This is a genomic window from Burkholderia sp. AU19243 (assembly GCF_018148075.1).
Classification (GTDB): domain Bacteria; phylum Pseudomonadota; class Gammaproteobacteria; order Burkholderiales; family Burkholderiaceae; genus Burkholderia; species Burkholderia latens_A.
This window is the reverse complement of the sequence record NZ_JAGSTV010000003.1, coordinates 505084-586525: the sequence shown is the minus strand read 5'-3', so window position 1 is coordinate 586525 and position 81442 is coordinate 505084. Positions and strand designations below refer to the sequence as shown.

Genomic DNA, 81442 nt, shown 5'->3' with positions numbered 1-81442 from the left:
CCGCCGACGCTCCGGGCCCGTCAACACTTCCATCACTTCCTGCCTAGTGTTAGTCAAAAACACAGTCCTATGCCTACCCGTTATTGTAAGTGGGTGACTGTGTCCGGCGTTTCAGGGGGCTGCTCCAGGTGCACCGTTGTATCTAACGTGCGTAGTCGTTAAAGTAACAGCGTTGTCCGCTGCTTGACAGATCGTCCGGCAGAAAATACGAGGCAACTGCCATGGTGACAAAAACATGATCGTCGCATCAAATAATTAAAGCGTGAGGGGGCGGTATCGGGAGCGATATTGAAATCGAGGATCTGCATGCGTCGCTGACGGCACGTTTTGATGGGCTGCGCGCCGCGCGCGGCGGTGCTCCTCTTTATTTGCTAGAGCATGGCCTGTCCGGCGCCGACCTGGAGGCAATGCTACGTTCGACGCGAATTGGTCTGTGCCATCATCCAATTGAAGGATCTTGGTGGGGACTCCACCCCTTGCCACTGCTCATCGCGGTGACCGAGATTGGCTATACCTATCGCGGCACTGGTACTGACTTCTGGCCAATTTTTGCTGAACGACTCGGAGAAATCTCCGTTGCGACTCGCTCGGCACTGTCGAACTTGTTTCGCCGGACAGCTGGCCGCATCGGGCTCGCTACACCTACCGATACACCCTGGAATCGCGCGTTTTGCCACATCGCCTGGCCCGTACTTCACGCTATTTTACCCATTGAACTTCACCGATCGCTCGCACGCGTGCTGCGGGACGTGAGGGTACACCTGGATGTCAGTGGTAGCGACGCTACACTGATCGCCCCCATCCGCAGTCGCGCTCACTTTGCGGGCTGCGTTCGTTTGATCGCTTGGCTTGAGGATCAGCAAACTGCGGCGGCGGTGGTACGCCAACTTTTAGATCCCGGCCACCAACATGCGATCGCAAATTCGGCGTTGGTCCGGATTGCAGCCGATCTGGGCGCGGACGAGATTGCGAGCACGGCGCTGCGCGATTCCCGAAGGCGTCAGAAAGCGCTTGGAGCTCAGCCGGCACGGCGTAGTCGGGCAACTCCTGCCGTCGCCGAGACTCGTTTTGCCACACTTGTCCTACAGTCGACAGACCGGGGACTCTCGGTCGGCCTTAAGATCCCTCAATTGGCGCCAGTAGCACGCGATGCGGCCCGGGCTGCCCTCGATGCGATCAGATGGCGCGCGCTTCTATGGGGGCAAGGTCGGCCAGTTCCTAGTCGGAACATTTTCTCGGATTATCCTCTGTGGCTAACCGTCGCGACTTTACCGCCGGCGGAAGTTGCTCTGATAGCGGGGGCTGCCAACCTTCCACTGTCCCAAGAGGCGAGAGATTTTCTCGGTAGTCTTCGCGTCGATACCGTCACACCGATTCTATTTTCAGATTTCGCTGCCGATGGCAACGCCCTTCAGCGATCATCTAGGAAAGTCAATGACAACGAGCGCTACATTGTTCTTGTCGCCCAAGAACAACTTCCGGCATCGGCAGAGTCCTTGGGCCGCGTGGCGGATTTGCGAGCCTATCGGATTGATGTCCGTCAGCCGGACGGTGCCGTTTGGTTGTCGCAACTTGGTTACTTCGTGCGTCAATCTGCACGGCTCACCTGGCTCGGTAATCCAGAGGTGGAGCAGCATCGACCGACGCGACGATTCCGAAAGGGGGGATATGTCGCTTTCGAAGTAACAGCGGTTGGATCTGCATGCGATGTGCGCTTGGTTGCACCTGACGGAGGTCATTCGCATCTCACCGGCATCAACAGCGTTCTCGCTGGCTTCGTAGCGCATCAGTTAGGCATGTACGAACTTCATTACGGCGCAGGAGATTCGACAGCGTTTGAAGTTATCGAAGAGGATGATGATGCCGATCTGCTCAGCGTCGAAATCGACACCGGAACCGGAACGATCGGGGACCTCGCAGACCGGCAGGTCACGCTGCGCTTCGAAAGTGAGGTGCCACTTCAAGAAGCAGAAATAGAGTTTCGGTTGATGTGCGACGGTCGCGAATTCGCTCGAATCCGTCAAATTTTGCCTGATACGCCTTGTCGCCTCAACGGCGATGATCCCATATGGGACGCACTTCTCACACAGGAGGCGCTTGAGCGCCTTCTGCGCTCGAGAACCGCTGAGCTTCGCGTCCTTGTCCACGGGTTGATCGATGAAAGTTTTCGGTTCGAATACGTGGCAGCGCCATTTGCTTGGGAGCGCGATGCTGCCGGCAAACTGACCGCCTTTAACGAGACGGGCGAGATGAGCCTGTTTATGGCATCGTCACAAAAACCACTTGAGGTGGCGCAGGTAGCCGAGCGAGATAACAGTTCAGATATCGTTCTCTATCGCGCTGGGAATGGGGCTCCGCTGTTGGCAGGTGGGCTTTGTTTCGGGCGGAAGATATGGCGTGCGAACGACGCCGAAATTGCGAGGGTACCGACCCGGTTGCTTCGTCAATTCGAGGGGGGGCGTGGTGACGCCGCAGACGCACGCAGTGTTGTCGAAGCTTTGATCTCCTGGTCTGCCGCAAGTGTCGACCATCCAGTTACGCAGTTTCGTCGTGGTCGAGTTGTTGAGCAACTTGACCGGTGGTTGATACAGCAGTTGTGCGGGACCGAATGGGCTGACCGTGAGGCGGCGTTGGCAACACGCCGCGAGACGTCTTTCGGGCCAGCCTTCTTGAAGGCCTGTGCAAACCTTCAAGTCGGCTATGCCGATATCGACCTGCCTCAAGCGCAGCAGGTTCTTCTCCATCGCATCCTTCTTCGCTTAATCGATGCGCGTGGCCTACGAATGTTGCTTCAAGCTGGATGCGAACCCGTCGATCAAGATTTTGGCATCGCCTTTGATGATCTATTCAATGATGCTTATTCCATCTTATACGACACACTCAAATCTCTCGGTGAAAACTGCCCGTTCGACCCGGACGCAGATATCGATGTTGGCGAGGTGAGTGACAACTGGGATCGCGCGCGGTGCATAGCATCGTCAGAAGTGGCACTCACCGACCTTGTCGGATTGCTGCGGCCGCTTGGAGCCGGAGACACGCTGAGTTCGGCTGACTTCGAGACTATGCTTCCTGACAACGTCATCGATCTTATGCACGATTGGATCACGCAATACGTGCCGACGCATCATGTACGCAATTGGAACCGGGAGTTGGTTGAGGCGGCTTACTGGCTCTTGGCCAAGCCGGCCGTGGCTGCACGCCTTTCATGGGAATCAGCGACAGAAAGACTGCTAGCCGACCGGTTCTCCGCGCGAGCGATCCGATATGCCGCGTTAAGGATGGTAGGTGGGAGTCGAAAATGCAAATGAGCGATCCCTTTGTCGATTTATGCCTGGGCGTCCAAGCGCTCCGTCGCACGGTTGAACGCGAGATCGCTGGCCTTGGCGGGGCGACTGGCGTTGCGGCAGTGCCGTATCCGCATCAAATCGCCAACGTTCAGCGAGTACTTACCGACAGCCGTATTCGCCATCTAATTGCCGATGAGGTTGGCCTTGGAAAGACGGTGCAAACCTTGATGGTTCTGAACGCGCTCAGGATTCAGAATCCCAGGCACCGTGCGCTCATACTGGTGCCCGAAAATTTGGCTCCGCAGTGGTTACTCGAGTGTCAGTCACGCGGCCACTTCACTCCACTCGACTACGCGCCGCATCAGGATGAGACCGGTAGACATGTTCGACTCGCCTATTATGAGCAGTTGCGCTCGCTTACCGAGATCGACCCAAACCTGTATGACCTGTTGATCGTCGACGAGATCCAACGGCTGCAGAGCGATGCCCGTCAGCGCATCGCTGATGTTGCGGGAGAATTTCGGCAGTTGTTGCTACTATCTGCAACGCCAAAGCTCGAGGACGCCCAAGCATTTCGACAGTTGCTCACTATTCTCGAGCCCAGTCGCATGGCATTGGCCGCGCGCACGTCGGACGCGCCGGACGCGATTCTGCGGAACCGAGAGGCAGCAATAGCGACGCTACTTAACACCGGAGCGCGCGAGCAATGGGCCGCCATAGGTCTCCTTCCTCCGCCGGAAGGGGTCAGTTGTGCGACGCTCGCGTCGACTCACAGTGTACTTCGCCGGGTCACTCACACGCGGCGACGCGATTATCCCGATCTGCTGCCTCAACGCGTGCTGCACCGTATCGGGGTAGAACCGACCAGCGATGAAGTCGTGCGCCAGGAACAGGTTTGGAAATTCATTGGGCATGCGGTCCGTGGCGAGGTATCAACGGACCTCGCCCGGCTCGGGCAAGTTGCCCTGCGCTCACCACGTGCGCTTAGCGAACGCATCAACGTCCTGAGAGGTCGTGATCAGCGCGATCCTCAGGGCTTTCTAAATGTAGCAACCAAGCATCTTGACCTTGCGAACGGCGACAGTCGTCTTGAGGCGTTGATCGACTTGCTCGTCGAGATTTGGAATGTAGATCCCGAAGAGGCGGTTCTAGTAGTTGCCGAGGACAATCCGACGGTTGACTACCTCGAGCGTATGATCCCGCAATTCCTGCCTGAGATTGGATCACGTGGGCACCGACGACCACTATCCATTGCCGTCAAGCGCAACCGCGACGCTGCGGCCACTCCCGATCTCGTGGATCTGTTTGATGAATATGACGAGAGCCTCGGCGGCTTTGTTGATGGTGACGATCAGTTGTTAGTCGCGGCCGACTTGGCGCAAGTCGGACTCAATCTCCAGCATGCTCGCAAACTGATCTTCTTCAGCATCCCCTGGTCACCGGTTGCAGTCGAACAATGGATCGGTCGCCTCGATCGCCTGGGAAGCACGGCGCTCGAGAATCAGTCTGGCGAGCGATCAATCGATATTTGCGCCATCTACCAACGTGGGCAGGTGGACGAACGGGTCGTTTCGATACTGGACGACTTTGCGATCTTCGAGCGCAGCATTCGCCTCGATGGCGACGAAATCAATGTCGTTAGTCAACATATTGTTGATGCAGCTCTCGCGCCGCATAGCGTCAATTGGCGTGCGCTGTCAGAGGAAGCGCGGGCCATGGCGAACGATCGCAGCGACGCCCTAGACACGCCATTGTCGGCGGCATTACCGTGGCGACCGGAGCAAACGCGCGCGCTTGCGGATTATTTCGATCGGGTCGGAGCGATTGGCCCAATGCTCGAGCACTCGGATGCTCGTCGGGCGATCGTACGAATCGAAGCGGCACTTCGAGGCTGGATGCGTCTTATTAGACGAGCGGATGGTCTGCGTCTCTGGAAAGGTGAGGATAAAGACAAGTCGTCGCGCAGATTCCGGTTGTTACACTATTTCCGGTCGAGTTATTCAATAGGGCCGATCGAGCCGCGCTTCTTGCTTCCCGGCCTCGAGCCAAGCGTCGGCCAGCGTTACGCTTATCTCGACAGCAGACGCGCACTCGAGTCGCCGCCAGTGACCACGGTTTATGTTGACGACAATCCCGTAACCCCTCTCAACTTCCTGGATCATGGAAATCCGATCCACGACGCTCTGGTCCGGGAATGGGCGGAAATCGGCAAGGCAGCGCCGGCGTACCTCGAGGTGCACGTTCCCGAGGGACATTTGCTCGCGAATGATTGTGGACGCGGCGTCTACTTGGTCGCGATTCTCAGTTGGGTACCCGGAGAAGTTCATCTATCTGAACTCGACCAGTCACATGTCTTCCAACGATTTCAGGAGGCGCGGACGCGTCAGGAGCAGAAACCGTTGCTCGACGCGATCCAGCAGATGGAGGAAGACCTACGCGCCGACCGCTTCTGGCTCAACAGTATACTCACAGCGCGCTTGGATGTGCTTGCAGCCCAGTACGTCAATGGCAACTGGAGTCTTGTCGATGCGGCCGTTGCAGACGCACTTTTAACGCCGTGGTGCCCTACGGCGAAAGGTAAGGACCAGATCCTAGCCAAGGGACAAAAGATTGGGCCAGCCCCCGAGCTCAAAGGCGCCCAGAGCGCCGGCATCAGATTGCTACGACAAGAGTATTCTGACCGTCATCGGCGTTCACTTGGCGAGTGCGTCGATCTCCAAGAAAGAATCGAGAGCCGACGCTATCTGATCGATACAGAGGCGAATGATCTCATCTGTTGGAGACAGGCCCAGTTCGATGACGCAGTCTCTCTCGGTCTAGAGACCAGCGAGCAGGGATTTGCACGTAGTCGCTTTCGATCGATTCGCAATGCGCGAGACATGGCAATATATGCGCGTGATGTCCGCCTTGCCCGCATCGACAACTTGATGCATGCGCTGAGTACGCCTTTATATCGTGAATATAAATTGGTAATGCTGACGGTCGAATGAGCACTTAAATCTCGGCACGGCACCACTCATCAAAACAATGGTTGGCTTTTTCGCTCACCTGCCATGTCCAGGCTTGGCGTCCCGGCACGCCAAGCAGACGGAGTGCCCGAATGAATTGAGCTGGGATAGGATATTCAAATGCGAGGACTCCGTTCTGCCAGGTTGAGCGCTCAGGCGCCCCTAGCGCGACTCCGCGCGCCAAAAGCGCCCAGTTCCACTCGTCCCAATCATAAAGATCTAAGGCGTGCGCGTCACATCCGTCTACACAAGCCACTACGGGGTGCCACTCATTAGGATTGCGGCCGGGGCGAACACCACACCACGTTCCGTTCGGAACCGACGCCACCCAACGCCCGGAAACACCGTCGGCGTTGGGGCGGCCGAAGAAGCCAGTCGCATGTGGCGAAGCGACCACAGCCCGCAATTGGGTAGGATCGATCGGATTTCCTTTGTACCGCAGTACGGTCTTCAAGACATCCCAGAATTCGCTGATTGTCCCTCCTGCTTGGCTACCTACTCGGCGCACTATGTGCGAGTGAAAGGCTGCCGGTCCGAGCCAGTCGGAAAAGTGCACTGGAGTCACGGTGGCGGGTACGGTCGAAGCCAATCGAGCATATAGACCATAGTCATGTGCGATCATTGATTCTTTCGCAGTGTTTCCCAGCGCAACATATGCTGCGTCACCAATGTTGACCCATATCGGGCGTGACAGTACGAGACTGGTCCTGCCGTCGAGACGCGCAACCGTGACATCGCCGATATCAATCAGAGCATCGATGACATCGGCGACACAATCGCGGACCTGACCTTCTTCGAATCCAGTGGCGATCAACTGCCGATGTATATATTCAGTGACACGTGCTCGCGCTGGGGAGCGCCAAGAATGGATACACGTGCGTACTGCTTCGGCTACCGAGCCCACAGTTGGCGCGCCCCCGCAGCCAGTTTCAAAGCCTAGCCTCTGGCGCAGCGTATTCTGGTCGAGAGCCTCAAGCATCGATTCGACTCGCTGCTTCAGCTCTTTCGATGATCGATCTAATTCTCTCATCGTGAGTAACAAGTATCAGAACATGACGAGCCCGGCTGCACGCAACATAGAGGTCGGCAGATGTAAAGCCTGAACTGAGCGTGGCCAGATCGTAAACGATGACGACATCGGCCTCTAGCCCCTTAAAGGAACGCGCGGTCGTGCACAGTACACCCTTCCCAACTCGCCAGTCCGCTGCTGACGTAACGATGCGTGTGCCGCTAACCTCGTTCAAGCCTTTAAGGCTTCCACGCTCTTTAGAAGCCGGGCCGATAAGAACAATCTGACGTGGTGCCAACTTCTCGTCATCGAGCACTCGGCGTAGTTCGTTTGCCACGAGGCCTGTTTGCTGAGTCGACGCAGTCGCGCGAAGCATACGCACATCGACTCCGACGGGGGCCCCCGTCGGAGACAATGTTTCAAGAGGCACGAGATTAGCGCTTAGCCTAGCAATTCGCCTGGTATTCCGGCAGTTGATGTTGAGTGTATAGCGGGCTGGAAACTCGAATGGCGGTGGACTTGCGTTAGCCCGAAGGCTCTGAGCGAGATCCATAAAGACATAGGTCGCTCCACTCTCGCCGCCTTTAATGAGAGGAAACAGTGCGTACCACCAAAGTTCGGCAAAGTCTTGAGCCTCATCGACGACGAGTGCGCCGTAGCGCGGTTCATCTATTGCAAAGACGCTTGCGACAGCGGCCTCGAGAATCGAGACAGCATCCTCCTCCCAGAACTGACGTGCTGCGGCCTGGTCTGTGGGAACGTCGAAGGGCAACCCTGCCTTCCTCGCCAGTTCAGAAGCAAGCGAGTGGAAGTGGTACACGTCAACGAGCCCGGCGATTTCAGCCCGACTCGGATCCGCAGCGAGTTGCTCGCGCAGCCATTGAGCAAGTTCTCTGTTGTAGCAGACGAACAGACATCGAATTCCCTGGCGTGCGAACGCCAAAGCGCGCTCGATCGCCAGCAGCGTCTTACCTGAGCCGGCCACACCTTCAACCAGCAATTGTCGGTTTGCGAACAGGCCCCGAAAAGCGAGCGCCTGGTTGTCGGTCAATTCGAGCAATTTCTCGCGACCGGCTTCGATCTGCGGCGAGAGTGGGCGCATGATCTGGAAGCGCGGCAACAGCACGTCGAGCATCTCGATGAACTCGGCCCGCTCAAGTTTGCAGACTTTTCGCGGAAAGGCCGTGAAGGCTTTCTCGATCATTCGCTCGAGTTCATACATGCGGTCAACGTCGATGAGGATTTGATCAGCGACATCGAGTGGCAGGACACCGGTGGCACGCCCGTGCGGAAAGACCACTGCATACCCGTAGACAAATTTACTCGTGGTGATTCGCCCGCCTGTGCGCTCCTCCACGGCGTCGGTCAGCGCATGCATGTTACGCCGTGCCTGATCGAATGGATTGGTGATTTTGCGTTCGCCTTTGGCAAGCTTGCGGAACCATTGATGACCGCGAGCGAACATCTCCTCGCCTCCCTTCACCTCGAGAACGAGCAGACCATAGTCGGGATGAAAGATGACGAAATCCGCTTCGCCCTCGCGTAACGGCGCGTCGATTGAATCGCGCTCAGGGCGGAGCCACGGGAGAGAATGGACAACGCGGTACGTATCAGGAAGTTGATCGCGCAGCGCGAGATAGACATCTCGTTCTGAACCGTGAGCGATTTGGTCAGCCGTCACGTCGGGGATCATGATCGCCATAGTCAGTCACCCATTTTCCGGTGAAACGCGCCGAGAAACTCTACCGCGTCGCTGTTGATCTGCTCGGCACGCGCTGTCGGCTGCAAGGAGGCGTATCGGACGCGGTATCGGTCAATACCGCTCTCTTTGATACTCGCGCCTACCAAGCCGAACGTTACATCACTGCCGGATGCTTGAAATGCCTTACCATCAGTCCTCCGGATCAACATCGGCGTTTGACTTCGCTCTTCTACACGACTGAACATGTGCCACGTCCCTTTGGTAAATGGGCGCGCCTCTCCGAGCTTCGTGTTTTCCATCGTTTCGATATCGAGCCGGACGATGAAACTGTTCTTTGGCGCGTCTGGAACGTCGGCGAACAGAGTAGTCGGCGGCAGGTCCGGACCCGATCCACTGAGATCAGCCAACGCTCGATAAACCGGTACGCCGGTGTCTGCAAGAGTAAAGGGTGTATCTTCACGTTCGCCGGCCGAGGCTGCATCAAGCGCTCGCAAGACAGCAACTGGTAGTGCGCGGTCCACGAGCAACTGGTCGAGATAGCGGTCGGTCGCTTTGCGACCCCGCGCGAAAGCCCGTTGTGATCCCGGTTGCTCGCGGATGAGAGGGTGACTGATGACCAACGTGCGCCCGCCATGCATCGGCAAGCTCAGCGCGCCATCCGGACCGCGCTCAACTTCTTCGCCGGCATCAATCAAATCAGTTTGAAGGATATCCAGGAGTCGATCTTCTACAGGCTCTGGAACCCACGGTCGCTCGCCATAGAGAATGTGGCGAAGGAACGTCGCGCCGAGATGCCGGTCAAGATCAGCGTGATCCCAGCGGTTCTTGTGTGAGCGCAAGCAAGCGTAGCAGGACGATGAGCACTCGCATCGTTCCAAAAGGTCTAACGCTCGTGAAAGCAATGCTTCTGGATCACGCGCCGCTGTTCGAACAAAGCCTGCACCGCCGGGTGCCGTGTCGTAGAGGAATACCTCGACCTCGCTACCGCGCGCACCGCCCTCGTTGAGGGCAGCGCGATGACCGCCCCCAATATCAGCCGCGTCAACGTCCAGCAGTCCAGCTGCTGCAATACTCAACGCTTCGGCAATCGTCGTCAGCACGATGCGGCCAACGGTCGAACCGGCGGGCACATGAAGCTCTGGCGACAAACGGAATGAAAATAGCGCGATGTCGGTCAGGAACTCATGACCGAGAACGATGGCTCTTCCGCGACCGTCGCACAGTTCAGGCTGTTTGCCATGGTTCGGATAAGGTCGCCGGTGCGGCTTTGTTAGCTGGCCCTCGGCCCAGCCGGTCGGTTCCGTTCTTCCACATGCGGGACAGTAGAGGAAACCGGTCTCCGGACTTCCTGCTTTGCGAACACCAAGGTTCGTCACCATCAATGTTTGCTTAGAGGCCCAGGCACCAAAGCCGCTGCCATCTGGGCGCTTGAGTTCCCCCAATTCCTGATGCAACTCGAAATGAGGTGCACTTAGTTTAGCGCGCGTAGGACGCGTCAAAAGAGGTGTTTCGTCACCAGCTAGTTCGAACCGTTCATCATAGGGATGAGCAAATCCAACCGGGACAACCCAGCGCTCTGCAGGTCCCATACCTGCCTTCTTCTTGCAAGCTGGGCAATCCTCTGTGTCTCCGCGACGATGATTGTCGTCGGGGTCTTCGAGCTTCGCGTAGCCGCAGCGACCGCATTCATAGTAGAGCCTCTGGGCTCGATAGGCGTTGATGCGGTCCTTTTGAAATCCAGAATAGATCGCCATCGAGCGGAATTTTTGACCGTCGACCCAGACTTCTCGTCCAGGCGCATATTGGCTAAGCGCTTGGGTTAAGCCAGCTTGTGGCGAATAAGCGATCTCGGCACGATAGCGCGTGCTGGATGAATCGAACACAGTGAAGGAAACTACGTCGGTCGGAAAGGCGTAGCGGGGCAGTATTGCCTTCGCGAAAAGTCGATCGAGGAGGTTCTGAGGTTTTAAGGGAGCTTCTGGATTTGCATCCGCGTTTTCGCGCGCTTCCTCGGCCGGTGTGTCATTGGGCGGCGTCTCGAACAAATCCTCGTCGCCTCCATAATCCTCGAAGCCGAAGTCGAACGCCGGCCCTTCTTCGGTTGCCACAACGGTGTCCGCTGGCGTGAGCGAAACTTCATTCTCCCCGGCGCCTACCGCCTCAAGCGCTTGCAAAAGTTCTTGCGGCAAGGCCGAGAAGAAGTGTTCAGAGTCCCCTTCGATTGCCTCTCGTGGGATAACGTCACGAAGGGCGGCGTCTACGACTTTGGTGTTGGTCGCGAGCCAGCCTTTCAGACCGGCGAACGTAAAGCCATCGGGGTCGGGACGGCGAAATTCAGAGAGTTTGCCAAGGGACTCGAATATGTTTGAGGCCTGCACGTCGCCGCCAGCGATCGGCATTTCGATGCGTTCTTGCTGGAAGAGCGACAGCATGAGTGCGAAGGCATGTCGTCGCACAATCTCACGATTGTCGAGATTGAGAACCGGATCAGGGACTGGGCCTCCGACCATTGCCTGAGGATTCGCAAAAAAACGCTGGTCGTGGCTGTCCGACCCAGCAAACGTCAGCACGGTCGAAAGCGAAGAGCCGCGACGTCCTGCGCGACCGGCTCGCTGTTGATAATTGGCCCGTCCCGGAGGTACGTTGCGCAACGCAACAGCCGTGAGGCTGCCGATGTCGATGCCGACCTCCATTGTCGTGGTGCAACTTAGTACATCGACCGCACCTGCACGCTCACCACGAGGTCCCGGGACATCGAGATCTTGAAAGCGCAACTCGTACCATTCAGCTCGAGAGAAAGCCTGGTCCTGACCTGCATCGTTCAGCTGTGCTGTGTGTTCCTCGGCGACGAAGGGATAGGGCACATATCCTTGATTGTTCTCCGCCTCAAACCGTTCAACGAGTTTGCGATAGAGATACTTTCGGGTGCGGAAAACCGTGTCTTTGCGCGGATCGAGCGGATTGGTTTCCTTTCCGCATTGGACGCACGTTATACCCGTCAGCCGATTTTCGGGTTGTGCCAGTGTGCAATGGCCGCAGCGACGCCATGTGACCTCCTGCTCGGGGCGCAATCGAACCTTGGCGGCATTTATGAAGAACCCTTGCGCATTATGGTTCTGCGCAAAGGTGCTAGTTAGAAAGTCGATCCAACTTGCATCGGACTGCGCATTCGCGCCGAATTGTGTGCGGTGCCACTTTGCACCAAAGAGCTTCTCGAACACTTTGGTGTAGCGACCGCTGCTCCTTTTGAGTTGCGGCCCTTCACGTGAATCGATCCATTCGCTGGGCGTGCCCTCTACCAAGACAGCTCCGTCTGCAAGTGACAAAGTGATCCATAGATCGAGCAGCGCACGACGTTTTTCTTCGTCGGTCCCTTCGCCGGCGGGAGGGACAGCCAAAGTATTGAGACGCTTAACCTGATTGTCGGTCAGGAGCGCTTGAGGAGCAGCCAGGGCGAGCGGCAGCAACCCAGTGTGCCGGTTGGCAAGCACACGAGCGAGCGGCGCACGGACGGATTTCACATGAGTCTTGTTGAGGGTCGCGGCCAAATCCCGAAACTCTGCAAAATCGCCATCTTCCTTGGCGAAGGTGCGCACCTTGCGGAGATCGCGAGCGAACTCTTCGTGCTCGGATCCTGGCAGTCGGAAGTTCACGTCGAACTGAGAGCATGCGTACAGGATCGCGGGATAGGCATTGCCAAGCGCGACGGATTCACCGAAACGCTTTTCGAGCATCTTCAGGCCGGCGAGAAGAAGAGGTCGAATGCTGTCTTGGAGAGAGAAGTCCTTAAGTTTTCCTGACAACCGAGAAGCCGCTTGGCGGCCGTCAGAAAAGATAAGCGATTTGCGTCCCTTCAGTGGCGAAGTGGCTTCCGGACGCGCGGGTTGGTCCAGAAGTTGAACGCTGATCAGTTCCTGGAACGGTTCATCACCCTTGGTTTGGTGATTCATGATCTGCGAACCATTACCCTCGCAGTGAGGGCACTTCTCAAAATGCCCTGGTTCCACATCTTTCGCCGGACGCGGAAGCCATATTTCACGAGCATTTTGAGATTGCGAGCCAATCCGCCCAGTTAATGGGTCGAGGAAGGCGGTTGTGCAATATCTGTCCGCGTTGAAGCCTGGGTCCTCCAACAAAATCTGCACTGGACGGACAATTCCATCAACATCCTCGAGACTGCCGACGTCCTCGGCCCACAAAAAATCTGGCTGGCTAGGGTTGAGGGCAAAGGCCTGAAAATAGGCAACCCCACAATCACGGCAGGTGTGGACTTCGAAAACACGGGCACCGCATCCGCATTCTCGCCTTGATTGCGGATAGAGCATACCGGTAGGGCCCGGTTGTAAATCCATAGGCAATTTTGCGCAAGCACTGTGGGCACACCCCCAAAGGCCGGGAAGGCCGCGGAAAAAGGCATGCACACGTGCGGCAAGCAAGGGTGGGCCGTCCGGTTCTGCTTTTGCGTAGGACGAGAGTTCGAGCAGGACGTCCGTCGCCTTTGTACGGATATCGGGCGAAATCTCATCTTCGAAGAGAAGTGCAGCGATCTCATCGATCGCGATCGGTGCGAGTGGCTGGGTGGTAACTTTATCTTCCTCAGAAACCGCGCCACCGGTTAAGTTTACCAGCCTCCCGACAACGGGAAGATCCTTTAGTGCCGCGTGGACCGCGCGCTGTAAGCCGTCGCGGATGACCAATTGCTGGCCGTCTTTGATTGTCAGGTCAGGTTTGTCTACTGATTGCCCAACGCTGATACCATCAATGGCTGCAATTTCGGTGATCACCAGAAATGAGGTCGAGGTTTCAGCCTTACCATGAGGGGGAACAGAAACGATTTCCTCGACGGGGCAAAGCGTGGCGTCGACGCCACGGAGATTCACGGTTGCAACTTTCGACGTGGATGATGTGAGAGCAAATTGCTGTTCGACAAGCACGTCGTGTCGGAACGTTAGCAGGGGATGAAGGGCTTTGATCCGCTGAGCGGCGTCAACATCCTTGAGTTGTTTTACCTGGCACGCTGCGAGTACGGAGGCAAGCGTCGAGTCACCGGGGCCAGATGGATGTCGGGCATGTTTGCTGCCTCGTAGCACCTCAATTTTGTTGGCCTCACGACCGACTAGGCCAGCAATGAAATGCCGTGCCGCATCTCCATCAGAAAATGAGGCGCTAGTTGCAATAACTTGCAGACGATCTGGAGATAGCCCAAGTCTATTGCGCAGCCGCCGAATTAGGAGCGCCACTTCAGTGCCACTCGCTCCGCGATAAAGATGCGCTTCGTCGAGTACAAAAAGTAGTCTCTCTTCTGGATGCGCTTCGAAGAATGCCTTAGTGTGTTCGAAGATGGGGCGCTCGATCGGCCTCAAGAGCATGTACTCGAGCATCGAATAGTTTGTGATCAGCAGATCGGGCGGCTGATCCTGGACCTCATGACGCAGTAAGAGTTCTGCGTCCTCAGGGCGCTCGATTGCGCGCTGAAATTTCTGATCGGGACCAAGCCACGGTTTGCCGCTGCCGAGCCATGCCGTCATGCCATTCTCGGCGTCTTCATGACTAGGTTTGGCTGGCCAGCGGCCTAGCGATCGCAGCGCCTGGATCTGCGCCTCAACAGTTTCATCGGTTTGTGCCTCTCGTTCGAGATCACGATAGAAATTGAGACTCTTTAAGCGCTGCTTGTTACGCTCCTCTGTTCTTTGTCCCGGATAAAGGGAGCGGCCCGTGTATCGGGCGAACTTTGCTGGCCGCCCCGCACGTTCCGTGAACCAGGTGCGTACCGTCTGTGCTCCGAAGAGTTTACGGAGACGCCCCAACTGGTCATTTACCAGCGCGTTCATGGGATACAGAATGATCGAACGAACGGCGCGCTTAGCAAACTGCTCCGGTTTGCTCGCGGCTTCGTTCGCCAATTTCATGAGAATCGGCAGAAGAAAGGTTTCCGTTTTGCCCGATCCCGTGCCAGTGGTCGCCAATAGGCATCGGCCGACCGAATCAGCGATGATCTCAAGCGCGTCGGCCTGATGTGGATAGGGCGGATCAAAAGCGAGCCTTCCACCCTCAAGGGTGCCGAGATAGCTCAGAAAGTCTCTGGCCTGCTGCGGAATTGCTAATTCAGCAAACTTCCGCCTTCCCTGGTAAAGGGGGGTGCTTTCGAGATACGCCCGTTGGGAGATCGTACCCCGCTGGTCAAGAATGATGCGCCGTAGGTCAACAAGGCTGGGATGTGAAATGTGGTAAGTCGCTTCGATATAAGCGCTCAACGCATGATGAAGATTTTGTAGTTCTCTAAACATTCAGCCCCCGAATGCGAGCATCTGCCCGCGATCACCGAACATTCGCAACGGGTTGCAGGTGGCGATCGCCCCCTCGATCTGGCTCTCTGCCATCGTGCTACCGTGGCGCTCTACAAAAGTTGTTATCGATCCACGTTCTCCACCCTAGCTAGGCTTGCGGAACGTTTGTCCGGGCGGAGTGGCGGCCACCTTGCCTAGCGAGCACGAAGCCGTCGGAACGTCCCGACGGCTTCGCTCGTTACGCTCGGGCAGCGCGCCTTTCCTTGTGGATCTTGCTCGGATCGAGTCCGAAGCAAGTATTTAGCGGGCTTGGTCTCACAAGTTGCGCATCCCGCTTGGATTCATTCTCGGCGTATGCCTATTTTTTCAGCACCGAGGCGATCGTTGGTGTGTCTGGCGTAGGTGGTCCGATGTAGGCCAGTCGCACCAACTCCGTCGCTCAGTCGCAAAACTGTGGCGCCAGTCGCACTTACTCTGGCGCCCTACGTATCTACAATGCGTTAGACATCAATATTCCCCGCCCGCAACGCATTCGACTCAATAAACGCCCTACGCGGCTCGACCTCATCCCCCATGAGGGTAGTAAAGATGCCATCCGCAGCAATAGCATCCTCGATCTGCACGCGCAGCAGACGCCGCACGGTCGGATCCATCGTCGTCTCCCAGAGCTGCTCGGGGTTCATCTCCCCAAGCCCCTTATAGCGTTGCTTCGAAACGTTCCGTTCCGCATCCGCTAGCAGCCACTTCATCGCACTCTTGAAGTCGCTCACAGCCATGCTGCGCTCACCACGCTTGATCACCGCCCCAGCCTGAATCAGCCCTTCAAACGTCTTCGCGGTAGTCACCAGCTGCTGATAATCCGCCGTATGCTGGAACTCTTCATCGATGACCGAAACGCGCACGTTCCCGTGATGCGCTCGCTCAACCCGCAGCGACCGCAGCTCTCGCACTGGATCATACGAAGGCACGACACGCACTTCGTTCTTCAGCGCCTCGTCGTGCAAAGCAGCGTGAAGAGCCTTGGCCGAAGCCTCCGTCGATTCCTCGTTCGACAGATCGATCGCCACACCATCCATGATCGCCTCGAGCGCTGCCGGGTCATACAACCGGCTCAACCGTTCGATGACGCTTTGCGACAGCAGATACGACCGTGCCAGTTCCCCAAGCGCATCGCCCGAAATCGCGGCCGCATTCTCGCCAGGCACCAGCTCCGATCCTTGCAACGCCAAGCGCAGCATATGCGCGTTGAGCTCCGCGTCATCCTTCAAATACCGCTCATCCTTCCCGGCTTTGATCTTGTAAAGCGGCGGCTGCGCGATATAAACATACCCGCGCTCGACCATCTCCGGCATTTGCCGATAGAAGAACGTGAGCAGCAGCGTCCGGATATGCGCACCGTCGACGTCCGCGTCGGTCATGATGATGATGCGGTGATAGCGGAGCTTGTCGAGGTTGTAATCGTCCTTGCCGATGCCGCAGCCGAGCGCGGTCACGAGCGTGACGATCTGTTCCGACGACAGCAGCTTGTCGTAGCGCGCCTTCTCGACGTTCAGCACCTTGCCGCGCAGCGGCAAGATTGCCTGGAACTTCCGATCGCGCCCTTGCTTTGCCGAGCCGCCTGCCGAGTCACCCTCGACGATGTAGATTTCGCACTTCGCCGGATCTTTCTCCTGGCAATCCGCGAGCTTGCCCGGCAGGCCGACGCCATCGAGCACGCCCTTGCGTCGCGTCATCTCACGCGCCTTCCGCGCAGCGTCACGTGCACGAGCCGCTTCAACGATCTTCCCGCAGATGATCTTCGCGTCGTTCGGCGTCTCGAGCAGGAACTCTTCCAGCGCCTTCGCGACGACTTCCTCAACCGGCGCACGAACCTCGGAAGAAACCAGCTTGTCCTTCGTTTGCGAGCTGAACTTCGGCTCCGGCACCTTCACGGAGAGCACGCACGACAAACCTTCGCGCATATCATCGCCGGTCGTTTCGACCTTCGCCTTCTTCGCGATCTCGTTGTCTGCGATGTACTTGTTGATCACGCGCGTCATCGCCGCCCGCAGGCCGGTCAAGTGCGTGCCGCCATCCCGCTGCGGAATGTTGTTCGTGAAGCACAGCACGTTTTCGTTGTAGCTGTCGTTCCACTGCATCGCGACTTCGACGCCCACGCCATCCTTCTCGCCATTCACGTGGAAGATGGTCGGATGCAGGTTGGTCTTCGTCTTGTTGATGAACTCGACGAAGCCCTTCACCCCGCCGGCGAACGCGAAATCGTCTTCCTTGCCCGAGCGCAGGTCCGTGAGACGAATCCGCACGCCGTTGTTCAGGAACGAAAGCTCGCGCATCCGCTTCGCGAGGATGTCGTAGTGATACTCGACCGTGCCGAAAATGGTCGGATCGGCCATGAAGTGCACTTCGGTGCCGCGGTTCTCGGTGTCGCCGGTGATCAGCATCGGCGACACTTCGACACCATCCACCTGCTCGAGCACGCGATCCTGCGCGATGCCGCGATGGAACTCCATGAAATGCTTCTTGCCGTTGCGGCGCACGGTGAGGCGCAGCCAGCTCGACAGCGCGTTCACGCACGACACGCCCACGCCGTGCAGGCCGCCGGACACCTTGTAGCTGTTCTGGTCGAACTTGCCGCCGGCGTGCAGCTCGGTCATCACGATCTCGGCGGCGCTGCGCTTCGGCTCGTGCTTGTCGTTCATCTTCACGTCGGTCGGAATCCCGCGGCCGTTGTCGGTCACGGAAATCGAGTTGTCGGCGTGAATCGTCACGTGGATGTCGTTGCAGTACCCGGCCAGCGCTTCGTCGATCGAGTTGTCGAGCACCTCGAACACGAGGTGGTGCAGACCGGTGCCGTCCGACGTGTCGCCGATGTACATCCCGGGGCGCTTGCGCACCGCTTCCAGACCTTCGAGGATCTGGATCGACGAGGCGCCGTAGCTGCTGTTATCGGGTTGCGAATTGTGCTGTTCACTCATGGATATCTTCCGGTTCTGCGAGGCCACTCTCGTGGCGGCGCGGTGCGTTTCAGCGAGAGAAATCGCCGGGCCGCTCCAGTTTCCTGGCCCGCCCCAGGCGCCGAAAACGCACCAAAGGGACGGGTTGTCAGTTCGCCATAAAAACGCCAAAGGGGCTTGCCGCCCCCTGGTGTGTGTCGCGATGTCGAGCGCGTCAGATGCGCATCGGCATCACGACATACTTGAATTCGTCGTTCTCGGGCACGGTGATCAGCGCGCTCGAGCTGGCATCGCCGAGGCTCACCTGCACGGTGTCGACCTTCAGGTTTGCGAGCACGTCGAGCAGATACGTGACGTTGAAGCCGATATCGACGGTATCGCCCTGGTACGCGATTTCGAGTTCTTCCTGCGCCTCTTCCTGATCGGCGTTGGTCGACATGATCTTCAGCTGGCCCGGCGCGACGATGCAGCGCACGCCCTTGAACTTGTCCGAGGTCAGGATCGCCGCGCGCTGCAGCGAGCGCTGCAGCTCTTCACGGCCGATCTCGAACGTGTTCTTGTGCGCCTTCGGGATCACGCGCTGGAAGTCGGGGAACTTGCCCTCGACCAGCTTCGACACGAGCTCGACGCCGCCGAACGTGAACTTCGCCTGGGTCTGCGCGATGTCGATCGTGACGGTGTCGTCGATATCTTCGAGCAGGCGCTGCAACTCGAGAATCGTCTTGCGCGGCACGATCACTTCCTGGCGGCCGAACGTGCCGCCTTCGAGCTTCATCGACGAGAACGCGAGGCGGTGGCCGTCGGTGGCCACGGCCATCAGCTGGTCGCCGTCGACGACGAGCAGCATCCCGTTCAGGTAATAGCGGATGTCCTGCTGCGCCATCGCGAAGTGCACCATGCCAAGCAGCTGGCGGAACGACTTCTGCGGGACGGTCAGGCTCGCGCCGAAATCCTTCGCCTGCGCGACGGTCGGGAACTCGTCGGCGGCGAGCGTCTGCAGTGCGAAGCGGCTCTTGCCGGACTGGACGGTGAGGCGCTTGTCCGCGAGCGACAGCGTGACCTGCCCGTCGGGCATCGCGCGCAGGATGTCGAGCAGCTTGCGGGCCGCGACGGTGGTGGCCACCTGGTCGCCGCCGACGCCGAAATCGGCGCGCGTGGTGATCTGCAGCTCCAGGTCGGTCGACAGGAAAGAAACGTCCGGGCCGTTCTTGGTGATCAGCAGGTTGGCGAGGATCGGCAACGTATGGCGGCGTTCGACGATGCCGCTGACCGTTTGCAGCGGCCTGAGGAGTGTGTCTCGTTCGGTCTTGACCAGTTGCATAGAGTTCCTTCGTTGAGTAACGGCCTGCAGCGCAGCAGCCTCGCAGCGCCCCGCCGGCCGGGCTCTTGGCCCGCCGCCGCCGGGGCGGTCAAACCTGTATTGTGCCTCAAAACCGAACCGCCCCCCTTAAATTGGGGCGGAGGCCGAATTATCAAGCGCGGTGCGCGCGCTCACCCCTTCAGCGTCTGTTCCAGCACGTGCAGTTCGTGGTTCAGCTGCGCGTCCTTGCTGCGCTCGTCGGCGATCTTGCGCACCGCGTGCAGCACGGTCGTGTGATCGCGCCCGCCGAACAGCTCGCCGATTTCCGGCAGGCTCTTCTGCGTGAGTTCCTTCGCCAGATACATCGCAATCTGCCGCGGCCGCGCGATGTTCGCGGGGCGCTTCTTCGAATACATGTCGGCGACCTTGATGTTGTAGAAGTCGGCGACGGTCTTCTGGATGTTCTCGACCGAAATCTGCCGGTTCTGCACGGTCAGCAAGTCCTTCAGCGCTTCCTTGGTCAGCTCGATCGAGATCTCGCGGCCGTGGAACTTCGAATACGCGAGGATCTTGCGCAGCGCGCCTTCGAGCTCGCGCACGTTCGAGCGCAGGTGCTTCGCGACGAAGAACGCGACGTCTTCGGACAGGTTCACGCCTTCCGACTGCGCCTTGCGCATCAGGATCGCGACGCGCATTTCCAGCTCGGGCGGCTCGATCGCAACGGTGAGGCCCGAGTCGAAGCGCGAGATCAGGCGATCGTCGATGCCCGAGATTTCCTTCGGATACGTGTCGCTGGTGATGATCACCTGCGCCTTGTTCGCGACGAGCGCCTCGAACGCGTAGAAGAATTCCTCTTGCGTGCGCGACTTGCCGGAGAAGAACTGGATATCGTCGATCAGCAGCAGGTCGAGCGAATGGTAGTAGCGCTTGAAATCGTCGAACGCCTTGCGCTGGTACGCCTTCACCACGTCGGACACGTATTGCTCCGCGTGGATGTAGCGGATCCGCGCGCCGGCCTTGTCCAGCAGCAGCTGGTTGCCGATCGCGTGGATCAGGTGAGTCTTGCCGAGGCCGACGCCGCCATACAGGAACAGCGGGTTGTACGAGATGCCGGGGTTGTCCGCGACCTGGATCGCGGCGGCGCGCGCGAGCTGGTTGGCTTTACCGGTCACGAAGTTGTCGAACGTGAGCACCGGGTTCAGCTTCGAGCGTTCATACATCGAATCGGCTTCGCCGCCGTTCGCGGGTGCGGCGCCCGGACCCGGCCGCCATGTGCGGCGGCCGGCCGCGGCTTCGTGCGCGGGCAGGCTCGGCAGGTCGATGTCGGCGTCGTCGGCGTTCAGGTGGTGCGCGGCAGCCGCCGACGGCGTCATCGGCACGTCGGCCGGCGCGCTCGGCGCAGCCGATGCGTTCGCGGTCAGGTTGGCGGCGATCGCGGCGACCGTCGCAGCGGGGCCGCTCGGCGCGAGCGGCGCGCGCGGAGCGGCCGGTGCGGCGCCCGCCGGCGCGCTGCGCATGCCGGCCTTCGGATCGAGAACGAACTGGACTTCGATCGGCGTGTTCCAGAATTCCCGGGCCAGATCGGAGATCCGGCCCGAAAACTGGCTCTTGACCCAGTCCAGCTTGAAGCGGTTCGGCGCGGCGATCGACAGCGTGTTCGCCGACGCATCGAAGGCCACCGGGGCCAAGGGTTTGATCCACGTCACGTACTGCTGGGGCGTCAGCTCGCGCTCCAGCAGTGCGGAACAGTGTTGCCAGAAATCGTTCATCAAGTAGCTGTCGTTTTTTGCATGCACAGCGCGGCTCGCCGGCGCCCTTGTCGCGGTTGCGCCACAAGGCCCGAAGCGGTCGTGCGAGCGTGCCTCGGACGCCTGCGTCACAGTGTGGGAAAGGCAGGCGCATGCCGAAGCGGCGTGCGGGATTCTTGGAGATAAGGCGAGATTCTACCGCCAAACGCGGCCACAGCGCGACTTATCCACAGGCCCGGGTTGTGGGTCGCGGGGCCGGATCGGTGCGGGCCGGCACAGGCGGACGACTCGTAAAGTATTGACCGTCAAGAGAAAAACGGTTTAAATAGCGGGTTCCGCGAAAACCAATCCTGTATTCCCGGCGATTGCGTTCGCCCGAATGCCTCCGGTTAAGGGCACGCGGTCCCCTGAATTTCGACATTCTCGAACAAGTGAGAACATCATGAAACGTACTTACCAACCGTCCGTGACGCGCCGCAAGCGCACCCATGGCTTCCGTGTCCGCATGAAGACGGCAGGTGGCCGCAAGGTCATCAACGCTCGCCGCGCGAAGGGCCGCAAGCGCCTCGCCATCTAAGGCAGGTTGCGCGCTGTGTCCGCCGTCCGCAGTTCTGCGGAAGGTGCCGTCGAGCCGGGTGCGAATCCGTCACAGACGAAAGCCGCCTTCCCGAAAGCTGCGCGACTTCTGAAAACGGATGAATTTTCATCCGTTTTTCGTTTGCGCCCCTGGCGGCGCTCCGCGCACTTCGTGATCTACGGCAAGCCGACCGGCCAGCCTGCCCGTTTGGGGCTCGTCGTCGGAAAGAAGTATGCGCCGCGAGCGGTAACCCGTAACCTCGTGAAGCGGCTGGCGCGCGACGCGTTTCGCCTGCGCCGCGCCGAATTCGCCGGTTACGACCTGCTGCTGCGGCAGCACACGCGCTTCGACAAGAAGGCGCTGCCGAGCGCGGCCTCCGCCCCGCTCGCGGCGATGTGCGCGGCGGAAATTCGCGAGCTGCTCGACAGGGCGGCCCGGGAGATCGCGCGCCGTGCGTCGAAGCCCGCGTCCGAGTGACGCATCCGTCCGTGGTGCGGCGTGCGCGCCCGCCCGGCCGGTTTTGACGCGGCGTCGAACGGCGCCGCCCAAGGTATGGAAACGGTATTGATCGCGTTGCTGCGCTTCTACAAGGTTGCCGTGAGCCCGATGCTCGGCAACCGGTGCCGTTTTTATCCTTCCTGTTCGGATTACGCGCGCGAGGCAATCCAGTATCATGGCGCCGCGCGCGGCACGTATCTCGCCGTCAGGCGCGTGTGCCGATGCCACCCGTTTTCCGCGGGCGGCGTCGACCTCGTCCCGCCGCCCAACTCCGACACTCGCGCTCGCGGCGAAGCCGACGCGCGGTCCCATCGACTCTGAGACAACGCATGGATATCAAACGCACCGTCCTATGGGTGATCTTCTTCATGTCAGCTGTCATGCTGTACGACAACTGGCAGCGCGACCATGGACGCCCGTCGATGTTCTTCCCGAGCGCCACGCATACGGCTCCGGCCGCTGCCGGCGGCGCATCGGGCACGGGCGCGACGACGACCGCCGGTGACGCACCGGCCGCCGCGGCGGGCGCCGCACCGTCGACGACGGCACCGGCCGCGCAGGCGCAGCTCGTGAAGTTCTCGACCGACGTGTATGACGGCGAAATCGACACGCGCGGCGGCACGCTCGCGAAGCTGACGCTGAAGAAGCAGGGTGACGGCAAGCAGCCGGATCTGTACATCACGCTGTTCGACCACACGGCCGGCCATACGTATCTCGCGCGCACGGGCCTGCTCGGCGGCGACTTCCCGAACCACAACGACGTCTACACGCAGGTCAATGCGGGCCCGACGTCGCTGACGGGCGACCAGAACACGCTGAAGCTGTCGTTCGAATCGCCGGTGAAGGGCGGCGTGAAGGTGATCAAGACCTACACGTTCACGCGCGGCAGCTACGTGATCGGCGTCGACACCAAGATCGACAATGTCGGCACCGCACCGGTCACGCCGACGGTCTACATGGAGCTGGTGCGCGACAACACGGCCGTCGAAACGCCGATGTTCTCGCATACGTTCCTCGGGCCGGCGGTCTACACCGACGCGAAGCACTTCCAGAAGATCAACTTCAGCGACCTCGACAAGAACAAGGCCGACTTCGTGAACTCCGCCGATAACGGCTGGGTCGCGATGGTGCAGCACTACTTCGCGTCGGCGTGGATTCCGCAACAGGGCGCAAAGCGCGACATCTACGCTGAAAAGATCGATCCGACGCTGTACCGCGTCGGCGTGAAGCAGCCGGTGGCCGCGATCGCGCCGGGGCAGTCGGCCGACGTTCAGGCGCGCCTGTTCGCGGGTCCGGAAGAAGAGCGCATGCTCGAAGGCATCGCGCCGGGCCTGGAGCTCGTGAAGGACTACGGCTGGGTGACGATCATCGCAAAGCCGCTGTTCTGGCTGCTCGAGAAGATCCACGGCGTGGTCGGCAACTGGGGCTGGGCGATCGTGTTGCTGACGGTGCTGATCAAGGCCGTGTTCTTCCCGCTGTCGGCGGCAAGCTACAAGTCGATGGCGCGCATGAAGGAAATCACGCCGCGCATGCAGGCGCTGCGCGAACGCTTCAAGAGCGATCCGCAGAAGATGAACGCCGCGCTGATGGAGTTGTACAAGACCGAGAAGGTCAATCCGTTCGGCGGCTGCCTGCCGGTCGTGATCCAGATCCCGGTGTTCATCTCGCTGTACTGGGTGCTGCTGGCGTCGGTCGAAATGCGCGGCGCGCCGTGGATTCTGTGGATTCACGACCTGTCGCAGCGCGATCCGTTCTTCATCCTGCCGGTGCTGATGGCCGTGTCGATGTTCGTGCAGACGAGTCTGAACCCGACGCCGCCGGACCCGGTTCAGGCAAAGATGATGAAGTTCATGCCGATCGCATTCTCGGTGATGTTCTTCTTCTTCCCGGCCGGTCTCGTGCTGTACTACGTTGTGAACAACGTGCTGTCGATCGCGCAGCAGTACTACATCACGCGCAAGCTCGGCGGCGTCAAGAAGCCTGCCTGATGCGCACGCACGCGGGCGGGAGCCGCCCGCGATGCACGCAAAAAAGCCGCATGGTGCAATCCATGCGGCTTTTTTGTTTCCGGTGGCCGGCACCGGGGCGACGACGGCGTTCGTGCGTCCGTTCGACCGCGGCCGTCAGGCCTTCTTCGCTTCGATTTTCGGTTCGACGTGGTAGAACTGTTCGATCAGCTCCTGCACGAGGTAGCGTTGATGCGGCGGCAGCGCCTCGATCTTCGACGCGAGTTCGATCGTCTCGGGGGTGGGCGGATAGCGCTCGTCGCGCGGAAGCGGTTGCGGCGTCGGATGCTCGATCACGCTCGGCGACGGCCCGTAGTGCAACCAGTGCAGTTCGACGCGCAACCAGCTCGCGAGCGTTTCGAGTTTGTCCGGCGTCGGAATCGTGCGGCCCGTCAGCCATTTGTGCGCGGTTTGCGGCGAAACCGGGTGCTCGCCGCGGTGACGCAGATTGAACCGGTTCGCGAGTTCCGTCGCGCCGGTGACCTTCTCCGGGCTGCGCCGCAAGGCGAATTTCAGGCGTTCGGAGAACGCCGCTTTTTCTTCGGGTGTCGGCATGGGGGTGATTGTGCAATTCCACCGCGGCGTATCAGACAACCGTATAGGCGAAAGATATCTCATTCGGACGAATCCCAAGCGGGCTGCAGGCATGAGATGAAATCGCGGCCCCTGCGTCGGCCCGTTCCGACGGGCGTACACGTCCGAAATAGACGCGATCGGCTCGCCCTCGCGTGATACTCGACTTAGCTCCGCCGGGATAAATTCGGGCGAGTTCGAAACTGACGGAGTGACCGGCCGCGTTCAGGCCGGCGCGCTACAATGCCGGCGTTCCGATGCCCGCGGTGTTGTGCGGGCGCACCATTCATCGACTGACCACCCGACCCATCCGATTCCCATGCTCGCTACCGATTCCGATCCGATCGTCGCCATTGCCACCGCTGCCGGCCGGGGTGGCATCGGCGTCGTGCGCGTGTCGTTCGGGCGCGGCGGCGAGGCGGCCGCACAGCCGCTGATCGACGCGTTGTGCGGGCAGCGGCTCGCGCCGCGTCATGCGAGCTACGTGCCGTTTCTTGATGAGCACGGCGCCCCGCTCGACCGCGGGATCGCGCTGTATTTCCCTGCGCCGCATTCGTATACCGGCGAGCACGTGCTGGAACTGCAGGGGCATGGCGGGCCGATCGTGATGCAGTTGCTGCTGCAGCGCTGCCTGGATGCGGGGCGCGGCTTCGGGTTGCGGCTTGCGGAGCCGGGCGAGTTCACGCGGCGTGCGTTTCTTAACGACAAGCTCGACCTCGCGCAGGCCGAGGCGGTGGCCGACCTGATCGAGGCGAGCACCGAGGCGGCGGCGCGCTCGGCAGGCCGCTCGCTGGACGGCGCGTTCTCGCGGCAGATCCATGCGCTCGTCGAGGACGTGATCACGTTGCGGATGCTGGTCGAGGCGACGCTCGATTTCCCCGAAGAAGAGATCGACTTCCTGGAAGCGGCCGATGCGCGCGGCAAGCTCGCGACGATTCGCGAGCAACTCGCGCATGTGCTTGGCGATGCGCGGCAAGGTGCGCTGCTGCGCGAAGGGCTGTCGGTGGTGCTGGCGGGGCAGCCGAACGTAGGCAAGTCGTCGCTGCTGAATGCGCTCGCCGGCGCGGAGCTGGCGATCGTCACGCCGATCGCGGGGACGACGCGCGACAAGGTCGCGCAGACGATCCAGGTCGAAGGGATTCCGCTGCACATCATCGACACGGCCGGCCTGCGCGAGACGGAGGACGAAGTGGAGCGGATCGGGATTGCGCGCACGTGGAGCGAGATCGAGCGCGCGGACGTCGTGCTGCATCTGCTCGATTCGCGCACCGGAATGACGGCGGACGACGAGGCGATCGCGGCGCGGTTTCCCGGCGGCGTGCCGGTGGTGCGCGTGCTGAACAAGACGGATCTGACCGGCGTGCCGGCTTGCGTCGAGCATCCGGCGGCCGAAGGTGATCTGACGGAAGTGCATCTGTCGGCGAAGCGCGGCGACGGGATCGACATGCTGCGTGCGGAACTGTTGCGAATCGCGGGATGGCAGGCGGGGGCGGAGGGCGTTTATCTCGCGCGCGAGCGGCACTTGATCGCGCTGCGCGCGGCCCAGGATCATCTCGCGCAAGCGGCCGATCATGCGGAGCAACGCGCACAGTCGCTCGATTTGTTCGCGGAGGAATTGCGGCTCGCGCAGGAGCAATTCAATGCGATTACCGGCGAGTTTACTTCCGACGATCTGCTCGGGGTGATTTTCAGCAGGTTTTGTATCGGGAAATGAGCGTCGGCGTTCCCGCTGGCGATGTCTTGTACGAAGCGAAACGATCCGCCGTCGCATATGCCGATGGGCCGCCCTTGGCCATCGCCGCGGTGAATCTCTCCTTCATTTTCGGCGTTCTGCGGTATCGTTCCGCGCGCGTCAGCAGCCTCCGTGTGACTGGAACCGGATGTCGCGGCATCAATCCCAATGCCGATGATGATGGTAATACCCGTCACCGTAATACCCGCCCCCATCCGGCACCACGATACAGCCGCTCAGCAACACGGCCACGCCGGCAATCAGCAAAAGGGTTTTCTTCATCGCGTTCACCTGCTCGGGGTTCAATATGGAACCCAGCATAGCGAGCGCGATCCGCACCGGCTGTAAGCGATCGTTTCGCTGCGCGGTAATCCGTAACGGCGGATTATTCCGGTCACAATGACCGTAACAACTCGGCAATGCGCAGATGTTTTCAGGCCGCGACGATGCAGTTGCGTCCCGCACCCTTCGCGCGATACAGCGCGGCATCGGCGGCTTCGATCAGCGCATCGGGCGTCGACAGTTCATCGGCCGACACCGTCGCGCAGCCGACGCTGACGCTCACGCGGCCCGCCGGCGATGAAGGCATCGCGAGATCGAGCCGCAACACGGCGTCGCGCACTTCTTCGGCGACGACGCGCGCGCCGCGCGCGCCGGTGTTCGGCAGCACGATCGCAAACTCCTCGCCGCCATAGCGCGCGACGATGTCCGCAGGCCGTCGCACCGCACCGGCCAGCGCACTCGCGACCGCGATCAGGCACGCATCGCCCTTTACGTGACCGAACGCGTCGTTGTAGGCCTTGAAGTGGTCGACGTCGACCATCAGCAGCGACAGCGGCTCGCCCTGACGCCGCGCCTGCAGGAACAGCGTGTGAAAGTGATCGTTGAAGTGACTCCGGTTGAACGCGCCGGTCAGCCCGTCGCGCGCGGAAGAACGCACCAGCATCGCATGCGCGTCGAACAACTGCCGATACAGCTTCGTCACTTCCCACGCAAGCACGCACACCAGCACCCCCGGCGTGAACATGCTGAACACGCGCGCCAGATACCAGCCGACCGTGAAGCGGTTGGTGGTGAGCACGTTCAGTGTCGTGTCGGTGAGACACGCAAGCACCGCGATCGCGAGCCACAAATCGAGCGTCGTGCGCAGCCGGCCCGCGGCCAGCACCGCCACCAGCGCAAGCGCATTGAGAATCCACACGACGAGCGCAATCCCGTTGACGGGCAGCATGGCCGCATCGGCCGGCGGATGGAACGCGGGTGGCAACGCAACGTTCAGCGCAAACACGCACAGCAGCGCCGCCGCGGCAGCCGGGCCGCCGACCAGCACGATCGCCCACCAGCGCGTTTGCGCAGCACTGACGGGTGCCCGCGTGAGCCGTTCGCGCGCGAACAGCGCGGCCATCACGAAGCACGGAAAGCCGGCATGCCAGAACACCCACATCCACGCGGCGCTCTGCGGCCGCGCGCCAAGCAGGCCGTGCGGCGCGAACACGCCGGGAAAGGTGAGCAACTGCAGCGCCACGGCGAGCGCCGTGAACGCATAAGCGCCGCCGAGTGCACCAAGCACGGGCTGGCGCGTGACGGTGAACTGCGCGCCGAGGAAGAACGCCGCGATGCTCGCGGTGGTGAACACGGTCAGCGCGCACATCGGCATGAACGGTTCGACGGCCGGCAGCGCCACGTTCGCGTGCGGCACGGCGATGCCGAGGGCGAGCACGATGACGAGCGCCGTCAGCGCGCCGAACCACAGCTGACGGCGCGTCGTGTGCTGGATCAGGATGCCTTCCATCGATTCCCCCGACGCTCTCGTGCGGAAACGCCCGGTCTTGGCGCCGGGCAGCATGCATCCGGCCGCCACGCGACCGTGCGGCCCGATCCTATCCTGTTATCGAATGTCGCTCAAATGCTCAGACCAGGACCGAAGTTGCCGGCAACCCAGCGCGTGACGGCGTCGACGTCCGCGTAGTCCTGTTCCGGCAGGCCGTCGAGCATCGACAGCACTTCGTTGCTCGCGCCGGCGTCGCGCGCGGCGTCGACGATCGCATCCTTGTTCGCCGGATAGCGGACCGCAGCAAGCACGTCGGCGATCTGCAGGTCGATCGCTTCGCCGGGGACATCGTGGGCAGGGAGGATAGGTTTGTCGTTCACGTCGGCGTCTCGCTGGTTGAGCGGGAATCGGTTCGGAGCGGAAGGCGGTGGCAGCGCGCGGCGGCACGTCCGTGCGCGGGTCGCGGGTACGGTGGTCGGCTCCGTCAATGGCCGCGCCGGACCCGACGCCACGGATGCTTCCAGTCGATATGCGGGGCGTTTTCGTCGCGCGGATGCTGCCGCCGATGTTCCTGCCACAGTTCGTCGGAGAACAGTGCGGCCACGATCACGAGTGGCAGTACGAGGAAGATGCCGAGTATCACTTGCTCGATCACGATAGCCTCCTTGCGGTGGCGGGAACCCTTGCTCCCATTCTAGGCTCTGAACTCCGCCCGCGTTCAAACTTCTTGCGACGCATCCGCGGTGCACACGCGGGCCTCGAAAACGACAGAAAAAGGACACGAACATGCAACTCCAGAACGATACGCATACGCTTGCATTGCGGCCGCTGGAGCGCCAGGACCTGCGCTTCGTCCACGAGTTGAACAACGACGCAAAAATCATGCGCTACTGGTTCGAGGAGCCGTACGAAACCTTCTCCGAGCTGTCGCAACTGTATGACCGGCACGTGCATGACCAGCGCGAGCGCCGCTTCGTCGCGGTCGATGCGCAGGACCAACTCGTCGGTCTCGTCGAACTGATCGAGCTCGACTACATCCACCGCCGCGGCGAATTCCAGATCATCATCGCGCCGCAATGCCAGGGGCGCGGCTACGCGGGTCAGGCGACGCGTCTCGCGATCGAATACGCGTTCAAGGTCCTGAACATGCGCAAGCTGTATCTGATCGTCGATACGTCGAATGCGGCAGCGATCCACGTGTACGAGAAATGCGGATTCCAGCACGAGGCCGAATTGAAGGAAGAATTTTTCGGAAACGGCGCGTATCACAACGCTTATCGGATGTGCATCTTCCAGCGCGATTATTTCAAGCGCGCAGAATCCGCTTGACCCACGCCAGGTAAAAACCGCGGGTAAACGCGCTGCACGGCCGCGCCGCTGCAGCGTTCGACGTCCTGCCGGAAATGCGGGTAAATACGAACGCGCTTATACCTGGCATTTTTCTTGTATCAGGTAATTCCGTTGCCGCGCTGCGGTAAATTCATATCGTTTTTGGATGACTTTATGTGCGATGCATCAAAAGCATCTCGATATTGAAGTGAATTATCCAAACCGTTCACCGCTCGTTCCGTAACTTCGCTGAAAGCCTTGTCCGGTAACGAGCGACGCACGGCGGCGCGATTCGTTCCGTTCAATTCCGGCGCGCGCTCGGCCGGCGTCGCATCGGAAAAACGCGCCGCGTGCGGGGTGCGACAATTCGCCGCTATTGCGATAGCACAACAAATGTGCTTGATATTGCTTGCCGGTCTTCTAAAGTGAAAAACGCGGGTTCACGATCACCTTTAAACACATAGCTAACCCAGCCTGGCGCCCGCAAGCATGGAGACAGAACATGATGAAGCGAACCGGTGTCCTTTTTGCCCTTGTCGGTGCATTTTGCGCGGTGTCGATCGCTCAGGCAGGCGGTGATGCGGCCGTGAAGCCGAAGCAGGAAATCCAGCTGACGAAGAACGCATGGGGCTGCCTGTCGAAAGACAATTTGGACTCCGTACTGAGCCACGAGCGTGACGGCAAGTCGCAGGCGAAGCAGCAGTATTTCGACGACTTCCGTTGCCTGTCGGTGCCGGAAGGCCAGCGCTTCCGCGTGGTGTCGGTCGATCAGGGCGACGTCCAGTTCGTCAGCGCCGACAACAGCGACCAGCAGGGTCTCTGGACCGATTCGCGCTTCGTCAAGCAGTAACGCGCACGCCTCTCGCATCCGCGCGCCGGCGCCGCACGCCGGCAGCGCGGCCTGAATACGGCCCGGCTGACGCCGGGCCGTAGCGCTGTGGAGCGCCCCGCACGCGCCGGGCGGCGCGCATTCGGTATCATCACGGCCCGACCGAACCGAATGCCCGCCCGGGCCGTATACGCATGGCGCTGAAATCCACGATCTACAAAGCCGAGCTGCAAATCGCCGACATGGATCGGCACTATTACGCCGATCACACGTTGACGGTCGCTCGTCATCCGTCGGAAACCGACGACCGGATGATGGTACGTATCGTCGCGTTCGCGCTGTTCGCGCACGAGCGTCTCGAATTCTGCAAGGGGCTGTCGGACGTCGACGAACCGGATTTGTGGCAGAAAGACCTGACGGGCGCGATCGACGTGTGGATCGAGGCCGGGCAGCCCGACGAACGGCGTATCTCGAAGGCCGCCGGACGCGCGGGCCAGGTCACGGTGATCGCGTACGGCGGCAAGACTTCGGATATCTGGTGGCAAGGCGTGCGCAGCAAGGTGGAGCGGCTGCGCAACGTGCAGGTGCTGTCGCTGGCCGACGGCGTCGCGGCCGCGCTCGGCCGTCTGGCCGAGCGCACGATGCGCCTGCAGTGCACGGTACAGGATGGCGCTGCGTGGATCTCGAGCGCCGACCACGATCCGGTCGCGGTCGAATGGACGGTGCTGAAGCCGCGCGCCGACGCGTGACGGGCGGCGCTCAGCCGGGCGGCGCAGGCGGCCCCTTGAACTCCAGCATGTTTCCCTCGGGATCGAACAGATAGATCGACGGGCCATAGCCGCCGGCGCCGTAGCGCTCGGCCGGCGCGGCGGGGCGCGCGCCATGCGCGGCGAAATGCCGGGTCAGCGCGTCGACGTCGAACGGCTCGGCGCGCAGGCACAAATGGTCGAGATTGCGGCCGGTGCCGGGCGGCCCGCTGTCGGGGCGGTCGATCGGGCCGCCGACCGCCAGCAAATCGATCAGCGCGTCGCCTGCGCGCAACTGGACGAGGCCGAGGTCCGGCTGTTCCTTCTCCACGTGGCAGCCGACGGCGTCGCAGTAAAAGCGCGTCATCGCAGCCATGTCGGTCACGCGCAGCACGACGTGATCGATCGCGCGGATGGTCGGTTTCATGGGCTGGCACTCCGTTCGCGGTGGGCGTGCACCGAGTGTAGACCGCACCGGCGACGCGCGTCGGCCGGTGACGCGGGAGACGGACGAAAAAAAGCCCGTTCACGCAGAGCGGAACGGGCTTAATCCATATCAGGAGGAGACATGGAGGAGACAGTTCCAACTATACACACGGCGATGGTGCGTTGCAATATTCCGAGTGTAAAAAATCGTCAGGACGGCGATTTGTCGCAGCTGCAGTGCAACAAAACGATGACGTGATGATGACGATAAACACGCCGAAGCAGCGAGCGTACCGTTTTTCGACCGATCGACCGGGTTTTATGTGGCCCCGTTTTTTCCTTCGCGAATGACAGAGCAAGATCCGGCGCGCGACGGTGCATGCCGGTGTCTAGAGTAGGCACCATCTACACTAGAGTGTGCGAGGTACAGATGAAAACCGCCTACCCGACCGACGATGCCCGCTGGGGCGCCGTGACCACCCGCGATCCGCATGCGGACGGCGCGTTCTTCTATGCGGTGCGCACCACCGGTGTGTTCTGCCGCCCGAGCTGCGCGTCGCGGCTGCCGCGGCGCGAGCACGTCTCATTCTTTGCCAATCCGGCCCACGCGCGCGCAGCCGGCTTCCGCCCGTGCAAGCGCTGCCAGCCCGAAGGGCTGCCGCGCGAGCTCGAGATCGTCGAGCGCGCGTGCGCGGTGCTGGACGCGCATCCGGAGCGGCTTACGCTGCAGCAGCTGAGCGACGCGGTGCACGTGAGTCCGTTCCATCTGCAACGGCTGTTCAAGCGGGTGGTCGGCGTGTCGCCGCGGCAGTACCAGGCCGCGCAGCGCGGCGCCCTACTGCGCGATGCGCTGCAGAGCGGACAGCCGGTGACCCGCGCGGCCGCCGACGCGGGCTTCAACTCGCCGTCGCGGCTTTATGCGTCGGTGCCGCGCGAGCTCGGGATGGCGCCGTCCGCATTCCGCCGGCAGGGCGCGGGATTGCGGATCGACTTTGCGACCGCGTCGACTCCGCTCGGCACGGTGCTCGTCGCCGCAACCGAACAGGGCATCTGCCGGATCGCGTTCGGCGACGAACCGGCGTCGCTCGTCGCCGAGCTGAACGATGCGTTCGCGCGCGCCGAGCGCGTCGAATCGCCGTCGCGGCTCGCGCCTTTCATCGCGCAGATCCGCGCTTACCTGGACGGCACGCGGCACGCGTTCGACCTGCCGCTCGACATCGCCCCGACCGCATTCCAGCAGCGCGTGTGGGAAGCGCTGACGCGCATCCCGTACGGCGAAACGCGCAGCTATTCGGAGATCGCCGCGGCGCTCGGCTCGCCGCACGCGGTGCGGGCCGTCGCATCGGCGTGCGCGTCGAACCCGGTCGCGCTCGCGATCCCTTGCCATCGGGTCGTGCAGAAGGGCGGCGCGCTTGCCGGCTACCGCTGGGGCGTGCGGCGCAAGGCGACGCTGCTCGCGTCCGAGGCGCGTCATCTGCGCGACGATGAAACCGAAGCCGTTGCGGAGGGCGACGCAGTTTGAGCATCGAAACAACCACGATTGCGTCGATCGCGGAGGGCGGCCAGGTGCCGCCGTCCGCGCAGATGGAACTGCGCTTCAAGGCGCCGTACGACTGGGCACGCGTGTTGCGCTTTTTCAGCGGGCGGGCGATTCCGGGTGTCGAGCAGGTCGTGGACGGCGCGTATCGCCGGATCATCGATCTGCATGGCGACGCGGGCCGGCTCACGGTCACGAAGCATCCGCGCCGGCATGCGCTGATCGCAACGATCGACGGGGCGGCCGCACGCCACGTCGACGACGCGTTCGCGCACCGCGTCGCGTCGATGTTCGACCTCGGCGCCGACCCGGCCGCGATCGGCGGCGGCCTTGCGCGCGATCCGTGGTTCGCGCCGCTCGTGGCGGCCGCGCCGGGGCTGCGCGTGCCGGGCGCATGGTCGGGGTTCGAACTCGCGGTGCGCGCGATCGTCGGTCAGCAGGTGAGCGTGAAGGCCGCGACGACGATCGTCGGCCGGCTCGTCCAGCGGGCCGGCGAGCGCGTCATGCACGATGACCGGATGCCGGCGCCGGACGGCGCGCCCGCATGGCGCTTTCCGGCGCCGGACGCGCTCGCCGCATGCGATCTGGAGAAGATCGGGATGCCCGGCAAGCGGGCCGCGGCGCTGACGGGCATGGCGCGTGCGGTCGCGGCCGGCCACGTGCCGCTCGACCCCGCGCACGCCGATCTCGACACGCTGCGCCGCGCGTGGCTCGACCTGCCCGGCATCGGCCCGTGGACCGTCGAATACATCGCGATGCGCGCGTGGCGCGACCCCGACGCATGGCCGGCGTCGGACCTCGTGCTGATGCAGTCGATCGCCGCGCGCGATCCGTCGCTCGACCGCCTCGCGAGCCAGAAGCGCCGCACCGACGGCTGGCGGCCGTGGCGCGCGTACGCCGCGCTGCATCTGTGGAACGACGTCGCGGACCGGGCCGGCGGCGCGCGCGGCGGATGACGCCTGCAGCGGCCGCCGGCACGGCAACCGCGCGGTCGCCACGTACGCCGTCGGCCGCTCCGTGCGGCGGCGATCGGTCGGTGGTCCTCACGGTTGCAACGCGTGATCGCGATCGGCCGGGTTCGACGTCGGCAGCCGTTCCCATCCGGCTGGCGCGCGCGGTTCGCGGCTGACGGGGCGCGGGTTGCACCTGCGTGCGCAGCGCCGCCAGTCGTCGATGTTCCTTCCGACGAATGCACGCGCATCGCGCGTCCGTCGTGGCCGACCGTCGCCGGCTGCGCACGCGGCGATCGCCGCCATCGATCCGCTCGGCAGGCCGCCCGGCGGCCCGCCGCGGCCGGCGCGCGCGGTGCGGAGCCACCTCAAGCGCGCGTTTCGGCGAGATGTTAAAGTGCCCGCTACCAACGAAGCGACCAATAATCCAGCCGGCCGCGCGCGGCGTTTTGCGCGCGGCCGTCACGCACTTGCGTCTCCATGTCGAACACCATGACTCACCGCCAGTCCGAACTGCTGCTGAATCGTCTCGAAGCGCTGAGCTCGGGCCCGACGCGGCAGCATCTGCCCGACGGCCTGCGCGGCATCGAAAAGGAAAGCCTGCGCGTGACGCGCGACGGGATGATCGCGTTTACGCCGCATCCGCGCGCGCTCGGTTCGGCACTCACGCATCCGTCGTTGACGACCGACTATTCCGAAGCGCTGATCGAACTGATCACGCCGGCCGAAGCCGACGCTTCGATCACGCTCGAACGCCTCGACGATCTGCATCGCTACGTGTACGCGTCGCTCGGCGACGAGATGCTGTGGAACGACTCGATGCCGGGCCTGCTGCCGGCCGACGACGAAATCCCGATCGCGGACTACGGCACGTCGAACATCGGCCGCCTGAAGACGGTGTACCGGCGCGGCCTGGCGTATCGCTACGGCCGCACGATGCAGTGCATCGCCGGGATCCACTACAACTATTCGCTGCACGAGGAAGTGTGGCGGCGCCTGCACGCGGAAGAGGGCTCGACGGCCACGCTCGTCGACTATCAATCGGAACGCTATCTCGCGCAGATCCGCAACTTCCGCCGCCGCAGCTGGCTGTTGATGTACCTGTTCGGCGCATCGCCGGCGCTCGATACGAAATTCCTGCGCGGCAAACCGCACAAGCTCGACGCGTTCGATGCCGATACGCTGTACCTGCCGTATGCGACGAGCCTGCGGATGAGCGACCTCGGTTACTCGAACACGACCGCGCAAGCGGCGCTGCAGGTCGACTACAACACGCTGCCGGGCTATCTCGACGCGTTGTCGAAGGCGGTGAGCGAGCCGTATCCGCCGTACGAGGCGATCGGCACGCATCGCGACGGCGAGTGGATCCAGATCAACACGAACGTGCTGCAGATCGAGAACGAGTTCTACTCGACGATCCGGCCGAAGCGCATCACGTATTCGGGCGAGCGTCCGCTGCATGCGCTCGCGTCGCGCGGCGTCCAGTACATCGAAGTGCGCTGCCTCGACATCGATCCGTTCGAGCCGACCGGCATCGCACTCGAGACCGCGCGCTTCATCGATGCGTTCCTGCTTGCATGCGCGCTCGACGAGAGCCCCGCGCTCGACTGCGACGGGTACAAGGAAGCGAATGCGAACTTCGGCAGCGTGACGATGGAGGGCCGCAAGCCGGGCCTCACGCTGATGCGCGATGGCCAGCCGGTCACGCTTCAGGCATGGGCCGACGACCTGATGACCGATATCGAAACCGTCGGGCGCCGGCTCGACGAGATTCGCGGCGGCGACGAGCATGCACGCGCGATTGCCGCGCAGCGCGAGAAGCTCGCCGATCCCGAGCGTACGCCGTCGGCGCGCGTGCTGCGCACGATGCGCGAGAACGGCCAGTCGTTCCTCGCGTTTGCGCGGGCGCACAGTGAAGCGCATGCCGCGCACTTCCGTGCGAACCCGCCGTCGGCGGAGACGATGCGCGCCGAGCAGGCGCTCGCGGCGAAGTCGCTGGCCGAGCAGGCCGAGCTCGAAGCGAAGGAGGCAGGATCGTTCGACGCATTCGTCGCGGCCTATCGCGCCTATACGCTGAACCGCTTCAGCGTGTGATCGCCCCTGCGCGTCGCGCGGCGGGCTTGCCGGCTGCGGGCGCGCTTCAGTGATGCGCGTACGTGTCGCGATCGATCGCGTGCGGCAGTGCCGGCTTCCCCGATTCCATCTTCGCATCGCCTGCGCTGCCGTAGCCGGCCGCATCGCCGCGCGCCTGCGCGGCGCGCTGCATGATCCGTTGCATGTTCTCCGGGAAGTCGGGACCGCTCGCCAGGTTCGCCCGGTAGCCGGCGGCCTGTAGCTCCGCGAGTTCGTGGCGGACTTCCGCACGCGTCAGCGTCGACGCGGCCTCGGCTTGCGCGGTGACGGCCGAGCCGATCAGCAGCAACGCGCACGCTGCCGGTTTCATGGTTTTCATCGTGTTGGCTCCGTGATGATTCCGGCTCCGCCAGCGCATCGGCGCCACCGGAATCGATGCAGCGAGTCTAGGCTTCGGACGCCAAACGAAATACCCCGCGTGCCGTCAGGCTCCTTTGCCCGCTGCGCAACATTGCGCCTGTGCCTTTCCTGACACGCGCGCCCGCTGGCCGCCAGCCTGCGTCCATCGTGCGGCGAACGCCGTGTATCGGCACTGCGCGCATCGGGCTTGCCCTCCTTGTACAAGCGCGACACGCCTCCTAACCTCGTTTAAGCGACCGCTCGGTCGGCGCTGCGGGCATGGTTGCACGCGCAAGCGTCGGACCAGCGTCGCGGCCGTGGAACGCACATTCGGACCTGGATCGGAGACACGACACACGATGAATCCCACCGCAGCCATGCCGCCCGGCATCCTGTTCGCGCAGCCGTTGACGCCCGTCGCCAACTCGCTGTTCCTGTCATTTCTTGTCGCGGTGATTCCGATCGCGGTCGCGCTGATCGCGCTCGGCGTGCTGCGACGGCCAGCGTGGCAGGCGTCGCTCGCCGGCCTGGTTGCCGGGCTCGCGGTCGCGATCGGCGCGTGGGGTATGCCGGCCGGCCTCGCGTTCAACGCGGTCGGCGCCGGCATGGCGCTCGCGGTCGTGCCGGTGATGTGGATCGTGTTCAACGCGTTGCTGCTGTACAACATCGCGGTGAAGTCGGGCCGCTTCGACCAATTCCGGCAGTGGATGCTCGACCATTTGCCCGACGATCGCCGCCTCGTGCTGCTCGTCGTCGCGTTCTCGTTCGGCTGCCTGCTCGAAGGGATCTCGGGCTTCGGCACGCCGGTTGCAATCACCAGCGCGCTGTTGATCGCGCTCGGCTTCCCCGCGCTCGACGCGCTCACGTACACGCTGCTGTTCAACACCGCCCCGGTCGCGTTCGGTGCGCTCGGCGTGCCGATCACCGTGCTCGGCGCGGTCACGTCGCTGCCGCCCGCGACGCTCGGCGCGATGGTCGGCCGGCAACTGCCGTTCTTCGCGCTGCTGCTGCCGTTCTACGTGGTCGGCGCGTACGGCGGCCTGCGCTCGATCGCGAAGCTGTGGCCCGCGCTGCTGGTGTCCGGCGGCAGCTTCGCGATCGCGCAATTCGTCACGTCGAACTTCCTCGGCTACCAGCTCACCGACGTGTTCTCGTCGCTGAGTTCGCTGATCGTCACGATCGGCTTCCTGCAGTTGTGGAAGCCGCATCCCGACCCGCAGTACGCGCTCGCGCGCAGTGTGCCCGCGACCGCCGGCGCCGCACGCGCCGGCTTTGGCGGCTGGCTGCCCTGGCTCGTCGTGTCGGTGGTCGTGATCGTCTGGGTGCACGCGAACATCGCGGCGATCGGCGACGTGAAGATCAAGTGGCCGGGGCTGCACAACGCGGTGTTCGTGTCGCTGTATCACAAGCCGTATGCGGCAATCTGGGACTTCCAGCCGCTCGGCACCGGCACCGCGATCCTCGTGTCGGCGATCATCACGGCCGTGCTCACGCGCACCGGCATCGGCGCGTTCTTCGAATGTGTAGTCAAGACGTGGCGGCAGACGTGGATCGCGATCGTCACCGTGATGATGATCGTCGGACTCGCTTACCTGCTGAATTACTCGGGCATCAGCTATACGCTCGGTACCGGCGTCGCGTCGACCGGCGCGCTGTTCCCGCTCGTGTCGGCGTCGCTCGGCTGGATCGCGGTGTTCCTGTCCGGCAGCGATACCTCCGGCAACGCATTGTTCGGCAACCTGCAGGTCGTCGCCGCGCGGCAGCTCGGCCTCGATCCGGTGCTGATGGCCGCGACGAACTCGTCGGGCGGCGTGATGGGGAAGATGATCTCGCCGCAGAACATCGCGACCGGCGTGTCGACGACCGACCTGAAGGGGCAGGAAGGCGTCGTGTTCGCGCGCACCTTCTGGCACAGCGTGATCCTCACGCTGCTGCTCGGCGTGCTCGTGTTCCTGCAACAGCACGTGCTGACGTGGATGATCCCGGCGCTGCCGAAGTAGGCGCGTTGAATGCGGCAGCCGGTCCGCGCGGGTACGGCAGCGCGATGGCGTGCGCCGTCGGCGAGTCGCCTTGCAGGGCGTGCCGCGAGCACGCACGCAAGGATGCGTCGCTCGCCGGACGCTGGCGGCGCGCCTTCAGCTAGTACATGTATCCGTCGATCGCGGTGATCGTGGTGACAGCGCGTACCGCCGTGCTGACGCGCGACGCTGCACGGAGTCGCCGCCGATTAACGTGGCGCGTGCGCGTCGAGCACCGCGGCGACGATCGCTTCCGGCGCATCTTCCTGAACGAGGTGTCCCGCACGCGGCACACGGATCAGCTTGCCGCCGGCGATCCGGTCGGCAAGTGCCTGCCCCTGTTCGAGCGGAATCCACGCATCTTCGTCGCCCCACACGATGCGCACCGGAAAATCCGGCGACGCATAGCGGGCCTCGGCTTCTTCGATGTAGCGCTGGCGCATTTGCGCGATCTGGCGGTAGAACGCCGCCTGACCGCTCGGTGTAAGCCACGGGGAACGGTAGATCGACAGCACGTCGTCGCCCAACGGCCGTGCGACCGCGTTACCGATATAGGCCGACACCAGCGCGTGATGCGCATAGGCCGGCAAGCCGGCGAACGCGGCTTCGTGCTGCGCGACGTGCCGCACGAACGGCGAGCCTTGCGGCGCGATCGCGACCGGGTTCACGAGCGTCAGGTCGGAATACGCGACGCCGTCGAGGAAATGCGCGCGCAGCACCGTCGCGCCGCCGTAGTCGTGCGCAAGCACGCGCGGGCGCGACAGCTTCCATTCGGCGAGCAGCGCGCCGAACAGCGCGTTCTGCCGGCCGAGCGATACATCCGCGTCGGGCATGTCGGACTGGCCATAGCCAAGCAGGTCGTAGAAGAACACGCGATGGCGCCGGGCGAGCCACGGCGCGATCCGCCGCCACACCTGCGACGAAAACGGCGTGCCGTGCACGAGCACGAGCGGCGGCCCTTCACCGAGCGTGCCCCATGCGATCCGGTGACCTTCGAAAATGAAGCGGTTGGCTAGCTCCAGCATCGCTGCCTCCGTGATAACCTGTTTTGGTCGTTAACAGGTTACGCCGGTTTGCCCGGACATGAAACCTATTGGATCGAATAAATGGTTACTCGACGCGAGTCTGCGCGGCCGGCACACAGCTGGGGCGCGGCGGATTTCATTGGCGGCCATCCGGCGCTGGACTTCCTGAACACGGTCGCCGATACGGGGAAGACGCGCGACGACGAGAAGCTCGTCGACTGGCAGGCCGTGCGTGCGTGGGCCGGGAAGTCGGGATTGCTGGGGCAGGCCGACCTCACGCGGTTTCTGCGTCGTCCACGACAGGACGGCGCAAACGAACTGGTCGAATTGCGTCGCTTTCGCGAGGATGCGCATGCGGCGCTTGCGCACCTGACGGCCGGCGGCGGCAGCGCCGGTGCGCGCGCGGCCGATCGGCTTTCGATGGCGATTCGCGATGCGATCGGACGCAGCACGTTCGACGCGATCGATGGCCGCTTTGCGTGGCGGCCCGATGCGCGCGCGGCGTCGCGCTGGATCGATGCGGCCGCGCTCGGATTCGAGCAGCTGCTGCGCAGCGACGATTTCGCGCGCATTCGGCAGTGCGGCCGCTGCACGTGGTTTTTCGTGGATCGCGGTCGCGGCGTCGGACGGCGCTGGTGCGACATGCGCACGTGCGGGAACCGCGCGAAGGCCGAAGCGTTCAGGGAGCGATGACGGGCAAGCGGCACACCACGTGCATCATTCGGGGAGTTCGTGCGGTCGATTCTCGGGCCACAGCGCGCCGGCGACGAACAGTCCGGCGACGAGGAGCGGCGCGCCGATCGCGAACAGGATCGCGGTGAGCCCCCAGCGCTCCCAGAACTGGTCGATGACGGCGCGCTCCGGTGTGACGGGGTCGTACAGCACGTTCACGATCTCGCCTTCGTACAGCGTGGGGCGCGACGACGCCGACCCTTGCGTGAAACGGATCGTGCGGCCGCTGTCGGTCGTGAACGCGACAATCGCCGAATAAAGCGACGCGGAGGTGTGGGGCGAGCGTGGGGTTTCCGCGATCTCGACGACGTGACCTGTCGAGTGCGCGTATTGACGGGCGATCTGCCATTCGCGCAGGCCGGCTGCGCCGGCACCGGCCAGCAAGCCGGTGCCGATCGCGATCGGAATCAGCGCAACCGCGATGTTCCAGCGGCGCGGTGCCATGTTGCCGGTAGGCGCGGCCGATGGCGCGCTGCCGTGACGACTGCGCCGCTCGCTCACGTACAGCAGGCTGCCGATCGCGAGCGACGCGACCGCGAGCAGCGCCGGCACCGCTACGGGAAGCCAGCGTTGTGCGAAATCGTCGACCAGCGCAGGACGGTTCGGATGATCGGGATCGATCAGTACGTCGACGCTTTCGCCGATGTCGTAAGCCGGAACCAGCGATGCAGTATTGCCGACGACTTCACGGCGCCGGCCATCGTTCCCGAGGTAAGCAACGATCGGGCGGTACGCGCGCATCGCGTCGCTGTCCTGCACGATGCGCACGACCGTGCCCGGTGCGCGGATGAGGTTGCCCGAAGCGGCGGTTCCGATGACGGCGAGCCCAACTGCGACGACGAGCAGCGCAATGCCGAGCGCAAAGGCGACGAGTGCGTCCTTACGCAGCATGGGCGGATCCGCTGCGCGCGTGGTGCGATGAATCCGGATGCGATCGGGTGGGTGGCGCGGCGTGACGTGCGCGCCGCTGTCGGCGTGACCATGCCCTCTCAATGGTCGCGTCTCGCTCACATGATTCCATGTATGACGTCCCATGCTCTCTCAGTGCCGGCTCGCGATGCGGCGATCACGTGTCGGTCGTGTGATATTTATCGGACGATTCTAGCGGAAAGTGCGCGCGCGAGGGATTGAACTGACGGGCTACCGTGGTGCGGGCAGAGGGCGGGGACGCGGCGGAAATGAAAAAGGCCGGTCAGCTTGCGCTGACCGGCCTTCGAAATTCCTGGTGGGGCGTGAGTGACTCGAACACTCGACCTACGGATTAAGAGTCCGCTGCTCTACCAACTGAGCTAACGCCCCCAACAGAAGAAAGATTATGCACGGGTATTTCGGCCTTGGCAAGCCTTTTCTGCAAATTCCGTCAAAATATTTTGTCGCGGCATGTGCCGCCGCCGGCGGGATAACGAGCGATCGCAGTTGGCCCGCTCCCGGTATGATGACGACCAACTGTTGCGCGGCGGTCGCGCAACGCTTTCAGGGCATTCGAAGATGGACGAAAACGCAGTCCGCGAATTGCTGGATCGCCTGCTGGCCCCGTGGGTCCGCTCGCTGGGTCTGGTCCCCGTATCGATCGGCGACGACAGCGTCACGATGCGCCTGCCGTTTTCCGGCGAATTCCGTCATTCGGGCGGCATCATCTGCGGCCAGGTGTTCACGGCCGCAGCCGACACCGCGATGGTTGTCGCGATCTCGGTCGCGCTCGGCGAATTCCGGCCGATGACGACCGTGTCGCTGAACACCAACTTCATGCGCCCGGTGCGCAAGGGCGACGTGCTCGTCACCGCGCGCGTGCTGCGGATGGGTCGCAATCTCGTGTTCGGCGAAGTCGAATTGTTCGACGAGGACGGCAAAATGGCCGTGCACGCGACGTCGACGTACGCGCTCGTCAGCTGAGCGGCGCGATGTTCGACCAGATCGTCTTCGCGGGCGGCGGCAATCGTTGCTGGTGGCAGGCCGGCTTCTGGGACGTCGCGCAACCGGCGCTCGGCTTGCGCCCGCGCGTGATCGCCGGCATCTCGGCCGGCGCGGCGACTGCATGCATGCTGTATACGCGCGACGCTGCGTGGGTGATGCGCTACTACGAGGAAGCGCTGCGCCACAACCGCAAGAACGCGTACTGGCGCAACCTGTTCGGGCGCGAGCCGGTGTTTCCGCATTACCGGATCTACCGCCAGGCATTGCTCGACATCTACGGCGAGCCGTTCGCGCGGCTCGCGGATGCGCCGGAGATCCGTATCGGCGTATCGCACGTGCCGCGCTGGCTCGGTGCGCGCAGCGCGGTCGCCGCGGGCCTCGTCGCGTACAACATCGAAAAGTACCTGCGCAAGACGCTGCACCCGACGCTCGGGCGCACGCTCGGCTTTCGGCCGGAGTTCGTGCGCGCGCAGGCCTGCGCGAACGTCGACGAACTCGCCGACCTGATCCTGCAGTCGTCCTGCACGCCACCGTTCACCCCGGTGCTGCGGCGCGGCGGCCGGCCGGTGCTCGACGGCGGGATGGTCGACAACGTGCCGGTCGGCGCGCTCGATCCGTCGCCCGGCGACGTGCTGGTGCTCGTCACGCGGCTGTATCCGCGTCCACAGATGTTCACGGTCGCGCATGGCGACCAGCGGCGGCTCTACGTACAGCCGTCGAGCAAGGTGCCGATTTCGAGCTGGGATTACACGAGTCCGTCGCAGATGCAGCATGCGTACGACCTCGGGCGGCGCGACGGCGAGCATTTCCTCACGCGTGTCGCCGCGATGACGGGCGGCCGCGCGGTCGCCTGAAGAGCAGGCGCGGGAAGTACGGCCGCGCAGCGAGCGCGGCCGCCCTGTCAGCGGTCAGCGGTCAGCGATCAGCGCACACGACGCGGCGTCAGCGCTTCCGGATTGACGACGCTCGACAGGTCCCCCTGGTCGAACGCGAGGATGTTCTTGAATGCCGCGCTGAAATAGAGCTCGTAGCTCTCGCGCTCGACGTAGCCGATGTGCGGCGTGCAAATCACGTTTTCCATCCGCAGCAGGCTGTAGCCCTGCAGGATCGGCTCGCTTTCGAACACGTCGATCGCGACCATCCCAGGACGGTTGTGCGACAGCGCGTTGACGAGCGCGTTCTCCTCGAGCAGCTCCGCGCGGCTCGTGTTGACGAGCAGCGACGTCGGCTTCATCCGCATCAGGTCTTCCTGCTTGACGATTCCGCGCGTGTCGTCGTGCAGGCGCAGGTGCAGCGACAGCACGTCGCTCTGCTCGAACAGCGCGTCGCGGCTCTCGGCGGCCATGTAGCCGTCGGCGCGTGCGGCCTCGAGCGAATGCTCGCGGCCCCAGATCATCACGTTCATCCCGAATGCCTTGCCGTAGCCGGCAACCAGCCGCCCGATCTTGCCGTAGCCCCAGATGCCTAGCGTCTGGCCGCGCAGCACCTGGCCGAGACCGAAGTTCGGCGGCAGCGCCGAGGTCTTCAGGCCCGACTGCTGCCACGCACCCTGCTTCAGGTTCGCGACGTATTGCGGAATCCGGCGCTGCGCTGCCATTACGAGCGCCCACGTCAATTCGGCCGGCGCGACCGGCGAACCCGTACCTTCGAGTACCGCGATGCCGCGGTCGGTACAGGCCTCGAGGTCGATGTGGCTCGAGATGCGGCCGGTCTGGCTGATCATGCGCAGGTTCGGCAGCTTCGCGAGCAGTTGCGACGAAATCGGCGTGCGCTCGCGGATCAGCACGAGCGCCTCGACTTCCGCCAGACGGCTCGCGAGTTGCCCCAGGCCGCGCACCGTGTTGTTGAAGACCTTCACGTCGTGCTCGGCGAGCATCTCGAAGCAGTTCAGCTTGCGGACGGCGTCCTGGTAGTCGTCGAGAATGGCAATTTTCATGGTCAGCGGGAGTCGCGCGTTGAAAGCGGCACCGGCGGCGGCGCACATTGCGCGCCCGTGCCGCCGGGCCGGGGCCGACATGATGCTACTTCCGCGGCCTTCGTGGGACCTTTTTAACAGGTTGTTACGCTCCGCCGCAATCGGCGCAGGCCTGACGCCGCGGCGCCCCCGTACCGCGCGCGGGGGTGCGCTGCTGTGTCGCATCAAACATGTCCTTTCTGATTCGGCCGCTTCGAGGCTGAGGTTCACCCAATTGTTGCTCCAATCAGAATAATTGGATCATCCGTTCGCGATCGGTGAGGATTTTTGACTATTTTTATCGCGAACGACCGTGTTGTTGAGCAACTCTGCATCATTTCCGCTGTCGTAGGAGAATTACGCATTTGCTTCAACTTTTTGAAGTTGTAACAGCGGCAGGAGTCGTTTATGGATCATTTGCAGTCGATGCGCGTGTTCGTCAAGGTTGCGGATCTCGGCAGTTTCGCGCGGGCCGCGAGTGCAATGGATATTTCCAACGCGGTCGCGACGCGTCATGTCGCCGATCTGGAAGGCCGGCTGGGCACGCGGTTGCTGAACCGCACCACGCGCAGCCTTTCGCTGACGGAGTCGGGCCAGGTCTATCTGGAGCGGGCGCGCCAGATTCTCGATGAGCTCGAGGATGTCGAGCAGATGGTCGTCGCGCGCAATCACGAGCCGGTCGGCACGTTGCGCATCGTCGCGCCGGTCGTGTTCGGCCTGCATAACCTTGCTCCCGTCCTGCAGTCGTACACGGAGAATTTCCCGAAAGTGGTGCCAGACCTGACGCTGGTCGACCGCCAGGTCGATCTCGTCGAGGAAGGTTTCGACGTCGGGATCGTCGTCACGCGCCAGATGCGCAGCGCGAGCATCGTCACGCGACGGCTGACCACCGGCTGCATGACCGTGTGCGCGACCCCGAGCTACCTCGAAAAGCATGGTGTGCCGACCCACCCGGAACAGCTCGCCGAGCACCCGGCCCTGAGCCTGCCGACCGAATACTGGGGCGACGAGCGCGTGTTCACGGGCCCGGACGGCGAAGTTCGCGTGCGCCCGACCAACGTGATCGTCGCGAACAACACCGCGATGCTGCGCCAGTTCGCGCTGCTCGGGATGGGCGTCGCGATTCTGCCGAGCTACCTGATCGGCAGCGACATCGCGCGCGGTGCGCTGGTGCGGCTGCTCCCGGATTTCCGGCTGCCGCAGGTCGAAATCAACATCGCATACCCGAGCCGGCGCCATCTGCCCGCGAAGGTGCGCACGTTCATCGACCATCTCGTCGAACACTTCAGCCATTCGACGGACGCGACGATGGGCGAGCAGTGGGCCGCGCAGGGTGCGGGGCCGGCGCCGGTGGGCGTCGAAATGCGTGCGGATCCGGTCGAATCGACAGGCCCGAACCTGCAACCGCGTCTCGCACGTGCACCACGCGCGCGGGTGGCGGCGCCGTCGCCGCTGTAACAGCACGCGCGGTTAGCGCACACTGGCGCTGCGTCGGCGCCAATAAAAAAACGCGGATCGAGCAATCGATCCGCGTTTTTTTGTCGCCAGCGCGACCGGCATGCGACGCGCCGGGGCGCCTTGGCTGCTACGTCGTCACGAGCCCGTCTTGCGTGCCGTCGTCTTGCGGGCGGCGGTCTTGCGCGCCGGTGCCGGTTTCTCTTCGGCACCTTCCGTCACGGTTTCGGCGTCCTTCGTCGCCGATTTTGCCGTCTTCTTCGCCGCGGCGGCCTTCGGTTCCTTCTTCTCGAACTCGAAACCGATCTTGCCGTCCGGCTGCTTCACGAGGAACGCCTTGAAGTTGCGGCCGGTGCGTGACGACTTGAAGTTCGGCAGCAGATCGGTGCGGCCGTCCGCCAGCAGCTTCGCCATCTGTTCGCGCGTGATTTCCTGCTGCAGGATCACCTTGCCCGAACGGAAGTCGCAGGTTTTCGGATTCGCGACCGAGTGCTCGCACACGTAGCTCATGCCGTGTTCGAACACGCGGCCCTTGCACTTCGGGCACGCGCCGACCGGCTCTTGCGCGGAGAAGTCGGGCGCTTCGCCTTCGTCGCCGCCCTGATCCTGGCCGAAGTCGAACTCGAGCTTGTAGTTCTTCGTTTCATCGTCGAACGACAGCTTCAGGATCGCCGAGAACGGCCGCCCCATCTTGCTGCGGAAACCGGACAGCGGCCCGATCGTCTTCTCCCGCAGCAGTTCCTCGACTTCCGCGATTTCGAACTGCCGGCTGCCCGGAATCTTCGAGATCGAGAAATCGCATTTCGTGCACGCGAAGCGGCGATAGTTTTCCTTCACCTGGCCGCCGCAGTTCGGGCACGGCGTCTCGAGCGTCGCGTAATCGCCGGGAATCGTGTCGGAGTCGTATTCCTTCGCGCGCTTGACGATCTGCTGCGTCATGCGGGCGATTTCCTGCATGAATGCATCGCGGCCGAGGTTGCCGCGCTCCATCTGCGACAGCTTGTATTCCCATTCGCCGGTGAGCTCGGGCGCGGTCAGTTCCTTCACGCCGAGCCCGCGCAGCAGCGTCATCAGCTGGAACGCCTTCGCGGTCGGAATCAGCTCGCGGCCTTCGCGCACGAGATACTTCTCGCCGAGCAGGCCTTCGATGATCGCTGCGCGCGTCGCCGGCGTGCCGAGGCCCTTCGCGGCCATCGCCTCGCGCAGCTCGTCGTCCTCGACGAGCTTGCCCGCGCCTTCCATCGCGGACAGCAGCGTCGCTTCCGAGTAGCGTGCGGGCGGCTTCGTCACGAGCGCGACGGCCGCGATCTCGTCCGTCTTCACCTTCTCGTCCTTCTGCACCGGTACCAGGTTCGCGTCGGCGCCCTCGGCGTCGCGGCCGTACACCTGCAGCCAGCCCGGCTCGACCAGGACCTTGCCTTCCGTCTTGAAGTGATGGCCGGCAACCTCGGTGATGCGGGTCGTGACGCGGAATTCGGCGGCCGGAAAGAACACCGCGAGGAAGCGCTTGACGACCATGTCGTACAGCTTTTGCTCCGGCTCGGAGAGCGACTTCGGCGCCTGCAGCGTCGGGATGATTGCAAAGTGATCGCTGATCTTCGAATTGTCGAAGATCCGCTTGTTCGGCTTCACCCAGCCTTTGTCGAGCACCTGCTTCGCATGCGGCAGGTAATTGTGGCTCTCCTTGAGCATCTCGAGCGTCGACTGCACCGTCGACAGGTAGTCTTCGGGCAGCGCGCGCGCATCGGTACGCGGGTAGGTCAGTACCTTGTGCTTTTCATACAGCGCCTGTGCGAGACCGAGCGTGTTCTTCGCGGAGAAGCCGAAACGGCTGTTCGCCTCGCGCTGCAAGCTTGTCAGGTCGAACAGCAGCGGCGACAGTTGGGTCGACGGCTTCGATTCCTCGGACACCGTGCCGATCTGGTCGCGGCAGGCGGCAACGATCGTTTCCGCGGCCGGCAAGCTCCAGAGCCGCGAATCGCGCTTTTCCGGGTCGAATTCGTCGCGCTTGAATTTCGGGTCGAACCACTTGCCTTCGTAGAAGCCGCCGGCGCACGCGAACTCCGCCTTCACTTCCCAATAGTCGCGCGGGACGAAACGGCGAATTTTTTCTTCACGTTCGACGACGATCGACAGCGTTGGCGTCTGCACCCGGCCGACGGTCGTGAGGAAGAAGCCGCCGCCCTTGCTGTTGAACGCCGTCATCGCACGCGTGCCGTTGATGCCGACGAGCCAGTCGGCCTCGGAGCGGCAGCGCGCTGCGTCGGCGAGCGGCTGCATGTCCGCGTCGCTGCGCAGATGCGCGAAACCGTCGCGGATTGCCTGCGGCGTCATCGATTGCAGCCACAGGCGCTGGACGGGCTGCTTCGCCTTCGCGTGCTGCACGATCAGGCGGAAAATCAGCTCGCCCTCGCGCCCCGCGTCACATGCGTTGATCAGGCGATCGACGTCCTTGCGCTTCATCAGCTTGGTGAGCACCTTCAGGCGCGACTCGCTTTTTGCGATCGGGTTCAGGTCGAAATGCGGGGGGATGACGGGCAGATGAGCGAAGCTCCACTTCCCGCGCTTGACCTCGTACTCTTCCGGGGCGGCGATTTCGAGCAGGTGGCCGACCGCGGACGACAGGACGAATTCGTCGCTCTCGAAGTATTCGTCATGCTTGGTAAAGCCGCCCAAAGCGCGCGCGATGTCGTTCGCGACAGAAGGCTTTTCCGCAATGATCAGTGCTTTGGACATGACAGATGTGTGTTGGTAGACCGGGTTCGCCGGCGTGGGTCCCTTTTACGACGGCTTTATAGCACACGCGGCGGCGGCGACGGCTCGGCGTGTAAAAAGCGGCTCATCATAGAGGGGGGCTGCAACGGCGGCAAGCGCGGCTGCTGCGGCGGCCTCTCGATTCCATCCGACCCCGGCCGGACATCCGCGCCGTTCAAGCCTCGACGTTCAGGATGTTGCGCAATTTCGGTGCGTGCGGTGCACCGGGCACCGCGCTTAGGTCGGCCAGCATCCGCTCGACGATCGCCGCGTGCGGCAGCACTGTGCCGAAGAAGCGCGCGGTGTTCGCGTCCTCGATCAGAATCGTCGGGAAATTCTCGACGTCGAGGTCGTCGAGCCGGTCGGCATGGGTCTCGATGTCGATCCACGCAAAGCATGCATCGGGATGCGCGTCGGCGAGTTGGTCGAAGGCCGCACGGTAGTCGCGGCAGGTGCCGCACCAGTCGGCGCACAGGCAGGCGACCAGCAGCGTGTCGGGATCGGCGAGGCGCTCGGCGATCCGATCGGCGTCGGTGTCGAGATTCAGCGCGGGCATGGAATTCCTTGGATATCTTCGGCGGCACAGCCGCTCCTATGCGGGGGAATGTAGCACGCCGGCCGGGGCCGGGGTGGGGGCCGCGTCAAGCCGCGCGAAACGGCCGCCGGGCACGCTCGCGACGCGGCCGGCCAGTTCGAGCGCAAGCAGCGCACGGTGCAGCGGCTCGTCGGACAGGCCGCTGTGCTCGGCCAGCCATTCGTATGTGACGGGGCCGTATCCCAACGCAGCGAGCACGGCTTGCTCGGCCGGATCATCGGCCGGAGCGGCAGCGATCGCGCCGGTTGCGCCGGGCACCGCGGCCTCCGTGGCTGCGCCGGACGGTGCCGCGTCACTCGCGGTCGCGCCGGACTCCCCCGACTGTCGGCAGGCGCAGCCCGCAGCATCGTCGCTATCGGGGCGCGAACGCGGCGTCGCCGCAGCGCCGGTCGGAACCTCCGCCGGGTCGCGCAGCCCGTATTCCTCCAGCACGTCGAACGGTGTCACGGTGAGCTTCGCGCCGTCGCGAATCAGCGCGTGGCAACCCTGCGCGAGCGGCGCGTGGATCGAACCGGGCATCGCGAATACGTCGCGGCCGAGCTCGTTCGCGAGCCGTGCGGTGATCAGCGAGCCGGAGCGAGGCGCAGCTTCGACGACCAGCGCACCGAGCGCCAGCGCGGCGATCAGCCGGTTGCGCTGCGGAAAATGCGATGCGCGCGCCGGCGTGCCGAGCGGCCATTCCGACACAATCGCGCCGCGGGCGGCGATCTCATGCGCCAGCGACCGGTGCCTTGCCGGATAGACGAGATCGGTGCCGGTTGCGATGACCGCGATCGTGCCGGCGCGGCCGTCAAGCCCGCCACGGTGCGCGGCGGCGTCGATGCCAAGCGCGAGGCCGGAGACGATCGCCAACCCGGCATCGGACAGTGCACGCGCGAAGTGCGTCGCGTCGGCGAGCCCCTGCGGCGTCGCATGCCGGCTGCCGACCACCGCCATGCCGCGCGCATGCAGCAGCTCGACCCTGCCTTTTACATATAGCAGCGGCGGCGGATCGTGCAGATCGCGCAGCCGCGGCGGGTATGCGGGATCGCCGAGCGTGACGATCGCATTGCCCGGCAGTTCGAGCCACGCGAGCGCGGCGTCGGTGCTCTCGTCGAGGTCGTCGCGCTCGCTGGCGCGCACCGCCCGTGCGGCCGCCACGCTGGTCACCGCCGCGATTGCGTCATCCGGCGCGCGCAGCAGCGCCGCCGGCGAGCCGAAAGCATCGAGCAGTGCCCGCAACACCGCGGGCGAGAGGCCCGTTGCATGCGCGAGCTGTAGCCACGCGCGCAGCGCGGCGGGCGTCAGCGCTTGCGGCGACATGAGGCTGCCCTCCAATGCGACCGCCAGCGCAGCGCGTGGCGCCATGATAAAATTTTCATCATCCGAAATACTCGACAGGGCCGCGCGCACGGGCGTTCGGCCAATTGCATGAGGCATGACCTGCGGCATTGATATGCCGCGCGTCCGCCTCATCTTCATTGCATCCCGGCAGTGGCGCCAGCCGGCCGGATGGCCGATGCGGCACGCCGCTCCACCGATTACCGAACACCATGGCTTTGCTGAACATTCTTCATTACCCCGACAAGCGGCTGCACAAGGTCGCCAAGCCCGTCGACAAGGTCGACGACCGGATCCGCAAGCTCGTCGCCGATATGGCCGAAACCATGTACGCGGCGCCGGGCATCGGCCTCGCGGCAACGCAGGTCGACGTGCACGAGCGCGTGATCGTGATCGACGTGTCCGAAGAGAAGAACGAGCTGCGCGCGTTCATCAACCCGGAGATCATCTGGTCGAGCGACGCGAAGCAGGTCTACGAGGAAGGCTGCCTGTCGGTGCCGGGAATCTACGACGAAGTCGAGCGCCCGGATCACGTGCGCGTGCGCGCACTCAACGAGCACGGCGAAACCTTCGAGCTCGACTGCGAAGGTTTGCTCGCGGTGTGCGTGCAGCACGAGATGGATCACCTGATGGGGCGCGTGTTCGTCGAATACCTGTCGCCGCTGAAGCAGACGCGCATCAAGACGAAGATGAAGAAACTCGAACGCGCGATGTGACGCGTGCTCGCCCAGTCCTCCCGAACGCTGTCATGACCCATACGTTGCGCGTGATTTTTGCCGGCACGCCGGAATTCGCCGCGGCCGCACTCGCCGCGATCCACGAGGCCGGCTTCCCGGTGCCGCTCGTACTCACCCAGCCCGACCGCCCGGCCGGGCGCGGAATGAAGCTGCAGGCGAGCGCGGTGAAGCGCTATGCCGTCGAGCACGGAATGCCCGTCGCGCAACCGCCGTCGCTGCGGCGCGCGGGCAAGTACCCGCAAGAGGCGGCGGACGCGATCGAGCTGCTGCGCACGACCCCGCACGACGTGATGGTGGTAGCCGCGTACGGCTTGCTGCTCCCGCAGGAAGTGCTCGACACTCCGCGCGCCGGCTGCATCAATATCCACGCATCGCTGCTGCCGCGCTGGCGCGGCGCCGCGCCGATTCACCGCGCGATCGAGGCCGGTGACGCCGAAACGGGCGTCACGCTCATGCAGATGGACGTCGGCCTCGACACCGGCGCGATGATCGACGAAGCGCGCGTTGCGATCGGGCCGGACGACACGACGGCGACGCTGCACGATCGGCTCGCCGCCGCCGGTGCGCGGCTGATCGTCGACGCGCTCGTGCGGCTCGAGCGCGATGGCGCGCTGGCCGCCACCCCGCAGCCGGCTGACGGCGTGACCTATGCGGAAAAGATCGGCAAGCACGAAGCGGCGCTCGACTGGCGCAAGCCGGCCGACGTGCTCGCGCGCCAGGTGCGTGCGTTCGACCCGTTCCCGGGCGGCGTCGCGACGCTCGACGGCGCGGCGATCAAGCTGTGGGCGGCCGAGCCTGTGGCGGCGCGTGGCGACGCGGCGCCCGGCACGATCGTGGAAGCCGCGCCGGACGGTGTGGTCGTCGCGTGCGGCAGCGGTGCGCTGCGCGTCACGCAGTTGCAGAAGCCGGGCGGCAAGCGGCTTCCGGCGCGCGAATTCCTGGCCGGCTCACCGCTCGCCGCGGGCCAATGCTTCGCGTTGCCCGACGCGGGCTGAGCGACATTCGACACGACATCCCATCCGCGTGCAATCGGCCGGATGGCCGAGTCGCGCGCTGCGACAGGCGCGCGTAGAATTTCACTGCGCTTTCCGGTTTTGAGGTTCCCATGCTCGGCATCACCCATTTCGGCTTTTTCGTGCTCGCGGTTTTCCTGTTGAACGTCACGCCTGGTCCCGACACCGCATACATCGTCGGCCGCAGCGTCGCGCAGGGTCGCAGCGCGGGCCTGATGTCCGGGCTTGGCATCTCGGCCGGCTGCTGCGTGCACGCGCTCGCATGCGCGTTCGGGCTGACCGCGCTGCTCGCCGCATCGGCTGCCGCGTTCACGGTGATCAAGCTGGTCGGTGCCGCATACCTGATCTACCTCGGCGTGCGGATGATCTTCTCGAAGCAGGCAGGCGCGCCGGCGGGAGCGCCGGCAGGGCAGCCCGCAGTCGCGAAGCCGCTGCGCCAGTTGTTCATGCAGGGTTTCTGGACCAACGTGCTGAACCCGAAGGTCGTGCTGTTCTTCGTGTCGTTCTTCCCGCAATTCGTGTCGGCCGACAGCCCGCACAAGGCGTTGGCGTTTCTGGCGCTCGGTTCGGTATTCGTCGTCATGAGCACCATCTGGTCCTGTATCGTCGCGTGGGTCGCGGGCACCGTCACGCAACGTTTTTCCGGCAAGCCGGGCGTCAAGAAGTGGCTCGACCGCACGGTCGGCAGCGCATTCGTGGGCCTGGGGCTGCGGCTCGCGGCGACGCAGCGCTGAAATTGAATTTTTCCGGCAAGACCTTATCTAACAAATCGCTTACAATTTTCCGCCGCACCCATGATGTGCGGCGGGTCACCTGACGGATAAGGAGTGGGTATGTTCAATTGGGTCAAAACGGCGATGCTGATGGCCGCGATCACGGCCCTGTTCATCGTGATCGGCGGCATGATCGGCGGCTCGCGCGGCATGACGATCGCGCTGCTGTTCGCCCTCGGCATGAATTTCTTCTCGTACTGGTTCTCCGACAAGATGGTGCTGCGCATGTACAACGCGCAGGAAGTCGACGAGAACACGGCGCCGCAGTTCTATCGGATGGTGCGCGAGCTCGCCACGCGCGCGAACCTGCCGATGCCGCGCGTCTACCTGATCAACGAGGATGCGCCGAACGCGTTCGCGACCGGCCGCAACCCCGAGCACGCCGCGGTCGCCGCGACGACGGGCATCCTGCGCGTGCTGTCCGAACGCGAGATGCGCGGCGTGATGGCGCACGAACTCGCGCACGTAAAGCATCGCGACATTCTGATCTCGACGATCACAGCGACGATGGCGGGCGCGATCTCGGCGCTGGCGAACTTCGCGATGTTCTTTGGCGGCCGCGACGAAAACGGCCGGCCGGCCAATCCGATCGCCGGCATTGCAGTCGCGCTGCTCGCGCCGATTGCCGGCGCGCTGATCCAGATGGCGATCTCGCGGGCGCGCGAGTTCGAGGCCGACCGCGGCGGCGCGCAGATCTCCGGCGATCCGCAGTCGCTCGCCACCGCGCTCGACAAGATCCATCGCTATGCGGCTGGCATTCCGTTCCAGGCGGCCGAAGCGCATCCGGCCACCGCGCAGATGATGATCATGAACCCGCTGCACGGCGGTGGGCTGCAGAACCTGTTCTCCACGCACCCTGCCACCGAGGAGCGCATCGCGCGACTGATGGAAATGGCACGCACCGGCCGGTTCGACTGAGCCGCGCCCCGTTGCGCACGCAGCCGCACGTCACCCCGCATGCCTCGCGCTGCGGGGTGTTTCATTTGCGCGTCTCGTAAAGGGGCCGTATTGGCCTCACGCTACAATGCGCGGTTTGGAATCGCGACGGCCACGCGGCAGCGCGATTCCCGCCGCTCGCGGCGCCCGATTGCCGATTTTGTTCCGATGACACGAACCCGCTCCTCCGCTCAGTCTTCCTCCGGTCGCCCCGCGCGTCTGTCCGCGCTGCACCTCGCGCCCGATTCGCTGGGCTTCGCGCTCGACTCGGCCGCGCAGGCAGTCGACGCGGTTCGGCGCGGCACCGCGCTGCCGGCGGCGTTGGCGGCGGTGTTCGCGCAGATGCCGGCCGGCGCGCAGGCGCTGGCGCGCGGCGCGACGCAGGACGTCGCGTACCGGACGATGCGTCGGCTCGGCAGTGCGGACTGGCTGATCGGCCGACTCGTCAGCAAGGCGCCGCCTGCACACGTGCATGCGGTACTCGCCGGTGCGCTCGCGCTGCTGCTCGATCCGGAGGACGCGGCCGCGTATCCCGCATTCACGATCGTCGACCAGGCCGTGACCGTGATCGGCGCGCGGCGCGAGCACGCGTTCGCGAAGGGGCTCGTCAACGCGGTGCTGCGGCGTTTTCAGCGCGAGCGCGACACGCTCGTCGCCGCGATGCAGGACGATCCGGTCGCGCGCTGGAACTACCGCCCGTGGTGGATCGATGCGGTGAAGCGCGCATGGCCCGATGCATGGCGCGCGATTCTCGCTGCAGGCGAGCGCCAGGGCCCGCTGACCCTGCGCGTGAACGCACGCCGCGCGAGTGTCGACGCGTATCTCGACACGCTGCGCGCGAGCGGGATCGACGCGACGGCGATCGGCCGCCACGCGGTGCGGCTCGCATCGGCGATGCCGGTCGAACGCATTCCGGGCTTCGCCGACGGCATCGTGTCGGTGCAGGACGCCGGCGCGCAATGCGCGGCCGAATGGCTCGGTGCGCGCGACGGCATGCGCGTGCTCGATGCGTGCGCGGCGCCTGGCGGCAAGACCGGTCACATCCTGGAACTCGCCGATGCGGAAGTCGTTGCGCTCGAAAGCGACGCATCGCGCGCGGCGCGTATCGGCGAGAATCTCTCGCGCCTGTCGCTCACCGCCGACGTGCGAGTCGGCGACGCGGGCGCGCCGCACGCGTGGCACGACGGCCGTCCGTTCGACCGGATCCTGGCCGACGTGCCGTGCTCGGCGTCGGGCATCGTACGCCGCCATCCCGACATTCGCTGGCTGCGCCGCGAAGCCGACATCGCGGCGCTCGTCGCGGAACAGCGCCGCATCCTGACCGCGCTGTGGCCGCTCTTGAAACCGGGCGGCGAGCTGCTCTATGTGACATGTTCGATCTTCCCCGAGGAGGGCGAATTGCAGGCCCGCTGGTTTGAAGCGGCCTGTGAAGATGCGGTACGATTGGACGCGCCCGGCCAACTGCTGCCGGGCGGCGCGCACGGCGGGGGGGCCGGCGCACTCGACCAGAACACCGATCACGACGGATTCTTCTACGCGCGGTTTCAGAAACGGTGACGATCAAACACCTTTTTCCACTTCGGTTCGCGGCCGTCCTGCTGGTCGCGTTGGCGCTGTGCGTGGCCGTCGTTCGGCCCGCGCGCGCCGAATCGATCGCCGTGCAGCGCGCGTCGCTGCAGGCTGACGGAAGCGGCTGGAGCCTCGATGCCCGATTCGAGTTCGAACTGAACCCGAGCCTCGAGGATGCCGTCAACAAGGGCATCCCGCTTTACTTCACGACGGACTTCGAACTGAGCCGCGCGCGCTGGTACTGGTTCGACGAGCAGCCCGTGTCGGTGTCACAGACGATCCGCCTGTCGTTCCAGCCGCTCACGCGCGAGTACCGCGTGTCGACGGGCGGGCTGCAGCTCGGCTTCCCGTCGTTGAAGGATGCGCTCGCGGTCGTGCGGCACATCACGTCGTGGCACGTGATCGACCGCAACCAGGTGCGTGCCGGCGAAACCTACACGGCGTCGGTGCGGATGCAGCTCGATACGGCGCTGATGCCGAAGCCGTTCCAGGTCGACGCGGTCAACAACCGCGACTGGACGCTCGGGTCCGACTGGAAACGCTTCAACTTCACGGTGACCGAACGTGCTAAATAAAGTGCGCCGCGCGGCCAGCGGGAAGAGCCTGCTCATACGCGTGATCGTGTCGACCGTCGCGATCACGGCGCTGCTGCTGCTCGTGCTGCTCGCGGCCGCGAGCGCGAACACCGAGTTTTTCGACCGCTACTACTCGTGGCTGTACGCGATGAACATCATCGTCGCGCTCGTGTTCCTGCTGGTGGTGCTCGGGCTGATCGGGATGATCGTCGTGCGGCTGAGGAAGGGCAAGTTCGGCACGCGGCTGCTCGCGAAGCTCGCGGTGTTCTTCGCGCTCGTCGGCGTGGTGCCGGGCGGGATCATCTATATCGTGTCGTACCAGTTCGTGTCGCGCAGTATCGAGTCGTGGTTCGACGTGAACGTCGAGACCGCGCTGACGGCCGGCCTGAATCTCGGCCGCGGGATGCTCGACGCGTCGCTGTCCGACCTGCAGACGAAGGCGCGGCTGATGTCCGACCAGCTCGCGAGCGTCGATGCGAACACGAACGGTACGACGCTCACGCTGCTGCGCCTGCGCGACCAGTTCGGCGTGCAGGACGCGACGATCGTCGAGCCGAGCCGCGGCGGCTCGGGCGCCGCGCCGGATCTGCACATCGTTGCGCAGGCGTCGGGCAATTTCGCCGCGCTGATTCCGGACGACCTGCCGACGCCGCTGATGCTGAGTCAGGCGCGCGAACACGGCGCATACGCGGCGATCGAGGGCGAAGTCGACGGCGATCCGCGCGCGCACGGCGCGAAGGGCGCGCTGCGGCTGCGCGTCGTGCGGCCGATTCCGGACGCGACGACATCGCTGCTGCAGCCGGCCGAGCGGTTCCTGCAGCTCACGCAGCCGGTGCCGCCGACGCTCGCGCACAACGCGGATGCCGTGCAGCGCGCGTATCGCGAGTATCAGGAAAAATCGCTCGGCCGCACGGGCCTGCGCAAGATGTACATCGGCACGCTGACGCTCGCGCTGTTCCTCGCGACGTTCATCGCGATGATGCTCGCGCTCGCGCTCGGCCAGCAGCTTGCACGGCCGCTGTTTCTGCTCGCGCAGGGCACGAAGGAGATCACGGAAGGCGACTACACGCCGAAGCGCGAGATCAAGTCGCGCGACGAGCTCGGCTTCCTCACGCAGTCGTTCAACGCGATGACGCGCCAGCTGTCCGAGGCGCGGCTCGCGGTCGAGAAGAACCGGATCGCGCTCGAACACTCGAAGACGTATCTCGAGAGCATCCTCGCGAATCTGACTGCCGGCGTGTTCGTACTCGACCGCCAGTTCCGGCTGACCACGGCCAACCGCGGCGCCGAACGCATCTTCCGGCAGCCGTTCGGTTCGATGATCGGCACGGCGCTCGACCGGATCGGCGTCGTCGCCGAGTTCGGCGCGATGGTGCGCAAGGCGTTCGCCGATCGCGAAGCGGCGTCCGACGGCGGCAGCGGCGATCGCGGCCACTGGCAGCAGCAGTTCGCGATCGAAGTGCCAGGCGAAAGCGATCCGCTGACGCTGCTCGTGCGCGGCACGCGCCTCGTATCGACGGTGGAAGGCGAGGCCGACGATCCGCAAACGTCCGGCTACGTGGTCGTGTTCGACGACATCTCCGACGTGATTTCCGCGCAGCGTTCGGTTGCGTGGGGCGAGGTCGCGCGGCGGCTCGCGCACGAGATCAAGAATCCGCTGACGCCGATCCAGCTGTCGGCCGAGCGGCTGCAGATGAAGCTGTCGGACAAGCTCGAGCCGCACGATGCCGATGTGCTCAAGCGCGGCGCGACGATGATCGTGAACCAGGTGGCCGCGATGAAGCGGATGGTCGACGACTTCCGCGAATACGCGCGCACGCCGCCGGCGGTGCTCGCGAACCTGCAGCTGAACGAACTGGCGAGCGAGGTGCTCGGGCTGTATGGTGTCGGCGAAGGCAAGAGCGCGATCGTCGCCGAGCTCGCGCCGTCGCTACCGGTGATTCGCGGGGATGCGACGCAGCTGCGCCAGGTGATACACAACCTGCTGCAGAACGCGCAGGACTCGGTCGCGGACGTCGCGCATCCGCGTGTGTTGATCGAAACCAAGACAGTAGAATATGGCGATCCCGACGCCGAGGGTAAAACGCGCGTCGCGGTACGTCTTACCGTGTCCGACAACGGGCCCGGTTTTCCGGCACGCATCCTGACCCGTGCGTTCGAGCCTTATGTGACGACGAAGGCGAAGGGCACGGGGCTCGGGTTGGCCACGGTCAAGAAAATCGTCGACGAGCACGGCGCGCGGATCGATCTGCGCAATCGCATGCACGGCGAGACCGTCGAGGGTGCGCAGGTGTCGATCCTGTTCCTGCAGATGGCGAGCGATACGCCAGGCGCCGATCATGGCGCGCAGGGCGGGGCGGCGCCCGCCAAGACAAAAGCAAGTGTGCAGACAAAGGCAGCGTAAATGGCAACCATCCTGGTGGTAGATGATGAAATGGGCATCCGGGAATTGCTCTCGGAGATCCTCAGCGATGAAGGACATGTCGTGGAGGCGGCGGAGAACGCGCAGGCCGCGCGGGAATACCGGCTGAATCAGGCGCCCGATCTCGTGCTGCTCGATATCTGGATGCCCGATACCGACGGCGTCACGCTGCTCAAGGAATGGGCGGCGCAGGGGCTGTTGACGATGCCCGTGATCATGATGTCCGGGCACGCAACGATCGACACGGCGGTCGAAGCGACGAAGATCGGCGCCCTCGATTTCCTCGAGAAGCCGATCGCGCTGCAGAAGCTGTTGAAGTCGGTCGAGCACGGCCTCGCGCGCGGCGCGGCGCCGGTGTCGGTCAACGCGGCGGCGAAGGCCGGCGGCGGCCAGGTGTCCGGACCGGTGGCGGTTGCGTCCGCGGCGGCGTTGCCGACGCTCGGCGACGACATGGCCGCGGCGCTCGGCCTTGCAGGCCAGACGGCCGCGATTCCGTTCGACATCCCGTTGCGCGAAGCACGCGACGCGTTCGAGCGCGCGTACTTCGAATATCACCTCGCGCGCGAGAACGGCAGCATGACCCGCGTCGCGGAAAAGACTGGCCTGGAACGCACGCACCTGTATCGCAAGCTCAAGCAACTGGGCGTCGAGCTCGGCAAGAAGCCGTCGGAAGGCGCCGCTTAAAAATATTTCGCGAAAACACTTGCACAAGGACTGAGGGCTCGATATAATTTCCTTCTTCGTTGGCCCGGTAGCTCAGTTGGTAGAGCAGCGGATTGAAAATCCGCGTGTCGATGGTTCGATTCCGTCCCAGGCCACCAGCATTTAAAACCCCAAGAATCGGAAGGTTCTTGGGGTTTTTCGTTTGTGGTGGGTATCGCGCGTCAGTGGCGACGTGCCCGGCAGCATTCGGCGGGGCATGATAAAATCCGTGCCCGCTCAATGACTTAGCGCATTGCTTGAGGCGGCACGGCTGGCTGCCCGCTGGTGCTGCCGTGACGCGCGGCAACGATGCCGCGCGATGGGCGGTATAAGCGCGACGCCGCGTCCGCGGCCGGTCACGCTGCCTATACTGGTCGAGCCGGCGCAGGCCGGCACGCGTCGGGCCGCCCGGCGGCAGCCGGCCCCGGCGCGCAGCGCGACGCGAGCCTACACATTCACGGAGTATCACGGTGATTCGGACAGACGCTAAAGACGGCGCGCTCGTGTTGTTTTCCGGCGGGCAGGACTCGGCCACGTGCGTGGCGTGGGCCCTCGAACGCTACCAGACGGTCGAGACGCTCGGCTTCGATTACGGCCAACGGCACCGCGTCGAGCTCGAATGTCGCGAAGGCGTGCGCGAGGCGCTCAAGCGCCAGTTTCCCGCATGGGCCGATCGCCTCGGCGACGATCACATGATCGACCTGTCAGTGCTCGGCGCAATCAGCGATACCGCAATGACGCGCACGATCGAGATCGAGACCGCGGCGAACGGCTTGCCGAACACCTTCGTGCCGGGCCGCAACCTGCTGTTCATGACGATCGCGGCCGCGATTGCGTATCGCCGCGGGTTGCGGGTGCTGGTCGGCGGGATGTGCGAGACCGACTTCTCCGGCTATCCCGACTGCCGTGACGACACGATGAAGGCGCTGCAGGTCGCGCTGAACCTCGGGATGGACACGCGCGTCGTGCTCGAGACGCCGCTGATGTGGCTCGACAAGGCGCAGACCTGGCAGCTCGCGGAACAGCTCGGCGGCGCGGCGCTCGTCGAACTGATCCGCGTCGAGACGCACACGTGCTACGTGGGCGAGCGCGCGGAACTGCACGACTGGGGCTTCGGCTGCGGCGAATGCCCGGCGTGCAAGTTGCGCAAGCGCGGCTACGAGGCTTACCTGAAGGGCGAGCGCGTGACCGAAGCGCCGCTGTGACGCGGATGCGCGGGCGGCGCCGGATGAACAACGAATTCTGATCGACAACGAGCGGCGCGAGCCGGACGAAGCACGATGACTTACGCGGTCAAGGAAATTTTCTACACGTTGCAGGGCGAGGGCGCGAACGCGGGCCGGCCGGCCGTGTTCTGCCGGTTCGCCGGCTGCAATCTGTGGTCGGGCCGCGAAGAGGATCGTGCGGACGCCGTGTGCCGCTTCTGCGATACCGACTTCGTCGGCACCGACGGCGAGAACGGCGGCAAGTTCAAGGACGCCGAAGCGCTGGTGGCGACGATCGCCGCGCAGTGGCCGGACGGCGAAGCGCACCGTTTCGTCGTCTGCACGGGCGGCGAACCGATGCTGCAGCTCGACCAGCCGCTCGTCGACGCGCTGCACGCGGCCGGTTTCGAGATCGCGATCGAGACCAACGGGTCGCTGCCGGTGCTCGACACGATCGACTGGATCTGCGTGAGCCCGAAGGCCGACGCGCCGCTCGTCGTCACGAAAGGCAACGAACTGAAGGTCGTGATTCCGCAGGACAACCAGCGGCTTGCCGACTACGCGAAGCTCGATTTCGAGTATTTTCTCGTGCAGCCGATGGACGGCCCGTCGCGCGACATTAACACGAAGCTCGCGATCGACTGGTGCAAGCGGCATCCGCAGTGGCGGCTGTCGATGCAGACCCACAAATATCTGAACATTCCCTGAGCCACGGCTTTTGACATCGTGCTGATTACCCGAAAACTCGAATTCGACGCGGGCCACCGCATTCCCGATCACCGCAGCCAGTGCAGGAACCTGCACGGCCATCGCTACGTGCTCGAAATCACGCTGCGCGGCGATCTCGTCGATACCGAGGGGGCGCCCGATCGCGGCATGGTGATGGATTTCGCCGACGTGAAGGCGCTCGCGGTCGAGCACCTCGTCAACAAGTGGGATCACGCGTTCCTGGTCTATGCGCGCGACGAGGTCGTGCGCTCGTTCCTCGAGCAGATGGCCGACCACAAGACCGTCGTGCTCGACCGGATCCCGACCGTCGAGAACCTCGCGGCGATCGCGTTCGACATCCTCGCGAACGTGTACGACGCGCATTACGGCGTGAATCTGCGGCTCGAGCGTGTGCGCCTGTACGAAACGCCGAACTGCTGGGCCGACGTCGAGCGTCAACCGGGCCGCTGATCTTCCATTCGCGGCAGCCGCGCCGGCCCGCGCGCTGCCCTCCCGCCGCGCCGTGCGGTCCCGCCCGCCGCCGCTTCCCGCCTGATCCCACATCCGCCTGTCGCCGCGCTATGATCGTCGCATGGCGCCGGAGCGCGCGCCCCGCGCGCGATCACGCTGTCCCGCCGTCAGATCGGCCGCCAGGCGCCGACTAACGTTCTAGGGGGCGGTCCGGTTCCGTGCTGCGCCGCACGACGCTTTGCCGCTTCCGTCCGTTGCTTGTCCCGTTCGATTGCCGTTCCGTCCAGGAGCCCGTATCGATGAGCACGCTCACCAATTCCCTCAAGCAGCGTCTGCGCGACGGCGACGAGCCGCTGTATGGCCTGTGGCTGTCGCTCGGATGCGATTCGGTCGCGGAAGCGCTCGCGCACGCCGGCTACGACTGGCTCTGCATCGACATGGAGCACGCGCCGAACGACAGTCGCGACGTCGCATCGCAGCTGCGCGCGCTGGCCGCCGCGCATCTGCCGAGCGAGCCCGTCGTCCGCGTGCCGGGGCGCGAGCCGTGGCTTGTGAAGCGCGCGCTCGACGCCGGCGCGCGCACGCTGATGTTCCCTTGCGTCGAGACGTCCGACGAGGCCGCGCACGCGGTGCGGCTCACGCGCTTTCCGTCGCCGGATTCGCCGGACGGGCTGCGCGGCGTCGCCGGGATGGTACGGGCGGCCGCATACGGCATGCGCCGCGAGTACCTGCAGACCGCGAACGCGCAGGTCGCGGTGATCGTGCAGATCGAATCGGCGCGCGGGATCGACGAAGTCGAGCGGATCGCCGCGACGCCGGGCATCGACTGCCTGTTCGTCGGCCCGGCCGATTTGGCGGCGAGCCTCGGGCATCTCGGCGACAGCCGTCACCCGGACGTCGAAGCCGCGATGGCGCGCGTGCTCGCGGCAGGCAAGCACGCCGGCGTCGCGGTCGGCATCTTCGCGAGCGATACGGCGAGCGCGCGGCAATATCGCGAGGCAGGCTACCGGATGATTACGCTGTCTGCCGACGTGACCTGGCTGCTGCGCGCGACACGGCAGGCGCTGCAGGAGGCACGGTCATGAACGGCGGTGGCGATACGGGCAATGGGCGCGCGCAGCGCGCGATCGACGCACGCGGGCGGATCGGCGCGACGCTCGGGCTTTTGGCCGTCTGCGCGGCCGCATGGGCGCAGAATGCGCCGCACACGAAGCCTGACCCGGCGCACGAGACGCAGTCGGCGGTCGCCGATTACAACGCCGGCGACTATCGCGCGGCGCTGGTGCAGTTCCACGATGCGGCCGAACGAGGCGACCGGCTCGCGCAGTTCAACTACGCGATGATGCTGCTCACCGGCGTTGGCGTGACCGCGAACGTGGACGAAGGGCTGCGCTGGCTGAAACGGGCCGCCGACGCGAACATGTCGCACGCGCAGTATGTGTACGGGCGGATGTTCGACGACGGCGAGTTCGTCGCGCGCAATCCGGCCGAAGCGCACCGCTGGTTCCTGCGCGCGGCGAAGCAGGGGCACGTGCAGGCCGAGCTGTCGCTCGCGAACCAGTTCCTCGACGGACGCGGCACGCCGCGCGATAACCGGCAGGCGTTCGTGTGGTACAAGCAGGCGGCCGACGCAGGCGAGCCGACCGCGCAGTACGTGACGGCTTCGTTCTACGAGCGCGGCGGCGACGGCGTCACGCAGAATCTGAACATCGCGCGCGCGTATTACGCCGCTGCAGCCGCGCACGGCGACGAGGCCGCCGGTTTGAAATTCAAGGAGCTGAGTGCGCGGCTTAAGGCGCAGGAGCCGGCGTCGGGCGCCGGAGCCGACCCGGGTAGCCCGCGCGCGACGCCGCAGTGAGCGATCCGGATCACGGCACCCGACGGCCGTCACAGCGAATGCGGTGCGACCGCGCGCTGTGGGGCGCCGTCAGCTCTTCATCAGCCGCCGCTGTCGCCCGACGCTCATGATCATCCCGATCGCGACGCCGAGCGTCGCGAGCGCGGTGCCGCCGTAGCTCATGAACGGGAGCGGCACGCCGACCACCGGCAAAACGCCGCTCACCATCCCGATGTTCACGAACGCGTAGACGAAGAACGCCAGCGTGAGCGAACCGGCTAGCAGCCGGCCGAACAGCGTCGCGCCCTGTGCGGCGATGTAGAGCCCGCGCGCGATCAGCGCCATGTACAGCGTCAGCAGTACGAGGCCGCCGGCGAGCCCCCATTCCTCCGAGAACACCGCGAAGATGAAGTCGGTATGCTTCTCCGGAATGAATTCGAGGTGGGCTTGCGTGCCTTTCAGGTAGCCCTTGCCGAGCGCGCCGCCCGAGCCGATCGCGATCACGGCCTGGATCGTGTGGAAGCCCTTGCCGAGCGGGTCGGACGTCGGATCGAGCAGCGTGCACACGCGGTGCTTCTGATAGTCGTGCATCAGCGGCCATTGCACTTCGGGCTGGCAAATGCGTTCCTCGAACACGGCGATCGAGCCGATCGCGATCACGCCGGCGACGAGCACCGGCACGATGAGCTTGAACGACAGGCCGGCGAGGTAGATCACGAAGAAGCCGGCCGCGAACACGAGCAGGCCGGTGCCGAGGTCGGGCTGCTTCGCGATCAGGCCGACCGGCACCAGCAGGATCCCGAATGCGGCGACGAAGTCGTACCAGCGCAGTCCGCCTTCGCGGCGTTGGTAGTACCACGCGAGCATCAGCGGCGTCGCGATCTTGAGGATTTCCGACGGCTGGATCACGACGCCGACGTTCAGCCAGCGCTTCGCGCCCTTCTTGGTCATCCCGAACAGCGCGACCGCGACCAGCAACGCAACCCCGAACGTATAGAGCGGGACCGCGAAGCGCATCAGCGTCGTCGGCGGAATGTTGGCGATCACCCACATCAGCACGAACGTCAGCAGGATGTTGCGCAACTGGTCCTCGACACGGCCGGGCATGTCGATGCTCGCGCTGTACAGCGTGACGATGCCGACGCACAGCAGCAGGAACACGATGAGGGCGAGCGGGCGGTCGAAGCCCGCAAACATCTGCTTGATCTTGTCGAGCCAGGCGCGCTTGTCGAATTGCATGCCTTTCTCCGTTAATGAGCGGTGCCGGCGTTCGCCGCTTTCGCGGCGGCGTTGGCACGGGAGTTGTCGTCGCGCGGTGCGGCGGCGAGCGGCTGCGCGTCACTCGCGGGCCGGCGCGGCCGGTGCGGGCGCCGGATCGGCGGCAGGCTCGCGGCGCGCGGCGTCGCGGCGCCCGCTTCGGCGGGCTGCGCCGCGCTTGATGCTTCGGCTGCCGAAGCGGCCGAAGCGGCCGAAGCGGCGGCAGCAACCGAAGCGGCGTCCGCCGCGCTCGCGGCGGTCGGTACGACCGGCTGCGGCAGCGCGGTGAAGCCGGCCGCGACGACGGCGGGTTTCACCGCATCGCCGATCACCGGTGCGCTAACAGGTTCGGTTGCGGACGCGGCGGCGGCCACCGCCGCGGCCTCGTTCTTGGGGTTCTGGCGCTCGACGAGGTAGTAGTCGAGCACGCGCCGTGCGATCGGGCCCGCGGCCTGCGCGCCCCAGCCGCCGTTCTCGACGACCAGCGCGAGCGCAATCTGCGGATGGTCGACCGGCGCGTATGCGATGAACAGCGCGTGGTCGCGCAGGTGTTCGGCGAGCAGGTGGCCCTTGTAGTTCGAGCCCTGCAGCGAGAAAACCTGTGCGGTACCGGTCTTGCCGGCCGCGAGATACGGCGTGCCGCGGAACACCTTGTACGCGGTGCCGGACGGGTTTTCGATCACGTTTTCCATCCCGCGCTTCACGACGTCGATGTCGGCCTGCTTCAGCGGGATCACATCGCTTTCCTTCGGCACCGTCAAATGGCGCGCGCGCGTGATCGGATCCTCGACTTCCTTCACGAGGTGGGGTTTCATCACGACGCCGTTGTTCGCGAGCGTCGCGGTGGCGTGCGCGAGCTGCAGGATCGTGAACGAGTTGTAGCCCTGGCCGATCCCGAGGCTGATCGTCTCGCCGTCGAACCACTTCTGCTGCGCGGCCTTCTTGAAGGCCTTCTTCTTCCAGTCGGTCGACGGCAGGATCCCGCGCGCCTCGCCCTGGATGTCGATGCCCGTGATCTGGCCGAACCCGAACGGCTTCATGAAGTTCGCGATCGCGTTCACGCCGAGGTCGCGTGCGAGCATGTAGAAATAGGTGTCGTTCGACACCATGATCGCCTTGTTCATGTCGACCCAGCCCTGGCCGGAGCGCACGTCGTTACGGAACGTATGGCCGCCGAACGTGAAATAGCCGGGGTCCTGGAAGCCCCAGCCGGGCGAGCGCTTGCCGAGCGTCAGGCCGGCCAGCGCCATGAACGGCTTGTACGTCGAGCCGGGCGGGTAGGTGCCGTGCAGCGGGCGGTTCAGGAGCGGCTTGTCGGGCGAGTTGTTCAGTTCGTCCCAGGTCTGCTGGTCGATGCCGTCGACGAACGAGTTCGGGTCGAAGCTCGGCGACGACACGAACGCGAGCACGTCGCCCGTCTTCGGCTCGATGGCGACCAGCGCGCCGCGCTTGCCGGCGAATGCCTGCTCGGCGACTTGTTGCAGCCCGATGTCGAGCGACAGCACGAGGTTGTTGCCGGGTGTCGCCTGCGTGCGCGACAGCGTGCGCACCGGCCGGCCGCCGGCCGTCACCTCGACTTCCTCGAAGCCCGTGAGGCCGTGCAGCTCGGTTTCGTAGCTCTGTTCGACGCCGATCTTGCCGATGTAGTCGGTGCCCTTGTAGTTGTTCGCGTCGCGGCGCGGATCGTAATGTTCCTGATCGCTGTCGTTGTCGTCGCTCATTGCGTCGATGCGATCCTGATCGCGCTTCGAGATCCGGCCGATGTAGCCGATCACGTGCGCGGCCGTCATGCCGAGCGGGTACTGGCGGAAAAGCCGCGCGCGCACGTCGACGCCGGGGAAGCGGAAGCGCTGCGCGGTGAAGCGCGCGACCTCCGCATCGGTGAGGCGCGTGCGGATCGGCAGGCTCTCGAAGTTCTTCGAGTCTTCCTGCAGCTTCTTGAAGCGGCGGCGGTCGCGTGCGTCGATCGGGATGATCTCGGCCAGCTTGTCGATCGTGTTGTCGAGCGTGTCGTTGAGCTTCGACGGCGTGATCTCGAGCGTGTACGCCGAGTAGTTCTTCGCGAGCACCACGCCGTTGCGGTCGGTGATGATCCCGCGGTTCGGCACGATCGGCGCGACCGAGATGCGGTTTTCCTCAGCCTGCAGCGCGTACTTGCCGTGCTGCATCAGCTGCAGGTAGAAGAAGCGGCTTGCGAGCAGCCCGAAGCACACGAACACGAACACGCCCGCCGCCGCGACGCGCAGGCGGAACTTCGAGAGCTGCTGTTGGGTGTCGTTGAATTCGGTCATGCGGTTACAGTCGATCCGGCCCATGCATGCGTGCGACGCACGCGCGGGCGAGGGGCCGCCGGAAGCGCGGCGCGCAGCGGGCGTGAGGGCGGCGGGTGTTCAAGGTCGGTGCTCAGATGGGGCGCGTATCGTCCGGGTCGACCGGGCGGCGTTGCGGCATCAGCAGCAGGTGGCTCGCGATCGGCCACAGCGCGGCCTCGACGAAGCCGTCCACCAGATAGCGCCAACCGGGAAACGCGGCGCCCATCATGAGGCGGATCACGAACGGCACCAGCTGCGCGCCGACGAGCAGCGGCGTCACGTACAGCACCTGCACGCCGATCGGCATCCACAGCACGCGGCGATGGATCGTGATCGCGCCGTACGACAGCAGCGTATAGGCGAGCGCATGCTCGCCGAGCAGCCCCGCGTCATGCACGTCCATCAGGATGCCGAGCGCAAACGCGACGCCCATGCCGACCTTGCGCGGCTGGTGAATGTTCCAGAACAGCAGCACGAGCGCGACGAAGTCGGGCACGCCGGGCAGGCGGCCCCACGGCATCAGGTTCAGCAGGAACGCGGCGGCGAGACTGAAGACGATGAAGTACGGATTGACCGGCTGCAGGATGTATTGCGGGCGGTTCATCACTGGGCTCCTGATTGCCCGGCCGCGGGCTTCGCGGTCGCGGCAGCGGGCTTGGCGGGCGCGACAGGCACTGCCGGCGCGGGTTTCGCACCCGGCGTGGCCGCGGCGGCAGGCTTCACGTTCGCGCCGGCATCGTCGCCCTTGTCGGCCTTTTCGCTCTTTTCGCCTTTGTCACCTTTAGCAGCGGCCTTGGCGCCCTTCTTGCCCTTCGCGTTCTTGTCGGCGGCCGGATCGGGCTCGGCCGGGCGCGGCGGGACGTCGTTCTGGTAATGCAGCACGAGCATCTCGCGCGCGCCGCGCACGGCGGCGACCGGCGCGCACGTGACGCGTGCGAATGCGGTATCGGCGAGCTTGTCGACGCGCACGACTTTCGCGACCGGCAACCCGGGCGGATACACGCCGTCGAGGCCGCTCGTGACGAGCTCGTCGCCCGCGACGAGGTCCGAACTCGTCGGCACGAACCGCAGATCGAGCGAATCGCCCTTCGGCGTGCCGTAGATCACGCTGCGCAGCCCGGTGCGCAGCACCTGCACGGGAATCGCGAGATCGCGGTCGGTGATCAGCGTGACCTCCGCCTGCAGCGGGAACACGCGCGTGACCTGGCCGACCACGCCGTCCTCGCTGACGACCGGTGCGCCGTTCTGGATGCCTTGCTGCGAACCTTGCCCGATCACGATCTTCTGCGTGAACGGATCGCTCGTGTCGTACTGGATCTCGACCGGCGTCGATTGTGTCGCGATGTGCTGGCGCAGCTCCAGCACCGCGCGCAGATGCGTGTTCTCTTGCGCGAGCACCGCGGCCTGGTTGGCCTGTGTGGACAGCTGCAGGTTGCGCTTGCGCAGCGCGTCGTTCTCATGGCGCAGCGACGCGCCGGTAACCGCGATGTCGGCCGCACCCATGAACAGGTCGCGCGGCACGAGGGCCGCGCGTTGCAGCGGATACAGCACGGTGCCGAGCACGCCGCGGACGATTTCGAGCGTGCTGAAGCGCGCGTCCGATACGAGAAGCGCGATGGCGAGGGCGACGAAGAAGATGAGCCGCGCGAGCGCGGGCGGACCTTGCTTGAAGAGGGGCGGCGGACTGTATTCCATGGTCGGCGCCGGGCGCGTGGTGATCGGTTAAATGATGCTCAGACGCGCAAACGGCGTGGCGGTTCGTTCTGAACGAGCGATCCGGCCACGCCGCGGGTGCGCCATATCAAACTGGACTGCTTAGGCGATCACTCGTACGAGAAGATGCTGCCCAGCTTGTCCATGCGCTCGAGCGCCATCCCCGAACCGCGTACGACGCAGGTGAGCGGGTCTTCGGCGACGAGCACCGGCAGGCCGGTTTCTTCCGCGAGCAGGCGGTCGAGGTCGCGCAGCAGCGCGCCGCCGCCCGTCAGCATCATCCCGCGCTCGGCGATGTCCGCGCCGAGTTCCGGGGGCGTCTGCTCGAGCGCGATCTTCACCGACGACACGATCTGGTTCAGCGGATCGGTCAGCGCTTCGAGGATTTCGTTGCTGGAGATCGTGAAGCTGCGCGGAATGCCTTCCGACAGGTTGCGGCCCTTCACTTCCATTTCCTTGACTTCGGAGCCCGGGAACGCGGAGCCGATTTCCTTCTTGATCGCCTCGGCGGTTTGCTCGCCGATCAGCATCCCGTAGTTGCGGCGGATGTAGTTGACGATCGCTTCGTCGAACTTGTCGCCGCCGACGCGCACCGAGCCTTTATAGACGATGCCGCCGAGCGAGATCACGCCGACTTCGGTCGTGCCGCCGCCGATGTCGACGACCATCGAGCCGGTGGCTTCCGACACCGGCAGGCCCGCGCCGATCGCGGCCGCCATCGGCTCCTCGATCAGGTAGACCTGCGATGCGCCCGCGCCGTGCGCGGCTTCCTTGATCGCGCGGCGCTCGACCTGCGTCGAGCCGCACGGCACGCAGATGATGATGCGCGGCGACGGCGAGAACATCCGCGACTCGTGCGCCGTCTTGATGAACTGCTTGATCATCTGCTCGGTGACGGTGAAGTCGGCGATCACGCCGTCCTTCATCGGGCGGATCGCCTCGATGTTGCCCGGCACCTTGCCGAGCATCTGCTTGGCTTCCTTGCCGACCGCCTGGATCGTCTTCTTGCCGTTGGGGCCGCCTTCCTGGCGAATCGACACGACGGACGGCTCATCCAGCACGATGCCTTTGCCGCGCATGTAGATCAGGGTGTTTGCGGTGCCGAGGTCGATCGCGAGATCGTTGGAGAAGTAGCTGCGCAAAAAACCGAACATTCAGAATCCTGTTTCGCTCTGGGCCGGCCCTGCATAGCGAGCGCTGAGGGCGGCAGCGGAAAAAATAACAGCCTCGGGAAACGTGGCGGAAGCGGCCGCCGCGGCGCACGAAGCTGCGAGTGATGTCTACCGGGGATCGCACGAAGCACGCACGGCTTTGCCGGAACAGGGCGAAACGGTGCGGGAAAAGGCTGCCGGGTTTGGGTCGAACGCGTAATGATACCTTATAATTTCTCGGTATTTGAATCGAAACGGGCGGTATTTTTGCCGCTTCGGCCCCGATTTTTGAGGGTGGGATCGCACCCTTCAACCCCCGCCGCAGCGCAGTTTTCGATGCGCTGCGCAGTCTTGTTTTTCCGGTGATCGCATGGCCCTGACCTTGACCGATGTGAAACGCATCGCGCACCTGGCGCGACTCGAAATGGCCGACGCCGACGCCGAGCATACGCTCGGCCAGCTCAATGAATTCTTCGGCCTCGTCGAGCAGATGCAGGCGGTCGACACCGCCGGCATCGCGCCGCTCGCCCACCCGATCGAACAGATCCAGGAAGTCGCGCAACGCATGCGCGACGACGCCGTGACCGAAGTCGTCAATCGCGACGACAACCAGCGTCCGGCGCCGGCCGTCCAGGACGGCCTCTATCTCGTGCCGAAGGTGATCGAGTAAGCATTCGATGACAAGCGCGCCGGCGCCGCGCCGCGCGCCACCCAGAATTCCCAGGAAAACCACTCAATGCACGCAAAAAGCCTGACCGAACTGCGCGCCGCGCTTGCCGCCAAGGAATGCTCGGCCGTCGAGCTCGCGCAGCTCTACCTGAAACGGATCGACGCGGCCCGCGACCTGAACGCGTTCGTCCACGTCGACGCGGACCTCACCCTTGCGCAGGCGAAGGCCGCCGACGCCGAACTCGCGCGCGGCGCGGGCGGCCCGCTGACCGGCCTGCCGATCGCGCACAAGGACGTGTTCGTCACGCGCGGCTGGCGTTCGACCGCCGGCTCGAAGATGCTCGCGAACTACGAGAGCCCGTTCGACGCGACCGTCGTCGCCCGGCTGCAGGCAGCCGGCATGGTCACGCTCGGCAAGACCAACATGGACGAGTTCGCGATGGGCTCGTCGAACGAGAATTCCGCGTTCGGCGCGGTGAAGAACCCGTGGGACACGAACGCGGTGCCGGGCGGCAGCTCGGGCGGCAGCTCGGCGGCCGTCGCCGCGCGCCTCGCGCCGGCCGCGACCGGCACCGACACCGGCGGCTCGATCCGCCAGCCCGCGTCGTTCGCGGGCGTGACGGGCATCAAGCCGACCTACGGCCGCGTGTCGCGCTACGGGATGATCGCGTTCGCGTCGTCGCTCGACCAGGGCGGCCCGATGGCGCAGAGCGCGTCCGACTGCGCGCTGTTGCTGAACGCGATGGCGGGCTTCGACGAGCGCGACTCGACGAGCCTCGAGCGCGACGATGAAGACTTCACGCGCCATCTCGGCCAGCCGTGGGCTGCCGGCAACGACGCGGGCAAGCCGCTCGCGGGGCTGCGCATCGGCTTGCCGAACGAGTATTTCGGCGACGGTCTTGCCGACGACGTGCGCGCGACGATCGACGCGGCGCTGAAGCAATACGAAGCGCTCGGTGCAACGCTCGTGCCGGTGTCGCTGCCGAAGACTCAGCTGTCGATTCCGGTGTACTACGTGATCGCGCCGGCCGAGGCGTCGTCGAACCTGTCGCGTTTCGACGGCGTGCGTTTCGGCCACCGCGCAGCGCAGTACGGCGACCTGCTCGACATGTACAAGAAGTCGCGCGCCGAAGGCTTCGGGCCCGAAGTGAAGCGCCGGATCCTGGTCGGCACGTACGTGCTGTCGCACGGCTATTACGACGCGTACTACCTGCAGGCGCAGAAGATCCGCCGCATCATCGCGAACGATTTCCAGGAAGCGTTCAAGTCCTGCGACGTGATCATGGGCCCGGCGTCGCCGACGGTCGCATGGGATCTCGGCGCGAAGGGCGACGATCCGGTGCAGATGTATCTCGCGGATATCTACACGCTGTCGGTGAGCCTCGCCGGCCTGCCCGGCATGAGCGTGCCGTGCGGCTTCGGCGCCGGCGCAAACGCGAAGCGCCCGGTCGGTCTGCAGATCATCGGCAACTATTTCAACGAAGCCCGGATGCTGCAGGTCGCCGACGCGTTCCAGCGCGCGACCGACTGGCACAAGCAAGTACCGGCAGGGGTGTAAGCATATGGCTACTCAGTGGGAAGTCGTTATCGGCCTCGAGACGCACGCGCAACTGTCGACCGTCTCGAAGATTTTCTCCGGCGCGTCGACGCAGTTCGGCGCCGAGCCGAACACGCAGGCGTGCCCGGTCGACCTGGCGCTGCCGGGCGTGCTGCCGGTGCTGAACCGCGGCGCGGTCGAGCGGGCGATCCGCTTCGGTCTCGCGATCGGCTCGACCATCGCGCCGCGCAGCATCTTCGCGCGCAAGAATTATTTCTACCCCGATCTGCCGAAGGGTTATCAGATCAGCCAGTACGAGATCCCGGTCGTGCAGGGCGGCCGGATCACGATCCAGGTGCCCGCCAACGAAAAGGCCGGCAAGGCCGCATACGAGAAGACCGTCAACCTGACGCGTGCGCACCTCGAGGAAGACGCGGGCAAGTCGCTGCATGAAGACTTCGCCGGGATGACCGGGATCGACCTGAACCGCGCAGGCACGCCGCTGCTCGAGATCGTCACCGAGCCGGAAATGCGCAGCGCGGCCGAGGCCGTTGCGTACGCGAAGGCGCTGCATGCGCTCGTCGTGTGGCTCGGCATCTGCGACGGCAACATGCAGGAAGGCTCGTTCCGCTGCGACGCGAACGTGTCGGTGCGGCCGCTCGGCCAGGAGAAGTTCGGCACGCGCGCCGAGATCAAGAACCTGAACTCGTTCCGCTTCCTCGAGGAAGCGATCAACTACGAAGTGCGTCGCCAGATCGAACTGATCGAGGACGGCGGCGAAGTCGTGCAGGAAACGCGCCTGTACGATCCGGACAAGCGCGAGACGCGGTCGATGCGCAGCAAGGAAGACGCGCACGATTACCGCTACTTCCCCGATCCCGACCTGATGCCGCTCGTGATCGGCCAGGACTGGATCGAGCGCGTGCAGGCCGGGATGCCCGAACTGCCGGCCGCGATGCAGCAGCGCTTCGCCGAGCAGTACGGCGTGTCCGCGTACGACGCCGGCGTGCTCACGTCGAGCAAGGCGATGGCCGCGTACTTCGAGGCGGTCGTCGCAAAGGCCGGCGCCGCGAATGCGAAGATCGCCGCGAACTGGCTGATGGGCGACGTATCGTCGCAGCTGAACCGCGACGGCATCGAGATCGACGCGATCCCGGTATCGGCCGCGCAGCTCGCGCTGGTGCTGCAGCGCATCGCCGACGGCACGATCTCGAACAAGATCGCGAAGGAAATCTTCGCGACGATCTGGGACGAGAAGGCGGCCGACGAAGGCGCGGCCGACCGCATCATCGACGCGAAGGGGCTGAAGCAGATCTCCGACACCGGCGCGCTGGAAGCGATCATCGACGAGGTGCTCGCGGCGAACGCGAAGTCGGTCGAGGAATTCCGCGCCGGCAAGGAAAAAGCGTTCAACGCGCTGATCGGCCAGGCGATGAAGGCCACCAAGGGCAAGGCGAACCCGCAGCAGGTCAACGAGCTGCTGAAGAAGAAGCTCGGCTGACCATGGCGGCGCGCCTGAGCCGCGCCTGAGCACGGGCCGCCGCCGACGCTGTTCGGGGCGGCCCGTCGCTTTGGTGCATGCGGTATCGTGTGACGTGTGCATCGCACCGTCCAACGGAGGAACGAATGGCGAAACAACCGTCGCTCGACGATTTCCGCGTGCCGTACAGCACGCGCGAGAAGGAAGCTGCCGCATTCACGCTCGATGCGTTCGACCCGGGCGCGAAGCCGTTCTCGTCGGGCTCGAAGGAGGCCGACCGCGAGCGGCTCACCGCCGTGTCGACGGAGCTCGACGTGCAGCAGGAGCGTCTGCATACGCAGCAGAAGAAACGCATGCTGCTCGTGCTGCAGGGGATGGACACGAGCGGCAAGGACGGCACCGTGCGTGCGGTGTTCCGCGACGTCGATCCGCTCGGCCTGCGTATCGTGCCGTTCAAGGCGCCGACGCCGATCGAGGCCGCGCACGATTTCCTGTGGCGGGTGCACGCGCAGGTGCCGGCCGCGGGCGAGCTCGCGATCTTCAACCGCAGTCACTATGAAGACGTGCTGGTGCCGCGCGTGCTCGGCCTGATCAACGACAAGGAATGCGAGCGCCGCTACCGGCAGATCCGCGATTTCGAGACGATGCTCGCGGAGAACGGCACGACGATCGTCAAGTGCTTCCTGCATATCTCGAAGGACGAGCAGCGCGAGCGGCTGCAGGCGCGCATCGACGATCCGACCAAGCACTGGAAATTCGACATCGCCGATCTCGACGCGCGCAAGCACTGGGACGCATATCAATCGGCGTATCGCGATGCGCTTGCCGCGACGTCGGCCGAGCATGCGCCGTGGTACGTGATCCCGGCGAATTCGAAAACCCACCGCAACGTGATGATTGCCGAGCTGCTGCTGCGCGCGATGTCCGACATGAAGCTCGAATTCCCGCCGCCGAAGCCGGAACTCGAAGGCGTGAAGATCGGCTAGGCCGCGATGCCGCGACACGCATCGAACAAAGCTGCATTCAATTGAACTGAACCGAACTGGACTGAACAACGGAACCCGACATGATGCGAGTGATTACCGCCAACCTGAACGGCATCCGCTCGGCCGCGAAGAAAGGCTTCTTCGAATGGCTCGGCGAACAGAACGCCGATTGCGTGTGCGTGCAGGAAATCAAGGTGTCGGCCGACGACTTGCCGGCCGAATTCGTCGAGCCGCACGGCTTCAAGAGCTATTTCCATCACGCCGAGAAGAAGGGTTACAGCGGCGCCGGCCTGTACAGCCGCCACGAGCCCGATGACGTGATCATCGGTTTCGGCAGCAGCGAATTCGACGCCGAGGGGCGCTACGTCGAGGCGCGCTACGGCAAGCTGTCGGTCGTGTCGGTGTACGTGCCGTCCGGCTCGAGCGGCGAAGAGCGCCAGCAGGCGAAGTACCGCTTCATGGACGAGTTCATGCCGCACCTCGCCGAACTGAAGAAAAAGCGCGAGGTGATCCTGTGCGGCGACGTGAACATCGTCCACAAGGAAATCGACATCAAGAACTGGAAGAGCAACCAGAAGAACTCGGGCTGCCTGCCGGAAGAGCGCGCGTGGCTCACGCAGCTGTTCGACGAGGTTGGCTATGTCGACGTGTTCCGCACGCTCGACCCGCGCCCCGAGCAGTACACGTGGTGGAGCAACCGCGGTCAGGCTTACGCGAAGAACGTCGGGTGGCGGATCGATTACCAGATCGCGACGCCGGGCGTTGCCGGCACCGCGAAAAGCACGTCGATCTTCAAGGACATCAAGTTCAGCGATCACGCGCCGCTGACGGTCGATTACGACTACAAGAAGTAACCGCCGCTATCGCCGCAATCCAGCCGCCGGATGCAAAAAAAGCGGGCCGCATGTCGAACATGCGGCCCGTTTCGTCTGCTCCGTCGCGTGCTGCGTTACCGCGTTACTGCTTGAGCGACGCCATGTCGATCACGAACCGGTACTTCACGTCGCTCTTCAGCATCCGTTCGTAAGCGGCATTGATCTGCTGCATCGGGATCATCTCGATATCGGACGTAATGCCGTGCTCCGCGCAGAAATCCAGCATTTCCTGCGTTTCCGCGATCCCGCCGATCAGCGAGCCCGCCAGGCGGCGGCGCTTGAAGATCAGGTTGAACACCTGCGGCGACGGATGATCGTGCTCCGGTGCGCCGACGAGCGTCATCGTGCCGTCGCGCTTCAACAGGTGCAGGAACGGATTCAGGTCGTGCTGCGCGGCGACCGTATTCAGAATGAAGTCGAAGCTGTTCAGGTGCGCGTTCATCTGCGCTTCGTCCTTCGAGATCACCACTTCATGCGCGCCGAGCCGCTTTCCGTCTTCGATCTTCGACGGCGACGTGGTGAACAGCACCACGTGCGCGCCCATCGCGCGCGCCAGCTTCACACCCATGTGGCCAAGGCCGCCGAGGCCGACGATCCCGACCTTCTTGCCCGGCCCGGCGTTCCACTGGCGCAGCGGCGAATAGGTCGTGATCCCCGCGCACAGCAGCGGCGCGGCGCCAGCCGGGTCGAGCGTGTCGGGCACGCGCAGCACGAACGCCTCGTCGACGACGAGCTGCGTCGAATAGCCGCCGTAAGTGACGTCGCCGGTCACGCGATCCTGGCCGTTGTAGGTGCCGACGAAGCCGTTCTCGCAATACTGTTCGAGACCTTCCGCGCAGCTCGCGCAGGTCCGGCACGAATCGACGAGACAGCCGACGCCGACCAACTCGCCGACCTTGAAGCGCGACACTTGCGGGCCGGTCGCGGTCACGCGGCCGACGATTTCATGGCCCGGCACGACCGGATAGATCGTGTTGCGCCATTCGTTGCGGGCCTGATGCAGGTCGGAGTGACACACGCCGCAGTACAGCACGTCGATCTGGACGTCGAGGTCGCGCAGCGCGCGGCGCTGGAATTCGAACGGGGCGAGCGGCGAGCGTGCGTCGGTCGCCGCGTAAGCGTAGGTTGTGCTCATGCAGGGGGCTCCTTGTCCGGGAAAACATCCGGCGAAACAGACTGCCGCCGCATCTTGTGGCGATGCGGCGAGACAGGTGCTCATCGTAAGGAGCGAGCCGCCGCAGCGAAATACACGAACATCTCGAAGATTTGCCTATTCCTCTCGAATTGCGCGCGAACGCCCGTCAAAACGCTTTCAAGGTGCTACATTGCGAGCCTGATTCTCTTGCAGGATAGGACGACGCCGATGAGCTTCCAGCCCCTTTTCGACGACTCGGGCGACCGTGTGCGGCGGCGCATGATCGAGCTGCATTCGCGTCTCGCGCCGAACGACGGCGATACGCTGGCGGCGCTCGACGGGGTGCGCTTCATTCGCGTGAGCCGTCCGGTGCCGCGCATGCCGGTGCTGTACGAGCCGAGCATCATCGTCGTTTGTCAGGGCCGCAAGCTCGGCTATCTCGGCGATCGCTCGTTCGTCTACGATGCGCAGCAGTATCTGGTGCTGTCGGTGCCGCTGCCGTTCGAGTGCGAAACCTTCGCGACCACGGAGGAGCCGTTTCTCGCGATCTCGATCCGCGTCGATCTCGCGGTGATCGCGGAGCTTGCGATCCTGCTCGACGAGACGCTCGGCGCCGCGGTCAGCGAACCGCACGGCGTCTATTCGACGCCGCTCGACGCACCGCTCGCCGATGCGGTGGTGCGCCTGCTCGAAGCGCTCGCGTCGCCGCACGACACGCGCGTGCTCGGCCCCGCGATCATGCGCGAGATCGCGTACCGCGTGCTGACCGGCGCGCAGGGCGACGCGATTCGTGCGGCGCTCGTCCAGCAACATCATTTCGGGCGCGTCGCGAAGGCGCTGCGGCGCATCCATGCGGACTTGAAGGCCGACCTGGACGTCGAGACGCTCGCGCGCGAGGCCGGGATGAGCGTCGCGGTGTTCCATGCGCAGTTCAAGCATGTGACGGCGACGTCGCCGATGCAGTACGTAAAGGCCGCGCGCCTGCACCAGGCGCGGCTGATGATGGTGCAGGACGGTGTCGGCGCGGGCGCGGCGGCCGCGCGGGTCGGGTATGCGAGCGCGTCGCAATTCAGCCGCGAATTCAAGCGGCTGTTCGGCCGCAGCCCCGGCGATGAAGTGCGCGCGATGCGCGAAAGCGGCGTGCGACCGGCCGATTCGGCGGTCGGCGCGTAGCGCGGTGTCGGGCGCCGACGCTCAGCGCCGCGCGACCTTGCGCCGCTGCGCGCTGATGCCGGCGTAGTCGGCCAGCGTATCGACCCGTTTGCCGATCGCCTTCGCGTAGAGCGGCATCAGGTCCGGCAGGCGGTTCAGCAGATCCTGTCGCCGCGTCGCGCTGTACGGGTGCGTGTAGATGAAGCCCGACGTCTTGTTCGCGCGCGTGGCCGCCGCGAGTTTGTCCCACAGCGTGATCGCCGCACGCGGATCGAAGCCGGCGCGCGCGGCGATGTCGCCGCCGATCACGTCGGCTTCGGTTTCGTCGGTCGGGTCGTAACGCAAGGTCTGCAGGCGGGCGCCGAGGTTCAGCGCCTGCGGCAGCGGATCGCCGACGCCGAACAGCGGCGGCAGCGTGGCCGCGCGCAGCGACGTTTGCGACGCCGCGCTCAGATTGCTGCGTGCATGCTCGCGCAGCGCGTGCGCGATGCCGTGCGCGAGCAGCACGCCGAGCTCGTCGTCGTTCAGGCGAATGCGGTCGAGCAGCCCGCCGTACACGAGCACCTTGCCGCCCGGCAGGCAGGTGACGCGGATGTCGCGCGAGCGGATCGCGTTCACGTCCCACGCCCAGCTCTTCACGCGATCGTTCCACTTCACCGAATACGGGGCGAGCTTCATCACGATCGTTCGCAGCCGCTTCACGCGCGGCTGATTCGCGGGCAGCAGGCGATCGCCGTCGGCGGCGGTCTGCACGATCTGCGCGTATTCGCTCGCGGTCAGCTGTTCGAGCAGCGGCGAAGGGATCAGCGTGCGGAACGCGATCGCATTGCCGTAGCGCACCTGCTGCGACGCAGGCGCATACGCTTTGGCGGACACGGCCCCGCCCGTCGGCTGCGCGGCTTCGGCCGCGGACGGCACGGCGGCAGGCGATGTGGGCGGCGGCGCGGTGGCCGGCGCGGAGCCAGCGGCTGTTCCGCCCGGATCGGACGCATGTGCGCTCGCCGCGATGCCGAGCGATGCGATGCCGACGCCGAGCGCGACGGCCACCCGTGTCAGCCGCAGCAGCCGATCACTGCGCACGGCTGGCCTCGCCATTGCGCGCGACGCCATTCCACGGTGCGATCTTGAACAGCAGCAGCATCCCGGGAATCGCGAGCGCGGTGCATGCGATGAAGTAGTCGAACCAGCCGATCTTCGCGACGATGAAGCCGCTTGCGGCGGATGCGAGCGTGCGCGGCACCGACGCGAGGCTCGTGAACAGCGCGAATTGCGTGGCCGTGTAGCGCGGGTCGGTCGTACTCGCGATATATGCGACGAACGCGGCCATCGTCAGCCCTGTCGTGAACGTTTCGAAGCCGTAGACGATCGCGAGCGCGACCGTCATTGGACTGAATTGCGGCGTGACCGCAATGCCGAACACCGACAGCGCCGCCGCGATCGCGTGGCTCGTCGACACCGTGAAGTCGTACAGCAACGCGAGCACCGGCGAGCCCGGACCGAGCTGGGCGAGCCATGCGAAGCCCAGCGTCGACACCATCTGCAGCGCGCCGAAAATCCACAGCCCGCGCCCGATCCCGATCTTCACGAGCCACACGCCGCCGATGATGCCCCCGGCGACGCTCGCGACGAGCGCGGTGGTTTTCGCGACGATGCCGATCTCGGTGCGGCTGAAGCCGATGTCGAGGAAGAACGACGTGGACAAAGTGGTCGCCATCGTGTCGCCGATCTTGAACAGGAAGATGAATGCGATGACGAGGAGCGCGCCGGCCCAGCCGTCGCGCTGGATGAATTCGCGGAACGGCAGCACGATGGCGTCGCGCAGGTTGCGCGGCGGCGCGCCGACCACTTCCGGCTCGCGCACGACGAGCGTCATCAGAATGCCCGGCAGCATGAATGCGCCGGTGATCGCGAACACGGCGTCCCACGGCATGTGGTCGGACAGGATCAGCGCCAGCGAGCCGGGGATCAGCGCGGCGAGCTTGTACGCGTTCACGTGCACCGCGTTGCCGAGGCCTTGCTCGGTGTCGCGCAGGAGTTCACGACGATACGCGTCGATCACGATGTCGGCGCTCGCGCCGAAGAACGCGACGAGCGTCGTGAGCGCGGCGACGGTCCAGATCGAATCGCGCGGCGACACGAAGCCGAGCGCGGCGATCGCACCGGCGACCAGCACCTGCGTGAGCAGCAGCCAGCCGCGCCGGCGACCCGGCCGCCAGCCGGGCAGGCGCGGGATGTAGCGGTCCATCAGCGGCGCCCACAGGAACTTCCACGTATACGGGAACTGGATCAGCGCAAACAGGCCGATTTCCTTCAGGTTCACGCCCTCGGAGCGCAGCCATGCCTGCACGAGATAGACGAGCGTGAACAGCGGCAGCCCGGACGTGAAGCCCAGGAACACGCAGATCAGCATGTGCGTGTTCAGATAGGCGCGCCAGCCGGGGTGATCCTCGTGAGCGGTGAGTGCGGGCGCCTCGTGTGGCGTTTTCGACATGGACAGGAACTGGGTAGCGTTGACTGATTGCGGCGGCAGCGCAGGCGTGGCGGACGGCGCAGGCGGGGCGTCCGCACGCGCGTGCGGACCGGATCATCCGTCAACGGCCCCCCGGCTCAGCTGCGCTTGACGCGGTAGACAGCAAGACTACCACGCCAGTTCGCTCCCCATCGAATCGGCTGCCCCTCGTGCAGCACGATGCGGTCGAGAATCGTCACGCCGACCTCCGGCGCGAGCGCCTCGAAATCCTTGATCGTCAGCACGCGGACGTTCGGCGTGTTGTGCCACTGGTAAGGCAGCGACTTCGACACCGGCATCCGGCCGCGCAGCACCGACAGCCGGTGCGCCCAGTAGCCGAAGTTCGGGAACGACACGATGCACTCGCGCCCGACGCGCGCGGTTTCGCGCAGGATCGCGGCCGTCTGGTGGATCGTCTGCAGCGTTTGCGACAGGATCGCGAAGTCGAAGCTGTGATCCTCGAACAGCCGCAGGCCGTCCTCGAGGTTCTGCTGGATCACGTTGATGCCGTTCTTCGCGCTCGCGAGCACGCCGGCGTCGTTCAGTTCGATTCCGTAGCCGGTCACGTCCAGTTCTTCCATCAGCAGCGACAGCAGCGAGCCGTCGCCGCAGCCGAGGTCGAGCACGGTCGCGCGTGGTTCGACCCAGCGGGCAATGGCACGGAAGTCCGCGCGTGCGGACAGGGAATTCAGCGCTTGCTGGTTCATGCGCCCACCTCGCTGGCGATACGTTCGTAATAGGCGCGGATCAGGTTGTGATAGCGCGCGTCGTCGAGCAGGAATGCGTCGTGGCCGTGCGGTGCGTCGATTTCCGCGTAGCTGACCGTGCGCTTGTTGTCGAGCAGCGCCTTCACGATCTCGCGGGAGCGCGCCGGCGCGAAGCGCCAGTCGGTCGAGAAACTCGCGATCAGGTATTTCGCCTGCGTGTGCGCGAGCGCGGCCGTCAGGTTGCCGTCGAACGCCTTCGCCGGGTCGAAATAGTCGAGCGCGCGGGTGATCAGCAGATAGGTGTTCGCGTCGAAGTAGTCGGCGAACTTGTCGCCCTGGTAGCGCAGGTACGATTCGACCTCGAACTCGACGTCGAAGCTGAAGTTGTACGCATCGAGCGCGCCGTCCGCGCGGCGCAGCGCGCGGCCGAATTTCTCGGCCATGTCGTCGTCGGACAGATACGTGATGTGGCCGATCATCCGCGCGACGCGCAAGCCGCGCTT

At 64.5% G+C, this 81442-nt stretch carries 66 protein-coding genes and 2 tRNA genes (1 of these 68 cut by a window edge); 38 read left to right on the top strand and 30 right to left on the bottom strand.

Annotation, left to right across the window (positions count from 1 at the left end; genetic code table 11):
- Nucleotides 1–476: 476 nt before the first annotated feature.
- Nucleotides 477–3308, top strand: coding sequence for a hypothetical protein (locus KDW55_RS08885; protein WP_212197921.1), 2832 nt, complete (start codon nucleotides 477–479; stop codon nucleotides 3306–3308).
- A complete protein-coding gene (locus KDW55_RS08880; RefSeq protein ID WP_212197920.1) occupies nucleotides 3305–6277 on the top strand; it encodes an SNF2-related protein in 2973 nt (990 codons plus the stop codon). Before KDW55_RS08885 ends, KDW55_RS08880 begins: the two co-directional genes overlap by 4 nt.
- A 4-nt stretch (nucleotides 6278–6281) precedes the next feature.
- Here KDW55_RS08880 and KDW55_RS08875 read toward each other — a convergent pair whose 3' ends face one another.
- From KDW55_RS08875 to dnaA, 6 genes are all read right to left on the bottom strand, one after another.
- Nucleotides 6282–7109: a hypothetical protein gene (locus tag KDW55_RS08875; protein WP_212197919.1), complete on the bottom strand. Its 828-nt coding sequence runs from the start codon at nucleotides 7107–7109 to the stop codon at nucleotides 6282–6284.
- A gap of 157 nt (nucleotides 7110–7266) precedes the next feature.
- On the bottom strand, nucleotides 7267–9006 hold the full coding sequence (locus KDW55_RS08870) for an NERD domain-containing protein (protein ID WP_212197918.1): 1740 nt from the start codon (nucleotides 9004–9006) through the stop codon (nucleotides 7267–7269).
- A gap of 2 nt (nucleotides 9007–9008) precedes the next feature.
- A complete protein-coding gene (locus KDW55_RS08865; RefSeq protein ID WP_212197917.1) occupies nucleotides 9009–15293 on the bottom strand; it encodes a DEAD/DEAH box helicase in 6285 nt (2094 codons plus the stop codon).
- A gap of 500 nt (nucleotides 15294–15793) precedes the next feature.
- On the bottom strand, nucleotides 15794–18268 hold the full coding sequence (gene gyrB / locus KDW55_RS08860; RefSeq protein ID WP_069240765.1) for a DNA topoisomerase (ATP-hydrolyzing) subunit B: 2475 nt from the start codon (nucleotides 18266–18268) through the stop codon (nucleotides 15794–15796).
- Nucleotides 18269–18461: 193 nt separating this feature from the next.
- Nucleotides 18462–19568, bottom strand: coding sequence for a DNA polymerase III subunit beta (gene dnaN, locus KDW55_RS08855; protein ID WP_040142608.1), 1107 nt, complete (start codon nucleotides 19566–19568; stop codon nucleotides 18462–18464).
- A gap of 170 nt (nucleotides 19569–19738) precedes the next feature.
- On the bottom strand, nucleotides 19739–21316 hold the full coding sequence (dnaA, locus tag KDW55_RS08850; RefSeq protein WP_040142606.1) for a chromosomal replication initiator protein DnaA: 1578 nt from the start codon (nucleotides 21314–21316) through the stop codon (nucleotides 19739–19741).
- Between the two features lie 421 nt (nucleotides 21317–21737).
- On the opposite strand from dnaA, the gene rpmH reads away from it, so the two are divergent.
- From rpmH to yidC, 4 genes are all read left to right on the top strand, one after another.
- Nucleotides 21738–21872, top strand: a complete 135-nt coding sequence (gene rpmH / locus KDW55_RS08845) for a 50S ribosomal protein L34 (RefSeq protein WP_004198824.1) — start codon at nucleotides 21738–21740, stop codon at nucleotides 21870–21872.
- A 15-nt stretch (nucleotides 21873–21887) separates the two neighbouring features.
- Nucleotides 21888–22349 (top strand): ribonuclease P protein component, encoded by a 462-nt coding sequence (gene rnpA, locus KDW55_RS08840; RefSeq protein ID WP_040142604.1) that lies wholly within the window; start codon nucleotides 21888–21890, stop codon nucleotides 22347–22349.
- Nucleotides 22350–22424: 75 nt separating this feature from the next.
- Nucleotides 22425–22691: a membrane protein insertion efficiency factor YidD gene (yidD, locus tag KDW55_RS08835; protein WP_040142602.1), complete on the top strand. Its 267-nt coding sequence runs from the start codon at nucleotides 22425–22427 to the stop codon at nucleotides 22689–22691.
- A gap of 8 nt (nucleotides 22692–22699) precedes the next feature.
- Nucleotides 22700–24358 (top strand): membrane protein insertase YidC, encoded by a 1659-nt coding sequence (yidC, locus tag KDW55_RS08830; protein ID WP_040142599.1) that lies wholly within the window; start codon nucleotides 22700–22702, stop codon nucleotides 24356–24358.
- Between the two features lie 135 nt (nucleotides 24359–24493).
- Here the strand turns inward: yidC and KDW55_RS08825 are convergent, their stop codons facing one another.
- Nucleotides 24494–24931, bottom strand: coding sequence for a transcriptional regulator (locus tag KDW55_RS08825; protein WP_040142597.1), 438 nt, complete (start codon nucleotides 24929–24931; stop codon nucleotides 24494–24496).
- A gap of 337 nt (nucleotides 24932–25268) precedes the next feature.
- Between KDW55_RS08825 and mnmE the strand changes: the two genes are divergently transcribed.
- Nucleotides 25269–26663, top strand: a complete 1395-nt coding sequence (gene mnmE / locus KDW55_RS08820; RefSeq protein ID WP_069241897.1) for a tRNA uridine-5-carboxymethylaminomethyl(34) synthesis GTPase MnmE — start codon at nucleotides 25269–25271, stop codon at nucleotides 26661–26663.
- Between the two features lie 177 nt (nucleotides 26664–26840).
- Here mnmE and KDW55_RS29595 read toward each other — a convergent pair whose 3' ends face one another.
- The 4 genes from KDW55_RS29595 to KDW55_RS08805 all read right to left on the bottom strand — a co-directional run bounded on the left by KDW55_RS29595 (nucleotide 26841) and on the right by KDW55_RS08805 (nucleotide 29107).
- Nucleotides 26841–26963 carry a hypothetical protein gene (locus tag KDW55_RS29595; RefSeq protein WP_256976788.1) on the bottom strand — a complete coding sequence of 41 codons (123 nt, stop codon included), beginning with the start codon at nucleotides 26961–26963 and terminating at the stop codon, nucleotides 26841–26843.
- 151 nt (nucleotides 26964–27114) lie between these two features.
- Nucleotides 27115–28473, bottom strand: coding sequence for a sensor domain-containing diguanylate cyclase (locus KDW55_RS08815; protein WP_212161804.1), 1359 nt, complete (start codon nucleotides 28471–28473; stop codon nucleotides 27115–27117).
- 110 nt (nucleotides 28474–28583) lie between these two features.
- Nucleotides 28584–28832 (bottom strand): DUF2795 domain-containing protein, encoded by a 249-nt coding sequence (locus KDW55_RS08810; RefSeq protein WP_040142591.1) that lies wholly within the window; start codon nucleotides 28830–28832, stop codon nucleotides 28584–28586.
- A 104-nt stretch (nucleotides 28833–28936) separates the two neighbouring features.
- Nucleotides 28937–29107, bottom strand: coding sequence for a hypothetical protein (locus KDW55_RS08805; RefSeq protein ID WP_006489933.1), 171 nt, complete (start codon nucleotides 29105–29107; stop codon nucleotides 28937–28939).
- A gap of 131 nt (nucleotides 29108–29238) precedes the next feature.
- Here KDW55_RS08805 and speG point away from each other — a divergent pair, with 131 nt between their 5' ends.
- The 3 genes from speG (at nucleotide 29239) to KDW55_RS08790 (ending at nucleotide 31359) form a co-directional block, all read left to right on the top strand.
- A complete protein-coding gene (speG, locus tag KDW55_RS08800) occupies nucleotides 29239–29781 on the top strand; it encodes a spermidine N1-acetyltransferase (protein ID WP_040142588.1) in 543 nt (180 codons plus the stop codon).
- A 502-nt stretch (nucleotides 29782–30283) separates the two neighbouring features.
- Complete coding sequence (locus KDW55_RS08795; protein WP_040142586.1) at nucleotides 30284–30631, top strand: surface attachment protein Sap1; 348 nt, start codon at nucleotides 30284–30286, stop codon at nucleotides 30629–30631.
- Between the two features lie 173 nt (nucleotides 30632–30804).
- Complete coding sequence (locus tag KDW55_RS08790; RefSeq protein WP_212148434.1) at nucleotides 30805–31359, top strand: YaeQ family protein; 555 nt, start codon at nucleotides 30805–30807, stop codon at nucleotides 31357–31359.
- Nucleotides 31360–31369: 10 nt separating this feature from the next.
- On the opposite strand, the gene KDW55_RS08785 is transcribed toward KDW55_RS08790, so the two are convergent.
- Entirely contained in the window at nucleotides 31370–31783 is a 414-nt protein-coding gene (locus KDW55_RS08785; RefSeq protein ID WP_040142583.1) for a VOC family protein, read from the bottom strand.
- 429 nt (nucleotides 31784–32212) lie between these two features.
- On the opposite strand from KDW55_RS08785, the gene ada reads away from it, so the two are divergent.
- The 3 genes from ada (at nucleotide 32213) to gshA (ending at nucleotide 36363) form a co-directional block, all read left to right on the top strand.
- Nucleotides 32213–33304 (top strand): bifunctional DNA-binding transcriptional regulator/O6-methylguanine-DNA methyltransferase Ada, encoded by a 1092-nt coding sequence (gene ada, locus KDW55_RS08780; RefSeq protein WP_212161803.1) that lies wholly within the window; start codon nucleotides 32213–32215, stop codon nucleotides 33302–33304.
- Nucleotides 33301–34275 (top strand): AlkA N-terminal domain-containing protein, encoded by a 975-nt coding sequence (locus KDW55_RS08775; RefSeq protein WP_212161802.1) that lies wholly within the window; start codon nucleotides 33301–33303, stop codon nucleotides 34273–34275. Before ada ends, KDW55_RS08775 begins: the two co-directional genes overlap by 4 nt.
- A 474-nt stretch (nucleotides 34276–34749) precedes the next feature.
- Nucleotides 34750–36363: a glutamate--cysteine ligase gene (gshA, locus tag KDW55_RS08770; protein ID WP_040142576.1), complete on the top strand. Its 1614-nt coding sequence runs from the start codon at nucleotides 34750–34752 to the stop codon at nucleotides 36361–36363.
- A gap of 46 nt (nucleotides 36364–36409) precedes the next feature.
- On the opposite strand, the gene KDW55_RS08765 is transcribed toward gshA, so the two are convergent.
- Complete coding sequence (locus tag KDW55_RS08765) at nucleotides 36410–36721, bottom strand: DUF4148 domain-containing protein (RefSeq protein ID WP_209821219.1); 312 nt, start codon at nucleotides 36719–36721, stop codon at nucleotides 36410–36412.
- Between the two features lie 379 nt (nucleotides 36722–37100).
- Between KDW55_RS08765 and KDW55_RS08760 the strand changes: the two genes are divergently transcribed.
- Nucleotides 37101–38741, top strand: a complete 1641-nt coding sequence (locus KDW55_RS08760) for an L-lactate permease (RefSeq protein ID WP_059545650.1) — start codon at nucleotides 37101–37103, stop codon at nucleotides 38739–38741.
- Between the two features lie 227 nt (nucleotides 38742–38968).
- On the opposite strand, the gene KDW55_RS08755 is transcribed toward KDW55_RS08760, so the two are convergent.
- Entirely contained in the window at nucleotides 38969–39784 is an 816-nt protein-coding gene (locus KDW55_RS08755; protein WP_040142572.1) for an alpha/beta hydrolase, read from the bottom strand.
- Between the two features lie 81 nt (nucleotides 39785–39865).
- Here KDW55_RS08755 and KDW55_RS08750 point away from each other — a divergent pair, with 81 nt between their 5' ends.
- Complete coding sequence (locus KDW55_RS08750) at nucleotides 39866–40477, top strand: CGNR zinc finger domain-containing protein (RefSeq protein ID WP_212161801.1); 612 nt, start codon at nucleotides 39866–39868, stop codon at nucleotides 40475–40477.
- Between the two features lie 24 nt (nucleotides 40478–40501).
- On the opposite strand, the gene KDW55_RS08745 is transcribed toward KDW55_RS08750, so the two are convergent.
- Nucleotides 40502–41551 carry a DUF3592 domain-containing protein gene (locus tag KDW55_RS08745; RefSeq protein ID WP_212161800.1) on the bottom strand — a complete coding sequence of 350 codons (1050 nt, stop codon included), beginning with the start codon at nucleotides 41549–41551 and terminating at the stop codon, nucleotides 40502–40504.
- 188 nt (nucleotides 41552–41739) lie between these two features.
- Nucleotides 41740–41815, bottom strand: a tRNA-Lys gene (locus KDW55_RS08740).
- A 189-nt stretch (nucleotides 41816–42004) separates the two neighbouring features.
- Here KDW55_RS08740 and KDW55_RS08735 point away from each other — a divergent pair.
- Nucleotides 42005–42409: a PaaI family thioesterase gene (locus tag KDW55_RS08735; RefSeq protein ID WP_040142566.1), complete on the top strand. Its 405-nt coding sequence runs from the start codon at nucleotides 42005–42007 to the stop codon at nucleotides 42407–42409.
- Nucleotides 42410–42417: 8 nt separating this feature from the next.
- The gene (locus KDW55_RS08730) at nucleotides 42418–43284 is read left to right on the top strand and encodes a patatin-like phospholipase family protein (RefSeq protein WP_040142564.1); all 867 of its coding nucleotides are present in this window, start codon (nucleotides 42418–42420) and stop codon (nucleotides 43282–43284) included.
- A gap of 68 nt (nucleotides 43285–43352) precedes the next feature.
- On the opposite strand, the gene KDW55_RS08725 is transcribed toward KDW55_RS08730, so the two are convergent.
- Nucleotides 43353–44366, bottom strand: a complete 1014-nt coding sequence (locus KDW55_RS08725; protein WP_212161799.1) for a D-2-hydroxyacid dehydrogenase family protein — start codon at nucleotides 44364–44366, stop codon at nucleotides 43353–43355.
- 426 nt (nucleotides 44367–44792) lie between these two features.
- Here KDW55_RS08725 and KDW55_RS08720 point away from each other — a divergent pair, with 426 nt between their 5' ends.
- Nucleotides 44793–45842, top strand: a complete 1050-nt coding sequence (locus KDW55_RS08720) for a LysR family transcriptional regulator (RefSeq protein WP_040142562.1) — start codon at nucleotides 44793–44795, stop codon at nucleotides 45840–45842.
- A gap of 135 nt (nucleotides 45843–45977) precedes the next feature.
- Here KDW55_RS08720 and KDW55_RS08715 read toward each other — a convergent pair whose 3' ends face one another.
- The 3 genes from KDW55_RS08715 to dprA form a co-directional block, all read right to left on the bottom strand.
- On the bottom strand, nucleotides 45978–48575 hold the full coding sequence (locus KDW55_RS08715; protein WP_212161798.1) for a DNA topoisomerase III: 2598 nt from the start codon (nucleotides 48573–48575) through the stop codon (nucleotides 45978–45980).
- 193 nt (nucleotides 48576–48768) lie between these two features.
- Entirely contained in the window at nucleotides 48769–49149 is a 381-nt protein-coding gene (locus KDW55_RS08710) for a thioredoxin family protein (RefSeq protein ID WP_040142559.1), read from the bottom strand.
- A gap of 36 nt (nucleotides 49150–49185) precedes the next feature.
- On the bottom strand, nucleotides 49186–50535 hold the full coding sequence (gene dprA / locus KDW55_RS08705) for a DNA-processing protein DprA (RefSeq protein WP_040142557.1): 1350 nt from the start codon (nucleotides 50533–50535) through the stop codon (nucleotides 49186–49188).
- Nucleotides 50536–50720: 185 nt separating this feature from the next.
- Between dprA and def the strand changes: the two genes are divergently transcribed.
- The 14 genes from def to KDW55_RS08635 all read left to right on the top strand — a co-directional run bounded on the left by def (nucleotide 50721) and on the right by KDW55_RS08635 (nucleotide 63477).
- Nucleotides 50721–51224 (top strand): peptide deformylase, encoded by a 504-nt coding sequence (gene def, locus KDW55_RS08700; RefSeq protein ID WP_040142555.1) that lies wholly within the window; start codon nucleotides 50721–50723, stop codon nucleotides 51222–51224.
- 32 nt (nucleotides 51225–51256) lie between these two features.
- The gene (gene fmt, locus KDW55_RS08695; protein ID WP_069241890.1) at nucleotides 51257–52240 is read left to right on the top strand and encodes a methionyl-tRNA formyltransferase; all 984 of its coding nucleotides are present in this window, start codon (nucleotides 51257–51259) and stop codon (nucleotides 52238–52240) included.
- Between the two features lie 110 nt (nucleotides 52241–52350).
- Nucleotides 52351–52992: a LysE family translocator gene (locus tag KDW55_RS08690; protein WP_040142550.1), complete on the top strand. Its 642-nt coding sequence runs from the start codon at nucleotides 52351–52353 to the stop codon at nucleotides 52990–52992.
- A 99-nt stretch (nucleotides 52993–53091) separates the two neighbouring features.
- Entirely contained in the window at nucleotides 53092–53949 is an 858-nt protein-coding gene (gene htpX / locus KDW55_RS08685) for a zinc metalloprotease HtpX (RefSeq protein WP_006485774.1), read from the top strand.
- Between the two features lie 186 nt (nucleotides 53950–54135).
- Nucleotides 54136–55524 (top strand): 16S rRNA (cytosine(967)-C(5))-methyltransferase RsmB, encoded by a 1389-nt coding sequence (rsmB, locus tag KDW55_RS08680; protein WP_212161797.1) that lies wholly within the window; start codon nucleotides 54136–54138, stop codon nucleotides 55522–55524.
- Nucleotides 55521–56111, top strand: a complete 591-nt coding sequence (locus KDW55_RS08675; RefSeq protein ID WP_040142545.1) for a DUF4390 domain-containing protein — start codon at nucleotides 55521–55523, stop codon at nucleotides 56109–56111. The genes rsmB and KDW55_RS08675 overlap by 4 nt, the downstream gene beginning before the upstream one ends.
- Nucleotides 56101–58515 (top strand): sensor histidine kinase EsaS, encoded by a 2415-nt coding sequence (esaS, locus tag KDW55_RS08670; RefSeq protein WP_040142543.1) that lies wholly within the window; start codon nucleotides 56101–56103, stop codon nucleotides 58513–58515. Before KDW55_RS08675 ends, esaS begins: the two co-directional genes overlap by 11 nt.
- The gene (gene esaR, locus KDW55_RS08665) at nucleotides 58516–59217 is read left to right on the top strand and encodes a response regulator transcription factor EsaR (RefSeq protein WP_040142540.1); all 702 of its coding nucleotides are present in this window, start codon (nucleotides 58516–58518) and stop codon (nucleotides 59215–59217) included.
- A 61-nt stretch (nucleotides 59218–59278) separates the two neighbouring features.
- Nucleotides 59279–59354, top strand: a tRNA-Phe gene (locus tag KDW55_RS08660).
- Between the two features lie 351 nt (nucleotides 59355–59705).
- The gene (gene queC / locus KDW55_RS08655; protein WP_040142538.1) at nucleotides 59706–60440 is read left to right on the top strand and encodes a 7-cyano-7-deazaguanine synthase QueC; all 735 of its coding nucleotides are present in this window, start codon (nucleotides 59706–59708) and stop codon (nucleotides 60438–60440) included.
- A 75-nt stretch (nucleotides 60441–60515) separates the two neighbouring features.
- Nucleotides 60516–61148, top strand: coding sequence for a 7-carboxy-7-deazaguanine synthase (queE, locus tag KDW55_RS08650; RefSeq protein WP_040142536.1), 633 nt, complete (start codon nucleotides 60516–60518; stop codon nucleotides 61146–61148).
- An 18-nt stretch (nucleotides 61149–61166) separates the two neighbouring features.
- The gene (queD, locus tag KDW55_RS08645) at nucleotides 61167–61619 is read left to right on the top strand and encodes a 6-carboxytetrahydropterin synthase QueD (RefSeq protein ID WP_040142535.1); all 453 of its coding nucleotides are present in this window, start codon (nucleotides 61167–61169) and stop codon (nucleotides 61617–61619) included.
- A 299-nt stretch (nucleotides 61620–61918) separates the two neighbouring features.
- On the top strand, nucleotides 61919–62704 hold the full coding sequence (locus KDW55_RS08640; RefSeq protein WP_040142533.1) for an aldolase/citrate lyase family protein: 786 nt from the start codon (nucleotides 61919–61921) through the stop codon (nucleotides 62702–62704).
- Nucleotides 62701–63477, top strand: coding sequence for a tetratricopeptide repeat protein (locus tag KDW55_RS08635; RefSeq protein ID WP_040142531.1), 777 nt, complete (start codon nucleotides 62701–62703; stop codon nucleotides 63475–63477). Before KDW55_RS08640 ends, KDW55_RS08635 begins: the two co-directional genes overlap by 4 nt.
- A gap of 69 nt (nucleotides 63478–63546) precedes the next feature.
- Here KDW55_RS08635 and rodA read toward each other — a convergent pair whose 3' ends face one another.
- From rodA to KDW55_RS08610, 5 genes are all read right to left on the bottom strand, one after another.
- Nucleotides 63547–64695 (bottom strand): rod shape-determining protein RodA, encoded by a 1149-nt coding sequence (gene rodA / locus KDW55_RS08630; RefSeq protein ID WP_212161796.1) that lies wholly within the window; start codon nucleotides 64693–64695, stop codon nucleotides 63547–63549.
- An 11-nt stretch (nucleotides 64696–64706) separates the two neighbouring features.
- Nucleotides 64707–67004, bottom strand: coding sequence for a penicillin-binding protein 2 (gene mrdA / locus KDW55_RS08625; protein WP_212197916.1), 2298 nt, complete (start codon nucleotides 67002–67004; stop codon nucleotides 64707–64709).
- A 112-nt stretch (nucleotides 67005–67116) separates the two neighbouring features.
- Nucleotides 67117–67629: a rod shape-determining protein MreD gene (gene mreD / locus KDW55_RS08620; protein WP_011886346.1), complete on the bottom strand. Its 513-nt coding sequence runs from the start codon at nucleotides 67627–67629 to the stop codon at nucleotides 67117–67119.
- On the bottom strand, nucleotides 67629–68720 hold the full coding sequence (gene mreC / locus KDW55_RS08615; protein WP_040142523.1) for a rod shape-determining protein MreC: 1092 nt from the start codon (nucleotides 68718–68720) through the stop codon (nucleotides 67629–67631). The genes mreD and mreC overlap by 1 nt, the downstream gene beginning before the upstream one ends.
- 128 nt (nucleotides 68721–68848) lie before the next feature.
- On the bottom strand, nucleotides 68849–69892 hold the full coding sequence (locus KDW55_RS08610) for a rod shape-determining protein (protein ID WP_004189550.1): 1044 nt from the start codon (nucleotides 69890–69892) through the stop codon (nucleotides 68849–68851).
- Nucleotides 69893–70259: 367 nt separating this feature from the next.
- On the opposite strand from KDW55_RS08610, the gene gatC reads away from it, so the two are divergent.
- The 5 genes from gatC (at nucleotide 70260) to KDW55_RS08585 (ending at nucleotide 75415) form a co-directional block, all read left to right on the top strand.
- Nucleotides 70260–70559, top strand: a complete 300-nt coding sequence (gene gatC, locus KDW55_RS08605; RefSeq protein WP_212161855.1) for an Asp-tRNA(Asn)/Glu-tRNA(Gln) amidotransferase subunit GatC — start codon at nucleotides 70260–70262, stop codon at nucleotides 70557–70559.
- 66 nt (nucleotides 70560–70625) lie between these two features.
- Entirely contained in the window at nucleotides 70626–72116 is a 1491-nt protein-coding gene (gene gatA, locus KDW55_RS08600; protein WP_212161854.1) for an Asp-tRNA(Asn)/Glu-tRNA(Gln) amidotransferase subunit GatA, read from the top strand.
- 4 nt (nucleotides 72117–72120) lie between these two features.
- The gene (gene gatB, locus KDW55_RS08595; protein ID WP_069241868.1) at nucleotides 72121–73596 is read left to right on the top strand and encodes an Asp-tRNA(Asn)/Glu-tRNA(Gln) amidotransferase subunit GatB; all 1476 of its coding nucleotides are present in this window, start codon (nucleotides 72121–72123) and stop codon (nucleotides 73594–73596) included.
- A gap of 125 nt (nucleotides 73597–73721) precedes the next feature.
- On the top strand, nucleotides 73722–74561 hold the full coding sequence (locus KDW55_RS08590) for a polyphosphate kinase 2 family protein (protein WP_040142515.1): 840 nt from the start codon (nucleotides 73722–73724) through the stop codon (nucleotides 74559–74561).
- A gap of 80 nt (nucleotides 74562–74641) precedes the next feature.
- Complete coding sequence (locus KDW55_RS08585; RefSeq protein WP_040142514.1) at nucleotides 74642–75415, top strand: exodeoxyribonuclease III; 774 nt, start codon at nucleotides 74642–74644, stop codon at nucleotides 75413–75415.
- 103 nt (nucleotides 75416–75518) lie between these two features.
- Here the strand turns inward: KDW55_RS08585 and KDW55_RS08580 are convergent, their stop codons facing one another.
- The gene (locus KDW55_RS08580; RefSeq protein WP_069241867.1) at nucleotides 75519–76571 is read right to left on the bottom strand and encodes an NAD(P)-dependent alcohol dehydrogenase; all 1053 of its coding nucleotides are present in this window, start codon (nucleotides 76569–76571) and stop codon (nucleotides 75519–75521) included.
- 228 nt (nucleotides 76572–76799) lie between these two features.
- Between KDW55_RS08580 and KDW55_RS08575 the strand changes: the two genes are divergently transcribed.
- A complete protein-coding gene (locus KDW55_RS08575; RefSeq protein WP_040142509.1) occupies nucleotides 76800–77744 on the top strand; it encodes an AraC family transcriptional regulator in 945 nt (314 codons plus the stop codon).
- Between the two features lie 21 nt (nucleotides 77745–77765).
- On the opposite strand, the gene KDW55_RS08570 is transcribed toward KDW55_RS08575, so the two are convergent.
- The 4 genes from KDW55_RS08570 to KDW55_RS08555 form a co-directional block, all read right to left on the bottom strand.
- Nucleotides 77766–78803 (bottom strand): M48 family metallopeptidase, encoded by a 1038-nt coding sequence (locus tag KDW55_RS08570; protein WP_209821211.1) that lies wholly within the window; start codon nucleotides 78801–78803, stop codon nucleotides 77766–77768.
- Nucleotides 78793–80214, bottom strand: coding sequence for an AmpG family muropeptide MFS transporter (locus tag KDW55_RS08565; RefSeq protein WP_040142507.1), 1422 nt, complete (start codon nucleotides 80212–80214; stop codon nucleotides 78793–78795). The genes KDW55_RS08570 and KDW55_RS08565 overlap by 11 nt, the downstream gene beginning before the upstream one ends.
- Nucleotides 80215–80330: 116 nt before the next feature.
- On the bottom strand, nucleotides 80331–80939 hold the full coding sequence (gene metW / locus KDW55_RS08560) for a methionine biosynthesis protein MetW (RefSeq protein WP_040142505.1): 609 nt from the start codon (nucleotides 80937–80939) through the stop codon (nucleotides 80331–80333).
- Nucleotides 80936–81442, bottom strand: the 3' end of a protein-coding gene (locus tag KDW55_RS08555; protein ID WP_040142503.1) for a homoserine O-acetyltransferase. Its footprint extends 639 nt past the window's final position; 507 of the gene's 1146 nt are visible here — the last part of the coding sequence; its start codon lies beyond the right edge, outside the window; it ends in the stop codon at nucleotides 80936–80938. Before KDW55_RS08555 ends, metW begins: the two co-directional genes overlap by 4 nt.

Bases quoted from the DNA above. Each gene is read 5' to 3' on its own strand.
- KDW55_RS08880 (WP_212197920.1), top strand. From the start codon at position 3,305: ATGAGCGATCCCTTTGTCGATTTATGCCTGGGCGTCCAAGCGCTCCGT.
- KDW55_RS08870 (WP_212197918.1), bottom strand. From the start codon at position 9,006: ATGGCGATCATGATCCCCGACGTGACGGCTGACCAAATCGCTCACGGT.
- KDW55_RS08865 (WP_212197917.1), bottom strand. From the start codon at position 15,293: ATGTTTAGAGAACTACAAAATCTTCATCATGCGTTGAGCGCTTATATC.
- gyrB (WP_069240765.1), bottom strand. From the start codon at position 18,268: ATGAGTGAACAGCACAATTCGCAACCCGATAACAGCAGCTACGGCGCC.
- dnaN (WP_040142608.1), bottom strand. From the start codon at position 19,568: ATGCAACTGGTCAAGACCGAACGAGACACACTCCTCAGGCCGCTGCAA.
- dnaA (WP_040142606.1), bottom strand. From the start codon at position 21,316: ATGAACGATTTCTGGCAACACTGTTCCGCACTGCTGGAGCGCGAGCTG.
- rpmH (WP_004198824.1), top strand. From the start codon at position 21,738: ATGAAACGTACTTACCAACCGTCCGTGACGCGCCGCAAGCGCACCCAT.
- yidD (WP_040142602.1), top strand. From the start codon at position 22,425: ATGGAAACGGTATTGATCGCGTTGCTGCGCTTCTACAAGGTTGCCGTG.
- yidC (WP_040142599.1), top strand. From the start codon at position 22,700: ATGGATATCAAACGCACCGTCCTATGGGTGATCTTCTTCATGTCAGCT.
- KDW55_RS08825 (WP_040142597.1), bottom strand. From the start codon at position 24,931: ATGCCGACACCCGAAGAAAAAGCGGCGTTCTCCGAACGCCTGAAATTC.
- mnmE (WP_069241897.1), top strand. From the start codon at position 25,269: ATGCTCGCTACCGATTCCGATCCGATCGTCGCCATTGCCACCGCTGCC.
- KDW55_RS29595 (WP_256976788.1), bottom strand. From the start codon at position 26,963: ATGAAGAAAACCCTTTTGCTGATTGCCGGCGTGGCCGTGTTGCTGAGC.
- KDW55_RS08815 (WP_212161804.1), bottom strand. From the start codon at position 28,473: ATGGAAGGCATCCTGATCCAGCACACGACGCGCCGTCAGCTGTGGTTC.
- speG (WP_040142588.1), top strand. From the start codon at position 29,239: ATGCAACTCCAGAACGATACGCATACGCTTGCATTGCGGCCGCTGGAG.
- KDW55_RS08795 (WP_040142586.1), top strand. From the start codon at position 30,284: ATGATGAAGCGAACCGGTGTCCTTTTTGCCCTTGTCGGTGCATTTTGC.
- KDW55_RS08790 (WP_212148434.1), top strand. From the start codon at position 30,805: ATGGCGCTGAAATCCACGATCTACAAAGCCGAGCTGCAAATCGCCGAC.
- KDW55_RS08785 (WP_040142583.1), bottom strand. From the start codon at position 31,783: ATGAAACCGACCATCCGCGCGATCGATCACGTCGTGCTGCGCGTGACC.
- ada (WP_212161803.1), top strand. From the start codon at position 32,213: ATGAAAACCGCCTACCCGACCGACGATGCCCGCTGGGGCGCCGTGACC.
- gshA (WP_040142576.1), top strand. From the start codon at position 34,750: ATGTCGAACACCATGACTCACCGCCAGTCCGAACTGCTGCTGAATCGT.
- KDW55_RS08765 (WP_209821219.1), bottom strand. From the start codon at position 36,721: ATGAAAACCATGAAACCGGCAGCGTGCGCGTTGCTGCTGATCGGCTCG.
- KDW55_RS08760 (WP_059545650.1), top strand. From the start codon at position 37,101: ATGAATCCCACCGCAGCCATGCCGCCCGGCATCCTGTTCGCGCAGCCG.
- KDW55_RS08755 (WP_040142572.1), bottom strand. From the start codon at position 39,784: ATGCTGGAGCTAGCCAACCGCTTCATTTTCGAAGGTCACCGGATCGCA.
- KDW55_RS08750 (WP_212161801.1), top strand. From the start codon at position 39,866: ATGGTTACTCGACGCGAGTCTGCGCGGCCGGCACACAGCTGGGGCGCG.
- KDW55_RS08745 (WP_212161800.1), bottom strand. From the start codon at position 41,551: ATGGGACGTCATACATGGAATCATGTGAGCGAGACGCGACCATTGAGA.
- KDW55_RS08735 (WP_040142566.1), top strand. From the start codon at position 42,005: ATGGACGAAAACGCAGTCCGCGAATTGCTGGATCGCCTGCTGGCCCCG.
- KDW55_RS08730 (WP_040142564.1), top strand. From the start codon at position 42,418: ATGTTCGACCAGATCGTCTTCGCGGGCGGCGGCAATCGTTGCTGGTGG.
- KDW55_RS08725 (WP_212161799.1), bottom strand. From the start codon at position 44,366: ATGAAAATTGCCATTCTCGACGACTACCAGGACGCCGTCCGCAAGCTG.
- KDW55_RS08720 (WP_040142562.1), top strand. From the start codon at position 44,793: ATGGATCATTTGCAGTCGATGCGCGTGTTCGTCAAGGTTGCGGATCTC.
- KDW55_RS08715 (WP_212161798.1), bottom strand. From the start codon at position 48,575: ATGTCCAAAGCACTGATCATTGCGGAAAAGCCTTCTGTCGCGAACGAC.
- KDW55_RS08710 (WP_040142559.1), bottom strand. From the start codon at position 49,149: ATGCCCGCGCTGAATCTCGACACCGACGCCGATCGGATCGCCGAGCGC.
- dprA (WP_040142557.1), bottom strand. From the start codon at position 50,535: ATGGCGCCACGCGCTGCGCTGGCGGTCGCATTGGAGGGCAGCCTCATG.
- def (WP_040142555.1), top strand. From the start codon at position 50,721: ATGGCTTTGCTGAACATTCTTCATTACCCCGACAAGCGGCTGCACAAG.
- fmt (WP_069241890.1), top strand. From the start codon at position 51,257: ATGACCCATACGTTGCGCGTGATTTTTGCCGGCACGCCGGAATTCGCC.
- KDW55_RS08690 (WP_040142550.1), top strand. From the start codon at position 52,351: ATGCTCGGCATCACCCATTTCGGCTTTTTCGTGCTCGCGGTTTTCCTG.
- htpX (WP_006485774.1), top strand. From the start codon at position 53,092: ATGTTCAATTGGGTCAAAACGGCGATGCTGATGGCCGCGATCACGGCC.
- rsmB (WP_212161797.1), top strand. From the start codon at position 54,136: ATGACACGAACCCGCTCCTCCGCTCAGTCTTCCTCCGGTCGCCCCGCG.
- esaR (WP_040142540.1), top strand. From the start codon at position 58,516: ATGGCAACCATCCTGGTGGTAGATGATGAAATGGGCATCCGGGAATTG.
- queE (WP_040142536.1), top strand. From the start codon at position 60,516: ATGACTTACGCGGTCAAGGAAATTTTCTACACGTTGCAGGGCGAGGGC.
- KDW55_RS08640 (WP_040142533.1), top strand. From the start codon at position 61,919: ATGAGCACGCTCACCAATTCCCTCAAGCAGCGTCTGCGCGACGGCGAC.
- KDW55_RS08635 (WP_040142531.1), top strand. From the start codon at position 62,701: ATGAACGGCGGTGGCGATACGGGCAATGGGCGCGCGCAGCGCGCGATC.
- rodA (WP_212161796.1), bottom strand. From the start codon at position 64,695: ATGCAATTCGACAAGCGCGCCTGGCTCGACAAGATCAAGCAGATGTTT.
- mrdA (WP_212197916.1), bottom strand. From the start codon at position 67,004: ATGACCGAATTCAACGACACCCAACAGCAGCTCTCGAAGTTCCGCCTG.
- mreD (WP_011886346.1), bottom strand. From the start codon at position 67,629: ATGAACCGCCCGCAATACATCCTGCAGCCGGTCAATCCGTACTTCATC.
- mreC (WP_040142523.1), bottom strand. From the start codon at position 68,720: ATGGAATACAGTCCGCCGCCCCTCTTCAAGCAAGGTCCGCCCGCGCTC.
- KDW55_RS08610 (WP_004189550.1), bottom strand. From the start codon at position 69,892: ATGTTCGGTTTTTTGCGCAGCTACTTCTCCAACGATCTCGCGATCGAC.
- gatC (WP_212161855.1), top strand. From the start codon at position 70,260: ATGGCCCTGACCTTGACCGATGTGAAACGCATCGCGCACCTGGCGCGA.
- gatA (WP_212161854.1), top strand. From the start codon at position 70,626: ATGCACGCAAAAAGCCTGACCGAACTGCGCGCCGCGCTTGCCGCCAAG.
- gatB (WP_069241868.1), top strand. From the start codon at position 72,121: ATGGCTACTCAGTGGGAAGTCGTTATCGGCCTCGAGACGCACGCGCAA.
- KDW55_RS08590 (WP_040142515.1), top strand. From the start codon at position 73,722: ATGGCGAAACAACCGTCGCTCGACGATTTCCGCGTGCCGTACAGCACG.
- KDW55_RS08585 (WP_040142514.1), top strand. From the start codon at position 74,642: ATGATGCGAGTGATTACCGCCAACCTGAACGGCATCCGCTCGGCCGCG.
- KDW55_RS08580 (WP_069241867.1), bottom strand. From the start codon at position 76,571: ATGAGCACAACCTACGCTTACGCGGCGACCGACGCACGCTCGCCGCTC.
- KDW55_RS08575 (WP_040142509.1), top strand. From the start codon at position 76,800: ATGAGCTTCCAGCCCCTTTTCGACGACTCGGGCGACCGTGTGCGGCGG.
- KDW55_RS08565 (WP_040142507.1), bottom strand. From the start codon at position 80,214: ATGTCGAAAACGCCACACGAGGCGCCCGCACTCACCGCTCACGAGGAT.
- metW (WP_040142505.1), bottom strand. From the start codon at position 80,939: ATGAACCAGCAAGCGCTGAATTCCCTGTCCGCACGCGCGGACTTCCGT.